The following is a 114,520-nucleotide window of genomic DNA, read 5'->3' on the forward strand; positions in this document are numbered from 1 at the left end:
CAGGCCGAGACGATGCAGTGGCTGCTCAGCGGCGGCAGCGGCTACCTGGACGGCTTCGGCTCCTACGACATCGACTCCGCGCAGAACGTGGGCACCTTCACCTGGCTGAAGGAGGAGCTGGTCGGCAAGGGGCTGACGGGTCCGGTGGCGCCCGGCCGGCTCAACCGCGCCGACGCCTTCGCCGCGTTCACGCGCGGTGAGGTCGGCATGCTCAACGGCCACCCCTCCCTGATGAAGATGGCCCGTGACAAGGGCGTGAAGTTCGGCATGGTCCCGATGCCGGGGGTCAGCGGCCGGGCGAAGTCCGCGATGGGCGTGGCCGACTGGATGACGGCCTTCAAGCAGAACCGGCACAAGGACCAGATCCGCGCATTCCTCGACTACGTGTACGACGAGAAGAACGTGCTGGACTTCTCACGGGAGTACGACCTGCTGCCGGTCACCAACTCGGCGCAGGAGACGATGGCGGCGTCGTCGAGGGACGCGGACCTGGAGCCCTTCCTGGAGCAGCTGCCGAGCTCGGAGCTGTACCCGGTCGGTAAGACGTCCTGGGCGGGCGTCAGCGCGAACATCAAGAAGCAGATCGGCAAGGCGGTCGACCCGGGCGGCAGCCCGTCGGCCATCCTGGGCCAGATCCAGCGGGCGGCGGTGACGGCGGACAGCGCGGCCGGCTGAGCGGTCCGCTCTGTCGGCCCCTGGGGCTACCGTTCCCCCATGGAACAGCTCAATCCCCGGGAAAAGGCCGTCCTCGCGCTGGAGGGGCGCAGCTTCTCCGGGCCGGGGGCCAAGGAGCGGGCCATCCGGGAGCAGCTGGGCCTCGCCCCCGTGCGCTACTACCAGCTGCTCAACGCCCTCCTCGACGACCCGAGGGCCCTCGCCCACGCCCCGGTCACCGTCAACCGCCTCCGCCGTGTCCGCGAGGTCCGCCGCACAGAACGCTGACGGGGCCGGTCGGACAGCGCCGCCAGCCACGCGCGAGCGGACCCGCAGGGCTGCGGCAGGCGTGCATCCGGTGCCGCGCGGATAGGGTCGTTGCATGGGCAGCCACACGGACTCCTTGCCGACGCCCGCCACTGCGGCCGGGCGCGACGGTCTCGACGCCATCCTCACGCGGCCCGAGCGGGCCGTCCTCGCCTTCGACTTCGACGGGACGCTCGCCCCGATCGTCCCGGACCCCGATCAGGCCCGCGCCCACCCGGACGCGGTCCCCGCCCTCGCGGCGCTCGCCCCCAAGGTCGCCTCCGTCGCGGTCGTCACCGGCCGCCCGGCCGGCGTCGCCGTCCGCCACGGCGGCTTCGCGGGGGTGCCCGGCCTCGACCACCTCGTCGTCCTCGGCCATTACGGCGCCGAACGCTGGGAGGCCCGTACCGGCACCGTCAGCGCCCCCGCCCCGCACCCCGGCGTCGCCGCCGTCCGCGCGGAACTCCCCGGCTTCCTCGACGAGATCGGTGCCTGGCGGGGCACCTGGATCGAGGAGAAGGGGCGGGCCGTCGCCGTGCACACCCGCCGGGCCGATGATCCACAGGCCGCCTTCGAGGCCCTGCGCGAACCACTCGCCGACCTCGCCACCCGCCACGGCCTGATCGTCGAGCCCGGCCGCATGGTCCTGGAGCTGCGCCCGCCGGGCATGGACAAGGGAGTGGCCCTGCTGGACCACGTCCGCGAGATCGGCGCCGGAGTGGTCATGTACGCGGGCGACGACCTCGGCGACCTCCCCGCCTTCGCCGCCGTCGACAAACTCCGCTCCGACGGCGTGCCCGGCCTGCTGGTGTGCAGCGGCAGCGAGGAGGTCACGGAACTGGCCGACAGGGCGGACCTGGTGGTCGACGGCCCGGAAGGGGTCGTAGGGCTGTTGCGGGCCCTGGCGGGCGGGCTCGGGTGAAGCGCCCCTGACAGCGGACAGGGGCGCACCACGGACAGGGCGCTCGTGCCGTCGCGGCCCGCAGCTCGGCCGCGGCGGCCCCGGCGCCCTGGGACCGCCCGTATGCGGCAGAAGCGGCCCTCAGCCCTCCAGCGCGGCCAGCTGGTCCAGGAACCACCGGGCCGGAGGAAGCGCCGTGGCCTGGGCGGCGAGCCGCTTCGTGCGCTCCGCGCGCTCGCCCGGCCCCATCGACAGCGCCTCGTGCAGCGCCTGAGCCGTGCCCACGATGTCGTACGGGTTGACGGTCAGCGCGTCCTCGCCCAGTTCCTCGTACGCCCCCGCCTCCCGCGACAGCACCAGCGCGCAGCCCTCGTCGGAGACCACCGGGACCTCCTTGGCGACCAGGTTCATGCCGTCCCGGATGGGGTTCACGAGGGCCACGTCCGCCAGCCGGTACGCGGCGAGCGAGCGCGCGAAGTCGTCCTTGACGTGCAGCTCCACCGGAGTCCACCCGGCGGTGCCGAAACGGGAGTTGATCTCCGCCGCCACCCGCTGCACCTCCGCCGTGTAGTCGCGGTAGACGGCCAGGTCCTGGCGGGACGGGTACGCGAACGCCACGTGGACGACCCGTTCCCGCCACTCCGTATGCGACTCGAGCAGCTCCTCGTACGCCAGCAGCCCGCGCACGATGTTCTTCGACAGCTCCGTGCGGTCCACCCGCACGATCGACTTGCGGGGCCTGCCGTCGGGGGCCGTACCGATCTGTTCGCGCAGGGTCCGCATCCGCTCGGCCACGTCCGGCCGGTGCGCCCGCTCGCGCAGGAACTCGGCGTCCGCGCCCAGCCCGTGGACACCGATGCGGGTGCCCGAGGCGATGCCCGGACCGAGGACCGCGTGACAGCTCTCCGTGAACGCGTCCGCCCACCGCTGGGTGAGGAACGCCGCACGGTCCGCGCCCAGGATTCCGCCGAGCACCTGCGCGGCGATGTCGTCGGGCAGCAGGCGGAAGTACTCCGGCGGCGCCCACGGCGTGTGCGAGAAGTGGCCGATCCGCAGGTCGGGCCTCAGCTCGCGGAGCATCCGGGGCGTCAGGGTGAGGTGGTAGTCCTGCACCAGGACCGCCGCGCCCTCGGCCGCCTCCTCGGCCAGCGCCTCGGCGAACGCCCGGTTGTACGTCTCGTAGGCCGCCCACTGCCGCCGGAACTCCGCGTCGAAGACAGGCTCCAGCGGCGTCTGGTACAGCATGTGGTGCACGAACCACAGGACCGAGTTCGCGATGCCGTTGTACGCGTCGGCGTGCACCTGGGGGTCGATGTCGAGCATCCGTACGCGCTGACCGCCGGTGTCGGCCGGGTCCAGCGTGCCGCCCGTTTGCCGTACCGCCTCCCGGTCGCTGTCGTTCAGCGCCGAGCAGACCCACACCGCGTCCGCGTCGGGGCCGATCGCCGACAGGCCGGAGACCAGTCCGCCCCCGCCGCGCTTGGCGGTGAGCCGGCCGGTCTCGTCCAGCGCGTACGAGACCGGGCCGCGGTTGGACGCCACCAGAACGGAAGCCGCATTCGAAGCCATGCCACCAAACCTAGCCCGAGCCGAAAACGCTCAAACGTTCCCTTCAGCCGTATGCGAAGCAGCACAACGCGGTGGCGTCGCGGCGGCGGACCGTTTCCCTCCGCGGGGAAGGCTCAGGCCGCCCGCCGGTCGGCGTACTCCGCGATCTCCGCCATCGGCGGGCGCTCCTCCGTGTCCACCGTGTACGTCCGTGGCTCGAAGCCGCCCTCGATACGCTCGAACTGGGTGAGGGCGGGGCGGACCAGATGGCCACGGGCCAGCCGCAGCTGTGCGGTCCGGTAGATCGCCGCGGCCATGCGGCCCAGCGCCTGGCCGTCCTGGTGGCGGTGGATGCGCACGCCGACGTCGACCTGGGCCAGGGCGTCCAGGCCCACCAGGTGCAGGGCGTCGACCAGCATGCCCAGTTCCACGCCGTAGCCGACCGGGAACGGGAGCCGCTCCAGCAGGGAGCGGCGGGCGGCGTACTCGCCGCCGAGCGGCTGCACGAAACCGGCCAGTTGCGGCCAGTGCATATTGAGCAGCGGGCGCGCCATCAGCTCGGTGACGCGGCCGCCCTGGCCCGCCGCGGTCGTCCCGGAGGCGCGCTCACCGGCCAGGGCCAGGGGCCGGTCGTACATCGCCTTCACGAGGTCCACGCCCGGGTCGGTGAGCAGCGGGCCCACGATCCCGGAGACGAAGTCCGAGGAGAACTCCCTCAGATCCGCGTCGACGAAGCAGACGATGTCCCCGCGGGTGACCAGGAGGGAGCGCCACAGCACCTCGCCCTTGCCGGGCACGGCCGGGATGCGCGGCAGGACGGCGTCGCGGTGCACCACCGTCGCGCCGGCCGCCGCGGCGACCTCGGAGGTGCGGTCCGTGGAACCCGAGTCGACGACGACGATCTCGTCCACGAGCGGCACCTGCTGCATGAGGTCGTGGCGGATCACGGCGACGATCTCACCGACCGTCTCCTCCTCGTTGAGCGCGGGCAGCACGACACTGACCGACGAGCCCGAGGTGCGTTTGGCGGCCAGGATCTGGTGGAGCGGGCGATCGGTCACGGACCAGGAGCGGGTGCTCAGCCAGCGCTCGACTTCTTCCAGCACGGTCTGCGCTCCTCACATTCGGTGATCCATCTCGCGGTTCGGACGACTGTCTCAACTGTCCAGGCCTTCGGTTACAGTCTTGAACAACGCCGGTGACCATCGCATGTCGGAGGTCGCCGCCGCTTATCACCAGTGAAACAACCGCATACAGCTCATCCAGAGGGGCAGAGGGACACGGCCCGATGAAGCCCCGGCAACCCTCCAGCCGGTTCTCGTCTTCCACCGCGAGGCTCCCGGCTAGGGAAGGTGCCAAATCCGTCTCGCGGCGAGATGCGTCGTGAGGAAGATGAGGAGAGAGGGCCTCGCCTGACATGGCTGTGCAGACAGTTGGAAGCACCACCGACTCCGTGAGCCTCGGCCCGGCCGCGGCCCTGTCCTGCCGCGAGTGCGGTCACAGGGTGCCCCTCGGCCCGGTCTTCGCCTGCGAGGAGTGTTTCGGCCCGCTGGAGATCGAGTACGACTTCTCGGGCTACGACACCGAGGAGCTGCGGAAGCGGATCGAGGCCGGCCCCGCGAACATCTGGCGCTACGCGCCGCTCCTCCCGGTCCCGGCGGACGTCGCCGACAAGCCGAACCTCAACCCGGGCTGGACCAAGCTCGTCAAGGCCGACAACCTGGCGCGAGAGCTGGGCGTGACCGGCGGGTTGTATGTCAAGGACGACTCCGGCAACCCGACGCACTCCTTCAAGGACCGCGTGGTCGCCCAGGCGCTCGAGGCGGCGCGCGTCTTCGGCTTCACCACCCTCTCCTGCTCCTCCACCGGCAACCTTGCGGGCGCGGTGGGCGCCGCGGCGGCCCGGGCCGGCTTGCGCTCCTGCGTCTTCATCCCGCACGACCTGGAACAGGGCAAGATCGTCATGGCCGCGATCTACGGCGGCGACCTCGTCGGCATCGAGGGCAACTACGACGATGTGAACCGCTTCTGCTCGGAGCTGATCGGCGACCCGGCCGGCGAGGGATGGGGCTTCGTCAACGTCAACCTGCGTCCCTACTACGCGGAAGGGTCCAAGACCCTGGCGTACGAGATCGCCGAGCAGCTGGGCTGGCGGTTGCCGGACCAGATCGTGGTCCCGATCGCCTCCGGCTCACAGCTCACGAAGATCGACAAGGGGCTGCGGGAGCTGATCGGCCTCGGGCTGGTCGAGGACAAGCCGTACAAGATCTTCGGTGCGCAGGCCGAGGGGTGCTCGCCGGTGTCCACCGCGTTCAAGGCGGGCCACGACGTCGTACGGCCGCAGAAGCCGGACACGATCGCCAAGTCGCTGGCGATCGGCAACCCGGCGGACGGTCCGTACGTCCTCGACATCGCGCGCCGCACCGGCGGGGCCGTGGAGGACGTGACGGACGAGCAGATCGTGGACGCCATCAAGCTGCTCGCCCGCACCGAGGGCATCTTCGCGGAGACGGCGGGCGGTGTGACGGTGGGCGTGACGCGCAAGCTGATCGAGAGCGGTGTGCTCGATCCGACGAAGACGACCGTCGTCCTCAACACCGGGGACGGTCTCAAGACCCTGGACGCGGTGGCGGGCACCGGCCTCACCGCGACGATCCGTCCGACCCTGGACTCCTTCCGAGAGGCTGGCCTCGCATGAGCGTGACCGTTCGCATCCCCACCATCCTGCGCACCTACACCGGAGGCCGGGCCGAGGTCGCCGCCGAGGGCGCGACCCTCGCCGAGGTCATCGCCGACCTGGACAAGAACCACGCCGGCATCGCCGCCCGAGTCCTCGACGACCAGGGCAAGCTGCGTCGCTTCGTCAACGTGTACGTCGACGACGACGACGTCCGCTTCGAGCAGGGCCTCGACACGGTGACGCCGGACGGCGCGGGCGTCTCCATCATCCCGGCGGTCGCGGGCGGCTGACGGCCACTCACCCCCGTGTGACCGTTACCCACAGTAACGAGAACACTGAGAGTTCATCGAATTGCCCTCTCCGTGAGAGAAACGGAGGGGGCAATTCTGCATGGTTGAGCGAGGTACAGTTGGGGAAGCCGCTCCCGGTTTCCCGGTCGGACACCCCGGAGTCCCTGCCGCCTACCCGACAAGAAGTAGCCAAAGTAGGCAGGGTTTTTGCGCCATTCGTTCCATTTGCCGGGCCCGACTTGCCCTGAATTAGAGTGAATTCTCCGTACATTCCCGACCGGTCATGCCCGGATTTCTCGTCCGATTGACCTGTTGCAGACGGCAGTTGGGCAGATACATTCAGCCGCGGTCGACGCGTTCCGGCGCACGCCCCCAACCGTTGGGGGGTGAGGTCTGACCCGGATCCGCGAGGTGTGGATCTGTGCAAGGGCCAGTAATAGGGGAGTTAGGCATGGCTCAGGGCACCGTCAAGTGGTTCAACGCGGAGAAGGGGTACGGCTTCATCGCGGTCGACGGTGGTGCGGATGTATTCGTCCACTACAGCGCGATTCAGATGGACGGCTACCGCACCCTGGAAGAGGGCCAGCGGGTCGAGTTCGAGATCTCGCAGGGTCAGAAGGGGCCGCAGGCGGACATGGTCCGCCTGGCCGGCTGAGGTTGCGCGCCGACGACTGAACTGTTCGACGTGTCGAGGGGCTCGTATCCCGTTGGGGTACGAGCCCCTCGGTCTGTCCGCGGAGGGCGCACCTGGGGCGCGCCCCTGCCCCGCCCGTCACCCGACCGCCACTCCTGAGGCGGGCCCGCTCCGCGGGCGCACCTTGCGCCCGCCCGTCACCCGACCGCCACCCCTCAACGAGCCCGCTCCGCGGGCGCACCTTGCACTCTCGGGGGGCGAGTGCTAATCATTGGCGTTAGCACTCTGAAGGTGAGAGTGACAAAGAAGGACCGGGTCGGTGAGGCCACGGACCGGGTGGGGCAAGGAACCTCCGGCCGGGGCCGTCCGTCGCGGGCGCGGGCGCGGTCCGAAGTAATCACCCCCAGTCCTGGAGGGACCACTTCACATGGCCAAGATCATCGCGTTCGACGAGGAGGCGCGGCGCGGCCTCGAGCGCGGCATGAACCAGCTCGCGGACGCCGTCAAGGTGACCCTCGGCCCCAAGGGCCGCAACGTCGTCCTCGAGAAGAAGTGGGGCGCCCCCACGATCACCAACGACGGCGTCTCCATCGCCAAGGAGATCGAGCTCGAGGACCCGTACGAGAAGATCGGCGCCGAGCTGGTCAAGGAAGTCGCCAAGAAGACGGACGACGTCGCCGGTGACGGTACGACCACCGCTACCGTGCTCGCCCAGGCCCTGGTCAAGGAGGGCCTGCGCAACGTAGCCGCCGGTGCCAACCCGATGGCCCTCAAGCGTGGTATCGAGACGGCCGTCGAGGCCGTCTGCGCCGCCCTGCTGGAGCAGGCGAAGGACGTCGAGACCAAGGAGCAGATCGCCTCCACGGCCTCCATCTCCGCCGCCGACACCCAGATCGGCGAGCTGATCGCCGAGGCTATGGACAAGGTCGGCAAGGAAGGCGTCATCACCGTCGAGGAGTCGCAGACCTTCGGTCTCGAGCTGGAGCTCACCGAGGGCATGCGCTTCGACAAGGGCTACATCTCGGCGTACTTCGCCACCGACATGGAGCGTATGGAGGCCGTCCTCGACGACCCGTACATCCTGATCTACAACGGCAAGATCTCCTCGGTCAAGGACCTGCTCCCGCTCCTGGAGAAGGTCATGCAGTCGGGCAAGCCGCTGCTGATCATCGCCGAGGACGTCGAGGGCGAGGCCCTGTCGACCCTGGTCGTCAACAAGATCCGCGGCACCTTCAAGTCCGTCGCCGTCAAGGCCCCGGGCTTCGGTGACCGCCGCAAGGCCATGCTCGGCGACATCGCCATCCTCACGGGCGGCGAGGTCATCTCCGAGGAGGTCGGCCTCAAGCTGGAGAACGCGACCCTGGACCTCCTGGGCCGCGCCCGCAAGGTCGTCATCACCAAGGACGAGACCACCATCGTCGACGGCGCCGGCTCCCCGGAGCAGGTGCAGGGCCGCGTGAACCAGATCCGCGCCGAGATCGAGAACAGCGACTCCGACTACGACCGCGAGAAGCTGCAGGAGCGCCTGGCGAAGCTGGCCGGCGGCGTGGCCGTCATCAAGGCCGGTGCCGCCACCGAGGTCGAGCTCAAGGAGCGCAAGCACCGCATCGAGGACGCCGTCCGCAACGCGAAGGCGGCCGTCGAGGAGGGCATCGTCGCCGGTGGCGGCGTGGCCCTGCTCCAGGCCTCCCAGGTCTTCGAGAAGCTGGAGCTCGAGGGCGACGAGGCCACCGGTGCCGCCGCCGTCAAGCTGGCGCTCGAGGCCCCGCTGAAGCAGATCGCCGTCAACGCCGGCCTCGAGGGCGGCGTCGTGGTGGAGAAGGTGCGCAACCTGACCCCGGGCCACGGCCTGAACGCCGCGACCGGCGAGTACGTCGACCTGGTCAAGGAAGGCATCATCGACCCGGCGAAGGTGACCCGTTCCGCCCTGCAGAACGCCGCCTCCATCGCCGCGCTGTTCCTCACCACCGAGGCCGTCATCGCCGACAAGCCGGAGAAGGCCGCCGCGCCCGCCGGTGGCGGCATGCCGGGCGGTGACATGGACTTCTGATCCTTCCGAGGATCACCGGTCCGTCGCTGGACACAACCGAGGGCGGCACTCCCTGGAGACAGGGGGTGCCGCCCTCGGGCGTGTCCGGGATCACAGGGTGGAGCATCCGGGTGCAGGAATGCCGTGCCGGACGGTCCCGGTTGACCCCTGTGCATGCCGTCCATGCATGTGCACATACCAGCCGGTCCCTTCTGACATTGCCGAGGAGCTCCCCCACGTGACTGTCACCGTCTCCGCCTCCCGCGCGGCCCGGATCCTCTCCCGCCCCGCCACGATCAACGGCCTGACCGTCCCCAACCGAATCGTCATGGCGCCCATGACGCGCCAGTTCTCACCGGGAGGCACCCCGGGCGAGGACGTGGTGGCGTACTACGCGCGGCGCGCGGCCGCCGGTGTCGGGCTGATCGTCACCGAGGGCACCTATGTGGGCCACCCGTCGGCCGGCCAGAGTGACCGCATCCCGCGGTTCCACGGCGAGGAGCAGCTGGCCGGCTGGGCGAAGGTCGCCGAGGCGGTGCACACGGCGGGCGGCACGATCGTGCCGCAGCTGTGGCACATCGGCATGGTCCGCAACGCCGGTGACCCCCCGTACGCGGACGCGCCGGCCATGGGCCCCTCCGGCATCAGGCCCGACGGCACCGAGGGCACGGGCAAGGCCATGACCCTGCAGGACCTGGACGACGTGATCGCGGCCTTCGCCGAGGCGGCCGCCTCGGCAGAGCGGATCGGCTTCGACGGCGTCGAACTGCACGGCGCGCACGGCTATCTGATCGACCAGTTCCTGTGGGCGGGCACCAACCGCCGCACCGACGCCTACGGCGGCGACCCGGTGGCCCGTGCGAAGTTCGCGGCGGAGGTCGTGGCCGCCGTACGGGAGGCGGTCTCGCCGGAGTTCCCCGTCCTCTTCCGGTACTCGCAGTGGAAGCAGGACGCCTACGACGCCCGGCTCGCCGAGTCGCCCGAGGAGCTCGAGGCGATCCTCGCCCCGCTGGCCGCGGCCGGCGTCGACGCCTTCCATGCCTCCACGCGCCGCTACTGGCTGCCGGAGTTCGACGGTTCGGACCTCAACCTGGCGGGCTGGACGAAGAAGCTCACGGGCAAGCCGGCCATCACGGTCGGCTCGGTGGGCCTGGACGGTGACTTCATCCGTGGCTTCGCTGGCGAGGGCGCACCGGTCAAGGGCATCGACAACCTCCTGGACCGCCTGGAGGCGGAGGAGTTCGACCTGGTGGCCATCGGCCGCGCCCTGCTTCAGGACCCCGAGTGGGCGGCGAAGGTCCTGGAGGGCCGCTTGGGTGACCTGAAGCCGTATGACGCGGCGGCGGTGAAGACCCTGTACTGAGTCAGGCCGGGACGGCCCCGTGCCCGAGGGGGCGCGGGGCCGTACCTCCGGGGAGCCGTCGGGCCACATTAGATTGCTTAAGTCAATCAATCCGCCTTAAGGTTGCCTGAGGGCGACGGCCCCGGTGTCCGCCGCCGTCTCGCGCGCCAGGGGCCCGAAGGTGACGCTGATGATCGGTGCGCTGATCGTGGCGGCCGGCTACGGCCTCAACATCGCGCTGATGGATCAGGTATGGCACTTCGTGCTCGTCTCCTGCGTCATCGGCGCCGGCATCGGCTTCACCTACGGCGCGATGCCCGCCCTCATCATGGGTGCCGTGCCGGCGTCCGAGACCGGCGCCGCCAACAGTCTCAACACCCTGATGCGCTCCATCGGCACCTCCACCGCGAGCGCGGTGGCCGGCGTCATCCTGGCCAACATGACCACGACCCTCGGGCCCGCCACCCTGCCCTCGGAGAACGGCTTCAGGACCGTGCTGGCCATCGGTGCCGGCGCCGCTCTCCTCGCCTTCGCCGTGGCATCCTTCATCCCGCACCGGGACCCGGCCGACGAGCGGGGCGCAACCGCCCCGGCATCCGGTGAGGGGGAGCAGACGGGGGAGGTGTCCGGCGCCAAGACGTGACGCTCGTGCGCCCGTGCGGCGGGCGGTCCCGATTCGACGGGAGCATCCGCCGCGCACCGTTCGTTACGGCAGTGGGCACACCCTGCGCCGCTTACCCGATCGAGTAGTGGAGGTCATCGATGACGTCGTCCGGACCCCTTGCGCCGGCCGCCGATACGGCCGGCCCCGTGGTGCGCACCGCCGCCGGTGCGGTGCGCGGGAGCCGGGAGGACGGGCTCGCGGTCTTCCGCGGCATACCGTTCGCCGAACCGCCGGTGGGGGAGGGACGCTTCGCGGCGCCGCGGCCGGTACGCGCATGGGACGGGACCCGCGAGGCGTACGCGTTCGGCCCGCCGCCCCCGCAGGAGGCCGGGATACAGGGCCGTAGCCGTGCGGGGGACACCCAGCTCGGCGACGACTGGCTGACCGTGAACGTCTGGACGCCGGAACCGGATCCTGCCGCCCGCCGCCCGGTGATGGTGTGGATCTACGGCGGCGCCTACAAGGTCGGCCACTCCGGCAGCCCCGGCTACGACGCCCGGCACATCGCCCGCGACGGCGACGTCGTCGTCGTCACCTTCAACTACCGCGTCGGCATGGAGGGTTTCGCCCGCATCGAAGGGGCGCCCGCCAACCGTGGTCTGCTGGACCAGGTCGCCGCCCTGGAATGGGTGAGGGACAACATCGCGGCGTTCGGCGGCGACCCCGGCCGGGTCACCGTGTTCGGCGAGTCGGCCGGTGCCGGCTCGGTCGCCGCGCTGCTGGCCATGCCCCGCGCGGCCGGACTCTTCCGGCGGGCGATCGCCCAGAGCGTGCCGGGCACATACTTCTCGGACGAGCTGGCGCGGGACCTCGCGACCGCCCTCGCCGCGGAGGCGGGGCGCCGCCCGACGGCCGCCGATCTGGCGACCGTGGATCCTCGTCAACTGACCCGGGCGGGCGAGGCGCTGGGCGCCAAGATGCGCCAGTACCAGGACCGCTGGGGGCAGGCCGCCCCCACGGTGACCCCCTTCGCCCCGGTCGTCGACGGCGAGGTGCTGCCCACCACGCCCTGGCGGGCGCTGGCGTCCGGCGCGGCACGGGACGTCGACCTGGTCACCGGGCACAACCGGGAGGAGTTCCAGCTGTTCCTGGTCCTCGGCGGAATGCTCGGGAAGATCACCGACGAGCAGGTGACGGCGGCCCTGCGCCTGTTCGCGCCGGGCCCGGACGGCGAGCGCGCCTACCGGGCCGCCTTCCCGGACGCCACGGCCGACGAACTCTACGAGCGGATCCAGTCCGACTGGCTCTTCCGCATGCCCTCACTGCATCTGGCCGAGGCGCAGGTGGCGGGCGGCGGCCGGGCGTACGCGTACGAACTGACCTGGCCGGCCCCGGGCGGCAACGGGGTGCTCCGTGCCTGCCACGGCCTGGACATCCCCCTGCTGTTCGGCACGTTCACGGCCGACCTCGGCGCTCTGCTGTTCGCCGGAGCCGCACCCTCGTCGGAGGCCGAGGCGCTCTCGTCCCGCTTCCGCACCTCCTGGACGGCGTTCGCACGCACGGGTGACCCCGGCTGGCCGGCCTACGACACCGAGCGGCGGCTCGTGCAGGTCCTCGACACGCGGCCGGTGGTGACGGCATACCCGGAGGAGGAGTCGCGGCGCATCTGGGAGGGACACGAGTTCTCCGAGCTGCCGCTGCTCGGGTGACGTCTCACCTTCCTCGGTGGGCGGGCCGGCGGACGCCGTACCGGGGGTGGTACGCCGGTGGGGCGCCCGTGGCGGGACCATGGAAACCGGCGCCGAAACCTTCGAAGCCCAGCCGCCCGGGAGACCGCCGATGACCCAGCCCCCGTTGCCCGGAGTCCTCGCGGACGTCGCCCCGCTCCTGGACCACTGGGGCTATCTGGCCGTCGCCGGGCTGGTGTTCGTGGAGGACTTCGGCGTGCCCGTGCCCGGTGAGACGATCCTGATCGTCGCCGCCGTGTACGCGGGCGCGGGCCGGTTGGACATCGTCCTGGTGGCCGTCCTCGCCTTCCTCGCCGCGGTCCTCGGCGACAACGTCGGCTATGCGATCGGCCGCTTCGGCGGCCACCGGGTGGTGGAGCGCTACGGCCGCTATGTCCTGCTCACCCCGGCCCGGGTCGCCAGGGCGGAGGCCTTCTTCACCCGGCACGGCGGCAAGATCGTCACCGTGGCGAGGTTCATCGAGGGGCTGCGCCAGGCGAATGGCATCATCGCGGGGCTGGCCCGGATGCCCTGGCGGCGTTTCCTCGCCTTCAACGCCCTCGGCGCCGCGTTGTGGGTCGGCGTCTGGGTCACGTTCGGCGCCCTCGCCGGAGCCCACCTGGAGACGTTGTATCCGGCGATCAAGCGCTATGAGCTGTATGTACTCGCCGCCCTGGCGGTGCTCATCGCGTTCCTCCTCGCCCGCCACCTGCGCCGCCGCCACCGGGACAAGGCCGAGCGGCGCGGCGGGGGACACGAGTGACGGCAGGCTCCCGTGACCGCGACCCGACGCGCCGGAAGCCCCAAGGCAACTCCGGGGACAGGCGGCCCTCCGGGCCTCGCCTGCCCGGTGCGGTCAGCCCGCTGCCTTCTCCAGGGCCGTACGCAGATGGCCGTCGCTCTCGGCGAGAAGCCGGGCCGCCGACGGGCCGTCCACTCCGCCGAGAAGGGTGAGGATCGCGTTCTTGACCTCGCCGTCCGTGGCCGCGAGGGCGCGTTCGATCTCCTCGTCGCTCGCGCCCGTCGCCAACGCCACGATGCGGCGGGAGCGGGCGCGCAGTTTGTCGTTGGAGGCGCGGACGTCGACCATCAGGTTCCCGTACGTCTTGCCCAGCCGGATCATCGTGATGGTCGAGAGCATGTTGAGAACCAGCTTCTGCGCCGTGCCCGCCTTCAGCCGCGTCGAGCCGGTCAGCAGCTCGGGTCCGACCACGACCTCGATGCCGTGGTCCGCGGCCGCCGCGAGGGGGCTGCCCGCGTTGCAGGACAGGCCGATCGTGAGCGCACCGCGAGAGCGGGCGTGCTCCACCGCGCCGACCGCGTACGGGGTGCGGCCCGAGGCCGAGACGCCGACCACCGTGTCACGGGCCGTCAGCCGCAGCGCGTCGAGGTCGTGGGCCGCCAGCTCCCGGGAGTCCTCCGCGCCCTCCACCGACGTCACCATCGCACCGGGTCCGCCCGCGATCAGGCCCACGACCTGGGAGGGCTCGGTGTTGAAGGTCGGCGGGCACTCGGAGGCGTCGAGGACCCCGAGCCGCCCGGCCGTGCCCGCACCCGCGTACACCAGCCGGCCGCCCCGGGCCATCCGCTCGGCGACGGCGTCGATCGCGGCGGCGATCTGCGGGAGCCGCTCGGCGACGGCGGCCGGGACGGTCGCGTCCCCGCTGTTCATGATCTTCGCGATCTCCAGTGTCGGAAGCCGGTCGATGTCGGCCAGCTCGGGGCGGAACGCCTCGGTGGTCAGTGTCTCCAGCTCTGCTCGCAGATCACTCGGGTGGGAAGAGGAGGTCATCGGGCGCGGCTCTTTTCGGTGCGGCACTGCTCTGGAGGGAAGAGGGGCCGGGGCTAGCGCTTCGTTCCACCCCGCGGGTGGTGGCGGTGCGCCAGGGCCTCGTACGAGGCGGACAGCGCCGGCGCGGCGGTCTCGTACGTCCGCTGTGCCACGCCGACGAAAAGGCAGTCCACCACGAGGAGTTGGCTGGTGCGGGACGACATCGCGGCCGGCCTCAGCTCGCTCTCGCGTGCCGTGGAGGTGGTCAGGACGTGGTCGGCGTACTGCGTGACGGGCCCGTCCGGGCGGCCGGTGACGGCGACGGTCGTCGCCCCGTGCTCGAAGGCCACGCGCAGCGGTTCGATGACATCGCCGGTGGAACCGGAGTGAGTGATGGCGATCGCCACGTCCTTGGCGCGCAGTTGTACGGCGTTGGTGACGGCGAGGTGCGGGTCGCTGTGCGCATGGGCTATGAGCCCTATCCGCAACAGCTTCTGGACTAGGTCCTGGGCGACGAGCCCGGACGCGCCGATGCCGTACACATCGATGCGGCGGGCGGCGGCGAGGGCCGCGACGGCCGCGCCGAGCTGCACGGTGTCGAGACCGGCCGCCGTGTCGGCGAGGGTCTGCTGCTCGTCGTAGGCGAGTTTCGCGACGACGTCCGCTATCGGGTCGTCGACCGCGATGTCGGCGGTGACGGAGGGCGCGCGGCCCGACTGCTGCTGGGCTGCCAGGCCCGCGAGGGCGAGCCGCAGGTCCCGGTAGCCCGGATAGCCGAGAAGGCGGGCCGTACGTACGACGGTGGCCTCGCTGGTGCCGGTCAGCTCGGCGAGCCCGGTGACCGTGAGCGCCGCGCATCCGGCCGGGTCGCCGGCGACGGCCTCGGCGACGCGCTGCATGGACCGGGTCATGGAGGGCGCGAGGGTGCGCACTTTGGCGGCGAGCGCGGCGGGGGCGGGGGCCGCGTTCCGGCCCGAGGTCGCCGGGCCCCGCGAGCCCGGGAAAGTTTCCTTCAGGCGCTGGGTCACATGATGAAAGGTATTTTCAGTTCGGAGGTCCGGTCAAGAGTGCGCACAATGGGGACATGGATCCCATCAGCCCCCTGGAGCAGGCCCTGCACGCGGCACGCGCCCTGGTTCTCGCCGACCTGGTCGCGGGCGAGGTCGCCGAGGCGGACGTCGTCTCGCTCGTCGAGGACTCCGTCGCCCAGCGCCGCTGGTGGGTCGAGCAGTGGCCGGACGGTGCGGCCTTCGTGGCCGGGCTGGTCGCCCAGGACGTCCAGGACGCGCTGCTGGAGCGGTACGGACGCTGGCCGTTGTGCCCCGTCTGCGGCTCGGGTGACCCGCATGCCCTGGACGTCGAGCCGGAACTCGGCCCCGATCCGCACTGGGTGTGCACGAAGGCGGGCGTGAAGGTCGCGGCGGTGGGCTCCCTCGGCGCGGCGACGGGCGGGATGTCGTCCTCGTGACGGTCTACATCGACGCGCCCACCTGGCCGGGCCACGGCCGACTCTGGTCCCACCTGATCAGCGATGTCTCCTACGACGAACTGCACCGGTTCGCCGAGCGGCTGGACGTGCCGCGCCGTGCCTTCGAACGCGACCACTACGACCTGCCCTCCCACCGGTACCAGGACGCCGTCCGGGCAGGGGCGGTGGAGGTGGACAGCCGCGAGGTCGTGCGTCTGCTCCACGCCTCCGGTCTGCGCAGACGCAAGGGCCGGGCGCACGCCACGCCGCGCCGGTCAGCCCCGTAGCTCGTACGCCACCTGCGCGCCGTCCTCGCCGGCCGCGCCCACCCGCCGGAACCCGGCGCGCGACACCACCCCGTGCGAAGCGTGGTTGTCCCCGTCCACGACCGCGGCCAGGACGCGGACCTCCTCGCCGGCCAACGCCCGGGCCGCCAGTGCGCGCAGGGCCTCGGTCGCATAGCCCTGACCACGGGCTGCCGGCGCCAGGTCGTAACCCACCTCCGCGCGCCCGTCGCCGCCCGGGGCGCCGTGGAAGCCCATGCCGCCGACCGCGCGCCCGTCCTCCTTCCGTACAAGGATGTAGAGGCCCCACTCCGGCCGGTACACCCCCTCCTCGTACGCCGACACGACCATCCCGGATGCTTCCCGCGTGCCCTGGAAGGGGCCGCCGTCGACCCACTCGAACCCTCCGTCGCCGCCCAGGAACAGATCACGGGCGGCCGCGGGTGTGACGCCCTCCAGGGTCAGGCGTTCGGCCGGGATCACCGGGGTGTTGTGCCAGCGCCACTGCGTGACCGGGGCGCGGCCCGGCAGATCACCGCGCCCGGTGGCCCACAGCAGCGTGGGCCAGGCGGCCGGGCCCGGCCGGACCTGCGGGAAGATCCGGTTCAGGACGTCCTCGCACAGCTCGGCGGGCGGCTCGTAGGCGAGCCCCAGGCCCTCGGCGATGTCGTGCGTGTGCAGCAGGACTTCGGCGACGCCCATCGCGGCGAAGCCCTCACGGTTGGCACTGCGGAACGGATACGGGTGGAAGGCGCGCACCTCGCGCGGGGTGGTCCGGACGGCCGCGGCCAGCAGGGCGCCGGTCGCCTCGATGACATCCAGGACGCCCGCGTTGCCGGTGCCCTCGTCGAGGGTGAGGCCCAAGGGGACGTACGCGTCCTGCGCCCGCCCCGCCAACTGCCCGGCGTAGACGAGGAGATCGCTCGCGATGTGCTCCGCGGTCCGGCGGCAGCTCCACTCCAGACGCCCGGCCTTCGTCCCCTCCCAGTCCTGATCCGTCACCGTCCGCAGCAGGCCCGTGCAGCTCGCGGCGGCCTCTTCCACCCGTTCCCCACCCATGCTTCGCATGGCACGCAGGCTAGGCGGAGGCCGGTCCCCGGGTCGACAGGATTTCCAGCTCGGAGGCGATGTTGTACCGGGCCGTCGCCTCCCACCGGTCCTGCCCGTACGGGGTTCGGAACAGCCGGGGCAGCGCGAGGAGTTGGCGCAGGACCACGGCACGGCCCTCGCGGAAGGCGTCGCCCGGCACGAAGCCGTACTCCTCGCGGACGGCGGCGGTGTAGGCGGCGTACGCGGAGGGGGGCGCGCCGAGGATCGCGAGGTCGGCGTCGCACAGGACCTGGCCGTCGCGGTCGTCGTCGGCCGGGTCGTGGGTGACGGTGAGCCGGACCAGCCGCGCGACCTCGGCCGTCCGGTCCCCGGCTACTCCAGCCTCGGTAAGGGCGCGTTCGGCGAGGCGGGCGGACCGCTCCTCGTTCTCGGAGCGGTCGGGCAGATAGACGGCGTCGTGGAACCAGGCGGCCAGGCGCACCACATCGGGATCGTCCGCGTACTCCGCCAGTGCGTCGATGTGGCCGAGGACCGCGGTGAGATGCGCGAGTGTGTGGTACCGGCGCTGCGGCTCCTGCCAGCGGGCGAGCAGATTCTCGGCGTACGGAGCGGGATCGGGACCGCCGCCCGGCCCCCGGACGCCTTCCAGGGCCCGGGTCCAGCGCGTACGCAGGTCATCGAGATCGGCCATGCGGCCATTGTCCCCGTCGCGCTCCGATCGCTCGACCGCTCCCTCAGGTCCCCCGCAGGGAGTGCCGCAGATGCTCCGGCGTCGCACGGTCACGTCTGCCACCACGCGTCGTCCTCCCTGTTGGATCGGCGTGTCGAAGCGGATCGAGCAGGGGTGCATGCGTGCCGGGCCGCGCCGCACCGGACACGGCCGAAGAAGGGCGGCGCGGCCCGGTCGCGGTGACGGCCGTGGCGGCCCTTCAGGTGCGGCTCGGTGTCGGCTCCGGCCGGCAGAGATGCGCTGCCGCGCGGCGGGGAAGCAGCAGCGGGGTCGCCAGCAGGAGCACACCGGCCAGGCCGATGGCCGTACGCGGGCCGAGCAGGCCGCCCAGCGCGCCCCAGACGGCCGTCAGGAGCGCGGTCGAGGCCTTGGTCGTCACCGCCCAGGCGGACAGCGTGCGGGCGACCCGGTCGGTCGCGGTGCGCTCGAGGCGGTAGGTGGCGTAGACGGGGTTGAAGACCCCGCAGCACAAGATGAGTCCGAACTCGACGCCGATCACCAGCAGCAGCCCGCCGGTGCCCGGCCCCACGAAGGCCAGTCCGGCGGGCCAGATCGCGCGCAGCGCCCCGACCACGACCAGGACCTGGTGCTGCCCGAAGCGGGTGACGAGCGGCCGGGCCAGCCGCGAACCGAGCAGCCCGCCGATCGAGGGCGCGGCGAAGGCGAGGCCGTACTGCCACGGCGCGAACCCGAGTCGGCCGGACATCAGGACGGCCAGCAGCGGCTGGGCGGCCATCACCAGGCCGTTGAACAAGGCGGTGTTGAAGAACAGCGGACGCAGCGTCGCGTCGGCGAGGATGTACCGCCAGCCGTCGAGCAGGTCCCCGGCCCGCATGCGCGCGGCCTCCCGGCGCTCGGGCAGCGGCTCGTGCCCGCCCATCGCGTGGATACCCAGGGCAGAGAGCAGGTAGCTGACCGCGTCGGCCACCACCGTCGCCACCGGACCGAGGAGCCCGATCGCCGCGCCGCCCAGCGGCGGTCCGATGATCGTGGTCGTCCAGGCCGTGGACTCGAATCGGGCGTTGGCGACGAGCAGGTCCTGGGCCGGCAGCAGCGTCTTCAGGTACGCGCCGGAGGCGGCGCGGAAGGTGATGTCGGCCGCCGCGACGACGACCGAGACCAGCAGGAGCTGAAGGAAGGTGAGCGCGCCGAACGCGAACGCGGCGGGGATCGTCAGCAGCGCCGCGAACCGCACCAGATCCATGGCGATCAGCACCGGCCGCTTGCGGCGGAACTCCACCCACGGGCCGAGCGGGACCGCCACGGCCGCGCCCACCGCAGCCCCCACCGAGGAGAGCGCGGCGACCTCGGCCGGTCCGGCGTGCAGCACCCGGATGGCGATCAGCGGGAACGCGCCGAAGGCGAGCCACGTGCCGAGCGCGCTGGTCCCGTACGCTCCCCAGAGCCACCCGAACCGCCGCCCCAGTCGATGTCCGAGCAGATGCCCGAGCCGGTGCCCGCTCCTCACGCCCACTGCCCCTTGTCACTCACTCTGCACAACCGATCCGCGATCGGAAGCATCAAAGCGAGCACCATTCCCAGGGATCAAACAACCGCGGAGCTGTCAGCCACAGCCATCGGTTGTGTCCGTAGGGTAGCGGCATGGACCTCGACGCCGTCCGGACCTTCGTCGCCGCCGCCGACTCGGGGCAGTTCCAGGAGGCCGCCGCCGAGCTGGCGGTCACCCAGCAGGCCGTCTCCAAACGCATCGCCGCGTTGGAGCGCAACCTCGGCGTGCGGCTGTTCACCCGCACCGCACGCGGCGCCGAGCTCACCATCGACGGGCAGGCGTTCCTGCCCCACGCGCGCGAGCTGTTGCGCGTCGCCGAGCGTGCGGTCGCGTCCGTGCGCACCGGCCGCCGTCCGGTGCGCGTCGACGTGATCGCCTCGCGCGGCGCGGCGACGGGGCTGATGCGCGGCTTCCATCGCGCGCACCCCGAGATCGAACTCGACGTGCTGATGCTGTTCGACATCGAGACGGCCGTCGCCGCCATCCGGGCCGGTGCGATCGACGCGTCCTTCCGCGCCGTTGCCGCGCCCGGCCGGCCTCTTCCCGAGGACATCGAGGCCGTCCGCGTGCTCGACGAGCCGCTCCAGCTCCTCACCGGCCCCGCCCACGCGCTCGCGGGCGCCCGGTCGGTGACCATCGCTCGGCTCGCCGGGCACCGGATCTGGATGCCGGGCATCGTCCCCGGGACCGAGTGGGCCGCCTACTACGACGACCTCGTCGCCGAGTTCGGCCTCACCATCGAGGCGACCGGCCCCAACTTCGGCTCCGACGCGCTCCTCGACACCGTCGCGGACACCCCGGCCCTGGCCACCTTCATGGGCGGGCAGACCCGCCTCGTCTGGCCCGCCGGCCACGGCCTGCGCCGCATCCCGGTGACCGACCCGACGCCCGTCTACCCGCACTCGCTGCTCTGGCACCGTGACAACCCCCACCCGGCGCTGGCCGCCCTCCGCGCCCACCTCGCCGCCACGGCGGGCGGCCACGACGCCGCCGAGACGTGGGCGCCGAGCTGGGTGATTCCGCGCTGAACGCCGCCGCGTCCGCGATCACCGTGCCCGGATCGGCGGACGACGACTCGGGGGCAGCCGCGGCACCGTACGGTCATCCGGTCGGCCCGGGGCCCTCGCCGTACGCGGCGTTCTCGCCGCCCGGGCCCCGCCGTCGTACCCTTGGATTGGACTAGACCTGTAGCCGCTCCAGGGAACACCGACGGAAGGGGTCCTATGAGCACGCGTGCAGTCCTGGAGGTGATCGCCCTCGGGCCCGAGGACGCCGTCGCCGCCCAGGCCGGAGGCGCGGACCGCCTCGAGCTGGTCACCGACATCGCCGCCGACGGGCTCACCCCGCCGGTCGCGGTCTTCGCCGGGATCCGCGCCGCCGTCGACATCCCGCTGCGCGTGATGCTCCGGAAGCGCGACGGATTCGCGGCCGGTGACACCGGGGCGCTCGTGCGTGCCGCGCGCGAGCTGCGCGCCGCCGGGGCCGACGAGTTCGTGCTCGGGTTCCTCGGCGAGGACGGCGGGCCCGACCTCGACCCCGTGGAGCGGCTGCTCACAGAGCTGGACGGCTGCCGCTGGACCTTCCACCGCGCGATCGACCACGCCTCCGACCGGGACGCCCTGCGCAAGCAGCTCGCCGATCTGCCGGGCCTGGACACCTATCTCACCGCGGGCTCGGCGCACGGTGTGGACGACGGCCTGCCCACTCTGGTCGCCGAGGCCGCCCGAGGCGGCGAACCCGGCTACACCCAGCGGCTCATGGTCGGCGGCGGTCTACGCCTCGCCCATGTCCCGCCGCTGCGCGCCGCCGGCGTGGACGCCTTCCACATCGGCGGCGCGGCCCGCCCGGACGGCTGGACCGCGCCCGTCTCGGCGCAGGCGGTACGGGAGTGGCGCACAGCCCTCGACGGCTAGCGGGTTTCGTTCGGATCAGCCCGGGTCCGCGACGCCCGGCGTGGCACCTCGCCGCGTTGGACCCTGCTTCCCCTCAGCCCAGCTGAGGCGGCAGCGGGGCCGCATGGGTCACGATCAGGCCCGAGACGGCACGGGTCAGGGCCACATACAGGCGGCGCAGGCCCGTCCGTTCGTCCGGTTCGCCGTCGACGACCGCCCCCGGCTCGTCGAGGACCACGTAATCGTACTCCAGGCCCTTGGCGAGGGATGCCGGGACCAGGGTCAGCCGGACCTCGTGGGTCGTCTCCTCACCGGGGCCGAGGCAGCCGATGCCCGCGGCGGCGAGCGCCTCGGCGAGCACGGGGATCCGGGCGTCGGCCGCGATCAGGCCCGTCGAGCCCTCGTTGCGGAGCGACTCCGCACAGGCGGCCACCACGTCGGCGGCTTCCGTGACCGGGCGCACCTCGAAGGACCCCGGGTTCTCACGCACCGACGCCACCGGTGTGAGTCCCGGCGCGATGTGCGGCAGCAGCCGGGAGGCGTAGGCGATGACGTCCGTCGGCACGCGGAAACCGGCCGTCAGCTCCTCGATCACCGCGTCCGGCTTGCCCAGATGCGCGAGCGCCTCCTCCCAACTGCGCGTCGCCCAGGGCGTGGTGCCCTGCGCGAGGTCGCCCAGCACGGTCGCCGAACCGGTGGTGCAGCGCCGGCCGACCGCCCGGTACTGCATCGGCGAGAGGTCCTGCGCCTCGTCGAGCACCACATGTCCGAGCGAGTGCGTGCGCTGCACCAGGTCGGTGGCCTCGTCGATCAGCACGGCGTCCGCGGGCGACCACTTGGCGGACTTCGCCGAGCGCACCGGCCTCGTCCAGAGGATCTCCTTCTGCTCGTCCTCGTCGAGGAGCCCCTCCGCGTGCCCCGCGAGGAAATCGGCGTCGGTGAGCAGCCGCAGGACCAGCTTCGCCGGGTCGACCGCCGGCCAGATCGCCTTGACCGCCGCCTTCACGGCGGCGTTGCGGGCCACGGCGTCCTGCACCCGGTCGTCCGGTGCCTCCCCGGCCCGCTCCATCTGGACGAGCACGGCGTGCGCGATCCGCTGCGGCAGGGCCTCGCGTGCGGCGCCGTAGCGGATGTCCCGGTCGAGCAACTCCCGTACGATCTGCTCCACTTCGTACGCGGTCACGCGCCAGCGCCGGGAGCCCCGTACCACCACGACGGGCTCGGTGGGCATCGTCACCTGCGCGCGGACGGCCCGTCGGAGCACCTCGGCCATGCGCGCGTCGCCCTTGACGACGGCGGCCGCCGTGGTGTCCGTACCGCGTACGTCGACGTGCGCGACGAGGTCGTCGACCGTCGCCTGCCTCACCTCCAGCTCGCCGAGCGCGGGCAGCACCTGCTCGATGTAGTGCAGGAAGGACGCGTTCGGCCCGATGACGAGGGTGCCGGTGCGGGCGAGCCGCTCGCGGTGCGCGTAGAGGAGGTAGGCGACCCGGTGCAGGCCGACGGCTGTCTTCCCGGTGCCGGGACCGCCCTGCACACAGACGGTCCCCGAGAGCCCGGACCGCACGATCTCGTCCTGCTCCGGCTGGATGGTGGCCACGATGTCGCGCATCGGGCCGACGCGCGGGCGCTCGATCTCCTGCTGGAGCAGCTTGCTCGTGGTGGCGGCCTCCGCGGGGTCCGAGAGGTGCTCGTCCTCGTACGCGGTCAGGTCGCCGCCGGTGTACCCGAAGCGGCGGCGCAGCCCGATGTCCATCGGGTCCTTCTTCGAGGCGCGGTAGAACGGCTGGGAGACGGGCGCGCGCCAGTCGATCACCATCGGGTCGCCGTCGGCGTCGTGGACATGCCGACGGCCGATGTAGAACCGCTCGCCGTCGGTTCCCTCCGCCTGATCGGCGCCGTGGGGGTCCCCCCGCTCGAGCGAAGCCGAGAGCCGGGGAGCGTGGAGATAGTCGAGGCGGCCGAAGAACAGCGGGGTGTGGCTGAGGTCGGCGAGGGCCTTGATGCGCTCGTCGATCTGGCGGGCGAGCACCTCGGCGTTGACCCAGTTCGCGGTGACGTCCCTGATGTCGAGGTTCTCGACGTCCTCGCGCATCGCTCGCAGCGCGGCCCGGGAGGCGGCGAGGTGGGAGCGTTCGCGGGAGAGGGGGTCGGTGTCGGAGGGGCCGGACAGGGGGGCTGGGGCTGACGGGGTGGACACGGAAAGCTGCCTCCGGGGCGGTCGCGGTGGCCCGTAGCGAGGACGGGTGGCGGGGGTACCGTCCGGTTTCCGTCCGGACGACGGCTCTCCGTGGCGGGAGGCGGGCAAGAGGGGGATTTTAAGGTGACGGCGTCCTTGGCGGCCAACGGATTATCCGGCGCCCGGGAACCGCGTGCGTCCGGGGGCCGCGTGCCCCCTAGGGCCGTTCCCGCCCCGGCACCCCTAGGGGGAGGAGTCCCTCCGGAGTACGACACCGGGCCGCCGCAAGGGGTACGGGAAAGCCGCGCAGGTTACGTCCTTGGTCCGACGCCATTCGGGGACGGCGGTTCCACCATGGAGACATGAGCGCAGCAACCTTCACCCCCGCCCACCACGGGCCGCCGTCGGGCGCGACCGCCCTCGACGGCAAGCATCGTCGCCATCGCCTCGGCGATGCCCTGCGCGCCGTCAAGGTGTTCGTGGGCGCCGCGGTCGACGTGGTCCTCCTCGGCGAGTACGGGGAAGAGGCCGGCGTCCGCAGCCGCCGCTGACGGCGGTTCGCCGAGCGCCCCCTGGTCCCCGCCCTCCCGTCCCCGCCCCCTTGCCCGATCTCGCCCTCAGTTCTCGGCGAGCAGCTCGTCCGCGTCCACGATCCGGTAGGCGTAGCCCTGTTCCGCGAGGAAGCGCTGGCGGTGGGCGGCGAAGTCCTGGTCGATGGTGTCGCGGGCGACCACCGAGTAGAAGTGAGCCTGGTGGCCGTCGGCCTTGGGCCGCAGCACCCGTCCCAGCCGCTGGGCCTCCTCCTGCCGCGACCCGAACGTCCCCGACACCTGGATGGCGACGGTCGCCTCCGGCAGGTCGATGGAGAAGTTCGCGACCTTGGAGACGACGAGCACGTTGATCTCGCCCTCGCGGAAGGCGTCGAAGAGCTTCTCCCGCTGCGCGTTGGAGGTCTCGCCCTTGATGACGGGCGCCTGCAGGTGCTCACCCAGCTCGTCCAGCTGGTCGATGTACTGGCCGATGACCAGGATCTGCTGCCCCGCGAAACGCCGCACCAGCGCCTCGGTCACCTTCCGCTTGGTGTCGGTGGTCGCGCAGTAGCGGTACTTCTCCTCGGTCTCGGCGGTGGCGTACGCGAGCCGCTCGGAGTCGGTGAGGTTCACCCGCACCTCCACGCAGTCGGCGGGCGCGATGTAGCCCTGGGCCTCGATCTCCTTCCAGGGAGCGTCGAACCGCTTGGGCCCGATCAGGGAGAACACGTCCGACTCACGCCCGTCCTCCCGTACCAGCGTCGCGGTCAGTCCGAGCCGCCGGCGCGCCTGGAGGTCCGCCGTGAACTTGAAGACGGGCGCGGGCAGCAGATGCACCTCGTCGTAGACGATGAGACCCCAGTCACGGGAGTCGAAAAGCTCCAGATGCGAGTAGATGCCCTTCCGCTTGGTGGTCAGCACCTGGTACGTGGCGATCGTGACCGGGCGGATCTCCTTGCGCGTGCCGGAGTACTCGCCGATCTCGTCCTCGGTGAGCGAGGTCCGCTTCACCAGCTCGTGCTTCCACTGCCGTGCGGAGACGGTGTTGGTGACCAGGATGAGGGTGGTCGCCTTGGCCTGCGCCATGGACCCGGCGCCGACGAGGGTCTTGCCGGCGCCGCACGGCAGTACGACGACCCCGCTGCCGCCGTGCCAGAAGTTCTCCACGGCCTGCTTCTGGTAGGGCCGCAGCGCCCATCCGTCCTCGGCCAGCTCGATGGGGTGCGCCTCGCCGTCGACGTAGCCCGCGAGGTCCTCGGCGGGCCAGCCCAGCTTGAGCAGCACCTGCTTGATCTGCCCGCGCTCGGACGGATGCACGGCGACGGTGTCCTGGTCGATCCGGGCGCCGACCAGCGGGGCGATGCGCTTGGACCGCAGCACCTCCTCCAGGACGGGCCGGTCGGTGGTCGCCAGGACCAGACCGTGTGCCGGGTGCTTGGTCAGGGTCAGCCGTCCGTACCGGTCCATGGTCTCGGCGATGTCGACGAGCAGCGCGTGCGGCACCGGATAGCGGCTGTACTGCACGAGCGCGTCCACGACCTGCTCGGCGTCGTGCCCGGCGGCCCGGGCGTTCCACAGCCCGAGCGGGGTCACCCGGTAGGTGTGGATGTGTTCGGGCGCCCGCTCCAGTTCGGCGAACGGCGCGATGACCCGACGGCAGTCGTCGGCCTGCTCGTGATCGACTTCGAGGAGCAGGGTCTTGTCGGACTGAACGATGAGCGGACCATTCACGCGCGGCACCCTTTCCGTGTGGCCAAACGTCCAGTGTGCCTCATCCGGGGGTGATCAGAGCTGGTCGTCCGCGAGCTCGGCCACCCCCGTGACCCGGTGCAGCGGATAGGTGCGGACCTCGTCCGCCGTGTGGTCGTACGCCGTGACGAAGCCGCCCTCCACCCGGAGGGGGGCGATGACGCGCTGGGAGGCGGTGCCCTCGGCGTTGACGTAGCCGATCCACAGGGCGGTCCCGGTGAGGACGGCGGCCTGCACGGTGGCGAGGGTCTCCGCGGAGGTGGTGCGCGGCAGATCGCCGTCGGCGGCGGGGGCCGCGCCGGGCTTGCGGGGAGTCGTCGTGGCCAGGTCGCCGGCGCGGATGGCGCGCAGGGCCGCGGTCAGAAGCGTCGCGTCGGGGACCGGGGGCCCGTCCGGGACCGGCTCCGGCGCAGTGCGGGGCCCGGTCCGGTGCGCGTGCACCCGGGTGATCAGGACGTCGCCCTCCGCGGACTCCGCGGCCGGGGCGAAGCCCAGGGCGCGCAGCCCCTCCAGGAGCGTCGCCGGGTCGGCCCCCGCGGCCAGGACCGTCGGGGCCAGCCGGCGCAGGCGCAGCGAGGCCGAGCGCTTGTCGGCGAGGATCTCGTTCAGCACCGTGTCGTCGTCGCAGCGCACATACGCCGAGGCCGCCCCTACGCGCAGGTGTCCGTGTCTGCGCGCCACGTCGTCGATCAGATAGGTGAGCGGCTGCGGGACCGGGGTGCGGGAGTGCGCGGCGAGGAACGCGTGCAGGTCGCTCGCGCTGCGTCCCGCGTCCAGGGCGCGGCGCACCGAGGCGGGCGTGAAGCGGTAGACCGTCGCGCCACCCTTCGACTCGACGTCCGCGAGCACGTCGAGCATGTCGGCCAGGGGCCGCTCCAGCGGGCCGGGCGCCACCGCTGTCAGGTCCGCCTGGAGCAGCACGTGGTCCAGGGGCTCGGGCAGCAGTGGGGCGAGCAGCCGCGCGGCGCGGGAGGCGGCCGCCTCCCGCTCGGCCGCGGTGAGGGGCTCGCGGAGCGCGGGAGGGTGGTGCCGGTGGTGGACGGGAAGCTTGTCGCCGGGGCCGACAGGTTCGGCGGCCGGCGCGTGCTCCGGGCCCTCGCCGAGCAGAGCGCGGCCGTGGGCGGAGAGGGCGCCGCGGCCCGTGACGCCCAGCAGCTCCGCCTCGGACAGCGTCCACTCGGCAAGGCGCCCGCGCAGATCGTCGGCCGCGGGCTGCCCGCCGCGCAGGGGGCGCTCCCAGCGCAACCGGGCCAGGATCGAGTCGGGCGTGGGCGAGGCGCCCTCGGGCAGCCCGGCGAGCAGCGTCAGCACCCGGTGGCGGACCTCGGGGGCGGACGAGCGGTCGAGGCCGGGGCCGAGCGCGGACAGCGCCCGGTCCTTCGCGTCCCGGCCGCCGACCAGGCCCGGGGTGCGCGTCGCCGCCAGCCAGACGGTGGCCAGCCGGCTCCAGCGCTCGGCGGCGGGCAGCTCCAGCCACTCGTCGTACGCCGGGGTCGCGGCATAGCGTTCGTCGGCCTCGCCGTCCGAGGCCAGCAGCCCGGCGGCGTAGGCGAGTTCGACCCAGAAGGCGGCCACGGGCTCGGGCACGTCGAGCGCCACCGCCGTCCGCTTCAGGTCGCGCACGCTCAGGCCGCCCGCGCGCAGCACCGAGGGGCCGCCCTCGTCCCAGTCCTTCAGCAGCTCCTCGACGGTCGCGAGCGCGGTGTACGCCTGCCCGGCCGCCGTGGCGTCCACCATCTGCGGACGGTGGGTGGCGGCGGTGGTGAGGGCGGGCGGCAGCGGTTCGGCGTGCCGGTGCGCCCGCCCGGAGCGCAGGTGCAGCGCCACCTCACGGGGGAGGACGACGGTGCCCGGGGCCGTGGGCAGCAGCAGTCCGCGGTCCAGGAGCCAGCGCAGCCGCGGCGCGGGGTCCGCGGTGACCTGGCCGTACGGTGGTCCCCACACCAGGCGGGTCAGCACCTCCAGGGACTCCGCGGGGGCGGTGGCGAGGAGCGCGGCCATCCGGGCGCGGTCGGTGAACAGGGTGGTGAGCGAGGCCACCGCGGACACGGTGTCATGGGTGCTCGGCAGCCCCGTGGCGGTCACGATCTCCTGGATCCGGCCCGGGGACATGCCGGAGGTGGCCTCGGCGACGGTGGGGCCGAGGCCGGTGGGCGAGGGGTGCTGCGGGGACGGGGCGAGCAGTTCCCGGGCCGTGCGCACGAGGCGGAGGCGGTCGTCGGGGCCCCAGGCCAGGGCCTGCTCGCGCAGGGTGGCGAGGGCGCGGGGCAGGGCCTCGGCGACGACGGGATCGGCCTCCGCGCCGCCGTCACCGGCCATCAGCCCGAGCAGTGCGCCGTACGGCGCCGGGTCCGGGGCCACGGCCAGGGCCTCCGCCGTCTGAAGGGCGAACCGGTCGAGACGCTCCAGCGCACGGACGACGCTCGCGCGGGTCGCGGCCCGCGTGGCGAGCTGGGTGAGGTCGGTGGGTACGGGAGTGATGAGGTCCGGGCGGGCGCGCAGGAGGGCGGACAGGGAGGCGTCGTCCCGCGCACGCAGGGACTCGGCCAGCGAGCGGGGCGCGGCGGCGCCGGTGCCCGCGGCTTCCTTGCGTGAGCGCTCCTCGGGGGTCATCCGGTCAACGGTAGCGGGTGATTCACGGTGGTGCGGCGGACGGCACCGTTCAGCCCGGCCGGGCATCACGGGCCCGTCCGGGGACCGGGGCGAGGCCCCGCGGACCGATGCCGGGGGTCCGGGGCGCGGCCCCCGGGGACGGTTCGCCCGCGATACGGTACCTGTCGAAGCGGCCCACCCCGGAGGGGCTTTGTGGGGATCGAGAGCGACCAGCTTGTCTTCGACTATCTGAGCCGGGTCGGGGACGTGGCCCAGCAGCGTCAGCTGCCGTCGGGCGCGCGCATGCGGCTCGTGTCCGAGTTGCGCGAGGAGATCGACCGGCGCCGGGCGAAGTCCCCGGTCGACAGCCCTGCCGCCGTCCGGCGCATCCTCGCCCGTCTCGGTACCCCCGACGAGGTGGTGGCCGCCGCGTCCGCGGGCACCTCGGGCGGCGTCGGCCCGAGCCCCCGGGCGGCCGTTCCCACGCAGCGGACGAACGGCTTCGAGGACCGTGACCGCGCCAAGGGCCTGCGCCGCTTCGTGCCCCGCCCCCGCCCCGCCGAGCCCGGCCCCGCGGCTCCCTCCGGCAGCGCCCCTTCGCCGCCCCATCTGGCCGGTGCGCACGAACTGGGCGACAGCGCCACCCCGCCCGACTGGTGGCGCGTGGACGCAGGCTCCGGCGGCGGGTTCGCGCTCGGCGACGCCGTACCGGGATTCGTGGGCGGGGTGGAGGTCCCCGAGCTGCTGAAGCCGCCGCCCGCGCCGGACGGTCCGTCGAAGCCGGACGCCGCGGCCGAAGGGCGGGCCGCCAAGGAGCCGTCCGCCGGGGGACCGGTGGTCGAGGCCGCCCCCGCCGGGGAGGCCGCCGCCGCTCCCCGCCGTCTGCCCCGGCTCACCGGCCGGAGCAACCCCCTGCTGCTCCTGGCGGCCGGACTCCTCGTCGCCGGGGCCGTGCTCGGCAGCTGGCTCGCGCTGGGGCTCGGCTGGCTCATCGCCTGGGCGTCCCGCCGGCTGACCCCCGCCGAGTCCAGGTGGGCGGTCGTGGTCCTGCCCGGTCTGGCCGCGGCCTTCGGGGTCGTCTGGCTCTGGGGCCGCACGAGCGGCCGCTGGGGCGATCCGATCGCCCAGGGGCACATGAACGACGCCCTCGCCCAGACCTGGCCCTGGGTGGTACGGGGAGCGGCCGTCGCCTCGGCGCTGTACCTGGTGTGGCGGTCGCGGCGGCAGCGGTGAGGCGGCGGCACGCGCGGGCAGGCGGGGGGCGGAGCCGCCCCAGGTCCGCACCGCCCGCCCTGGGACAATGGCCCGCATGACCTCTCGCGCCCTCACGGTCGGCTTCGACCTCGACATGACGCTGATCGACTCCCGGCCCGGGATCCACGCCTGCTACCGGGCGCTCTCCGCGCGTACGGGGACGTACATCGACGCCGATCTCGCCATCACCCGGCTCGGGCCCCCGCTGGTGGACGAGCTGGTCCACTGGTTCCCGGCGGAGCGGATCGGGGCGATGGCCGATCTCTACCGCGAGATGTACCCCACCATCGCGATCGCCGCGACGCCCGCCCTGCCCGGCGCCCGTGAGGCGATCGAGGCCGTGCGGGCGGCCGGCGGGCGCGCGATCGTCGTCACCGCCAAGTACGAGCCCAACGCCAAGCTGCACCTGGAGCACCTCGGGATCGAGCCCGACGCGGTGATCGGCGATCTGTGGGCGGAGCAGAAGGCGGAGGCGCTCCTCGCGCACGGAGCGGGCGTCTACGTCGGCGACCACGTCGGGGACGTCCGCGGCGCCCGTACCGCAAAGGCGTACTCCGTCGGCGTGGCCACCGGCCCCTGCCCGGCCGAGGAGCTGCGGGTGGCGGGCGCGGACGTCGTCCTCGCCGATCTCACCGAGTTCCCCGACTGGCTGACGGCGTACGCACACTGAGGGTGCCCTAGTGGGGCACCTACCGGGGTCGCGCCCCGCGGGCCCGGCGGCGGCCCTCCGCGATCGACTGGAGAAGGCCCGCGCCGGCCATCAGGAACCCGACGCCCATGAGCATGCTCAGGCCGAACATGAACGTCGGGAAAGGCTTGGTGCCGAGCAGGAACGGGGCCACGGTGACCAAAGTGGCCACCGCCCCGACGAAGAAGACGATCACACCGGCACGGATCAGCCGGTCGCCGGCCGCGGCGGAATTCGCTTGGGTTTCATCACGCACTGGACCAGGGTAGTTCCCGTCGCGAGGAACGACTCGGCGACGTCTTGTCACCGGCCCCCGGACCATTAGCCTTGGTACCGGCGGGTCCGGGCGGCCCGCCGCGGTGCTCTCCAGAGCAGTTTCCCGAAATACTTTGCAGACGCAGTTTCCGACGAGTACGAGGACGAGGACAGACGTGCCTACCGGCAAGGTCAAGTGGTTCAACAGCGAGAAGGGCTTCGGCTTTCTCTCCCGCGACGACGGCGGCGACGTCTTCGTCCACTCCTCGGTTCTCCCCGCCGGAGTCGATTCCCTGAAGCCCGGACAGCGCGTGGAGTTCGGAGTCGTCGCCGGCCAGCGGGGTGACCAGGCGCTGTCCGTCACCCTTCTGGAGCCGACGCCCTCGGTCGCGGCCGCCCAGCGCAAGAAGCCGGACGAGCTGGCCTCCATCGTCCAGGACCTGACGACGCTCCTGGAGAACATCACCCCGATGCTGGAGAAGGGCCGCTACCCCGACAAGGCCTCCGGCAAGAAGATCGCCGGCCTGCTGCGCGCGGTCGCCGACCAGCTGGACGTGTGACGGGTCAGGGGAAAGCGAGTGCGTTCGGGCCGAGGGGCGGCAGCAGCCCCTCGGCCGCCGCGCGTGTGAGCAGACCCCGGACCGCCGCGTAGCCGTCCTCGCCCAGGCCCGCGGTGAACTCGTTGACGTACAGCCCGATGTGCGCGTCCGCCACCGCGGGGTCCATCTCCTGCGCGTGCTCCATGACGTACGGGCGGGAGACCTCGGGGTCGTCCCAGGCTGCCCGCACGGAGGCCCGGGCGGACTCGGCGAGCAGCTTCAGGCCGGCCTCGCCCAGCGAGCGCCTGGCGATGATCGCGCCCAGCGGGATCGGCAGGCCGGTGGTGGCCTCCCAGTGCTCGCCCATGTCGGCGAGCTTGTGCAGCCCGTAGTTCTGATAGGTGAACCGCGCCTCGTGGATCACGAGTCCCGCGTCGACCTTCCCGTCCCGCACGGCCGGCATGATCTCCTGGAACGGCATGACGACGATCTCGCCGACCCCGCCGGGCACGGTGTCCGCGGCCCACAGCCGGAACAGCAGGTAGGCCGTCGACTTCTCGCTGGGCACGGCGACCGTCCGGCCCGCCAGCTCGGTGCCCGGCTCCCGGGTGAGCACCAGCGGCCCGCAGCCGCGGCCCAGCGCACCGCCGCACGGCAACAGCGCGTACTGGTCCAGGACGTACGGCAGCACCGCGTACGACACCTTCAGTACGTCGAATTCGCCGCGCTCGGCCATGCCGTTGGTGATGTCGATGTCGGCGAAGGTGACGTCGAGCGGCGGCGCGCCGGGGACGCGGCCGTGGGCCCATGCCTCGAAGACGAAGGTGTCGTTCGGGCAGGGGGAGTAGGCGATCTTCAGGGGCTGGGGCTCACTGGGTGCGGTCATGCTGTGTCCAACTCTCGAGTGCGGTCGCGAGCTTCCCGAAACCCTCGGTGAGGGCCCCGAGGGCGTCGCCGATGCGCCAGGCGGCGCGGTCGCGCGGGCCGACGGGATTGGAGACGGCCCGGATCTCCACGACGGGCGTGCCGTGCGCGGCGGCGGCCTCGGCGACGCCGAACCCCTCCATCGCCTCGGCGAGCGCGCGCGGATGCCGGGCGCGCAGCTCGGCGGCGCGCCGGGCACTGCCGGTCACGGTCGAGACGGTGAGCACGGTGCCGGTGAGAGCGCCGGAGGCGGCCGCGAGTTCCCGTACGAGTGATGTCGGGGGCCGGTGGCTGACGGTCCCGAAGCCGAGGTCGGTGACCGGGAGGAAACCGTCCGTGGTCTCGGCACCGAGGTCGCCGGCCACGATGTCGTCGGCGACGACGAGCGAGCCGACGGGGGCGTCCGGAATGAAGCCGCCCGCGATGCCGGCCGAGACCACGAGGTCGTAGGGGGCGCCCCGGAGGGCTGCGGCGGTCAGCGCGGAGGCGGTGGAGGCGGCGGCGAGAGCGGGGCCGACGCCGACGGCAAGGAGGTCGAAGCCCCCGGTGCGGTGCAGGGTGGCGGCCGGCAGCGGCACCTCCGCGGCGGGTCCCGGGAACGCCCCGGCCACCGCGTCCCGTTCGGCCGGGACGGCGGTGGCCACCAGGAATCGGGCGGACGACGTGGTCAGGACTCCTTCTTGAGCTTGAAGGACCACAGGCCCAGCACCTTGTTCTCGCCCTCCTTGATGGAGACGAGCGTGGAGTTGCCGCTCGCGCCGTACTGCGCGTTGAAGAACACGCTGCCCGGGATCGTGCGGTAGGTCTTCTTGCTGGAGTCGGTCAGCGGCTGACCGTTCATCAGGATCGTCCAGCCCTCGTCCGCGATGGTCGGGTCGACGCCGAAGCGGACCGTCTCATCGGGGTCGACGCTGATCGACTTGACGTTGTTCGCCTTGAGGCACTTCGCCAGATCCGCGGCCGCGACTTCCTTGCCGTCGTTGTAGCAGTCGGTCTGGGAGCTCACCGAGTCCGTGCCGACCGTGACGGTCGCCAGCGGCGTCGGCTTGTTACAGGCGGACAGCAGGAGAAGTCCGGCGGAAACGGCGCCGAGAGCGGCTACGGCGCGACGGGAACGCAGTGCGGTCATGGCCGAAGGCTATCGGGCACGTCCAGCCCCCTCCCCACGCGGGGGTGTGCGACGTGCCGCGGGCTCGTGCGATCAGGTGCCCGCGCGCCCGCCGCGCCGGGCCGAGGCGAGCAGGCCCCGTACGGTCGTCAGCCAGCCCACCGCGACGAGCGCGGCGGCCACCGCGAGTCCCAGCACCCCGTTGAGCGGCAGCACGATGCCGATCGCGCCGCCCAGCACCCAGGCCATCTGGAGCAGTGTCTCCGAGCGTGCGAACGCCGAGGTGCGCACCAGCTCCGGCACGTCCCGCTGGATCAGGGCGTCCAGCGACAGCTTGGCGAGGGCCTGTGCGCACCCGGCGACCGCCGCCAGGCACGCCACCAGGAAGGCGCCGAAGAAGACCGCCGCGGTGATCGCCGTGCCCAGCGCGATCGCCACGACCGTCACGATGATCACTTCGGGTGTGCGTGATTTCAGCCAGGCGCCGACGGCCGTGCCCAGCGCGTTGCCCGAGCCCGCCGCGACCCCCACGATGCCGAGCGACACCGCGGCGCTCTCCCCGGCCAGGGGCTGTTCGCGCAGCAGGAAGGCGAGGAAGAAGATCAGGAAGCCGGACAGGCAGCGCAGGGCGGCGTTGGCGGCCAGGGCGTGGGTGACGGCGGGGCCGACCGTGCGCAGCCCGGGGCGGCGCAGGGTCGTCCGGCGATGCGGCCCGTGCAGGTGTTCGGCGTCCGCGGCGAGCAGCGCGATGTCCTCGCCCTTGGCGGAGTCGACCTTCGGGGGCAGCGAGAACGACAGGAACGTCCCCGCGACGAAGATCACGAAGGCGCCGTACAGCGGCCAGGCCGGTCCGAGGGCGTGCAGGCCCGCGCCGACGGGGGCGGCCACGCCGGTGGCGAGGAGGCCGCCGAGGGTCACCCGGGAATTGGCCTTCACCAGGGAGAAGCCGGGCGGCAGCAGCCGTGGCACCACGGCGCTGCGGACGACGCCGTACGCCTTGGAGGCCACGAGGACGCCGAGCGCGGCCGGGTACAGCTCCAGGCTGCCGCTCGCGACCGCCCCGGAGATGATCAGCGCGAGCAGGGCCCGGGCGAGCATCGCGCCGGCCATCGCGGCCCTGCGGCCGTGCGGCAGCCGGTCGAGGAGGGGGCCGATCACGGGCGCGAGGACCGTGAACGGCGCCATGGTGATGGCGAGGTAGAGGGCGACGCGTCCGCGGGCCTCGTCGGTCGGCACGGAGAAGAAGACGGTGGAGGCGAGAGCGACGGTGACCATGACGTCACCGGCGCCGTTCACCGCGTGCAGCTCGATCAGCTTGCCGAGACCGGACTCCCCGGCGCCGTGCGCGTGGGTCACCCTGCGGATGCCGCGCGCGGTGCCGGTGACGGGGAAGTGCAGGGCACGGCCGACCGCGCGGACGGACCCGCCGAACCGGCCCGAACCGCCACCCCGGCTGCGCCCGTCGACTCCGCCCACCCCGGCGGCTTCATGGGACGACCTCGCGGCTGCCACCCCGTCATAGTGCCCCGAGAAGGCGGGGGGTAGTGCGGTTACCGCGCGGATGGGGGCGCGTGAGGTCCGGCGGGACCCCGCGCCGGTTGCCGTCACCGGCCATCGTTCCGGACCGGCCGGAAACCGTGCCGGCGGCGTACCGGCCCGGGGTGCGGAGGGGCCGCGTCCGGTAGAGCGCGGCCACTCGGTGTGGGCCCCGGGGCGCGGAGAGGGTAGCGTGCGTAGCGCGCCGTGGCGATTGTTCTCGGCCGCGCGCCTCTCATCCATCCCGCAGAATGGATGGGGTAGGTGCGCCCGAGCGCGATCGGGCGCGGACGTCGACGCGGTCCGCCGGTCCGCTCCGTCCGCACCCCAGCCGGAAGAGGCGCACCCGTGAGACGGCGTAGGAGAGAAGCGATACCTGTGAGCGCAGCGACACCGCGAAGCCGCACCCCCGACCGCCTGTGCGCCGAGGCCGTCGACCTCGCCCGCGCCGCCGCCGAGGAGACCGCCGCGCCCGGCGTCGTCGGCCAGCACGTCGGATTGGTGTCCGAGGGCGACCGCGTTGTCACGCACTTCTTCGAGTGCAAGGAGCCGGGGTACCGGGGCTGGCGCTGGGCGGTGACGGTCGCGCGGGCGTCCCGCGCGAAGGTCGTCACGCTCGACGAGACGGTTCTGCTGCCCGGCTCCGACGCGCTGCTCGCGCCGGAGTGGGTGCCGTGGAGCGAGCGGCTGCGCCCCGGCGACCTGGGCCCCGGCGACCTGCTGCCGACGGACGCCGAGGACCTGCGCCTGGAGCCCGGCTTCACGGGCGAGGAGGAGCCCGGGCCGAACTCCCCGGTCTCCGGCGAGATGGCGGAGCTGGTCGAGGCGGAGGACGTGGAGGTGACCGCGGGCGCTCCCGCGAACCTGCCGATGGCGCCCTCGCGCGGCTCGATCTCGGCGGTCGCGGAGGAACTGGGCATGCGCCGCGCCCGGGTCCTGTCCCGCTACGGCCTGCATACCGCCGCCGACCGCTGGGAGGAGGCCTTCGGCCCGAAGACGCCGATGGCGCAGGCCGCCCCGGCCTCCTGTGTCAGCTGCGGCTTCCTGGTGCCGATCGGGGGCTCGCTCGGGCAGGCGTTCGGGGTGTGCGCGAACGAGTTCTCCCCGGCCGACGGCCATGTGGTCTCCCTCGCGTACGGCTGCGGCGGCCACTCGGAGGCGGCGGTCATGCCGAAGGCTCCGCAGCCGCCCCCGCCGGTGGTCGACGAGACGAAGGTGGAGCCGTTCCCGCTGCGTCCCTCCCCGGACTCGGGTTCGGTACCGGCGGCGCCTGACGAGGCGGCGGCGGAGCTGGGGCACTCGTAGCCGGAAGTCCGGGGCACTCCTGCAGCCCCGCTGAAGGGCCTTCCGGCGCCTTGCGATCGCACGCACCGGACGCCGCGAGCTGATCGGACTCCCATCTTGTTCGGAGCTCCAAGCGGGCCCCCGGGGCACGGCCCCCGGCAACGGCCGCCCCGGCAGACGGTACTTTCGTCCCGCGGCAGGCACGGGCACGCCGCGAGAGGGAGAGTGAAACCGTGAGCGTATTCGTGCGACCGGCGGCCGAGGGCGCGGACCCCTTCGGAACGGCCCGGCTGCGGCGCGGGGTGCTGGACGCCTGGGCCACCAGCCCGGCCCGGTTCCGCGAGGACGCGAACGCCGAGGAGGACCTCGTACTGGGCGGGTACCGCGACCGCCTGGTCGTCGAGCTCGCGCAGAACGCCGCCGACGCGGCGGCCAGGGCCCAGGTCCCCGGCCGGCTGCGGCTCACCCTCCACGACGGCGTGCTCGTCGCCGCCAACACCGGTGCCCCCCTGGACGCCGTCGGCGTCGAGTCTCTGTCCACCCTGCGCGCCTCCGCCAAGCGCGACACCCACGAGCAGGCCGTCGGCCGCTTCGGCGTCGGCTTCGCGGCCGTCCTCGCCGTCAGCGACGAGCCCGCCGTCGTCGGCCGGCACGGCGGGGTCCGCTGGTCCCTGGCCGAGGCCCGGGAGCTGGCCACCGAGACCGCCCGGCACAGCCCCGGCCTCGGAGACGAGATCCGCCGCCGCGACGGGCATGTGCCGCTGCTGCGGCTGCCGTTCGCCGCCGAGGGCAGCGCCCCGGACCCGTACGACACCGTCGTCATCCTCCCGCTGCGCGACGCGGCCGCCACCGACCTCGCCGAGCGACTGCTGCACACCGTCGACGACGCCCTCCTGCTCGCCCTGCCCGGCCTGGAGGAAGTCGTCGTCGAGATCGGCGACCAGCCGGTGCGGACCCTGCGCCGCCGTGCCGAGGGCACCGACACCGTGGTCGAGGACTCCCGTGACGGCACGACCCGCTGGCGCACCGTCTCCCGCCACGGCCCCCTCACCCCGGACCTCCTCGCCGACCGCCCGGTCGAGGAGCGGCTGCGTCCCCACTGGTCCGTCACCTGGGCCGTCCCGGTCGCCGACGACGGCACCCCGGTCCGGCCCCGTACCGCACCGGTCGTGCACGCGCCCACGCCCAGCGACGAGCCGCTCGGCGTGCCCGCGCTGCTCATCGCCTCGTTCCCGCTGGACACGACCCGCCGCCACGCCGCGCCCGGCCCGCTCACCGACTTCCTGGTGGAGCGCGCGGCCGACGCGTACGCCGAACTCCTCGCCGACTGGCGCCCGGTGACCCCCGGCGTGATCGACCTGGTGCCGGGTCCGCTGGGCAAGGGGGAGCTGGACGGCGCCTTGCGCCGGGCCGTCCTGGACCGGCTGCCGCGCACCGCCTTCCTGCCGCCCGCCCACGACCCCCGTGACGACTCCGAACTGCCCGAGGCGCTGCGGCCGCGGGACGCCGAGATCGTCGAGGGCGCCGGGGCCGAGACCGTACGGGTCCTCGCCGAGGTACTGCCGAGCCTGCTGCCCGCGGGCCTCGAGCGCCGTGCCGAGCTACGGACGCTCGGCGTCGCCCGGGTGCCGCTGACCGAGGCGGTCGACCGGCTGGCGGGCCTGGAGAAGGAGCCCGACTGGTGGTGGCGGCTGTACGACAGCCTGGCCGGGGTCGACCCGGACCGGCTGACGGGGCTGCCGGTGCCGCTCGCCGGGGGCACCTCCCAGGCGCTGGGCACCGGCGGAGCCCGTACGACCATCGGGCCCCGGCAGGTCCTCCTCCCGACCGTCGACGGGCCACCGGTGACTCCCGAGACCCTGGCGCGGCTGGGCCTGAAGGTGGCCCATCCGGACGCCGCCCATCCGCTCCTGGAGAAGCTGGGCGCCCTTCCGGCCACCCCGCGCGCCGTGCTCACCACCCCGCAGGTGCGGGCCGCCGTCGCCGCATCCCTCGACGACGAGGGGCCCGGCTGGGACCAGGAGGGCCTGGACGCCGAGGAACTGGCCGACACCGTGCTCGCCCTGGTCCGGGAGGCCGCGCTCGAACCCGGTGACGAGCCCTGGCTCGGCGGCCTCGCCCTGCCCGACGAGGACGGCGAACTCGCGCCCGCCGGGGAACTCGTACTCCCCGGCAGCCCCTTCGCGAGCGTGATGCGCGAGGGCGAACTCGCTCTCGTCGATGGTGAGTTGGCGGAACGTTGGGGCGGACAGCCACTGACCGCCTGCGGGGTGCTGGCGAACTTCGCCCTTGTCCGCGTGACCGACGTGGTCCTGGACCCCGACGAACTGGAGCCCCGCGACTCGGACTTCGCGGAGCCGGACGACGTCGGGCTGCTCGACGCCGTCGACGTGTGGTGCGAGGACGTCCTGGACCGGCTGCCCGACACCCCGGTGCCGCCGGTGGCGACCGAGATCGTCGCCGTGCGCGACCTCGACCTCGTCGACGACGACCACTGGCCGAGGGCCCTCGCCCTGCTGTCCGAGCCGCCGCTGCGGGACGCGCTCACCCAGCCGGTGCGGATCCTGCTGCCCGACGGCACCCATGAGCTCGTACGGCCGTACACGGCCTGGTGGCTGCGCGGCCACCCGGTGCTCGGCGGTCGCCGCCCCGCGGGCCTGCGCGCCGCGGGCGGCGACCCGCTGCTGCGCGGGCTCTACGACGAGGCCGACGCCACCGGCTTCGAGGACGAGCAGGTACTGCGGGCGCTCGGTGTACGGACGTCCGTGGCCGCCCTGCTCGACGAGCCCGGCGGTGCCGCCGAACTGCTGGACCGGCTCGCCGACCCCGAGCGGCTCGTCTCCGCCGCCCAGCTCCACGCCCTCTACACGGCCCTGGCCGACCTCGACCCGGAACAGGTGACCCTGCCGGACGAGCTGCGCGCGGTCGTCGACGACCGGGTGACCGTCGTGGACGCCGCCGACGCGGTGGTCGTCGACTCGCCCGACCTACTGCCCTTCACCGAGGGCGTACCGCTGCTGCCGGTGCGCCCGACGCGGGCCGCCGATCTCGCCGAGCTGCTCCAAGTGCGGCGGCTGAGCGAGTCGGTGACGGGCGAGGTGACCTCCGAGGGCGCCGAGCACGACGTCCCGGACTCCCTTCGGGTGCTGCTCGGGCCGTCCACCCCGGCGTTCTACGTCGAGCACGAGGAACTGGTCGTCGACGGCGTGGAGATCGACTGGCGGCTGACCTCGGACGGCGTGCTGCACGCCGCCACCCTGGAAGGCGTCGCGGCGGGTCTGGCCTGGGCGGCGGGCCAGTGGCCGCGCCGCTTCGAGGTCGCCGCGCTCCTGGAGGATCCGTCGCGCACGGAGGAGCTGGCACGGGACCGCTGGTTCGACTGAAAGACCGAAGCCGCGAGCCCGGCGAGAAAAGCTCCAGACCCGCACAACCTTCCGAATCCTCCGTCGATCTGATCATGCGAGTCAACAGACTCCCCAGACACTAGGGCCCCGCGTGAGCCGACCCGTGGGCCCCTTTCTCCACCTGGAGCGCAATGCGCACTCGTGCCACTGTGGCCGCCGTCTCCGGCGCCCTGGCCCTCTCCGCCTACGCCGTGCCGGCCGCGCAGGCCGCCGATGCCGCCCCGTCCCACCGCGTGGTCGTCGCGAAGTCACCAAGATCGGCGTCGCCGAGCAGGGCGACCTCGGGAAGACCCTGATCCAGCGCAACTCGACGCTGACGACCGACGCGTCGCCGGAGCCGGTGAAGAAGGGTGCGACCCTCACGGTCAAGGGCAAGCTGTCCCGCGCCAACTGGGAGACCAACAAGTACGCCGGGTACACCGGCCAGTCGGTGAAGCTTCAGTTCCGCAAGAAGGGCAGCAACACCTACACCACGCTGAAGACCATCAAGACGGACAGCACGGGCACCCTGAAGACGACCGTCAAGGCGTCCGTCGACGGCTACTACCGGTACTCCTTCGCGGGCACCTCGACCACCCCGGCGGTCAACGCCGCGGGTGACTTCGTCGACGTGAGGTAAGCCTCCGCCACGCCATGGCCGCCCCGCCGGGTTACCGGCGGGGCGGCCGCGTTCCGGGGACCGTCCGGTCAGGTAACTCACTCCACGGCCTTCGGGATGAACACGAGTCGCCGAATTCCGGGAACCGGCAGCGTAATGTCGGCGATCTGTGCGACGGTGACGGGCGATCCGACAAGAGCTGGGGCAGCATGCGTGCCGTGCTCGGCGGCGACTTCGACGGCGACGGCAAGGCGGACCTGGCGCCCTGTGGGGCAGCGGCGACCTGCGCTGGTACGCGGGCGACGGCAAGGGCAAGCTGGCGGTCGGCAAGACCATGTGGCCCGCGGTGTAGGCACCCTCAGGCGGGCACGCGGCGGTCGACCCACTTCCAGACGAACTCCAGGGCGGCCGCCGCCACCGCCGCCGTGCCCACCGCGATCCAGGGGACCGTGACGCCCACCAGCCTCAGCGCGAAGAAGTGCTGCAACGCGGGTACGGCCAGGACGCACAGGAACGCCAGGCCCATCGTGGCCACCAGGGCGATCCGCCACCAGGTGTAGGGGCGGGCGACGATCGCCAGGACCCACATCGAGACCAGGAAGAGCGTGAGGGTCGCCGCGCTGGTCTCCGCCGCCAGCGAGCCGGGGCCCGTGTAGTGGTGCCGGGCGATCAGATACGTCACGAAGGTCGCGACGGCCGCCATGACCCCGCCCGGGATCGAGTACCGCATGACCCGCCGTACGAAGTGCGGCCTGGCCCGTTCCTTGTTGGGAGCCAGCGCCAGGAAGAACGCCGGCACGCCGATCGTCAGCGTCGACAGCAGGGTCAGGTGCCGGGGCAGGAACGGGTACTCCACCTGCCAGCACACCACCAGCACCGCCAGCAGCACCGAGTAGACCGTCTTCACCAGGAAGAGCGTGGCGACCCGGGTGATGTTCCCGATCACCCGCCGGCCCTCGCCGACCACCGACGGCAGCGTCGCGAAGCTGTTGTCGAGGAGCACGATCTGCGCCACGGCCCGCGTCGCCTCCGAGCCCGACCCCATCGAGACGCCGATGTCCGCGTCCTTGAGCGCGAGGACGTCGTTCACACCGTCGCCCGTCATCGCCACCGTGTGCCCACGTGACTGGAGGGCGCCCACCATGTCCCGCTTCTGCTGCGGGGTGACCCGCCCGAAGACCGTGCCCTTGTCCAGCGACTTGGCCATCTCCGCCTGGTTCGGGTGCAGGCGGCGGGCGTCCACGACCTCCCCGGCGATACCGAGCTTCCCGGCGACCGCGCCCACGGACACCGCGTTGTCACCGGAGATCACCTTGGCGCGGACGTTCTGGTCGGCGAAGTAGCGCAGGGTGTCGGCGGCGTCCGGGCGCAGCCGCTGCTCGAGTACGACCAGGGCGGCGGGCCGCGTGCCGTCCTTGACCCGGGGGTCGTCCAGGTCCCGGGAGGCGCGGGCCAGCAGCAGCACGCGCAGCCCCTGCTCGTTGAGGCGCTCGGTCTCGGCCAGGGCCGGGTCGTCGGGGTTCAGCAGGACGTCCGGGGCGCCCAGGAGCCAGGTGCTGGCCTCCCCGTTGCCCTCGCTGAAGGACGCGCCGCTGTACTTGCGGGCGGAGGAGAAGGGCAGGGCCTCGGTGCAGCGCCAGTCCTCGCTGTCCGGGTAGGCGTCGATGATCGCCCGGAGGGAGGCGTTCGGACGCGGGTCGGCCTCCCCGAGCGCGCCGAGGACCTTGCGCAGATACGTCTCGTCGGCGCCCTGGAGCGGGCGCAGCTCGGTGACGTCCATGCCGCCCTCGGTGAGCGTGCCCGTCTTGTCCAGGCAGACGGTGTCGACGCGGGCGAGGCCCTCGATGGCGGGCAGTTCCTGGACGAGGACCTGTTTGCGCCCGAGCCGGATGACGCCGATGGCGAAGGCCACGGAGGTGAGCAGGACGAGCCCCTCGGGGACCATCGGCACGATGCCGCCGACCGTGCGGGCCAGGCAGTCCTTGAATCCGTAGTGTTTGACCACGGTCTGGCTGACGATGAGGCCGATCGCGGTCGGGACCATCATCCACGTCACGTACTTGAGGATCGTGGAGATACCGCTGCGCAGCTCGGAGTCGACGAGCGTGAACCGGGACGCCTCCTCGGCGAGCTGGGCGGCGTAGGCCTCGCGTCCCACCTTGGTCGCCCGGAAGGCGCCGCTGCCGGCGACGACGAAGCTCCCGGACATGACGGGGGCCCCGGCGCGTTTGACGACGGGGTCGGCCTCACCGGTCAGCAGCGACTCGTCGATCTCCAGTCCGTCGGTCTCGACGCACGTACCGTCGACCACGATCTTGTCGCCCGGTCCGATCTCGATGATGTCGTCGAGCACGATCTCCGAGGTGCCGACCTCGCCGGCGATCCCGTCCCGGCGCACCGTGGGCCTCGCCTCGCCGATCACCGCCAGCGAGTCCAGGGTCTTCTTGGCGCGCCACTCCTGGATGACGCCGATGGCGGTGTTGGCGATGATCACGTAGCCGAAGAGGCTGTCCTGGAACGGCGCCACGAACAGCATGATCAGCCAGAGCGCGCCGATGATCGCGTTGAAGCGGGTGAAGACGTTGGCGCGGACGATCTCGCCCAGGGAGCGGCTGCTGCGGACGGGGATGTCGTTGACGTCGCCCCGCGCGACCCGCTCGGCCACCTCGGCGGCGGACAGTCCTCGCGTCAGCCCGGGTGCGGGGACGGGGTGCACGGGATCGAGTTCGGCGCCCGCGTCGATGTGCGTCATGCATTCGACGGTACGTGCGGATTTGCGCCTTCACCCCTTGAGCGCTTCAAAGATCCGACCCCGGGAGGACGCCTCTCGTGCGGTGGTTGTACGCGGCGCCCGGGTCACCGCTCGGCGGCGGCCCTCTTGATGGCGGCGTCCCGCCTGCGCACGTACCAGATGCCGATGCAGCCGAGGCCCGCGCCCGCCAGGCATGTCCACAGCCACCAGGTGTGTCCGTGGTCGGCGAACCAGCCGTAGAACGGCAGCTGGACCAGGAAGAGAACGAACCAGAGGATCGTGCCGCCGGTGATGGTGGCGACCACGGGGCCCTCCAGGGGCTCCGGCGCCTCGTGCTTCGGGGTCCACTTCGCCATGCGCACAGCTTACGAGGGGGCGGGCGCCGCCGACGGGGCGGACCCCGGCCCTTGCGCGCCAAGGGTCTACGCGCGGAGATAGCGATCTACGGCTTATATGTTCATACTGAAACGGTTTGAGTCTGGCTGCTTATATTCGTACGAAACACCAACGGCAAGTGGAGAAGCCCGTTGAGGTGATCGGGCGAAGGCAAGACTCGATCACGTTTGTTCGCGTCCGTCCGCAGCCCCCCGCACCCCTGAGGTCCCGCATGTCCACCTCGGCCCCCGCAAAGGCCGCCCCCCAGCAGCCGGGCACCCGACCGCCGTCCGGTGCCCTCGACCGCTACTTCAAGATCTCCGAGCGGGGCAGCACGCTCCCCCGTGAGATCCGGGGCGGTTTCGCCACCTTCTTCGCGATGGCGTACATCATCGTGCTGAACCCGATCATCCTGGGCAGCGCGAAGGACATGTACGGGCACCACCTGGACCACGGCCAGCTGGTCACCGCCACCGCCCTGACCGCCGCCTTCAGCACGCTGCTGATGGGTGTGATCGGAAACGTCCCGATCGCCCTGGCGGCCGGTCTCGGCGTGAACACGGTCGTCGCCCTGCAGCTCGCGCCGCGCATGTCGTGGCCGGACGCGATGGGCATGGTCGTCCTGGCGGGCCTCGTGGTGATGCTGCTGGTCGCCTCCGGTCTGCGCGAGCGGGTGATGAACGCCGTGCCGCTCGGTCTGCGCAAGGGCATCTCCATCGGCATCGGCCTGTTCATCATGCTGATCGGGCTTGTCGACTCCGGTTTCGTCACCCGCATCCCGGACGTCGCGCAGACCACGGTCCCGCTCCAGCTCGGCGTCGGCGGCCATCTGAACGGCTGGCCCGTCCTGGTCTTCGTGCTCGGCACGCTGCTCACCTTCGCGCTGATCGTCCGCAAGGTGCCGGGCGCCATCCTGATCTCGATCGTCGCGATGACGGTGCTCGCGCTGGTCCTCAACGCGGCCGCCACGATCCCCTCCTGGGGGCTGACCGTCCCGAAGTGGCCGGGCAACCCGGTCGCCACCCCCGACTTCGGCCTGATCGGCAAGGTCAGCCTGTTCGGCGGCTTCGGCAAGGTCGGCGTCCTGACCGGAATCCTGTTCGTCTTCACGGTCCTGTTGTCGTGCTTCTTCGACGCGATGGGCACGATCATGGGCATCGGCGACGAGGCCAAGCTGACCGATGCCGAGGGCTACATGCCCGGCATCAACAAGGTGCTCCTCGTCGACGGCATCGCGGTCGCGGCGGGCGGTGCCAGCTCCTCCTCGGCCACCACCTGCTTCGTGGAGTCCACGGCCGGCGTCGGTGAGGGCGCGCGCACAGGCTTCGCGAACGTCGTCACGGGTGCCCTCTTCGCCGTGGCCCTCTTCCTCACTCCGGTCGCCACGATGGTCCCGTCCCAGGCGGCCACCCCGGCCCTGGTCGCGGTCGGTTTCCTGATCCTGTCCAACTCGGTCAAGGAGATCGACTGGGCGGACTACACGATCGCGATCCCGGCGTTCGTGACCATGATGGCGATGCCCTTCACGTACTCGATCACGAACGGCATCGGCATGGGCTTCATCACCTTCGTGGTCCTGCGCCTGGCCGCCGGCCGCGCCCGTGAGATCCCCGCCGCGATGTATGCGGTGGCGTCGGTGTTCGCCTTCTACTACCTGATGCCGGCGCTGGGTCTGACCTGACCGGCTTCCCGCGGGGTCAGGTGACCCCGTAGAACCTCTCCGTCTCCTCGACGGCGGCCTGGAACCGCTCGTCGAAGTCATCGCGAATGAGCGTCCGGGCGACATAGTCCTGGACGCTCATTCCTCTTCTGGCGGCGTGCCGGCGGAGCCGTTCGAGCAGCTCCCTGTCCAGCCGCACGCTGAGCACGCTGGTCCCCATGCGTACGAGGGTTGCCGGATCCGGACGGGCGGTGCGTCATGTTCCCGCGCCGGATCACTCCTTCGGGTGATCTGTGCGGCATGGAGCTTCCCGGGCGGCCCTCGGATGTACAGCCCGCCGTGGCCGGGGTCACGCGCGCGGCGGGACGTCGCGGTGGTCTTTAGGGAAAGTAATGAGTTACCCTAAAGAGCATGGCTGACCTGACCCATGGCGACGACGCTGCCGCCGTGAACGCTCTCCGCTCCGCTGTGATGCGCCTCTCGCGCCGCCTCAAGCACCAGCGGGTCGACGAGTCGCTGAGCCCGACCGAGATGTCGGTGCTCGGCACCCTGTCCCGCTGCGGCTCCGCCACCCCCGGCGAGCTCGCCCGCAAGGAACACGTCCAGCCGCCCTCGATGACCCGCATCGTGGCACTGCTGGAGAGCAAGGGACTGGTCAGGCTGGAGCCGCACCCCGAGGACAGGCGCCAGAAGGTGGTCACCCCGACCGAGCGGGCCGAGGCGATGCTCGAGGAGAGCCGCCGCAAGCGGAACGCGTTTCTGGCCGGCCTGATCGAGGGCCTGGACGAGGACGAGTGGGAGAAGGTCCGCGCGGCCGCTCCCGTCCTGGAAAAGCTCGCGCACCTGTGACGGTGGGCGTCCCCGCGGACGCCCACCCCGCCGGACGCGGCCCCACCCGCGTACGTACGAAGCCGTCATCGCAAGGAGGCGAACCCCTTTGAGTACGGGAACCGGAGCAGCTTCCGCCCCCGCACCAGCCACCCACTACCCCCCGTCCGCCCTCTCCGACCGCCCCGACCGCCCCGAGCCCCCCACGGATTCCGGGAGCCCCGATCCCGCCGAACGGGCGGCGACCGGCAAGTCCTCGATGTTCAGCTCCCTGCGCGTGCGGAACTACCGGCTCTTCTTCCTGGGCCAGGTCGTCTCCAACACCGGCACCTGGATGCAGCGCATCGCGCAGGACTGGCTGGTGCTGAGCCTGACCGGCTCCTCCACCGCCGTCGGCGTCACCACGGCACTGCAATTCCTGCCGATGCTCCTCTTCGGGCTGTACGGCGGCGTCCTCGTCGACCGGCTCCCCAAGCGCCCGACCCTGCTGGTCACGCAGTCCGCTATGGGTGCCACGGGCCTCGTCCTTGCCTTCCTGACACTCTCGGGCCACGTCCACGTCTGGCATGTGTACGTCGCCGCCTTCGCCGTCGGACTCGCCACGGTCCTGGACAACCCCGCCCGTCAGTCCTTCGTCTCGGAGATGGTCGGCCCCCGGCAGCTTCAGAACGCGGTCAGCCTGAACTCGGCGAACTTCCAGTCCGCCCGCCTGGTCGGCCCCGCCGTCGCGGGCGTCCTGATCACCGGCGTCGGCACGGGCTGGGCCTTCCTGTTCAACGGCCTGTCCTTCCTCGCCCCCATCGCCGGGCTGCTGCTGATGCGCGCCCGCGAGCTGCAGGTCGTGGAACGCGCCCCGCGCGGCAAGGGCCAGCTCCGCGAGGGGCTGCGCTATGTCGCCGGACACCCGGAGCTGATCTGGCCGATCGTCCTGGTCGGCTTCATCGGCACCTTCGGCTTCAACTTCCCGGTGTGGCTGTCGGCGTACGCGGACGACGTCTTCCACGCGGGCGCCGGCGCCTACAGCCTCTTCAACACGCTGATGGCGCTCGGCTCGCTGACCGGCGCGCTGCTCGCCGCCCGCCGCGGCACGGCCCGGCTGCGGGTGCTGATCGGGGCGGCGGCGCTGTTCGGCGCGCTGGAGACCGTGGCGGCCGGGGCCCCCTCGCTGTGGCTGTTCGCGCTGCTGATGGTCCCGATCGGGATCTTCGGACTCACGGTGAACGTCACGGCGAACACGACCGTCCAGATGGGCACCGATCCGGCGATGCGGGGCCGCGTCATGGCCCTGTTCATGATGGTCTTCATGGGCGGTACGCCCCTGGGGGCGCCCCTGGTCGGCTGGATCACGGACGCATACGGCGCCCGGATGGGCTTCGCGGCGGGCGGTGTGATCTCGCTGGCGGCGGCCGCGACGATCGGCCTCGTCCTGGCCCGGGCCGGCGGCCTGCGCCTGTCGGTCGGCTGGAGCCACGGCCACCCGGAGGTCCGCTTCGTCCCACGGGAGCGGCAGGAAGAGCTGGCGACGGCGGCGTAGCCCGGGGCCCCCGGCTGCCGGGGGCCCCGGGTCAGTCGCGCGCAGCGGCGCAACGATACGTACGGTGACCGGGAGACACCGGGCGTGCGGGTGTGCGCCGGGGAGACTGGTCGTATGAGACTCTTCGCCGCGCTGCTGCCACCCGAGGACGTGACCCACGAACTCGCCCGCGAGGTGGCCGCATTGAAGCGGCTGCCGGGGGCGGACGGACTGCGCTGGACCGGCCGCCCCGGCTGGCACTTCACCCTCGCCTTCTACGGTGAGGTCGACGAGGAGGTCGTACCGGATCTCTCGGCACGCCTGGAGCGCACGGCCCGCCGCACGCCGTCCTTCCCGCTCGCGCTGCGGGGAGGCGGACAGTTCGGGCGCGGGCGGGCGCTGTGGACGGGCGCGGAGGGCGACCTGCCCACCCTGCGGCTGCTGGCCGAGCGCTCGGAGGCGGCGGCGCGGAAGGCGGGCGTACCGATGGGGGAGCACCGTCGCTACCAGGCCCACCTGACGCTGGCGCGAAGCCGGGACGCGGTGGACGTACGCCCTTGCGTCGATGCCCTGCGCGGCTTCCGCAGCCGGCCCTGGACGGTGGACGCGCTGGTCCTGGTCCGCAGCCACCTGCCGAAGTCCGGGGTGCCCGGCGAGCAGCCCCGCTACGAGCCGGTCGCCCGCTGGCCGCTCGGGCCCGTGGGGCACGGTCCGGCGGAAGGATCGTAGGACGGGGCGGTTAGTCTCGAAGACGTGGACCCGAAAACCCGGAACCGGATCATGGCCGGTGCGCTTGTGCTGATGTTCGCCGTCGTAGCCGTGGCGGCCGCGCTCGGCAGGTGATGCGGAGCGCGGCCGTCCAGTCCTGCCGGTAGCCGTGTCGGCTCACCAGGCGAATGCCTCCGGTGACGGTCCGGTCCCCGGGAAGATCTCCTCGAGGCCGGCCAGAACCTCCTCCGAGAGCTCCAGCTCGACCGCCCGCAGCGCCGACTCCAGCTGCCCGGCGGTGCGCGGGCCGACGATGGGGCCGGTGACACCGGGGCGGGTCAGCAGCCAGGCGAGGGCCGCCTCGCCGGGCTCGACACCGTGCTTGTCGAGCAGGTCCTCGTAGGCCTGGATCCGCGTCCGGACGGCGGGGTCGGCGAGCGCCTCGGCGGTCCGGCCACCGGCCCGGCGGCCGCCCTCCACCTCCTTCTTGATGACACCGCCCAGCAGTCCGCCGTGCAGCGGCGACCACGGGATGACCCCGAGTCCGTAGTCCTGCGCGGCCGGGATGACCTCCATCTCGGCGCGGCGCTCGTAGAGGTTGTACAGGCACTGCTCGCTGACGAGGCCGATCGTGCCGTGGCGGCGGGCGGCGATCTCGTTGGCCTGGGCGATCTTGTACCCGGGGAAGTTGCTGGATCCGGCGTAGAGGATCTTCCCCTGCTGGACCAGGACGTCGATGGCCTGCCAGATCTCCTCGAAGGGAGTGTTCCGGTCGACGTGGTGGAACTGGTACAGGTCGATGTAGTCGGTCTTCAGCCGCTGGAGGCTGGCGTCCACCGCCCGCCGGATGTTGAGCGCGGAGAGCTTGTCGTGGTTGGGCCAGACATCGCCGTCCGCCGCCATGTTGCCGTACACCTTGGTGGCGAGCACGACCTTGTCGCGCCGTTCGCCGCCCTTGGCGAACCAGTTGCCGATGATCCTCTCGGTACGGCCCTTGTTCTCGCCCCAGCCGTACACGTTGGCGGTGTCGAAGAAGTTGATGCCCGCGTCCAGCGCCGCGTCCATGATCGCGTGACTGTCGGCCTCCTCGGTCTGCGGGCCGAAGTTCATGGTCCCGAGGACGAGCCGGCTGACCTTGAGTCCCGTGCGTCCGAGCTGCGTGTATTCCATGACTGCCTAGCCAACGGCGTGGAGTGCGCTCCAGGCAAGGGGCGTTGGGCGAAGGCCGGTCAGTCGCGGGGGAAGTCGTCGGTTCTGAGGGTGAGGCCGAGGGGGGTGGTGGTCATATCGACATCGGTTCCGTAGTCGACGCGCAGCTCGCACGTGATCGCCCTCTTTCGGCTCGGTGTACACGTGGCATGCGCCCTGGTAGGGGTCGGCGATGAGGTACACGGGGACTTCGGCGAGTGCGTAGGCGGTCTTCTTGGGACCGTAGTCGTTCCGGGCCGTCCCGTTCGAGATGACTTCGGCGATGAACTCGACGTCTCCGTACCGCCAGCGACCCTCGTCGTCCTTTGTGGCGCCTTCGCGTAGCTTGGCCACATCGGGGCAAAAGCCGTTTTCCAGGCCGGGAAAGTCGATGCGGACGTCCGAGAACACCCGTGCGCGCCTCCTCCCGAAGTGGTCCTCGAGCGCCCAGAGGATCTCGCGAATGGTTTCCCAGCGGATGTCCCGCTGCGGCGTCATGAAGACACTGCCCCCCACGATCTCAACCTTGTAACCCTCGGGGACGGGCATCCGCTCAAGCCGCTTGAACCACTGGTCCAGGCGCTCGACGTTTGTGTCGGCCATCTCGATCTCGATCCTGTCTTCCAGGACGGTCATGGTGGCGCTCCTCCCCGGCCACCCTCCGCACGAGTGCAGCCGCGCAGTACAACGACACGCACGGTGACCAGGGCGCGTCGGTATTCGGTCAATCCGTTCCGGCCTCGTAAGGCTGTGCGATCCCCCACCCCTGGTACATCGCCTCCACGAACGCCTCCGCGATCTTGTGCTCGCCGCTCGCGTTCGGGTGCGTGCCGTCGTAGGTGTCCCGGTGGATGTCGTACGACGGCGGGGGCGAGGCCGCCAGAATCGGTGAGCCCGGCTCGTCGAGGTCCGTCACCGTCTTCACCAGAAGCTCGTTGAAGGACGCGACCTGGGCCCCGAACGGGGCCTCCGTCTCGGCCCGGATGTTCGGGATCACCGGCAGCATGACCATGTGGATGCGCGGGTTGGCCCGCCGGGCCTCCGCCACGAACTTCCGTACGTTCTCCGCGGTCTGCTCGGCGTTCGTGTAGAAGCCGAGGTCGATCAGGCCGAGGGAGACCAGCAGCACGTCCGCCCGTGACTCCCGTACGGCCCCGCCGATCAGCGGCGCCATGTGCACCCAGCCCTCGCCCCAGCCCGCGAGGTGGCCGCGCGGGAAGCCGGGATCGGCGTAGGCGTACGACGTGGGCGTGTCCGTGGCCTTGTCGTACAGCGTCTCGCGCGGGCCGACGAGTGAGAACGGGCCGTCGTACGTCGCGCACAGGTGCCGCCACAGCCGGTAGCGCCACGTGTGCTCGCCCGCGCTGCCGATCGTCATGGAGTCGCCTACGGGCATGAACCTGAGCATCCGCACATCATGGACGATCACCGTGGGCCGCAGGGGGGACGTATGGGGCGGGGCCGGTGTGAGGATCGACACCCCGCCCGGCGCCGGCGGCCGGACCCGCCCTGCCGCTGAACGACGGCGCCGGATGGCAGGCTTGGGGAATGCGTCGATCGCTCGCGTTCCTTGCCGGGGCCCTTCTCGTCGGTGTGTGCGCCGCGCCCGCCTCCGCCGACGGTGACGGCGGCTTCACCATCAAGGACCCCCGGATCAGCGAGTCCAGCGGGCTCGCCGCCTCGCGTCTCCACCCCGGGGTCTACTGGACCCACAACGACAGCGACGACGGCCCGTACCTCTACGCCGTGGACGGCCGCACCGGGAAGACCGTCGCCACCGTCACCCTCCGCGGCGTCGGCACGCCCCGCGACGTCGAGGCGATCTCCATCGGCCCGGGCAACGAGATCTACGTCGGTGACATCGGCGACAACTTCGGCGGCCGGTGGCCCTATGTGTGGATCTACCGGCTGCCCGAGCCGAAGGTGCTGAAGGACCAGACGGTCCGCGCCACCCAGTACGTCGTGAAGTACGCGGACGGCCCCCGGGACGCCGAGTCCCTCGTGGTGCATCCGAGGACGGGGCGGATCTACATCATCGACAAGAAGGAGGACGGCGGGCACCTCTACGAGGGTCCGGCCACGCTGTCGTCCACCGGGACGAACGTCTTCCGGCCCGTCGCCGCCGTCGACCTGTGGGCCACCGACGCCGCCTTCTCGCCCGACGGCCGACAGCTTGCGGTGCGCGGCTACTTCGGCGGTATCGCCTACGCCTGGAACAGCGGGCGGATCACACGGCAGGCCCGCCTCGACGTGCCCCTGCAAAGGCAGGGCGAGTCGGTCACCTACACCGTCGACGGCTCGAAGCTCCTGTACGGGAGCGAGGGCGGCGACAGCCCGGTGCAGCCCGGGAGCGTGCCCGGCAACCACGGAGCCGGTGGTTCCGTGTCTCCCTCGGGGAACGGCACCCCACGGGCCGGCTCGGGCAACGGCACACCGCCGACCGCCGACTACAAGGTCGGTGCCGTGGTGCTGGCCGTGGGCCTGGCGCTGGTCCTCGGCCTCAAACGGCTGCTTCGCCGGAAGCCGTAGAGACGGCCGAGGGGCGCCCGGTTCAGGATCGGGCGCCCCTTGGCGACGTGAACGGCGAGACGGTCAGAGTTTCTCGATCACATAGTCGACGCACTTGGTCAGTGCCTCGACGTCCGCCGGGTCGACCGCCGGGAACATCGCGATGCGCAGCTGGTTGCGGCCGAGCTTGCGGTACGGCTCGGTGTCCACGATGCCGTTGGCGCGCAGCACCTTGGCGACCGCCGACGCGTCGATCTCGTCGGAGAAGTCGATCGTGCCGATGACCTGGGAGCGCTTGGCCGGGTCGGCGACGAACGGGGTCGCGAACTTGACGTCCTCGGCCCAGCCGTACAGCGTCCGGGCGGAGGTGGCGGTGCGGCGGACCGCGAAGTCCAGGCCGCCCTGGCCGTTCAGCCACTCCAGCTGCTGGTCGAGCAGGAACAGGGTGGCGAGGGCCGGGGTGTTGTACGTCTGGTTCTTGCGGGAGTTGTCGATCGCCGTGGGAAGGCTGAAGAACTCCGGGACATGGCGGCCGGAGGCGTGGATCCGCTCGGCGCGCTCGATCGCGGCCGGGGAGAACACACCGATCCACAGGCCGCCGTCGGAGGCGAAGGACTTCTGCGGGGCGAAGTAGTAGACATCGGTCTCGGCGATGTCGACCGGGAGGCCGCCCGCGCCGGAGGTCGCGTCCACCAGGACCAGGGAACCTTCGTCGGCGCCCGCGACGCGCTTGATCGGCATCGCGACGCCCGTGGACGTCTCGTTGTGGGTGAAGGCGTAGACGTCGACGCCCTCCTCCGCCTCGGCCTCGGGGTGCGTTCCGGGGGCGGAGGACAGGACCGTGGGCTCGGCGAGCCAGGGGGCGAGCTTCGCGGCCTTGGCGAACTTGGAGGAGAACTCGCCGAAGCTGAGGTGCTGCGACTTGTTCTCGATCAGACCGTGGGTCGCGATGTCCCAGAAAGCGGTGGAGCCGCCGTTGCCGAGGATGACCTCGTAGCCGTCGGGGAGCTGGAAGAGGTCGCGGATCCCCTCGCGCACCTTGCCGACCAGGTTCTTGACCGGGGCCTGGCGGTGGGACGTGCCGAGCAGGGAGCTACCCGTGGCGGCGAGGGCGTCCAGCGCCTCCACCCGCACCTTGGAGGGACCCGCGCCGAAACGGCCGTCAGCGGGCTTGAGGTCAGCAGGAATCTGGATGTCAGCCACGAGCCGGAGGGTATCTCTTCGGAGAAACCGGACGGAAACGTGTCCGTTCGATGAGACGACGCCCTCCGGCCCGCGGAGTTGTGAGGAAGCACGGGGGACCCCGGCCCGCGACCGGGGATCCGCGTGGGCCCGCGCCGGGCGCGGACCGGGGCCGAAGGAGATGTGCCGGTTCTTTGTTTCCCGGGTGATGTCGCAGGCACCCGCGGTCGGGCCGTGCGCCTTCTCCTCCCGTCGGACAGCCGAGGGGACGTCCTAAGGGACGCGTCCGATGCGCCCGGGGACGGTCACTGTCCGTCGCCGGGGGCATTCTGGGAGCATGACGGATCCCGAGGAGCCGCGGCCGGGGGCCGGGGACGTGGACGCCGCCGCGCTGCGTGCGGAACTGGGCGCCGCTGTGCGCGGCGTCGTCGACTTCAGGGCGACGGCGCGGGCGCTGCACACCATGGACGCGTCGAACTACCGGCGGGTGCCGCTCGGCGTGGTCGCTCCCCGGGACGCGGACGACGTGGCGGCCGTGCTCAGCGTGTGCCGGGCGCACGCCGTGCCGGTGGTCGCCCGCGGGGGCGGCACGTCGATCGCCGGGCAGGCGACGGGCACAGGCGTGGTGCTCGACTTCACCCGGTTCATGAACCGGATCGTGTCCCTCGACCCCGAGGCCCGCACGGCGGTGGTCCAGCCCGGTGTCGTCCTGGACCGTCTCCAGGAGGCCGCCGCCCCGCACGGGCTGCGCTTCGGCCCGGATCCCTCCACCCACGCCCGCTGCACCCTCGGCGGAATGATCGGCAACAACGCGTGCGGCTCCCACTCCGTGGCCTGGGGCACCACGGCGGACAGCGTGCGCGAGCTGTCGGTGCTCACCGCGCGCGGGGAGGCGCTCACGCCGGGCCGTGCCGGGCGGGGCGCGCCCGCGGGCCTGCTGGCCCTGGCGGAAAGGGAGTTGGCGCTGCTGCGCACGGGATATCCGGTCCTCCCGCGCCGCATCTCCGGGTACGCGCTGGACGCCCTGCTCCCCGAGAACGGCGCGGACGTGGCCCGCTCCTTCTGCGGCTCGGAGGGCACACTCGGCGTGCTGACACAGGCGGTCGTGGACCTCGTCGAAAAGCCGCGCGCCCATGCCCTGGCCGTGCTGGCGTACGCGGACGAGAGCGCGGCGGCCCAGGCGGCGGCCGGACTGCTGCCGTGGGGCCCGCTGACCGTGGAGGGCATGGCCGCCGACCTCGTACCGGCGTCGGCTTGGCTGCCGCGCGGCGGCGCCTGGCTGTTCGTGGAGACGGGCGGCGCGACCCCGGCCGAGGCACGCGCGCGGGCCAGGGCGATCGTACGGGCGGCGGATGTCACGGACGCCGTGGTGGTCACGGACCCGGCCGGGCAGCGCGCGCTGTGGCGGCTGCGCGAGGACGCGAGCGGTACGGCGACCCGGATGCCCGGGGGCGCGGAGGCATGGCCGGGCTGGGAGGACTGCGCGGTGCCCCCGGCGCGCCTCGGGGAGTACCTCCGGGACTTCAGGCGCCTGCTCGCCGAACACCGTCTGCACGGGGCGCCGTACGGGCACTTCGGGGACGGCTGCATCCACGTCCGCATCGACTTCGACCTGCTCTCGCCCGCGGGCGTCACCCGCTTCCGCCGCTTCTCCGAGGAACTCGCCGCCCTGGTCGTCTCCCACGGCGGCTCGCTCTCCGGCGAGCACGGCGACGGGCAGGCCCGGGCCGAGCTGCTTCCGGCGATGTACGGCCCGGATCTGGTCGCTCTGTTCGAGCGGGCGAAGGGCGTCTGGGACCCGGACGACCTGCTGAACCCCGGGATGCTGGTCCGCCCGGCCCCCCTGGATGCCAACCTCCGGTTCGCGGTGCTGCCCCGCGAACCCGTGGACGTCTCCTTCGGCTACCCGGCGGACGGCGGCGACTTCTCGGCCGCCGTCCGGCGCTGCGTGGGCGTCGCCAAGTGCCGTACCAAGACGGTGTCCGGCGCGGGCGTGATGTGCCCCTCGTTCCGGGCGACCGGCGAGGAGGAGCACTCCACGCGTGGGCGGGCCCGGCTGCTGCACGAGATGCTGGCGGGCGAGGTGATCACCGACGGCTGGCGTTCCACGGAGGTACGGGACGCCCTGGACCTGTGCCTGTCCTGCAAGGGCTGCCGCACGGACTGCCCGGTCGGCGTCGACATGGCCACCTACAAGGCGGAGTTCCTGCACCACCACTACGCGGGGCGGCGCAGACCGGCCGCGCACTATGCGATGGGGTGGCTGCCGGTGTGGCTGCGGGCCGTCGCCCGCACGCGCACGGCCCCGGCGGTCAACGCGCTCGCGTCCCTGCGCCCGGCCGCCGCCTTCGCCAGGCGGCTGGCCGGGATCGCGCCCGAGCGGCCGATACCGCGCCTGGCACGCGAGACGTTCAGCCGGTGGTGGGGGCGCCAGGCGGCGCGGCGGGACGGCGCGGGCACCGGGGCACCCTATGGCGCACGGGTCGTCCTGTGGCCGGACACCTTCACCGAGCATCTGTCGCCGTCCGTCGGCAAGGCCGCCGTACGGGTGCTGCGGGCGGCGGGCCTGCGTGTGCTCCTGCCGCCGGTGGCGCGGGCCCGGCGCGTCCCGCTGCCCTCCCGGCACGGCCGGGTCTGCTGCGGCCTGACCTATGTCTCCACGGGCCAGCTCGACCGCGCCCGCGCCGTCATGCGCCGCACCCTCGATCTGATGGAACCGGTCCTGGCGGCCGGTCTCCCGGTGGTCGTCCTCGAGCCGAGCTGCGCCGCCGCCCTGCGCACCGACCTGCCCGAGCTGCTGCACGCCGACCCGCGTGCGGCCCGGCTGGCGGCGGCGGTGGTGACGTTCGCGGAAGCCCTGGAACGGTTCGCCCCGCACTGGACACCCCCGCCGCTGGACGGCCCGGTGGTCGGCCAGACCCACTGCCATCAGCACGCCGTCCTGGGCGACGCGGCCGACCGGCGGCTGCGCGCGGCGGCCGGCCTGACCGGAGAGCTGAGCGGCGGCTGCTGCGGGCTGGCCGGCGACTTCGGCTTCGAGAGGGGCCACTACGAGGTCTCGGTCGCCTGCGCGGAGGAGCAGCTGCTCCCGACGGTGCGGTCGGCGCCCGGGGACGCGGTGGTCCTCGCGGACGGCTTCTCCTGCCGCACCCAGCTGGAACACCTGGCGGGCCGCAGGGCGCGTCACCTGGCGGAGCTCCTGGCGGAGGGGCTGGAAACAACAAGGACAGGCCTGCGAGGAACCGAGAACGGAACCGAGAACGGAACCGAGAACGGAACCGAGAACGGAACCAGGACGTGAACCAGGGGAGGAGCCGAGCGGTGACGACCAGCGCAGTGAAATCCCCGCGGCCGGGATGAAGGCTCGACGGGTGTCCGGGAGGATCGAGGAGCGGGGGGCCCGTGCCGGTGTCACCGTGTCACTCACCGAGGAGCCCCGCATGACCCTTCACGTCCGCCCGATCTCCCGCGAGGAACACCTGGCCTTCATCACCGCCCGCCCGTCCGCCAGCCATATGCAGGTGCCGTCGTGGGGCGATGTGAAGCCGGACTGGCGGGCGGAGAGCCTCGGCTGGTTCGAGGAGGACGGCCGGCGGCCGGTCGGGGCGGGACTGGTCCTGATGCGCCCGGTGCCGAAGCTCCGGCGGTACCTGGCGTATCTGCCCGAGGGCCCGGTGATCGACTGGCACGCGCCGGAACTGGACCGGTGGCTGGCGCCGCTGCTCGCGTATCTGAGGAGCCGCGGCGCCTTCTCGGTGAAGATGGGCCCACCCGTGACCGTACGCCGCTGGAGCGCGGAGGCGGTCAAGGCGGCGATCGCGGACCCGGCCGCGCGGCGGCTGCGGGACGTCCCGGCGACCGAGGAGGAACCGGGCGCGTCCTCGGTGGCGGACCGGCTGCGCCGCATGGGCTGGCGGCAGGCGGAACCGGGCGGTGAGGACGGCTTCGCGGCCGGACAGCCCCGCTACGTCTTCCAGGTGCCGCTCGCGGGACGGACGCTGGACGACGTCCACCGCGGCCTCAACCAGCAGTGGCGCCGCAATGTGAAGAAGGCCGAGAAGGCGGGCGTGAAGGTGGTGCAGGGCGGCTACGACGATCTGCCCGCCTTCCACATCCTCTACACGGAGACCGCCGAACGCGACCGTTTCAGCCCGCGCCCGCTGCCGTACTTCCAGCGGATGTGGACCGCGCTGACGGCGGAGCACCCGGACCGCATGCGGCTCTACCTCGCCCATCACGACGGGGAGGTGCTCGCCGCCGCGACGATGCTGACGGTCGGCACACATGTCTGGTACTCGTACGGCGCCTCCACCGCCCGCAGGCGCGAGGTGCAGCCGAACAACGCGATCCAGTGGCGGATGCTGAGCGACGCCCACGGACTTGGCGCCGCCGTCTACGACCTGCGCGGCATCACCGACACGGTGGAGGACACCGACCACCTCCTCGGCCTCCTCCGCTTCAAGGTCGGCATGGGCGGGCACGCGGCGGAGTACCTGGGCGAGTGGGACTTCCCCCTCAACCGCCTGCTGCACAAGGCATTGGCCCTGTACATGTCCCACCGCTGAGGCCAACCACCGCTCGCACCGGTCGGGCCGGTCGCACCGGTCGGGCCGGTCAGGCCTCGGGTTCGGCCGGCGGTGCGGTTCGGCGGGTATGGGTCCGAACCGCGCCCATGCTCGCCGCGATCACCAGGGCGATCGCCACCACCTGTGTCGCGGTCAGGGACTGGCCGAGGACCAGGAAGCCGGCGGTCGCCGCGATCGCCGGTTCCAGACTCATCAGAATCGCGAACGTGGAGGCGGGCAGCCGTCGCAGGGCGAGGAGTTCCAGGGTGTAGGGCAGCACCGAGGAAAGCATCGCCACCCCCGCGCCCAGCCCGACCGTCGTCGGTACGAGCAGCTTGGTGCCGGACTCGGCGATCCCCAGCGGCACGAACAGCACCGCGGCCACCCCCATGGCCAGCGCCAGCCCGTCGGCCTGGGGGAAACGCCGTCCGGTACGGGCACTGAAGACGATGTACGCCGCCCACATCGCGCCCGCCGAGAGGGCGAAGGCGACACCGGCCGTGTTCAGGTCGCCGAAGCCTCCGCCGCCCAGAAGGAAGACCCCAGCGAGCGCGAGACCCGCCCAGACCAGATTCACCGCGCGGCGGGAGGCGAGCACGGACAGGGCCAGCGGGCCGAGGACCTCCATCGTCACGGCGAGGCCCAGCGGAATGCGGTTCACGGCCTGGTAGAAGAGGCCGTTCATCGCGGCCATGGTGGTGCCGAAGACGACCACCGTGCCCCAGTCGGCGCGCGAGTGCCCGCGCAGCCGGGGCCGGCAGACCAGAAGCAGTACGACGGCCGCCACGACCAGCCGCAGGGTGACCACGCCGAGCGCACCGGCACGCGGCATCAGGCTCACCGCGAGCGCCCCGCCGAACTGCACGGAGACGCCTCCCGCGAGCACCAGCCCCACGGGCCCGAGACCGCGTCGGCCCGGCCCGCCGCGCGCCGACGGCGCGAACTCGGTCGCGGTCGCGGTCGCGGCCGGGGCCGGGGAGGAGGGGGCGGTGCCGGCGGGGTTCACGGGGCCTTCCAGGGGACTCGACTCGATATGTGCAGTGTGCTGCACCTAAGAGTCCAGGGTAGTAGACCCAACCAGGTGTGTGAACCCTTGACGAATCCGTCCCCGGAGGCCGCTTCCTGGCCATTGCTGGGACACGGTGGAACGCGGGGGGGCTGGTGTCAGCCCCGTGCCCTGACTACCTGCCCCCGGCGCGCGGCCGGACCGTCCGCTGGGGACACGAAGGAAACCGCAGGGTGGATCGACCTCATCGGCGCTCGGGCTCCCTGTTGTGGCATTCGAGTGGTTGCGCAGAACGCGCAGTCGGGTGAGGGCCGCGCACGGCCGCAGCGAGGGCACCCGGCACCTCCTGAGGTCAGCGAGGTAGACGGGCGCAGCACCGCCTTGCGAGCCGATCACTACATGTAGTGGCTGGATTGCGACAGCGCCCAGACGTTGTGGTCCCCCCGGCCTTCGGGCCCTGGGGCCCGCCCGACGTCCGGGGGCGTACCAGCGGTGAGCCGGAGCTGAACCATCCGCCCGCCGACGTCGGCTGCCGCCGTGGGGGCGCGACCGCGGCTGCTGACCCCGGTGGGCAAGAGTTGATCATCCCGGCACCAGTGCAGAGAACGGTCGTTGTACTCCGTGACGCACGGTAGGCGTCAGACCCCCAACCTTCAGGAGGCACCATGCGCGTACTGCCCCAGCTGACAGTCACTGTCACCGGGATCGGGGCCGCTCTGCTGTTCACCGCCGGGGTCGCTTCGGCTTCCGGCATGCCGTTGACCCAGGCCGAGGCGGAGGTGCGACTGATCCCCAACGGCATCACGGCGACATCCCCCGGGGGCTGTACCGACAAGAACAACCCGAGCTGCGTCTCGTACGAGGGGATCCTCAGCAGCACGGTGGACGGGGTGATCAACCTCAAGAAGGCCAGCGGCGTCGCGAGCCTCGTCGTCATGGGCGGCACAGAGGTCGGCCACGGGGAAGGCGAGAAGTACAGCCACGCCAACGGCTACAAGATCGACCTCCGGCCCAGCCCCGCTCTCAACGGCTACATCAAGGACACCTTCCAATACGTCGGCCTCCGTGGCGATGGCTTCCCGCTGTGGAAGGCCCCGTCAGGCGACCTGTACTGCGACGAAGGCAGCCACTGGGACATCATCTACTTCTAGTCCCCGGCTACGCCGCACACCTCGTGTGGGCGCATGTGTCCGGACGGTCTCATGAGTTCCACGGACGCACCCGTGTGCAGCTCACGAACCTGTGCCCGGGTCTCACGACGAAGCCGCAGGTGTCACCGCGCGTGCGCGCATGACGCTGCGCGAGCAGTGCACGAACCGAGCGATCTGCCCCGATCCCCGGGGCAGGTCCTCGTAGGCGCGCCCGCGCCACGGGACGGTCCCGCTGCGAGTCCAACGGCGACGCACCCGGGTCGAGTTCACGGCTCCGCACACCGACCACCTCCCATCACTCACAGTAGCCATGCGCGTGTGAGTCGTGGCGGAGTTGTGGAAAACAAACTCATGCAAGCATGCTTGCTTGTTTCGGCGTCCACTGCCATGCTCCCCACGCACACCGCCGTGCCCCGAGGGGAGCGCATCGTGTCCGACGTGTCGTCAGTGATCGACGATCTGGGCCGGGAGAGCGAGGAACTCGACCGGCTGGTCGCCGAATTGGGGGAGGAGCGCTGGGCGCTCGCCACGCCCGCCCAGGGCTGGACCGTCGCCCACCAGATCGCCCACCTCGCCTGGACGGACCGGGCCGCCCTGGTGGCCGTCACCGAGCCGGAGGCGTTCGCGGCGGAGATCGACAAGGCGCTCAAGTCACCCGACACCTGGGTCGACGAGGCCGCCCGCGAGGGCGCGGCGCTGCCGCCCGCGCGGCTGCTCGCCGAGTGGCGCGAGAGCCGTGCGGCGCTCGGCAGGGCCCTGCGCGAGGCACCGCCCGGCGTCCGTCACCCCTGGTACGGCCCGCCGATGTCAACCGCCTCCATGGCCACCGCCCGTCTCATGGAGACCTGGGCCCACGGCCTGGACGTGGCGGACGCGCTCGGTGTCCCGCCCACCCCGACCGCCCGGCTCCGGCACATCGCCAGACTCGGCTGCCGTACCCGCGACTTCGCCTACGCGGTCCATGGACTGCCCGCTCCCGCCGAGCCGTTCCGGGTGGAACTCTTCGGACCGTCCCAGGACGTGTGGACGTACGGCCCCGACGACGCTCCGCAGCGCGTCACCGGCCCCGCTCTCGACTTCTGCCTCCTGGTCACCCAGCGCGCGCACCGCGCCGATCTCGCCCTGCGTGCCGAGGGCCCGGACGCCGACCGCTGGCTGGACATCGCGCAGGCCTTCGCGGGCCCGCCGGGCACCGGTCGACCGCCGAAGGGGGCGAGGGCGTGAGGCCCCTGCGCATAGGCAACGCCTCCGGCTTCTACGGCGACCGCTTCGACGCCCTGCGCGAGATGCTCACCGGCGGCCCGCTCGATGTCGTCACCGGCGACTACCTGGCCGAGCTGACGATGCTGATCCTCGGCCGTGATCGCCTCAAGAACCCCGCCGGGGGTTACGCCCGCACCTTCCTGGGCCAGCTGGAGGAGTGCCTGGGGCTCGCCCGGGAGCGGGGCGTGCGGATCGTGACGAACGCCGGAGGCCTCAACCCCGCCGGACTCGCCGACGCCGTACGGGAGCTGGCCGACCGCCTCGGCATCCCCGTCCGGGTGGCGCACGTCGAGGGCGACGACCTGACCGCCTCCTACCCCGGAGCCCTCGCCGCCCACGCCTACCTCGGCGGTCACGGCATCGCCGCCTGCCTGCGCGAGGGCGCCGACGTCGTGGTCACCGGGCGTGTGACGGACGCCGCGCTGGTCACCGGGCCCGCCGTCGCCCACTTCGGCTGGACGGCGGACCAGTACGACCGGCTGGCGGGAGCCGTGGTCGCCGGGCACATCCTGGAGTGCGGGACGCAGGCCACCGGCGGCAACTACGCCTTCTTCACCGAGCACGCGCCCGCGACTCTGCGTCGCCCCGGCTTCCCGCTCGCCGAACTGCACGAGGACGGCAGCAGCGTGATCACCAAGCACGACGGCACCGGCGGTGTCGTCGACGTCGGCACGGTCACCGCACAGCTGCTGTACGAGACCGCCGGCGCCCGGTACGCGGGCCCGGATGTCACCGCCCGTCTCGACACGGTCCGGCTCACCCGGGAGGGGCCCGACCGGGTGCGCGTCGAGGGCGTGCGCGGGCAGGCGCCGCCCCCGACGCTCAAGGTCGGCCTGAACCGGCTCGGCGGCTTCCGCAACGAGGTCACGTTCGTGCTGACCGGGCTCGACATCGAGGCCAAGGCCGCGTTCGTGAAGGCCCAGATGGAGGCGGCCCTGGAGGCGGCCAAGTCCCCGCCCGCGCAGGTGCGGTGGGACCTCGCCCGCACCGATCACCCCGACGCGCCGACCGAGGAGACGGCGAGCGCCCTGCTGCGGCTCGTCGTGCGCGACCCCGCCCAGGAGGCGGTGGGCCGGGCGCTCAGCGGCGCCGCGGTCGAGCTGGCCCTCGCGAGCTACCCCGGCTTCCATGTGATCGCACCGCCGGGAAAGGGCTCCCCCTACGGGGTCTTCGAAACGGCACTTGTGGAACATGACGCCGTCGATCATGTGGCAGTGCTCCACGACGGGCGACGGATCCCGGTGTGCCCGGCCCACGACACCCGCGTACTCGATGACGTGCCGGAGCCGGCTCCGCCCGCACCGCCGCCCCCGGGCCCGACCCGCCGGGCGCCCCTCGGACTGGTCGCCGGGGCCCGAAGCGGCGACAAGGGCGGCGATGCCAACGTCGGGGTGTGGGTACGCACGGGCGCGGCCTGGCGGTGGCTCGCCCACACGCTCACCGTCGACCGCTTCCGCGCACTCCTGCCGGAGACGGCGGGCCTGCCCGTCGTACGTCATGTCCTGCCGAACCTTCGTGCCCTGAACTTCGTCGTCGAGGGCCTCCTCGGCGAGGGCGTCGCCGCGCAGCACCGCTTCGACCCGCAGGCCAAGGGCCTGGGCGAATGGCTGCGTGCCCGACACCTGGACATACCGGAGGACCTGCTGTGACCGTCGTTGCCTCGGCCCTGGACACGGGCGGCCCGGAGTACCGGGCCAACCGCGAGGCCATGCTCGTCAAGCTCGCGGAGCTGGACGCCGAACACGCCAAGGCGCTGGCGGGCGGTGGCGAGAAGTACGTCGAGCGGCACCGCGGGCGGGGCAAGCTCCTCGCCCGTGAGCGGATCGAGCTCCTCCTCGATCCCGACACCCCCTTCCTGGAGCTGTCGCCGCTGGCCGCCTGGGGCAGCGACCACACGGTGGGCGCCTCGCTGGTCACCGGCATCGGTGTCGTCGAGGGCGTCGAGTGCCTGATCACCGCCAACGACCCCACCGTGCGGGGCGGCGCCAGCAACCCGTGGAGTCTGAAGAAGGCGCTACGGGCCAACGACATCGCGCTCGCCAACCGGCTGCCCTGCATCAGCCTGGTGGAGTCCGGGGGCGCGGATCTGCCGTCGCAGAAGGAGATCTTCATCCCCGGCGGCGCGATCTTCAGGGATCTGACCCGTCTGTCCGCCGCCGGTATCCCCACGGTCGCCGTCGTCTTCGGGAACTCCACCGCCGGAGGCGCCTACATCCCCGGGATGTCCGACCACGTGATCATGGTGAAGGAGCGGGCGAAGGTCTTCCTCGGCGGACCTCCGCTCGTGAAGATGGCCACCGGCGAGGAGAGCGACGACGAGTCCCTGGGCGGCGCCGAGATGCACGCGCGCGTGTCGGGCCTCGCGGACTACTACGCCGTCGACGAGCAGGACGCTTTGCGCCAGGCCCGCCGGGTGGTCGCCCGGCTCAACCACCGCAAGGCGTACCCGGATCCGGGCCCCGCGCTCCCTCCCAAGTATGACGAGGACGAACTCCTCGGGATTGTGCCGGGCGACCTCAAGGTCCCCTTCGACCCGCGCGAGGTCATCGCCCGGGTCGTCGACGCCTCGGACTTCGACGAGTTCAAACCGCTGTACGGGACGAGCCTGTGCACCGGATGGGCGACCCTGCACGGCTACCCGGTCGGGGTGCTGGCCAACGCCCGGGGAGTGCTCTTCAGCGAGGAGTCCCAGAAGGCGGCCCAGTTCATCCAGCTGGCCAACCAGCGGGACATCCCGCTGGTGTTCCTGCACAACACCACCGGCTACATGGTCGGCAGGGAGTACGAGCAGGGCGGCATCATCAAGCACGGCGCGATGATGATCAACGCGGTGTCCAACAGCCGGGTCCCGCACCTGTCCGTGCTCATGGGCGCCTCCTACGGGGCGGGGCACTACGGCATGTGCGGGCGGGCCTACGATCCGCGCTTCCTGTTCGCCTGGCCCAGCGCGAAGTCCGCCGTCATGGGCCCCCAGCAGCTCGCCGGTGTGCTGTCGATCGTCGCCCGCCAGTCCGCGGCCGCCAAGGGCCGGCCCTACGACGAGGACGCGGACGCCGCACTGCGCGCGATGGTGGAGCAGCAGATCGAGTCCGAGTCCCTGCCGATGTTCCTGTCCGGGCGGCTGTACGACGACGGGGTCATCGACCCCCGCGACACCCGCACCGTGCTCGGCCTGTGCCTGTCCGCGATCCACACGGCGCCCTACGAGGGCGCCCGTGGTGGGTTCGGCGTCTTCCGGATGTGAGGGCCCCGTGATCGATTCCGTTCTGGTGGCGAACCGCGGCGAGATCGCCTGCCGCATTGTCCGTACCTGCCGAGAGCTGGGCATCCGTACCGTCGCCGTGCACTCGGACGCCGACGCGAAAGCGCTCCACGCGCGCGTGGCCGACGCGGCGGTACGCCTGCCGGGGGCGGCGCCCGCGGACACGTATCTGCGCGGCGACCTGATCGTGCGGGCGGCCCTCGCGTCCGGCGCCGACGCCGTGCACCCCGGGTACGGCTTTCTCTCCGAGAACGCCGGCTTCGCGCGCGCGGTGCTCGGCGCGGGCCTGAAGTGGATCGGCCCGCCGCCGGAGGCGATCGAGGCGATGGCCTCCAAGACGCGGGCGAAGAAGCTGATGGGCCTCGAACCCCTGGCCACGGTCACGGCCGCGGACCTGCCCGTCCTGGTCAAGGCGGCGGCCGGCGGCGGCGGACGCGGCATGAGGGTCGTACGGGACCTGGCCGGCCTGGACGCAGAGCTGACCGCCGCCCGCGCCGAGGCCCTCGGCGCCTTCGGCGACGACGAGGTCTTCATCGAGCCGTACGTGGAGGGCGGACGCCACGTCGAGGTGCAGGTCCTCGCCGACACCCATGGAACGGTGTGGACGCTCGGCACCCGGGACTGCACCCTCCAGCGGCGCCACCAGAAGGTGATCGAGGAGGCACCGGCCCCGGGCCTGGCGCCCGAACTGGCCGACTCCCTGTGCGCGATGGCCGTACGGGCCGCCCGTGCCGTCGACTACGTGGGCGCGGGCACCGTGGAGTTCCTGGTCGCGGACGGCCGGGCGCACTTCCTGGAGATGAACACCCGGCTCCAGGTGGAACACCCCGTCACCGAGGAGGTCTTCGGGATCGACCTGGTGGCGCTCCAGATCCGGATCGCGGAAGGCGCCGCCCTAGACCGCGAACCCCCACGCGCGCGCGGCCACGCGATCGAGGCCCGCCTCTACGCGGAGGACCCGGCACGGGGCTGGGCCCCGCAGACGGGCACTGTGCACCGCCTCGACGTGCCGGGCGTGCGCCTGGACGCGGGGTACGCGGACGGCGACACGATCGGCGTCCACTACGACCCGATGCTCGCCAAGGCGGTCGTCCACGCCCCCACCCGCGCGGAAGCCGTGCGGAGGCTCGCGGGCGCCCTGGAGCGGGCCGAGATCCACGGCCCGGTGACCAACCGGGACCTGCTCGTACGCTCCCTGCGGCACGAGGAGTTCACGGCGGCCCGTATGGACACCGGCTTCTACGACCGCCATCTGCCCGGGCTGACCGAGCCCGCCCCCGACCCGTATGCGCCCCTGGCCGCCGCCCTCGCCGGCGCGCACGGCCGATCACGGTTCGGCGGCTGGCGCAATCTGCCGTCCCAGGAGCAGGTCAAGCGGTACCTGGTGGCGGGCGAGGAGCACGAGGTGCGCTACCGGCACACCCGCGAGGGCCTGACAGCGGACGGGGTGCGGGTCGTGCACGCGGACGCCCGGCTCGTGGTTCTCGAAGTCGACGGTGTACGGCGGAAGTTCGAGATGGCCCGGTACGGCGACCAGGTGTACGCCGGACCGACCGCCCTGACCGCTCTGCCCCGCTTCCGGGAGCCGGCCGCCGACCACGCCCCCGGCTCCCTGCTCGCGCCGATGCCGGGAACGGTCGTGCGCGTCGCCGAGGGTCTGGCCGTCGGATCGGCCGTACGGGCCGGGGAGCCCCTGCTCTGGCTGGAGGCGATGAAGATGGAACACAAGATCACGGCCCCGGCCACAGGAACGGTCACGGCCCTCCACGCCACCCCCGGCGAGCAGGTGGAAGTCGGTGCGTTGCTGGCAGTGGTGCACAGCCCGGAGTAAGGACGCGCCCCTCCGGGGGCGGGGAAACCGCAGCGATCCACCCGAACGGACCGCACTCGGCCGACAACCAGGAGGCCCCTGTGAATGCCGCCATGGAAACCGAAGAGCACAAGGCACTCCGCTCCGCCGTAGCCGCCCTCGGCACACGCTACGGCCGCGACTACCTCACCACGGTGATCGCGGAGAGCCGCCACCCCACCGAACTCTGGTCCGAAGCAGCGAAACTCGGCTATCTCGGCGTCAACCTCCCGGAGGAGTACGGAGGCGGAGGCGGCGGCATCGCCGAACTGTCCATCGTCCTCGAAGAGCTCGGCGCCGCGGGCTGCCCCCTCCTCATGCTGGTCGTCTCACCGGCGATCTGCGGCACGGTCATCGCCCGCTTCGGCACCACCGCCCAGAAGGAACAATGGCTGCCGGGCCTGGCGGACGGCACCCGCACCATGGCCTTCGGCATCACCGAACCCGACGCCGGCTCCAACTCCCATCGCATCACCACCACGGCCCGCCGCGACGGAGCCGACTGGATCCTCAGCGGCCGCAAGGTGTTCATCTCCGGTGTCGATGTCGCCGACGCGACCCTGATCGTCGGCCGCACCGAGGACTCCCGCACCGGGAAGCTCAAGCCCTGCCTGTTCGTCGTGCCGCGCGAGACGCCCGGTTTCCTGCGGCGCCCGATCGACATGGAACTCCACAGCGCGGAGAAGCAGTTCGAGCTGACCCTGGACGACGTACGGCTCCCCGCGGACGCCCTCGTCGGCGACGAGGACGCCGGGCTGCTCCAGCTGTTCGCCGGTCTCAACCCCGAACGCGTCATGACCGCGGCCTTCGCGATCGGCATGGGCCGCTACGCGATCTCCCGGGCCGTCGCGTACGCGCGCGACCGCACCGTCTGGAAGCAGCCCATCGGCGCCCACCAGGCCATCGCGCATCCCCTCGCGCAGGCGCACATCGACCTCGAACTGGCCCGGCTGATGATGCAGAAGGCCGCCTTCCTGTACGACTCCGGCGACGACATCGCCGCGGGGGAGGCCGCCAACATGGCCAAGTACGCGGCGGGAGAGGCCTGTGTCCGGGCCGTCGACCAGGCTGTGCACACCCTCGGCGGCAACGGCCTCACCCGCGAGTTCGGGCTCGCCTCGCTCATCACGGCCGCGCGCGTGTCCCGTATCGCCCCGGTGAGCCGGGAGATGGTCCTCAACTACGTCTCCCACCAGAGCCTCGGCCTGCCGAAGTCGTACTGAGACGTGTTGCGAAAGTCCCACCGGAGGAACGTCCGCCGGCACCCGAGGAGCAGCCGTGACCGAACCCGTCCGTGCCACGAACCACCGCGGCGTCACCACCCTCACCCTCGACTCGCCCGACAACCGCAACGCCCTCTCGGCCGAGCTGGTCCAGGGCCTGACGGACGCGCTCACCCGCTGCGGTGAGGACCACGACGTACGCGCCGTCGTCCTCACCCACACCGGCAACACCTTCTGCGCGGGCGCCGACCTGCGCGACCCCCCGCACCCCGACGCGCTGGTCGGGCTGCTGCGGCAGATCGTCGAGCTGCCCACACCCGTCGTCGCCCGGGTCACCGGACACGTACGGGCGGGCGGCCTCGGCCTACTCGGCGCCTGCGACATCGCGGCCGCCTCCACCGGCGCCACCTTCGCCTTCACCGAGGTCCGCATCGGTGTGGCGCCCGCCGTGATCTCCCTGCCCCTGCTGCACCGCACCGACCCCCGCGCCCTCGCCCGCTACTACCTCACCGGTGAACGCTTCGACGCCGCCGAGGCCGTGCGCACCGGACTGCTCACGGCCTCGGGCACCGACGTCGACGAGGTCCTCGCCCCCGTGCTCGACGGACTGCGCCGGGCCTCGCCGCAGGGCCTGGCCGAGACCAAGCGGCTGCTCACGGCTACTGTGCTGGAGACCTTCGACCGGGACGCGGCCGATCTGACCGCGCTCTCGGCCCGGCTGTTCGCCTCCTCGCAGGCCCGCGAGGGGATGACGGCCTTCCTCGAGAGACGGGATCCCGCATGGGTGGTGTGAGCACGGCCGAACGCGTCCCCAAGCAGGACCGCAGCAGGGCCACCCGGCAGCGGCTCCTCGAAGCCGCGGTGGCGTGTCTCGCCGAGCACGGCTGGGCGGGCTCCACGGTCTCCGTCGTCGCCGAACGCGCGGGCGTCTCCCGCGGTGCCGCCCAGCACCACTTCCCGACCCGGGAGGACCTGTTCACGGCAGCCGTCGAGTATGTGGCCGAGGAGCGCTCCACGGCTCTGCGGGCGCTGTTCCCGCAGGGTGCCGCCGACCGCCGAGCGGTGGTCGCCGCCCTCGTCGACCTCTACACCGGCCCGCTGTTCCGCGCCGCCCTGCACCTGTGGGTCGCCGCCTCGGACGAGGACCAGCTGCGCCCGCGGGTGACGGAACTGGAGGCCCGCGTCGGCCGTGAGACGCACCGCATCGCCGTCGACCTGCTGGGTGCCGACGAGTCCCGGCCCGGGGTGCGGGAGACGGTGCAGGGCCTGCTGGACATGGCCCGCGGCCTGGGCCTCGCGAACCTCCTCACGGACGACGCCGCCCGTCGGGAACGGGTGGTGGCGCAGTGGGGGGCGCTGCTGGAGGACGCACTCGGCTGAGCCGGGGGAAGCGGGCACCGGGGGTGCGGCCCAGGTGCACCCGGACGTGCCCCAAGGGACCCTGGGATGTGACCGAGGAGGCACCGGGAGCGCGGCAGGGGAGCGTTACTCTTGCCGCATGCTTCCGATGCTCGTGCGACGCCGACACGTGGACTACGTGCGCGTGACGAGCATGGGCTGTCCGCGTTCTGCCTGACGGCGATCCGCCTGATCCAGCCCCCTCTTCCTCCCTCCCGTGGCACCCAGGGGCTCCGCCCTACCCTCGGCGGCCGCTCCGTGCCCCCGTACACCCTGCGGACGCACTCCATGACGAACCCGTCGTACGACCAACTCCCGATCATCGACCTGTCCGACGCCGACCGCGGACCTGAGGCCCGGGCACTCTTCCACGCGCGGCTCCACGGCGCCGCCCACGACGTGGGCTTCTTCCAGCTCGTCGGGCACGGAGTCACCCGGGCCGAGACCGAGGCCCTGCTCGGCGCCATGCGGGCCTTCTTCGCGCTGCCCGAAGCGGACCGCCTCGCCCTCGACAACGCGAACTCGCCCCACTTCCGCGGCTACACGCGCATCGGCGACGAGCGGACCGGCGGCGCCCGCGACTGGCGCGACCAGCTCGACATAGGCGCGGAACGTCCCGCCCGCGCCCCCGGCCCTGGCGAGGCCGCCTACTGGTGGCTCCAGGGCCCCAACCAGTGGCCCGCCGCCCTCCCCGAGCTGCGCACCGCCGCCCTCGCCTGGATCGACCGGCTCAGCGGGGTCGCCCAGCGGCTGCTGCACGAGCTGCTCACCGCGATCGGCGCGGCCCCCGACTTCTACGATCCGGTCTTCGGCGACCGCGCCCACCCGCACCTCAAGCTGGTCCGCTACCCGGGCAGCGCCGACGACGGCGCCGACCAGGGGGTAGGCGCGCACAAGGACTACGGCTTCCTCACCCTGCTGCTCCAGGACCGGGTCGGCGGGCTCCAGGTGCACCGCGAGGACGGGCGGTTCCACGACGTGCCGCCGCTGGAGGGTGCGTTCGTGGTGAACCTGGGCGAACTGCTGGAGGTGGCCACCAACGGCTATCTGCTGGCCACCAACCACCGGGTCGTCAGCCCGCCCGGTGCCACCGAGCGGTTCTCCGTGCCGTTCTTCTACAACCCGCGCCTGGACGCCCGTATCGAGCCGCTGCCCTTCCCGGGCGCCCCCACCGCACCCGGCATCACCGCCGACCCGGCCAACCCGCTGTTCGCCGAGTACGGCTACAACGAGCTCAAGGGCAAGCTCCGGGCCCACCCCCGCACCGCCGAACGCCACCACACGGCCCTGCTCACACCGGCCTGACCCCGCCCCGCCGGACCCGGCCCCGGCACGACGGCGAACCGGCCGCCGGCGTGGGCGCGTACGCCCACGGCGGCGGCCGAGAGGCACGGTTCAGCGGGCGATGGCCGCGTAGCCCTCGATCTCCCGGGGGCTGCGCGGGCCGGGCCCCACATAGCGGGCGGAGGGGCGCACCAGGCGGCCCGTGCGCTTCTGCTCCAGGATGTGCGCCGACCAGCCGGCCGTCCGGGCGCAGGTGAACATGGACGTGAACATGTGTGCGGGGACCTCGGCGAAGTCCAGGATGATCGCCGCCCAGAACTCCACGTTCGTGGCGAGGACACGGTCGGGGCGGCGGTTGTGCAGCTCCTCCAGGGCCGCCTTCTCCAGCGCCTCCGCGATCTCGAAGCGCGGAGCGCCCAGCTCCCGGGCGGTGCGGCGCAGCACCCGCGCCCGCGGGTCCTCGGCGCGGTACACGCGGTGCCCGAAGCCCATCAGCCGCTCGCCCCTGTCCAGGGCCTGCTTGACGTAGGCCTCCGCGTCCCCGGTCCGCTCGATCTCCTCGATCATGCCGAGCACACGGGAGGGGGCGCCGCCGTGCAGCGGCCCGGACATGGCGCCCACGGCGCCCGAGAGCGCGGCCGACACGTCCGCGCCCGTGGACGCGATCACCCGGGCCGTGAACGTAGAGGCGTTCATGCCGTGCTCGGCGGCCGAGGTCCAGTAGGCGTCGACGGCCGCGACGTGCTTGGGGTCGGGCTCGCCCCGCCAGCGGATCATGAACCGCTCGACGACGGAGCGCGCCTTGTCGATCTCCCGCTGCGGCACCATCGGCAGCCCCTGGCCACGGGCCGACTGGGCGACGTACGACAGCGCCATGACGGCCGCGCGGGCGAGGTCCTCGCGGGCCTGCTCGACGTCGATGTCGAGGAGCGGTTTCAGGCCCCAGACTGGGGCGAGCATGGCGAGCGCCGACTGCACGTCCACCCGGATGTCGCCGGAGTGCACCGGGATCGGGAACGGCTCGGCGGGCGGCAGCCCGGGGTTGAAGGCCCCGTCTACCAGCAGCCCCCAGACGTTGCCGAAGGAGACGTGGCCGACCAGTTCCTCGATGTCGACGCCCCGGTACCGCAGGGCACCGCCCTCCTTGTCGGGTTCGGCGATCTCCGTCTCGAACGCGACGACTCCCTCGAGCCCGGGTACGAAGTCGGACATCAGGCGGCTCCTCGTGATGTGTGCGGCGCATGTGGTCGGTGGGATCCCCGTCGACCCCGGTCCCCGGCCCGGTGGGACGGCTCGAGCGGAGGACGGCGGCTGCGGGAAAGGGTGGCCGCCCTGGTTCCACGGTCCTTCACGGTCGTTCTCGAAGACTCGCGGTCCAAAAACGGTCACTTCGGTGATGCCCCGATCGGCAGGCGGTCACCCCAACCGAACGGCACCTGCACGATATCCCCGGGTGTCACCTTTGGGGAGAGCTTGCGGCACTCAGTGCCACGCAGTGATGAACGACACCCCCGCCGACAGCCGTGGTCCATACGGCAAGATGACGGCGTGACCGACCGCCGCCCGGACGAACCGGCATCCGAACCCGCACCCGACCGCGCAGCCGAAGCCGGATCCGAATCCCCTGACCGGCCCTCCGTCTCCCCCGCCGAGGCCCTCTCCTGCGCAGAGGCCGCCGCAGCCGCGGCCGCGAGCGCCGCGGAACCCGTCCTCGAACCCATCGTCGAACGCGCGGCCGAAGGCCCCGCCGAGGACCTGGCCCACAACCCGGCCGAGATGCGGGCGCACTACCGCGCCGAGGGCCTCGACGAGACGTCGCTCGCCGCTCACCCCATGGAGCAGTTCGCCCGCTGGTTCAAGCAGGCCGCCCAGGCCGCCATGGCCGGGATGATCTACGAGCCGAACGCGATGGTCGTCTCCACGGCGGACGCGGACGGCCGCCTCAGCGCGCGCACGGTCCTCATGAAGCAGTACGACGACCAGGGCTTCGTCTTCTACACCAACTACGACTCGCGCAAGGCCCGGGACCTCGCGGCCAACCCGCACGTCTCCCTGCTCTTCCCCTGGCACCCCATGGCCCGCCAGGTCATCGTCACCGGTACCGCGCACCGCACCGGCCGCGACGAGACCGCCGCCTACTTCCGCACCCGCCCCCACGGCTCCCAGCTCGGCGCCTGGGCCAGCGCCCAGTCCTCGGTCATCCGCACCCGGGCCGAGCTCGACGCCGCCTACGCGGAGCTGAGCGCCCGCTACCCGCAGGACTCCCAGGTCCCGGTCCCGCCGCACTGGGGCGGCTTTCGCGTGGTCCCGGAGACCGTCGAGTTCTGGCAGGGCCGCGCGAACCGCCTCCACGACCGCCTCCGCTATGTCGCGGAAGCCGGCGGGACCTGGCGGGTGGAGCGGCTCAGCCCCTGAATCCGCCCCCGAACGCAGACGACCCGCGAGCTCTGGTCCTCCGCCTGACGGCGGAGAAGCCGGCCGGACGTACCGGCGAGCTCGCGGGTCGGGTGACTGCGTTGGATTAGGCCGGCTGCACGTATCGCGTACGCGCTGGTCCGGCACCGCACCGGGTGTGGTGACGGGCCATCAGCCCGCAGCCACCTCCGACGTCCGGTGTGCATACATGCTCCGAACCACCTCCTTTCTTCGGTGCTCCCCACCCTAGGAACCGGTCCGCCACGGATCAACAGCTTTTTCCGAGGCCGGCGGCGCTGCTTACGCGACAGCCGGAGCAGCGCAACGATTTCGACCAATCTTCTCCGAAGCGTATGTGGGCTGGGTCACGTTCGAGTTGAATGAGGGGGAGTGAGGGGACGAGCGCCGTACGTACGGACGCAGCAGCCTGCAGGGGGTTCCAGGTGAGTGCTTCCCGGCGTAGGGGGACCACGGACGAGCTGGGGCCGGGCGAGCCCGAGCGGGACGGTTCCGATCTTCTGGCCGCGCTTCTCGACGGCATGGACGCAGCGCTCTGCGCCTTCGACGTCGCGGGGGTCGTGACCCACTGGAACCGCGAGGCCGAGCGGATTCTCGGCTGGGCCGCCGCCGAGGCCGTGGGGCGGCACGGGTTCGCCGGCTGGGCCGTGCGCAGCGCGGACGCCGCGGAGGTCGAGGCGTGGCTGATGTCCGCGATGCGGGCCACGGGGCGCCAGGTGCACGAGTTCGCGCTGCTCACCAAGGACGGCGGGCGGGTGCTGGTGCGGACCCAGTCGGCGGCGGTGCGGGGACCCGACGGGAAGCCCGCCGGGGTCTACTGCGCCTTCAGCGAGGTCCATGCGCAGATCGACCTGGAGCGGTCCATCGCGCTGAGCGAGGCCCTGTTCGATGACGCGAGCTGGGGCGTGGTGCTGGTCGACGCCGACCTGCGGCCCGCCGTCGTCAACGCCCATGCCGCCCGGGCCCTCGGCACCGGTCGCACCTCCGTGCTCGGACGGCCGCTCGGGGATCTGCTGGCCCAGGGGGTCGAGGAGCTGGAGAGCGCGCTGACGCATGTGCTCGCCGAAGGCGCCCCGCCCGCCCCGGCCGAGATGTGGGTGAGCCTGCGCAGCGGGGAGGGCGAGAAGCGGCGGTGCTGGCGCAGCGGGTTCGTACGACTGGCCTCCCCGCTCGCGGAAGAGCCGGTTCCGCTGGGTGTGGGATGGCTGTTCCAGGACATCACCGAGGCCAAGCAGGCCGAGCAGGAGGCGGCACTGCTGCGCTTTCGCGCCAACCAGCTGCACCGTGCCGCGCGGGCGGCCGCCGAGTGCGAGGACCCGGTGGAGGCGGCCACCGTCCATCTGGACTTCGCGCTCGCCGGGTTCGCCGATCACGCCCTGGTCGACCGGGTGGCGGGCGGCCCGGTGGCGGACGGGGAGGGCCCGGTACGCCTGGTGCGGGCCGCACAGACACCGGCCGGCGCGCCCGGTCCGAGCCTGCTGGCCGGAAAGGCCGGGCTGCCCGTCCGCTACGGCGAGGGACATCCCGCCCTCCAGTGCGTGGAGCGCGCCGGATGCGTGCGGGCCGGCGCGGGCACCACGGACCCGGAGCGGGCACGCGAGTGGGCGCTCGCCCGGCAGTGGCCTGCTGACGCGGTGCAGGCGCTGTGCGCGGTGCTCCGCAGCCGCGGCCGGACGCTGGGGGTGGTGACGTTTCTGCGGAGCGCCGGACGCAGCCGGTTCGAACGCGCGGACGCGGTCTACGGGGAGGACGTGGCGGTACGGATCGCCGCCGCGCTGGACCTGGCCGACCTGGCCGAGGGAGCGCGGTAGCCGGCCGGGCGCGACGGACGGGGCTACTGCTGCCGGTAGAAGATCCGGTCGCCGTACTCCCGCAGGACCCGCCCGTTCCACTCGTGGCCGCCGTCGACGTTCCCCGACCTGAGCAGCGGCGGCTCGATGCCCCGGTCGGCCAGGGCGGCAGCGGCCGTGGCCATGACCGCCTGGAGCAGGGCCGTGGTGACGACGGTGGAGGCGGGGGCGAACGGCGCGGGGATGGTGTCGAGGCTCAGCTCGGCGTCGCCCACCGCGATCTTCGAGTCGAGCACGATGTCGCAGTGTTCCTTGAGGTACGTACCGGAGGAGTGCCGTGACTTGGTCTCCGAGGCGTACGCCACCGAGGTCACTCCGATGACCTTGACGCCGAGGGCGCGGGCGTTCATGGCCATTTCCACCGGGAGCGGATTGCGGCCGGACAGGGAGACGATCACCAGCAGGTCGCCGGAGCGGACCGGGCTGGAGTCGAGCACCGCGCTCGCCAGCCCGTCGATCCGCTCCAGCGCCGAGCCCAGGGTGGCCGGCATGACGTCCACACCCACGACGCCGGGGACCACGAGCAGGTTCATCAGGGCGAGGCCGCCCGCGCGGTAGACCAGGTCCTGTGCGGCCAGCGAGGAGTGCCCCGCGCCGAAGGCGAACAGCCGGCCACCGGAGGCGACGGTGTCCGCGATCAGGGAGCCCGCCGCCGCGATCGGCTCCGCCTCCTCGTCCCGCGCCCGCCGCAGCAGCCCGATCGCCGCGTCGAAGAACCGCTCCGCCGGAGTGCTCCCCTGCCGCGGCCGACCGCCCTGCCGCCCCTCGGCCTGCCGCTCCCCGCCCCGTGGCTCCTCGCCCCTCGGCCTCTCGCTCATCGGCGGCGCCCCCTTCGAAGTCTCGGTGTCTCGATCCCGGCGGACGGCGCCCACACGGCACACCGACCACGCACCGGCGCCCTTGACGGCCCGTGTCGCGGATCACGTTGCGGTCTGGACCAGCGGGATGTCAATACGGCGCCCACGCGGGCGGACGCCCCGCATCCGCCGCCGGGCCCGCATCAGCCAGCGGTCGCTTCGCGGCGCCACGGTTGTCAGTGGGATGCGTCAGAATTGAATCCAGGGCCAGCGCACGCGCCGGTGAGCCTGGAGCCTCCGGCAGATCTCATCGAGGGGCACGTATGTCCGGATTGATCGACACCACGGAGATGTATCTCCGCACCATCCTCGAGCTGGAGGAGGAAGGCGTGGTCCCCATGCGCGCCCGCATCGCCGAGCGGCTCGACCAGAGTGGCCCGACGGTCAGCCAGACGGTGGCGCGGATGGAGCGCGACGGTCTGGTGGCGGTCGCCCCGGACCGCCACCTGGAGCTCACGGACGAGGGCCGTCGCCTCGCCACCCGCGTGATGCGCAAGCACCGCCTCGCCGAGTGCCTCCTGGTCGACGTGATCGGGCTGGAGTGGGAGCAGGTGCACGCCGAGGCGTGTCGCTGGGAGCACGTGATGAGCGAGGCGGTGGAGCGCCGCGTCCTGGAGCTGCTGCGCCACCCCACCGAGTCGCCGTACGGAAACCCGATCCCGGGCCTGGAGGAGCTGGGCGAGAAGGACGGCGCGGACCCGTTCCTGGACGAGGGCATGGTCTCCCTGGCCGACCTGGACCCGGGCGCGGACGGCAAGACGGTCGTTGTGCGGCGCATCGGCGAGCCCATCCAGACGGACGCGCAGCTGATGTACACGCTGCGGAGGGCGGGCGTGCAGCCCGGCTCGGTGGTCAGCGTGACGGAGTCCGCGGGCGGCGTCCTGGTCGGCAGCGGCGGGGAGGCGGCCGAGCTGGCGTCCGATGTCGCGTCCCATGTGTTCGTGGCCAAGCGCTGAACTGCTCCTTCGGCGCTGAGCGGGTCCTACGTCGAGAGCCGTACGGACCGGACGGCCCGGGACCACCCCGGCGTGCCCCGGACTCACCCTGTGTCACGTCAACTTGTGTGATTCAAGGGACGGTTGTGGCGGTCTTGCGATCCCGCCGGAACCAAGATTGAGTGCGCGGAATCGCAGCGCTTTGACCGTTCGCGTGCGAGGCTGTCGCTTGAGGCATATGACCTGAGGGCTCTTGGCCGGTAGGTGACAGCGATGTCACCTGGTCAGGAAGGGGGCGGGCGGATGTGCCACGGACATGGGGTGGGCCCCGGCGCCCTTGGGCGCCGGGGCCTGTCCTCCCCTGTTCTGACCCGGAGCCCCGAGCTCTCAGGGTCATCCCCCTCGGACCGGTTTTCCCCGAGCGGTCCGCCTCCCGCAGAAGATCTCCCCGCGCAGACGGCGGCCAATCATCGAGGGGGGTCACTCGAAGGTGGGGTGTCGCAGCCGGAAACGGCATTTTCGAATAGCCATTCGATAGCGTGGGGGTGATGGTCTCGCCGGACCGTGCGCTGCAACAGCCGGCGTGTGGTGCGGCAGAGCCGGCACGAGGCCACCGTGGCACCGGGGCGGCACCCGGCGCACAGCAGTGGCCGGCAACAGCAGCAGGAGCAGCAGGGCTACAGCGGCAGCAGGACGAGCGCGTGTGGACCGAGCCGGCGAAGCGGAGCGAGCGGTCCGAGCGGAGCAGGGGGGTGCCTGGAGGATGGTGCGGCGCATCGACGTGACCGGGGCGGGCGGCGTACGCCTCGCCGCATGGGAGTTCGCCGACCCTCCCAAGAGCGGGGAGACCGCCCGCATGCCCGGAGTGCTGCTACTGCACGGGCTCATGGGCCGGGCCTCGCACTGGGCGTCCACCGCCCGCTGGCTCTCCGAGCGCCGTCGCGCCGTCGCGCTGGACCAGCGCGGTCACGGCCAGAGCGGCAAGCCGCCCCAGGGTGAGTACACCCGCGAGGACTACATCGACGACGCCGAGGCCGCCGTCGAACAGCTCGGCCTGGCCCCGGTGGTCCTCATCGGCCACGCCATGGGCGCCCTGACCGCCTGGCAACTCGCCGCGAAGCGCCCCGACCTGGTCCGCGGTCTGGTCATCTGCGACATGCGGGCCTCCGCGCTCGGCGCCGCCTCGCAGCGCGAGTGGGAGAACTGGTTCAAGTCCTGGCCCCTGCCCTTCGCCACGCTCGCCGACGTCCGCAAGTGGTTCGGCGAGGACGATCCCTGGGTGGAGCGCCCCAATCCGGCGCGCGGCGCGTTCTACGCCGAGGTGATGGCCGAGTCGGCGGACGGCTGGCGGCCCGTCTTCGAACCCGAGCAGATGCTGAAGTCCCGCCAGACCTGGGTGTACGACGCGCATTGGGAGGAGCTGGCACAGGTCCAGTGCCCGGCTCTGGTCGTCCGTGGCGTGGACGGCGAGCTGGGCCGTGCGGAGGCGCAGGAGATGGTGCGGGTCCTGCCGCACGGCCAGTACGCGGAGGTGCCCGACGCCGGCCACCTCGCCCACTACGACCAGCCGGAGGCATGGCGCGCCGCGATCGAGCCCTTCCTGGACGGACTGCTCACTCCGTGATCACGCCCGGCCCCCGACGGCCGAAACCCCCTAGCCCTTGCTGACCGCCGCCAGGATCTCCGGCAGTCGTCGTGCCGTCCGGGGAGCCGCGAGGCGCAGGCCGAGAAGGAGGAGCAGCGCCCCGTACCCGGCACCGGCGGGCAGCAGCAGCCAGCTCCGTTCGTGTCCGGCCGCCGTGACGTTCAGCCAGATCGTCGCCGCGATCACCGGTGAGGCCAGCAGGGCCGCCGAGATCATGCCGCCGAAGATGGAGATCCAGGCGAGTCCGGCCTGCCCTGGGACCACGTTCTTGTGGCCCTCCTGCGGGATCGAGTACGGGAAGCTCGCCGAGGACCAGGCGCCGGTGGCGAGCATCGCGCCGAGCAGGGCGAGGGACAGCCCGAGCACCTCGGGCAGCTTGGGCCAGTCGTCGAGCAGCGCGGTGGTGACGACGGTGACGAGGGTGGCGTACGGCACGGTGATCAGCAGCAGGGCCAGTGCACGGCCGCGCAGTTCGGTGTAGGCGTCACGGGGCGAGGAGATCGTCGTCGCGACCATCCAGAAGGCGGAGGTGTCCTGGCCGAACTGGTTGTACATCTGGATCCCGAGCATCCCCGCCGCGAAGCAGGCGAAGTAGAGGGAGCCGGTGCCCTGGAGGGCGTTGAAGACCGGCACGATCAGCCCGATCGCGAGCGAGGTCACCCACGCCGCCTTGGTCTTCGGGTCACGCCACACATAGCGCAGGCTGCGCTCCATCACCGTGCCGGTGCGCCCCGGGGGCAGCAGCCGGGACAGCCCCGCCGAGCCGCGCTCCCGGGGGCCCGGTTCGGCCGCCTGGAGTGTGGAGCCGTCCGGCGCGGTCATCAAAGTCGTCAGACTGCGCGACCACAGAGCGAGCAGCCCCGCCACGGCGGCGGCGCTCAGTGCGAGCTGGGCGAGCCCGGTGCCGTAGGAGCCCTTGCTCACGGAGTCCACCGCGCCGATCGCGGAGGCGGGCGGAATCCAGCGCAGCACGTCCCCGACCGGGTCCAGCCGTCCCAGTCCGGCCGCTCCCAGCCGTTGCGCGCCGAAGTTCACGAGCTGGGCGCCGACCGCGACGACGAGTCCGCTCAGGACGGCCAGATCGCGGCCCTTGCGGCTGGTCAGCAGGCGGACGTTGGCGGCGGCGACGGCCCGGGCGAGCGCCACGCACACCAGCAGCGCGAGGACGACGGCGGCGACGGCGGTCGCGTAGGCGGCCGGCCCGTGGGCCACGGCGAGCGCCGAACCGGCGAACAGGCACAGAGTGAACAGGGGCCCGATCCCGACCAGCGACGCCGCGAGCAGGGCCCGTATCAGCGGCTGCGGGCGCAGCGGCAGCATCACCAGGCGGGTCGGGTCCAGTGTCTCGTCCCCGCCGGGGAAGAACAGCGGCATCACGGCCCAGCCGAGCGCGAGGACGCCGGTCAGCAGCACGGCGATGGTGGTCACGTGCGCCGTGCAGCGCAGCGCGATCAGACCGATCAGCTGCAAGGCGGCGACGAGGAGCACCACGATGACGGACGTGAGGTACGCGGCCCGCCGCCCTGCGGACTGCCGCAGCCCGTTGCGCAGCAGGGACAACTTGAGGCGAACGACGGTCGCGGTGAGATGCGTGGTGCTCATCGGGCGCCGCCGCCCAGCCAGTCGAGGTCGGTGCCGGCGCTGTGGGCGCGCGCACCGACCAGTTCGAGGAACGCCTGCTGGAGGGTGGGCGCGCTGCCGCGCACCTCGGCGAGCGGGCCGTGCGCCCGGATGCGCCCGGCGGCCATGACCGCGACCCAGTCGCACAGCGACTCGACCAGTTCCATGACGTGGGAGGAGAAGACGACGGTGGCGCCGGAGCCGGTGAACCGCTCCAGGACGCCGCGGATGGTCTGCGCGGAGACGGGGTCCACGCCCTCGAACGGCTCGTCCAGGAAGAGGACTTCGGGGTTGTGGAGCAGGGCGGCGGCCAGCCCTATCTTCTTGCGCATGCCGGTGGAGTAGTCGACGACGAGCTTGTGCTGGGCCCCGGCCAGGTCGAGGATGTCGAGGAGCTGGGTGGCCCGCTTGTCCACCTCGGTGCCGGGCAGCCCGCGCAATCGGCCCGTATACGCGAGGAGTTCGCGTCCGGAGAGGCGTTCGAAGAGGCGCAGGCCCTCGGGCAGTACGCCGATGCGGGCCTTGACCGCGACCGGGTCGCGCCACACGTCGTGCCCGACGATCTCGACGGTTCCCTGGTCGGGCCGCAGCAGCCCGGTGACCATGGACAGAGTGGTGGTCTTCCCGGCGCCGTTGGGCCCGACGAGCCCGATGAACCGCCCGGCGGGCAGCTCGAGATCGATCCCGGCGACGGCGATCTGCTCCCCGTACCTCTTCCAGAGCCCCTGCACGCGTACGGCGGCCGAACCCGCCCCTGCTCCCTCGGTCATAGGAGCACCTTAGGGGGAGGCGCGTCCCGGCAGGAGTGCGGGAAGTCCGTGCGGCCGCGCGCGTGGGGGCGAGCGGCCACGGGGGACCGGCAGCTCTCAGGAGCCTCAGTCCGGCGGACCGGGCCGCTCTTACCGGTCCCTGGCGCACGCGTAGGCCAACGGAGAGATCAACTCCTCCGCGTCCGGCAGCCACCGGTTCGCCTGGGTCGGACGGCGGGCCCACTGCGCGGCCCCTCGCGCCCCGTACCGCGTGGGCGGCGCTGCCACGTACCCGCCCTCACCGAGGGTGACCAGGTCGAGGGAGGCCGGCGACCAGCCCAGGTTCCGCACCAGGTCGGGGACCTTCGCCGAGGCACCGGGGAGGACGAAGAACTGCATGCGCCGGTCCGGCGTCAGCGTCACCGGGCCGAGGGACAGCTCCATCCGCTCCATACGCGCGAGGGCGAGGAACCCGGCCGTCTCCGGGACGTCGATGGCGTCGAACGTGCGTCCCGTGGGCAGCAGGATGGACGCGGTGGGCTGCTTGGACCACAGACGTCGTGCGACGGTCGCACTGCCGGTCGCCTGCGTCGCCCAGTCGTCGCGCGCCGGGTGTGCGCCGGGTGTGGGGCACGTGGGCTGACCGCAGGAGCAGCGGTCCATCCCGTCCACGGCTTCCAGCCAGGTTCCCGGGAACACGTCCCAGTGGCGTTCCTCGGCGTAACGAACCGCGGCTTCCAGGAGTGAGTCGCCGCGCTGCTTCGGGATGTGGGCAGCTTCAGGGCTCGCGATGGTCTCTTCCACGATGAACTCAACTCTAGCCGTCACCGGGGGTTACGCCTGCCTACGCGGAGCCATCTCCCATCCGGGGAGCGGTTTTTGGGCATGCCCCTTTTGTCCCACATGCGCCGGGGTGGAGCACCGTTTCCGCGTGTGGGGCGCATGGATGCACGGGTGGGGGCGCGCAAGAGGATCGGCAGCGGGGGTGGGGTAACCAGGGTGGGGGGCATGGCATCAGCCTTTACCCCGGCAATCCTCACATGTCTCGCATCAGCGGCATGTCCGCTGGGCATCGATCTTCAAGGCCGGATCTTTGCGGTGCACGGAGAGGTGCTCCCCGCGGTCCGGCCGCTGAAGACACGTCAACCGGTGCGTGAGCAGGCACCGCAGCCACAGGGGGTACGCCATGGCCGCAAGGCCACTCGTCGCGCGACAGCCGAACGAACGGCTGCAGGCACTCATTCAGGAAGCGGGCTGCTCGAACGCTGGGCTCGCCCGCCGGGTCAACATGTGCGGCGCGGAACACGGCCTCGATCTGCGTTACGACAAGACGTCGGTGGCCCGTTGGCTGCGTGGACAGCAGCCGAGGGGCCGGGCCCCGGCCATCATCGCCGAGGCGCTCGGCCGCAAACTGGGCCGCACGGTCACGATCGACGAGATCGGCATGGCCAACGGCAAGAACCTCGCGTCCGGCGTGGGCCTTCAGTTCTCGCCGACGGTGCTCGGCGCCATCGAGCAGGTCTGCGAGCTGTGGCGCAGCGACGTCGGCCGCCGGGACTTCCTGTCCGGCTCGTCGGTGGCCGCGTCGGCGCTGGTCGAGCCGAGCCGTGACTGGCTGATCTCGGCGCCGGACGCGCAGGTCGCGCGGTCGGCCGGGCCGCGGGTGGGCCCGTCGGACGTGGCCGCGGTGCGCGCGACCACCCGGGCGCTGGTGGAGCTGGACCACCAGTACGGCAGCGGGCATGTGCGCCCCGTGGTCGTGCACTATCTCAACAGTGTCGTCTCGGGGCTGCTGGCCGGCTCCTACCGGGAGGCCGTGGGACGCGAGCTGTTCGCCGCCGTCGCGCGGCTGACCGAACTCGCCGGATACATGGCCGTCGACACCGGGCAGCCCGGTCTCGCCCAGCGGTACTACATCCAGGCGCTGCGGCTCGCCCAGGCGGCGGGCGACCGGGGGTACGGCGGCTATGTGCTCGCGGCCTCCATGAGCCATCTGGCCGCGCAGCTCGGAAACCCCCGGGAGATCGCGCAGTTGGCGCGCGCGGCCCAGGAAGGGGCGCGCGGGCGGGCCACACCGCGCGCGGAGGCGATGTTCCATGCCGCCGAGGCACGGGGGCATGCGCTGATGGGCGATGTGCGCGCCACCCAGCTCGCGGCGGGGCGCGCGGTCACGGCGCTGGAGGCGGCCGATACGGCGTCCGGGGACGACCCGGCGTGGATCGCCCACTTCGACCACGCGTATCTGGCGGACGAACTGGCGCACTGCCACCGGGACCTGGGACAGGCCGAGGCGGCGGCGCGGCGCGCGGAGGAATCCCTCGCCGGGCACCCCGAGTCCCGGGCCCGGCGCAGGGCGATCGGCTATGTGCTGCTCGCCACCGCCCAGGTGCAGCGGCGCGAGGTGGAACAGGCCTGCCACACGGGCCTGAAGGCCGTGGAACTGCTCGGCTCGCTGAGGTCCAACCGCGGCGCCGAGTATCTGGAGGACCTGCAACAGCGGCTGGAGCCGTACCGGGAGGAGGCGGTGGTGCGGGAGTTCGGGGCGCGCATGGAGCTGTCCGTGGCGGCGTAGGCCCGGGCGACGGGAGGATCGGTGACACCGTTGCCGGGGCCGCCGCCGGTGGTCTGTGACCGCTCGCCCGGTGGTTTGTGACTGCTCGCGCGGTTCTCCCCGTCATCGGCGGGACGCTCCACCCGTGCTGCGTGGCACCCGGCTCCGGGGACCCGGTAGCGTGAGCCGACGATTCCGTAGGTTCCCCCGATCGTAGGAGTCCCGGTGACGCAGAGTGGACAGGGCGAGGAGCCCTCGGCGCGGCCCCCGCGCGAAGGCATCGTGCTGCCCTCCGACGGCGGCGAGCCCTTGCTGCCGGGCATGACGGGCGGGGCGAACGGCTACACGGCCCCGGCGGGCCGCCGTGGCGCGCCCCCGGCGGGCGTCCCCGACGGCCACGCCGCCCCGGCCGGAGGACAGAGCTGGGGCCGGCCGTGGGGCCCGGAACAGCCGGCCCAGACGCCGCCCGACCAGAGCTGGGGTGCCGACGCGGGGCAGTCCTGGGGCGCGCAGCCGTCCTGGGAGCCCGCCGATCCGCGGACCGCCTGGGGCGCCGCTCCCGCACCGCAGCAGGGCGCCGGGCCGCTGCCGCCCGAGGGCGCGCAGCCGTCCCCGTACGGGACGAACGGACAGCCCACCGCCCAGGGCGCACCGCATGTGCCGCACTCCGCACCCCTGCCGCCCGCGGCCGGAGGCGCCCTGCCGCCGCCCGCGGACGAGGGCGCCACGCAGTACATCCCCCCGGTGACCACCGCGCCCGACGAGGGCGCGACGCAGTACCTCCCGCCCGTCACCGGCGAGGGGGCGACCCAGTACATCCCGCCGGTGGGTGCGGGGGCCATGCCGCCGGAGAGGCCGGCGGACGACGCGACCCGGTTCCTCGGGCGGGCCGGGGCCATGCCCCCCGCCGCCGGTCCCGACGCGCAGGCCACGCAGTACCTCCCGCCCGTACCCGGGCAGCCGGGCCCCGCGCCCTACGGTGCGCCGGGTGCGCACGGCGGCGCCGGGCAGCCGCCCGCCGTGTTCGACAACCTCTTCCGGGACGGCTCGGGCGGTGCCCAGTCCACCCAGTACCTGCCGCCGTTCGACGCGGCGAACGCACCGGGTGTGCCCCCGGGCGGCGCGGCGGGACCGCGCGGCGGCGACCAGGGCGGCGGCCGTACCCGCTCCCGCGTCCCGCTCCTCGCGGCCGTCGGCGTGGGCATCGTGGTCCTCGGCATCGGGGCGGGCGCCCTGCTCGGCGGCGGAGGCGACGACGGCAAGGGCGACCACAGCGCGTCCGTCGCGGCGACCGGACCGGCCGCGGACTCCTCGTCCTCCTCGCAGGGCGGCGCCGACCCGGCCAAGGCGCAGGCCGTCGCGCTGGACAAGCTCCTCGCCGACAGCGGCAACAGCCGTGGCGCGGTGATCAAGGCGGTGGCCGATGTCAAGAGCTGCCAGAACCTCGACCAGGCCGCCACCGACCTGCGCGACGCGGCGAAGCAGCGCAACGACCTGGTCACCCGGCTGTCCGGGCTCGCCGTCGACAAGCTCGCCGGTCACGGCGAGCTGACCACCGCGCTCACCAGTGCCTGGAAGGCGTCCGCCGCCGCCGACACCCACTACGCCGCCTGGGCCGACCAGGTCTCGGGCAACAAGAAGACGTGCAAGAAGGGCCAGGCGCGCGCCACCGGCCAGACCGCGGCCGGCAACCGGGCCAGCGGCACGGCCAGCGCCCAGAAGGCCAAGGCCGCGCAGCTGTGGAACGCCATCGCGCAGAAGTACGGACTGACCCAGCGCCAGCCCACCCAGCTGTGACCGCCGCGGGGTGTGCCGCCCGTCCGCGCTCGCGGACCGGCGGCACACCCCGGGGGCGCCTCACTCGGCCGTCGAGGCGGGCGACCTCACTCGGTCGTCGCGTTCTCCAGTGTCTTCGACACGTTCATGAAGCCCTTGCGCGCTCCCACCAGCCGCCCGTCGTGGACGACCTGGAGCGTCACGTCCGAGTTGATCAGACGGGGGAAGTCGACGACCGCGGTCAGGTCCTGGAAGCGCCACCTCAGGCTCGGCGTGAGACCGCCCGTGTCCACTTTCAGGCCGTTGTCGAGGGCCGCGCGGATCGTCCGTGCGGAGACCTCGCCGTTGCCGAGCGACTCGACGACCTTCGTCAGGACGGCGTACGCGATCCACGTGGTCTGCACCCCGGCGTCCGCCGGATCGATCCGGTTGTCGCCGAAGGCCTGCTCCCGGATCACCTTCTTCATCGGGTCCCAGCGTGTGTCGGAGGCCTCCGGGTACCAGCTGGTGACGTACGCGCCCTCGTACGGCCCCGACTTTCCGCCCGACGCGTCGATGACCGACTGGTCGACGCTGCCGAGCACGGAGGCCGTGCGCACCGCCGGGTACCCGTCGCTCAGACGGCGGAAGGAGTCCATGAAGGTGCCGGTGCGCTCGTCGAGAGAGGGCACCACGCACCCCTTCGCCAGCGGATCCGCGCTCGCCTCCCGGAGTGACTGCTGCGCCTGCTGGTCCAGCGCGGTGGCGTCCTCGGCGGCGCGCAGGTCCTCGGCCGGGGCGTGGCCGCCCGCCTTCAGCCCGGAGTCGAGCAGCAGCGGGAGCTGGTCGCCGGCGATGGTGTCGGGCCGCACCAGCGCGACGGGGCCGCAGCTCCTGCCCAGCTCTTGGCCGAGTCCGGCCAGCAGCGCGGGCTGGCCGCCGTTGACGGGGTAGGAGAGCACGCTCTTGAACTCGTCGTCGGTGAGCCCGTAGCCGCCGATGTAGGGGATGCCCGCCGACTCCAGCGGAGAGAGGAAGGAGGAGCCGTACTGGCTGTAGGAGCCGACGACCGCGACGGCGCCCTCCTTGACGGCGGTGCGGGCGCACTTCGCGGCACCCACGTAGTCGTTGTGGTCGTTGCACGTCAGAACGTTGAGCTTGCGGCCGCCGAGTCCGCCGTGCGCGTTGACGTAGCGCGCGTACGCCCTCGCCAGGGCCGGCATGCCCGGCTTGTTGGTCGCGGAGGTCTTCTCCGGAGCCCAGGTCATGACGGTCACGGTGTCGTCTGCGGAGCCCCCCGTGGTTCCGGGGACGACACCGCACGCGGCGGCGATCGACCCGACCGCCACCAGCGCGCCCACGGACAACAGGGCCGTCCTGATGCGAGGAGTCGCTGCTTTTCGGACGATGCCCTGAACGCTGGGACGGTTGGAGGAGGAGCGGGTGCGTCGCCTGCCGGTCATGGACACACACGATTCCGTCACACAGCCAACCCGGGAGTGATCTGCGGTCAACGGAAGGTGACGCACGGGTGAATTGCGGGGGCCGATGATCCGGATTTCACAGGGAACGTACGATCGGTGACCGTGCAAGGTTCGGAGAACTCTTCCCGTCGCGGCCGTCGCTCCTCCACCATGGGCGGCATGCCGCTCAACGACATGCCGTGGTGGCGCTGGCGCAGCAATGTGCGTTCAGCGCTGCACATGCTCTCCGATCCGGTCTTCCAGCGAGACGTCTGGCTGGCCGGTGTCGAGGGATACGGTGACGTGACCGACGCCGTGTACCGCCTGGTCGAGGACACCTGGCTGGACAACTGGTCGGCCGAGAAGTACGTCGGCACGATCTTCCGCGACTCGCAGGAGGCGGCGCTCGTGGACACCGCCGTCCTGCGCGTGCTGCGGATCATGCATCAGGTCGGACCGGACGCGCCAGTGGAGGCGTACCTCGATCACCACGGGTGGCCGGAGGCGGTGCGGGCGGCACGCGATGCCCATGTGCGGCTCGCGGCGAGCGACGGCGAGGACCCGGACGCGCCCCCGCGGACGCTGGAGGTGCTGCGGATCATGACGCGGACGGCGTAGACGCCCACCGGGCCGTCCGGGTGGCGGGACGGCCCTCGGTCCGGGGCCGCGGACATGAGACCCTGGCGTGCATGACTGAGCAGTCCTCCCGAGCCGCGGTCCCCGCCGACCAGTACGTCCTCACCCTCTCCTGCCCGGACAAGCAGGGCATCGTGCACGCCGTGTCGAGCTATCTCTTCATGACCGGCTGCAACATCGTGGACAGCCAGCAGTTCGGAGACCAGGACACGGGACTGTTCTTCATGCGGGTCCACTTCTCGGCGGAGTCGCCGGTGACCGTGGACAAGCTGCGCGCGAGCTTCGCGGCGATCGGCGACTCCTTCCAGATGGACTGGCAGATCAACCGGGCCGACGAGAAGACGCGCGTCATCCTGATGGTCAGCAAGTTCGGCCACTGCCTGAACGACCTGCTCTTCCGCGCCCGGACCGGCGCGCTGCCGGTCGAGATAGCCGCCGTCGTGTCGAACCACACCGACTTCGCCGAGCTGGTGGACTCGTACAACATTCCCTTCCACCACATCCCCGTCACGAAGGACACCAAGGCGGAGGCCGAGGCGCGGCTGCTCGAGCTGGTCCGCGAGTGCGATGTGGAGCTGGTGGTCCTGGCCCGTTACATGCAGGTCCTCTCCGACGACCTCTGCAAGCAGCTCAACGGCCGGGTCATCAACATCCACCACTCGTTCCTGCCGAGCTTCAAGGGCGCCAAGCCGTACCACCAGGCCCATGCGCGCGGGGTGAAGCTGATCGGCGCCACCGCCCACTACGTCACGGCAGACCTCGACGAGGGCCCGATCATCGAGCAGGAGGTCGAGCGGGTCGGCCACGACGTGACTCCGGACCAGCTGGTCGCGATCGGCCGCGATGTGGAGTGCCAGGCGCTGGCGCGCGCGGTCAAGTGGCACGCCGAGCGCCGCATCCTGCTGAACGGCCGGCGCACGGTGGTGTTCGCGTAGGACTCCGGTCCGTGGCCGGTCGGGCCCCGGCCGGCGCGCGGAGGCCCCGGTCTACATCCGGCTCAGGGACGCGGCCGCGAACAGCACGTCCCTGATCGCCTCCCGGTCTCCCAGCTGCCCGGCGACCGCCTCCTCCGGCGGTACGTGGCCGGCGGCCAGTCGGCAGAACTCCACACCGTCGAGTGCGACGTGCGCCACCTCGTGCTCGGCGGAGGCGAGCGCGCCGTGGGTCTCCCCCCGCTCGAGCGAGGCCGAGAGCGGGGGAGAATCCAGGGCGATCAGCCACTCGCCCCCGCCCGAGCCCTCGATCTCCAGACGCAGACTGCGCCCGGCCTCGCCCGCCGGGACCAGGTGCCGGGTGCGGGCGGGCGAGGCCTGCGCGGCTCGCCGCCGTGCCGTGAGCACGGCGGGGAGCATCCGCGCCGCCAGGTCGATCATCCGGTTCAGATGGCGCGGCGCCGGCGGCTCGTACGGGTAGTCGACGGCCTTCGCGATGTCCTCCGCGTGCACCCAGCACTCGAAGGCCCGCTCCAGCATCGCGTCGTGCAGCGGCAGCTCGCACCCGCCGTACGGCACGGTGAGCTGCCCGGCCCCGCCGGTGAACGACACCGTCCGCACCAGCTGGTGACTCTGCTCACGCCAGGGAACGCGCACGGACCGGCTCGGCGGGAAGTGGGAGTCGCGCCAGTAGGCCTCCGTGCGTCCTCGCGGTGTGGCGGACTCTGCGGTCGTGCCCGCGAGCGGGTCGTCGAGTCCCAGCGCCGCCGCCACCAGCCCGTCCACGGAGAGCAGATGGGCGATCACCCCCGCGACGGTCGTACGACGGCTCGCCGGGCCGGTCCCGTCGAACCAGCGCAGCCGTACGGGGGCGTGCCACTCGGCGTCGCCTATGTCCTGGAGCAGGGCGTCCAGACGCGCGGTCTCCGCCTCGTACGGAGCGGCCCAGTCCGGTACCGGGATACGGGGCGGGCGCCGGTGCAGACAGCTCTCCAGGACCCGGGTGCGCAGACCCGGATCCAGGTCCAGGCTCTCCGGGCGCTGCAACAGCCCCACGGCCTCGCGCAGCCGTCGCGCCTCGTCCGCGCACGGGCCGCAGCCGCCGAGGTGCGCCTCCACGGCCGCCGTCTCCTCCGCCGAACAGGCGGCGAGCGCCCAGGCCCCGAGCAGCGCCTTCAGTACCCGGTGCTCCAGTTCGAACGGACCCGGGGACGTCACGCCGCCCCCGGTTCGTCCGGGTCGCCCGAGGGATGCGTCTCGTAGGCCGTGGACAGCAGCTGGAGGCCGAGGCGGAGGCGGCGGCGGGCCTCGTCCTCCGTGATGCCGAGGTCGGTGGCCGTCTGGCGGTAGTCCCGGCGCTGGAAGTAGGCCCGCTCCAGGGCGGCGCGCAGCGGTGCCGGCATCGAGGTGACGATGTAGTCCGCGCGGGCCGCGACCGAGGCGTGGCGCACCTTCCGCTCCAGCTCCTCGGGGCTGCCCCGGCCGCCCTGGGCGAGCGCGGCGGTCTCGGCGGCGCGCAGCCGCTGCACGGCGAGCCGGTGGGTCAGCATGGCGAGCCAGGAGCGCAGGGGTCCCTGTTTCGGGTCGTACGCCTCGGGGCTCTGCCAGATCCGGGCGAACACCTCCCGTGTGATGCCGTCGGCCGCCTCCTCGTCCCCGAGCACGCGGTGGGCGAGCCCGTGCACGAGCGAGCCGAAGCGGTCGTAGCACTCGCCGAGCGCGGCCGCCTCGCCGCGCGCGAGCCGCTGCTGCACCCGGCGGTCCCACCGGGGTGGTGCGTCCTTCTGCGCCATGCGGCCCTCCCCCCTGGTCGTGCCCGGTGTCCCGTTCCGGTCCAGCCTGTGACCCCTGCCTCTTCGAATGTAGTCGGCACGTCGGACAGCGCACGCCCCTTTGCGGCAATGTGCGCCCCTTGACGGGTCGCAGGTGGTACAGCGAGTGGCGCGGGACCGGTCCGTCGGGGGCCTTCCACGCCGACGGCCTTTCTGATTGCCCCTGAAAGAACAAGACCGTTACCGATCGAATTGGCTCATCTACCCCGCGCTTTCGATTCATAGTTCGGTGTTTCATGGAGAGGTGTTGGGGCAGCCACGCTGAAGGAAGCGTAGGGGTAGCTTCCGTTTTTTGTTTCGGGACGCGAGCGAGCGGGAGGCGTGGCGGTGACGCTCAAGGTGACCTACGGGGAGCGCGGCGAGTGGGCCGTGCTCCAGGTGGCGGGCGAATTGGACCTGGTGACGTCCCCGGTGCTGCGCCAGCGGGTGCACGACGCGGTGGCCGACGGCCGCCACCGTGTCGTCCTCGATCTGTCGGAGGTCCTCTTCTGCGACTCCAGCGGCGTCGGCGTGCTCATCGCCACCCGCCGGCTGATCCGCTCCTGCCGGGGCGGGCTCAGACTGATCCTGCCCGGACGCAGCGCGGTGGAGGGCTCGCACGTCAACCGGGTCCTCGCCGCCCTCGGCGTGCGCCGCCTCTTCGACGTCTACGCGGATGTGGTCTCGGCCACGGACGAGGAATCCCGCCCCCTTTCGGCGTGAGCCGTGTGCCCACCCGCGTGACCCGCTTGCGCCCACCTGTGTGAACCTTTGCGCCCACGCGCGCCGGTCGGCGCGCTCTGCCCGCGTGAACGACACGACGCGCCCGGCACGGCCCGGTCAACGGAAGGTCGCAGGACAGCCACACTGTTGTCCCGGAATTCCCGCGGTCTTGGTACAAGCGACGTTTTCCGTCTTCCCGCACACCTCAGGCGTCGTACGCTCCGTGCCAGACACACCCCCGACCTCACGTAAGGCGGCCCGAGAAGACCATGGTCAGCACCGAGTACGAGCGCAGGATCGCCGCCCGGTTCGCCACCTTCGACCAGGACGGCAACGGCTATATCGACCGCGAGGACTTCAGCGCGGCCGCCAAGGCCGTGCTCACCGAGTTCGGCACCGCGGCCAGATCCGAGCAGGGGCAGGCCCTGTACGCCGGGGGCGAGGCGTTCTGGCAGGGCATGGCCGGGATAGCGGACCGGGACGGTGACCAGCGCATCACCCGCGAGGAGTTCGTGGGCGGCGCGGTCAAGCGGCTGCGCGACAACCCCGAGCGGTTCGCGGAGATCGCCCGCCCCTTCCTGCACGCGGCGCTCGCCGTCGCGGACGGTGACCACGACGGCCGGGCCACGGTGCAGGAGACCGTACGTGTGCTCAAGGCGCTCGGGGTGGACGAGGACATCGCCCGGGCGGCCGCCGAGGCGCTCGACGCGGACGGTGACGGCAAGGTCGGCGAGGCGGAGGTCGTGGCCGGGTTCGCGCGCTACTTCACGGTGCCGGAGTAGCGCTCCCGCAGCTTGTACGTGAGCACCTTCCGCAGGATGTCGTTCCGCGGAAGGGAGTCCACCAGCTCCAGCCGCTCCGGCAGCTTGCGCGCGGACAGCCCTTCGGCGCGCAGATGGAAGGCGACCGCCTCCGAAGGCGACTCCCGTGCGCCGGGCCGGCGCTCCACCACCGCGCAGACCCGGCGCCTGGGTGCGGACCCACCGTGCGGGGCCGAACACGTTCAGCGACGAGGCGCCTTGCCGGGGATCCTCTGTCCGGACCGGCCTAAGGGCTCTGTACAGGCATTCCTTGGGACGAGCCGCCGTGAATGTCGCGGACTGTGGCAATCCGTAATCACAGAGCGTTGATATCGGGTTGTGTCCTATGCGTGACTTGTCACGGCCTGGAGTCGGCGTGGGGCTCCGGTACCTTGTGTGGGATGCGAGCGGTTCCGAGCATGAGCCTTACCGGTGCGGCCCCTGTGGCGGCGCCGGATCCGGCGATGCGTGGCGCTCGCGGGGCGGTGCGGACCCTCGCACCTGCCTGTTCGACTCACCGTGGCAGGCGTCGCACAGTATGCCGTACGCGTACTCCTTCGCGCTGGAATATGCCCGAAGCGCTTGTTGGGGTGACTGTACGTCAACCATGCTGTCGTGCAAGGGAATCACGGTGCGTGATCCTGGTTCCTGCCATGCAGACGATGACCACGATCGTGGCGCTCGTGAGGCGCGAGGCGATGTGTCCGCCGGTTCGGATGGTGTGAGCGGTGCAGGTGCTTCAAGTGCAGCTGGAGATCCGGCCCGACCCCGCGGAGGTGGGGCGGGCCCGGAGGTGGGCCCGTTCCCGGCTCGCCGGGTCGGGCATAGGCGCGGACGAGCCGCTGGCCGAGACCCTGATCCTGCTCGTCTCCGAACTGGTCACCAACGCCGTGGTGCACACCGGCTGCCCGGCCGTGCTGCGCCTGCTGCTGACGGGTGTCCGGGACGACCCCTCCGGCACCCCCACCGGCACCGTCCGTCTCGAGGTTGCCGACACCAGCGCCCGCCCGCCGGTGCCCCGGCATGCGCGGGGCGACGAGACCGGCGGCCGCGGCCTGGAACTGGTCGACGGCCTCGCCGACCGCTGGGGCTGGGATCCCGAGGGCGGAGGCAAGCGCATCTGGTGCGAGGTGGACCGATGTACCGCGGGAGCGGCCGGCCGGATCGCGGCCTGCACGGCGGAGGCGGCACTCGCCGATCTCGCGTACGGCGCGGTCTAGTCGTCGAGCTCTAGCGCATACGGTCGCGCGGGCCGTCCGGGTGTGCCCCGGCGGTCCGCGGCACGGGCGCACGTGCCCGGGTGTGCGGCCGCACGGCCTCGGCCGTCCGGAGCGAGGCGCCATCGGGTGCGCCCGGGCGTGCTTCCGTACGCGCTGTCATGAAAAGACCGTCAGTGAGCAATTCCCGAGGGGCGGTTGACGCCGCGTGCCCGTGTGATCACGCTGGTGTTCAGCGATGCGCCGCGAGGGGACGACGAGGGTTGCGGTGACGGGGACCCTCGACGAGTGCGGATCGCGATTCGGCGCCGGCTCCTTACGGGGCCAGACGGTCTCCTCGAGGCCTCCGAGGAGCGGGGCGGGGCGCGCCGGAGCCGGATGGCGGTGCGCGGTGCCGCGCTCGGGGCGAGCAAGGCGCGCCGCCATCCGATTCTTCAGAGGATCGCCACCGGCGCCACGGGTGTTCCCGTGCCCCGGTGAAGGGTTCGGGCATCGCGGACAGCCGAAACGTGTAGCGTCCCGTTTCTCCACAGGCTGTGGACAACTCGCGCTCACGGCCGTCGGCGCATGGGGAGAGGGTGGCCGGCGTCGGGCCTCACCCCTGGCCGACGGAGGCGGCGGCGCGATCCCGGCCGTCGGCGCCCCGGTCGCCGATCGGATCCCCGGCACCGGTGCGGAAGGTCCGCCGGTAGGCGGTGGGTGTGACCCCGAGCGCAGCCTGTAGGTGCTGGCGCATCGACTGGGCCGTGCCGAAGCCGGCGTCCCGCGCCACCTGTTCGATCGTCAGGTCCGTGGACTCCAGCAGGTGGCGGGCCCGTTCGACGCGCTGCTGGGTGAGCCACTGGCCGGGGCTGACGCCGACCTCCTCGCGGAAGCGGCGCGTGAAGGTGCGTACGGACATGGACTCCTGCTCCGCCATGTGGCGCAGCTGGATGGGCTCGTGGAGGCGGCCCAGGGCCCAGGCCCGGGCGGTGGTCGTGGTGGCCAGCTGCGGGTCCGGCACGGGGCGGTGGATGTACTGGGCCTGGCCGCCGTCGCGGTGCGGGGGCACCACCGTGCGGCGGGCCACCTCGTTGGCGACCGCGGTGCCGTGGTCGCGGCGCACCATGTGCAGGCACAGGTCGATCCCGGCCGCCACGCCGGCGGAGGTCAGGACGTCGCCGTCGTCGATGAACAGGACGTCCGCGTCGACCTTGATCTGCGGGAACATCCGCTGGAAGTGCTCGGCGTCGGCCCAGTGCGTGGTGGCGGGCCGCCCGTCGAGGTGACCGGCGGCCGCGAGGACGTAGCCACCCGTGCAGATGGCGGCGAGCCGGGTGCCGGGACGGATGTGCGCGAGCGCGGCGGCGAGCTCCTCCGTGAGCACACCCTGCTCGAAGACCGGGCCCAGCTTGTAGGACGCCGGCACGACGACGGTGTCGGCGGTGGCCAGGGCCTCGGGTCCGTGCGCCACGTGGATGGTGAAGTCGGCCTCGGTCTCCACCGGGCCGGGTGGCCGGACCGAACAGGTGAGGACCTCGTACAGATGCCGTCCCTCGGCGTCCTTCGGGCGCCCGAAGATCCGGTGCGGAATGCCCAGTTCGAAGGGGAGCAGCCCGTCCAGGGCGAGGACGACTACGCGGTGCGGCCGGAACGCTGGCTCACGGGTCATGGCCCGATCCTAACGAATGCTGTCTTTCGAGCCACTCGATCGGGCGGATCCGGGCCAGGATGCTCGAGAGCGTGACCCAGACAACCGAAGCCGCAGCCGTAGAGGAACCCCGCACCGACAAGACGCCCTCCCGTATTCACCGGGCATGGTTCGTCGCCGCCGTCACCTTTGTGACGATCACCGGCGCCGCAGCCTTCCGTTCGCTGCCCGGCCTGCTGATCGACCCGCTGCACCAGGAGTTCGGCTGGTCGCGCGGCACGATCGGCGCGGCGGTGTCCATCAACCTGGCGCTGTACGGACTGACCGCACCCTTCGCGGCCGCCCTCATGGACCGCTTCGGCATCCGCCGGGTCGTCGCCGTGGCGCTCACCGTCATCGCGCTCGGCTCGGGCGCGACCGTGTGGATGACCACGGCATGGCAACTCCTGCTCTGCTGGGGCCTGCTCGTCGGTCTGGGCACGGGGGCGATGGCGCTCGCGTTCGCGGCGACGGTCACCAACCGCTGGTTCACCACGCGCCGCGGACTGGTCAGCGGCGTCCTCACCGCCGCCTCGGCCTCCGGGCAGCTGATCTTCCTGCCCGTGCTGTCCTGGATGGTCGAGGGCCACGGCTGGCGCCCGGCCGCGGTGACGGTGGCCCTCGCCGCCCTCGCGGTCGTGCCCTTCGTATGGCTGCTGCTGCGGGACCACCCGGCGGACGTGGGCCAGAAGCCGTACGGGGCACGGGAGTTCGTGCCCCGGCCGGAACCCGTGCGCGGTGCCGCCCGCCGGGCCGTCACCGTGCTGCTGTCGGCGGTGCGCACAGGCCCGTTCTGGCTGCTGGCCGGCACCTTCGCGATCTGCGGCGCCTCCACCAACGGCCTGATCCAGACCCACTTCGTGCCGGCGGCCCACGACCACGGCATGCCGATCACGGCGGCCGCCTCGCTGCTCGCGGTCATCGGCGTCTTCGACGTGGCGGGCACGATCGCCTCGGGATGGTTCACGGACCGCTTCGAACCGCGCCGGCTGCTCGCGGTGTACTACGCCCTGCGCGGCATCTCGCTGCTCTTCCTGCCCATGCTGCTGGCTCCCACCGTCCACCCACCGATGATCTTCTTCATCGTCTTCTACGGCCTGGACTGGGTCGCCACCGTCCCGCCCACCCTGGCCCTGTGCCGGGAGCAGTACGGCGAGGACAGCGCCATCGTCTTCGGCTGGGTCCTCGCCTCGCACCAGGTCGGCGCCGCCCTGGTCGCGTTCCTCGGCGGTGTCGCGCGGGACACCTTCGGCTCCTACGACGTGGTCTGGTACGCGTCGGGTGCCCTGTGCGCGGCGGCGGCCCTGATGGCGCTGGTGATCCGCCGCCGGCCGGCGGGCGTACCGGCCCTGGCGTGACCGGTTACGCCAGGGCCGCCGGGCCGGTGGGTTTCGTCCGGATCGGCCCGGGGTCCGAACCGATCCGGACGAAACCCCCTGGAGGAAGCGGCCCTTGCGGAACAGCAGCGGGGCGCCCAGCCGCGCCCATAACTGACGTAGTGTCAGTTATGGGGAGGGGGGAGCCCGGGGGCCCTGGGGTGGGGCCGGGGGCGGGCGTACCGGTCGGGTCAGCGGGTGGCGCGGCTCCGCTCCACGCGGCGGGCAACCGCCTTGGCGATCTTCCGGGCGTCTCGGGCCAGTTCGCGGAGCATGCCGCTGATCGGGTTGGTGAAGCCCGTGAAGTAGAGGCCGGGGGCGGTGCGCGGGGTGCGGGCGCCGTGGGCGACCGGTTTGCCCTGGGCGTCGAGGACATCGAGATGTCCGACGAGCCCCTCGAGCGCGCGGACGTACCCGGTGGCGGCGATCACCACCTCCGGCTCCGTCCGGCTGCCGTCGGCGTGGACGACCTTGCCGCCCTCGAAACCCTCGACGGCCGGCACGATCTCGACCCGCCCCTTGCGCACGGCCTCGATCAGTCCGACGTCCTGCACCGGGATGGCACCCTCGTCGACCCGGCTGTAGAGCCCCGTGTCGGGCCGGGGCAACCCGTGTGCCGACAGATCGGGCACGCTGAGCCTGGCCATCGGCCTGGCCAGCCGGTCGACGAGCCGGACCGGCAGCCGGCGGACCAGCATCCCCGTGTACTGAGCGGCCCACCCGGCGGTCGAACGGCGCACGATGTGCGGTGCCGTCCGTACCGACAACCGCACCCGCGAGGCCCCGCCCTCCACCAGGTCGACGGCGATCTCGGCGCCGGTGTTGCCGACGCCCACGACGAGGACGTCACGCCCGGCGTACGGCTGCGCGTTGCGGTACTCGCGTGCGTGCAGGAACTCGCCGGTGTAGGCGTCGAGGCCCGGCCAGTCGGGCATGCGCGGGGTGTGGTTGCAGCCGGTGGCGACGACGACCGCGCTGCCGGTCAGCCGACGGCCGCCGGTGGCGTGCAGCAGCCAGCCGGTGCCGTCCGGGGCGGGTTCGACGCGCGAGACCTCGACCCCGGTGACGATCTCCAGCTGGTGGTGCTCGGCGTACTTCTCCAGATAGCGGACCATGTCGTCGCGTGACACCCACCGCCCGAAGGACCTGGGTATCGGCAGGCCGGGCAGCGCAGAGAGGCGCCGGGTGGTGTGCAGGCGCAGCCGGTCGTAGTGGTGCCGCCAGGACGCCCCGACGCGGTCGGCCCTCTCCAGCACGACGGCCCGTACGCCCCGGGCGCGCAGCGCGCAGGCCGCGGCCAGGCCGCCCGGGCCGCCGCCGATGACGTAGACCGGTCGGTCCTCGTGGACGGGCACCACGGGGTGCGGCGAAGCAGCAGTCGAGTCGGCCATGAGCGGGAGCGTAATCCGGCTCGTGGTTGATGGGTCTCGGTCAAGACCGAAATCGATTGCAAATTGATCACGGCTGTAGGAGGACCGGGTGGGCTGCGTGACGTGAATGGACCGGTTGTGGAGGGGTGGTGCCCGGAGCGCCGGTTCGCCGGTCGTACGGAATGCCGGCCGCCGGACCGGTGATCGCGGTTCACGGCGGTTGGTTGAATGACCCCATGGCCGACATACACCGGAAGAACCTCCTGCCGTCCCTCTCGTCCCCCTTCCCCGAACCGCAGGGCCACGGCCTGCTTCTGACCAGCTGGGACCCGGAGTCCGAGGAGCAGCAGGACGCATGGTGGCGGGGGCTGACCGACCCGGAGTTCGGGCGGTGGAACACTCCGCTGAAGATCGTGCGGGACCGGGCCGACGCGCGCGCGTCGCTGCGGTCGAAGGCGGCGGGCACGGCGAACGGGACGAGCGCCTCCTTCCGGATCACGGACGCGGCGAGCGGTACGACGCTGGGGCACATCGGCGTCAACGAGATCGACCACGTCCTGAGCGTTGCCCGCGTCGGCTACTGGGTGCTCCCCGAGGCCCGCGGTGGGGGTGTCGCCACCCGTGCCCTGGCCGTCGCCGCGCGCTGGGCCCTGACCGACCTGGGCCTCAACCGCCTGGAACTGGGCCACGCCCTGGGCCACGAGGCGTCCTGCCGTATCGCGGAGCGGTGCGGCTTCCGGTACGAGGGGACGTTGCGCGGCGCCATGTTCGAGCAGGGCCGCCAGGACGCCTTCCGGGACGTGCATCTGCACGGACGCATCGCGAGCGACCCGGAACCGGAGCTCCGGGCGTAGCCACCGGTCCGCCGTGCGACAGGACGCACCCTCAGGGCCACAGCAGCCCTCTGGCCCACCCGTCGCCCTCCCGGCGGTAGACCAGCCGTACGTGCCGCCGGTTCGCGTCCCCCTGGAAGAACTCCACCTCCTGCGGGCGGAGCCGGTAGAGCGTCCAGGACGGGACCGGGGCGTCCGGCTCCCGCTGTGCCCGCTCCCACGCCTCCCGGGACGCCCGCGCCAACTCCTGTGCCGAACCGAGCGCTTCGCTCTGACGGCCCGTGAGCGCCGCGGCCAGGGCGCCGGTCGAGCGGGCGTGCAGATCCGCCTGCCCCTCCTCGACGGGCGCGGCCGTGACCGGTCCGCGCACCCGGACCTGGCGGCCCTGGACGGGCCAGTAGAAGCCCAGGGCGGCATACGGTCGCGCCGCCAGCTGCCGCCCCTTGCGGCTGCCCGTGTGCGTCGCGAACGCCCACCCCCGCGCGTCCGCTCCGTGCAGCATCACGACGCGGACGTCGGGCGTGCCGTCGGCGTCCGCCGTCGCCAGCGACATCGTGTGCGGCTCGATCTGTCCGGCCGCCACCGCCTGCGCGAACCACTCCGTGAACAGCGCCAGCGGGTCCGCCGGCGCCGTCGCCGGATCGAAGGTGGGCAGCTCGACGTCCCAGACCCGGAGGGACCTGAGCAGCTTGTGAAGATCCGTTCCCATGTCCCGAGTATCACTCCCGTGCCCGGCGGTGCCGGACAGGCCGCCGCCGGGGCGGAGCGCGCGGACCTGGCCGGGGCGTCAGCGAGGAAGCACACCTGCTGCGGATCGCCACCGTCGACCTCGCCGCCTTCCAGTGGCTCTACGACGAGCGCCTGGCCACCCTGCCGGGCGTGCAGCGGCTGACGTCCACCCTGGTGATGAAACACGTGGTGGAGGACCGTCCACTGCCCCTTACGCGACCATGAGCAACGGGCGGTGGCCCACCGGAGTGGACCACCGCCCGTATGACAGGACTTGAGCAGGAACAGCCGACCCGGTCGGGAAGAAGACGCGACGGTCGGGGCGAAGGGTACGGTGAAGGACTACCTCGTCGGCTTCCTCTCTGTCACGCCCAGGTACACCAACAGCGCCAGATTCGGCTTCAGTTCGGCCTGCTTGACGCCCCAGGAGGTGAACCCCTTCTGGTGGGAGGCCACGGAGGCGAGCATCGCCACGAGAGCACCGGCCACGGCCGCCGGGTTCACGTCCTTGTCGACCCTGCCCTTGGACTGGAGTTCGGCGATCGAGTCCGTGAGGGAGTTGGTAACGGCGTTGAGGATCTTCATGCGGATCTTGTAGAAGCGCTTGTCGCCCTCGGCCGCGCCCAGGTCGACGACCCGCAGGATCGCGTCGTGTTTGCGCCAGAACTCCAGGAATCCGTCCACGAGTTCCTGCGCGGTCTGCCAGCCCGCCTTGCCGACCCACGAGCGGCCCTCCAGCAGCTCGGTCAACGCGGCGCCGTGCGTGGCCATTTCCTCGGCAAGCTCCAGAACGGCGCCTTCGACGTCCGGGAAGTACTGGTAGAAGGTCGCCGGTGACGTCCCGGCCTTCCGGGCGACATCGATGACTTTGACGTCCCGGTAGGGCGAGGAGCTGAGCATCTCGCTGAGGCAGTCGAGCAGCTTCTGCCGGGTCGCCTGCCCACGCCGACCGGCCACACGGCCGTCGACGGTACGCACTTGTCCTGTCATGCCGTCAGCTTACCGAGGGGTGATCTGAGCGCGATTCGGCCGACTGCAAATGGGGACTACAGGGGCTCGTGAGTTCTTCCGTGGCTGGTGAGAAGGGAGTGCGTACGCGCGCGCCCCGTGCGAATCCCTTTTAACTTGGCAGCATGGCCGAAAACCTGCCCAGCGGCGGCGCGGGCCCGGACGGCACCGCCTTCCCGGAGGGCGTCCCCTGCTGGATCGATGTCCAGCTGCCTGACGTCGAGGCGGGCAGGCGGTTCTACGGTGGGCTCTTCGGGTGGACCTTCGAGGAGGCGTACGGCTCCTCCGTGTGGGCGCGCCTGGACGGCGAACCGGTGGCCGCGCTGGCGCGCAAGCGGGACGGCCGGATGCCCACCGTCTGGACGGTGTACTTCGCCACGCCCGACGCCACCGTGCTCGCCGGGCGGATCCGGGCGGCCGGCGGACAGGTCGTCGTCCCGCCCACCCCCGTCGACCGCCTCGGCACCATGGCACTGACGGCGGACCCCGAGGGCGCCGTGTTCGGACTGTGGCAGGCCGGCACGCACCCGGGCTTCGGCAAACGGCACGAGCCGGGCACCTTCACCTGGTCCGAGCTCTACGCGCGGGACACCGCCGCCGCGGACTCCTTCTACGCGGGACTCTTCCACGACGCCCTGTTCGGGCCGGGCGCCGCCCCAGACTTCGGGCGCGCGCCGATCCGGGACGTCTTCCCCGCCGAGATGCCGCCCCACTTCCTCGTCCACTTCGGCGTCGGGGACGGCGCGGCCGCGATCGAGGCGGTGGGCCGCCTGGGCGGCCGGGTACAGGTACCGCCGTTCGAGACCTCGTACGGACGGGTGGCGGTGGTCACGGACAATCAGGGGGCGTCCTTCGCGTTGCTCCAGAGGTAGCCGCGCCGCTCCGGCGGTGTCCGGCGGCCCTCGAACGCCGCCCGGAGGCGGCACTTCCGGGGTGTGACGGGCGTTCCATCATGCGGGCGCCCGCTTCCCCGGGAGCGGCCAGGCGTGGTTTTGTCCGGAGACACCCCGATCCGCCCCCGGGTTCGCAACCGGTGGCCCGGACAGGAAGAATCAGGGTGCGTGCCGCCGCGGCGGTGCGGTGGTGAGACGCTGCACGGGGTCGCGTGCACGAGGCGGATGACGCGACCCGTACGGGGAGGTGGCAGGCAAGTGGTGGATCAGCTGACACAGCACGATCCGCGGCGGATCGGGCCGTTCGAGGTGCTGGGACGGCTGGGTGCCGGCGGCATGGGGCTGGTCTATCTCGCGCGCTCGGCGTCGGGCCGGCGCGTGGCGATCAAGACGGTGCGCACGGAGCTGGCCGAGGACCAGCTGTTCCGGGTGCGCTTCACGCGTGAGGTGGAGGCCGCCCGGGCGGTCTCCGGCTTCTACACGGCGGCCGTGGTCGACGCCGACCCGCGCGCGGCCGTGCCGTGGCTCGCCACCGCGTACGTGCCCGCGCCCTCCCTCGAGGAGATAGTGACCGAGTGCGGGCCGCTGCCGGCCCAGGCGGTGCGCTGGCTGGCCGCGGGCGTGGCGGAGGCGCTTCAGTCCATCCACGGGGCGGGCCTGGTCCACCGTGACCTCAAGCCGTCGAACGTCCTCGTCGTGGAGGACGGCCCCCGGGTGATCGACTTCGGTATCGCCTCCGGCGTATCGAACACCCGTCTGACGATGACGAACGTCGCGGTCGGTACACCCGCCTACATGTCCCCCGAACAGGCGAAGGACTCGCGCAGCGTGACCGGCGCGAGCGATGTCTTCTCGCTCGGCTCGATGCTCGTCTTCGCGGCCACCGGACACCCTCCCTTCCACGGCGCCAACCCCGTCGAGACCGTCTTCATGCTGCTGCGCGAGGGCCCGGACCTGTCCGGCCTGCCGGACGAGCTGCGCCCGCTCATCGAGTCCTGCATGCAGATGGATGCCACCGCCCGCCCCAACCCGGCCGACCTCCAGGCCCAGCTCGCACCCCACCTCTTCGGCTCGGGCTCCGATGACAGCGGTACGGCCTCGGCGTGGCTGCCCGAGAAGGCGGTCAGCCTGATCGAGGCCCGCCGCGGCGGGCGCCCGGCGGCCAGGCCGTCCTCCCCCGGCAACCGCAGCGGCGGAGGCGTGGGCGGACGGCCCGCGGTGCCGCCCCCGCCCTCGCGCGACCCGGTGCCGATCCCGGTCGGTGCGCCCGACGGCGGACCGGTGCGCCTCGCGGGCGCGTCGGTGCCGATCGGCCCCGGGCCCCGGGTCGCCGACGCGCGGGCGGCCGCCGTGAAGGCGCCTCCCCCGGAGGCGGGCCTCGCCGCGTCCTGGTCTCGGCCGGCCGCCGGGGCCAACGGGGCCGCCGGAGCCGTACCCGCGCTCCCGCCCCCGCCCCCGGAGGCGGCCTCCGGCTGGCGCCCGTGGCGCTTCCGCATGTCCAACGACGTCTGGGGCACCCCGGCGGTCGCCGACGACCTCGTGTACGTGACCTCCTTCGAGGTACACGCCCTGGACGTGGCGACGGGCCGCCGCCGCTTCAAGACACGCGACGTCGCCTGGTCGATGGCGGTCGCCGACGGCCGCGTCCACGCCTCGGACGGCCCCACGCTCTTCGCCCTGGACGCCCGTGACGGCACGGACCTGTGGCGGCTGTCCCTGGACGGCTGGGTGTACTCCCTCAAGGCCGACCGGGGCACGGTCGTCACCGGGACCCGCGGCGGCGGCGTACAGGCGTGGGAGGCGTCGAACGGGCAGAAGCTGTGGGAGATCAGCGGCGCCCAGACCGACTTCGAGTCGCCGGAGGCCGGACCGGCGGTCCACGACGGCACGGTCTACGTCTGGCAGGACGCCCGGCTGCGTGCCCTCCAGGCGCGTACGGGCGAGGAGCGCTGGTCTTACCCGATCGGGGACGCGGCGTCCTGCGGCGGGGTCCCGGTGCGCCTGACACAGGCCTCGGACGGCTGTGTGTACGTCTCGGCCGGCACCCGGGTAATGGCCATCGAAGCCGCGACCGGCATGGTGCGCTGGCACTTCGAGGCCCCGGCGGTCTTCCTGTGCCCGCCGGCCTTCGTGCCCGGCCCGGCCGTCACCGGCGGAGGCATCTACCTCGCGGACTACCTCGGCACGGTGTACGCCCTCGACGCGGCCGACGGCCGCGACCGCTGGCGCATCGCGACGGAGTCGCGGACGGCGATCGACCCGGTGCTGGTCGCCGCGGGACACGTCCACGTGGGCAGCGGCAAGGGCCTGTACACCCTGGACGCGGTCACGGGCACCCCGAAATGGCGCTTCCAGGCGGGCGGCGACATCGTGGGCTCCCCGGCGGTGGCGGAGGGCCGTATCCACTTCGGCTCCACGGACCATCTGCTGTACACCCTCAAGGCCGACGACGGGCGCCTGCGCTGGAAGCTGGCCACGGGCGGCGAGATCACCGGCGCGCCCGTGGTGAAGGACGGCGTGGTCTACGCGTGCAGCAAGGACCGCTGTGTCTACGCGCTGGACGCGGAGAAGGGCACGGGCACCGCGCGGACGGCCTGAGCCGCGAGGGCGCGGACGGCCGTCGTGCACGGATGACGGCCGCCGCCCGGCGCCGCCGTGCTCACCGCAACTGCTCGCACTGCACCCCGACGTCGCGGACGTGGCGGTGGTCGGCGTCCCGGACGCCCGGCTGGGCGGGGTCGGCAAGGCCCAGGTGGTGCGAAGGACGGGAGCCGCGGCCACCGGCGACGACCTGATCGCCTGGTCCCGCCGCGAGATGGCGAACTGCAATCCCGAGGCAGGTGGAGATCGTCACGGAACCGCCCGGAAACGCGAGCGGCAAGGTGCTGAAGGGGAAGCCGCGCAGGCTTGAGCGCTGACGGGCCAGGGGCGGGAGGGCACACGTCGGCCGCGGCGGCTCCCCCTCCGCGCCGCCGCGGCCGATCCCCGTGTGGAGAAGGTCTAGCTGGGGTCGGACGTCACGTGGGTGTTGTCCGGGGTGGTCTCGCCGTCCTTCACGTCGGTCACGTGCGTGTTCAGCGGCTGGATCTCCTCGCCCGCCGGAGCGTCCGTGACGTGCGTGTTGTCCGGCTTGACGATCGGGTCGTCGGTGGTGTCGCTCATGGTGCTTCCTCCCCTTGGCTGTTGCTGTCGTACTGTCGAGTGGTCCGCCCGGCCACTCCCCCGAGGGTGGCCGGGCGGACCACTCGAGGCGCCCACCCTAGACCTTGGGTTCGGCGGCCTCACCCGGCGGTCCGTCTGTCCCCCGACGCGACGGATCGACAAGAGAGATGGTGTCGTGCGGCGATAAACGAACGATGAACGTCCGATCCGGTCTCAGGCGGCCGCGATCGGCGTGAGGAGCCGGCGCACCTCGGCGGCCTCGGGAGAATCCAGCTTCTCGTAGATCTCCAGGGCCTCCCGCCAGCAGACCTGCGACCGGCCGGAGTGGCCGATGCCGTGCAGCGCTTTGCCGAGCACGGTGAGGACGTGTCCACGACGCCACTCGCCCCCGATGCCTCGCAGCACCGTGAGCGCCATCTCGGCGTTGCCGGCGGCCCGTGCGGGCAGGCGCGCGTCGAGGTCGACCTCCGCGAGACGGCAGAGCGTCATTCCCTCCCACAGCCGCTGCCGGCTGTCGCGGAAGACCCGCAGGGCCTCCTCCAGTTGGGCGGTGGCGTCGGCGTGCCGGCCCGTCTTGCCGAGGGCCATGCCGAGGGCGTACCGCCCGTTCGCCCCGCGCAGGGTGTGACCCAGGGTCTGATAGATGTCCGTGCCCTGGCCGGCGAGCACGACGGCGCTGTCCGCGCGTCCGGTCTCGAGGTGCAGACGCGAGAGGTTGCACAGCGGGCTCGCGGACCCCGCGACGTCACCGCAGCCGCGGAACTTGTCGATGGCCTGCCTGAAGTACTCCTCGGCGTCCCCGTACCGCTTCTGGTAGAAGGCGATGCTGCCCAGGATGTTCGCCGCCCAGCACGAGGGCAGCGGGTCGTCTGCCGCCTCGGCGAGCCTGAATGCCTCGCGTGCCTCACGGCGGGCGCGGTCGAACACCCCGGAGAACAGACGGGCGTTGCTCAGCACCACGGACGCCCGGCCCTCTGCGCGTACGTCGCCCGCGGCGTGGGCGGCGTCCCGCAGGGCGGTGGCGGCCGCCTCGTACTCCTTGGAGTTGGCGCCTGACTCCGCCAGGTCGACGGCGGCCCACAGCAGGTCGATGGCGCGCAGCAGGGTGCTCTGCTCGGCCGACTGGCGCACGCAGGCCAGAAGCGGCACGGCCTCGGAGTAGAGCCAGTCCCAAGCGGCCTGCCGGGTCGCGAACGTCAGTCCGGGCGACCCGGTCGGCTGGAGATGCTCCACCAGCCGGTCTCCCGGCCGTTCGATCGCGTACACCCCGGCCGCCGTGGCCAGATAGAAGTCCAGCAGCCGTGACATGGCCGCGTCCCGCTCGCTCGGCGGATGTTCGTCCCGTTCGGCGCACGCGCGTGCGTAGAGGCGGACCAGGTCGTGGTAGCGGTAGCGGCCGGGGGCCGCAGACTCCAGGAGCGATGTGTCGACCAGGGACTCCAGCAGGTCTTCGGTCTCCTCCACAGGGAGGTCCAGGACCGCGGCAGCGGCGGCCAGGGAGATGTCCGGGCCGTCCGCCAGGCCCAGGAGGCGGAAGGCGCGGGCCTGGGACGGCTCCAGCTGTCCGTAGCCCAGTTCGAACGTGGCCTTCACGGCGAGGTCTCCGGCCTGGAGTTCGTCCAGTCGTCGTCGCTCGTCCGCCAGTTTCGCGGCGAGCACCGACACCGTCCAGGTCCTGCGCGCCGCCAGCCGTGACGCCGCGATCCGGATCGCGAGGGGCAGGAAGCCGCACGCCGCCACCACGTCCAGCGCGGCCTCCCGCTCGGAGGCCACTCGTTCCTCGCCCACGATCTTCGTGAACAGCGACAACGCCTCGTCGGGGGACATCACGTCCAGGTCCACCGGGTGCGCGCCCGGCAGGTCCACCATGCGTACCCGTGAGGTGATGAGCGCCGCGCAGCCCTCGGTGCCCGGCAGCAGGGGCCGTACCTGGGCCGCGTCCTTCGCGTTGTCCAGCAGGACCAGGACCCGTCGGCCGTCCAGCACCGAGCGGTAGAGGGCGGCCCGTTCCTCCAGGGTGTCCGGTATCGCCGAGTCCGCCGTGCCGAGGGCGCGCAGGAAGGAACCGAGGACCGTCTCCGGTTCCGCCGCCCTCGGGCCCGCGCCCTGGAGGTCCACGTACAGCTGGCCGTCCGGGAAGGCGCCGCGGGCCTGGTGTGCCACGTGCACGGCGAGGGTGGTCTTGCCGACGCCCCCGATGCCCGCCACCGCCGACACCGCCATGACGCGGCCCTCGGCCGACGCCAGCACCTCGCTCAGCTCGGTGACGAAGGCGGCACGGCCCGTGAAGTCCGGGACCGTCGCCGGAAGCTGCGCCGGGCGGACCGGGACGGCGGAGCGCTCGGGCGCCGGAGCCGATGGTTCCGCGAGGCCCGGGTCCGCCTGCAGGATCCGTTGCTGGAGGTCCTTCAGGCCGGCGCGCGGATCGACCCCGAGTTCGTCGGCCAGCAGGCGGCGGGTGTCCGCGTACACCGCGAGGGCTTCCGCCTGGCGGCCGGACCGGTACAGCGCCAGCATCAGCAGTTCCCGCAGGCGCTCGCGCAGCGGGTGAGCCGCCGTCAGGGCGGTCAGTTCCGAGATCACCTCGGCGTGGCAGCCCTGCTCCAGGTCCATGTCGAGGCGCCACTCGAGGAGTTGGAGGCGCCATTCCTCCAGGCGTGTGCGCTGGGTCTCCGCGTAGGGGCCGGGGATGTTCGCCAGCGGCTCGCCGTCCCACAGGGCCAGTGCCTCGTTCAGGACATGGCGGGCATGGCACAGGTCCCCGGAGTTCTTCGCCTTCTCGGCCTCCGCGGCCAGCTCCTGGGCGGCCGCGAGGTCCAGGGAGCGGGCGTCGGGCAGGCGCAGCGCGTATCCGCCGGACTCGCTGACGAGGACGCCGGGGGAGAGGACCTTGCGCAGCCGGGAGGCGTACGTCCGTACGGCCGCCAGTGCCCGCGGCGGCGGTTCGTCGCCCCACAGCGCGTCGATCAACTCGGACGCCGTGGCCGTACGTCCCTCTCGCAGCAGCAGCGCGGCCAGCAGGGCGCGCTGCTGTGGCGAGCCTGTGGCAATCGGCTCCCGCCCGCGCCAGGCGCGCACCGGTCCGAGCACGCCGAAGCGCAGAGCCGCCGACTCCTCGGCACTCCGCTGCTCCGGTACCCGCGGTACACCGTCCATCGCTGCCCCCTGGCACCCTGCCGAACGTCCACAACCGAGAGGCCAGTTTGCCTTGTTCATGGCGGATGCGTCAGCTGTGGGAGACGGCGATCACAAGCCGTGGTGGGGGGCGTCACAGGGCCCACACACGGTCTTCTCATGTCGGACGGCCGGGATTCGCATGGGCGGGCACGGTTGGCTGACGACTCGTCATGTCAGTGCTGCGGTAACCGGCACGGAGACCTCACCGAGCAGCGGGGCGCTCCCGCAGATCATCTCCGCCGACGACCACACCGTGGAGCCCCCGGACGTCCGGCGGGACCGGCTCCCCGCGGAAGACGACCTCAGCCGTCCAGGTCCACCCGCACCGTGAGCAGCCCCGTGCCGAGCGCCCGCACCGCCGCGCTGTTGAGACGGGGCAGCGTCCTCAGACGGGCCTGAGGGTCGTCGTCGGGGAGCACATGGGCCGTGCCCGTGTGCCAGCGGCCCCGGATCCGGACCCGGACGCGGGGGTCGACCCGGATGTTGCGAATGTACTGCGACTTCTCGCCGTGCTCGGAGACCAGCCAGAACGAGTCGCCGATGCGGCGCCCGCCCAGGGGGGTCCGGCGCGGCAGGCCCGAGATACGGCCCGTGGTCTCCAGGAGCGTCTGGAGCGGCATGCGGCGCTGGAGCGGGTTGACGACGTGGCGCTGGAGCGCGGTGACCGCGCGGTACTTGAGGTCGGCGGAGCCTGACATGGTCTCGTGTTCCCCCTGACGACGTGAAGAGCGAGGCGCTTCACGCAGTCTCCCAGACCGCTCACCGGTGGGCGCGGGGAAAGGCCGCGCGCCCCCAGTGCCGCGTCTCCAAAGGGCTACTCCCGGCCCAGGAAGATCGGATTGGTGAACGCGGCCATGACCCCCGGCACCGGACCCGCCGCCGCCTCGTGCCGCAGCTCGGCCCGTACGTAGGCCGCGTACGCCGGTGTCGTGTGCCACTCCACCGTGCCCGAACCGGACACCGGCAGCGGATCGCTGGTGAACAGCACTCCCTGGTCGGTGACGAAACGGACCACGCAGCGGGGCGCGCCCTGCGCCTCCAGCCGCACCGTGACCGGGGTGTCGCGGTCCACCCGCAGCCGCCCGCCGATCCCCGCGTGCTCGCCGTGCCCGCCCGACGCGGTGAAGGCCAGCGAGACGTTCTTCGACTCGGCGACGTACGAGCGGCCCGCGCGGATGCCTTCCTGGATGGCCTGGCGGGTCAGGTCGTCGGCGAGTACCACCGTCTGCGGGGTGCCGATCGCGTCGGGGTCGCGGTGCGCGTCGCTGTTGCCCACCGCCGGGATCCACCTGCCGTGCCCCTCCCGGACCGACGCGACCAGCGTGTTGTCCCACTCCGCCAGCGTCGCCTCGTCGTCCGGGGTGAAGGGGCCGTTCCACACCTCCACCGCGTCGGCCTCGGCGAAGCCGAACTTCCAGCCGCAGCCGATGCAGGTGGCGTGCGGATGGGCGGGGACGACCAGGCCGCCGGCCCGGCGGATCTCCCGGGCGAACCGGGCCCAGCGGTTGTCGCGGGCCCGGTAGCGCCAGTCGATGAAGGTGCCAGGGTCGGTGCCCAGCGCGACGACGTGCCCGTTGCGGGTCGTCACCTCCTCACCGAGCATGATCAGCAGGTCGTCACCCGCCTGGTCGGCCCAGTGCGCGTGCGAGGAGTGCGTGTTGTGCTCGGAGGAGTTGATGAAGTCCAGGCCCGCGGCCCGGGCCAGCGCCGCGATCTCCGCGGGGGTGCGGCGGCCGTCGGAGTACCAGGAGTGCATATGGCAGTCGCCCCGGTACCAGGCGCGGCCCCGGCCCCTCGCCCTGGACGGCGGGTACTGGGGCGTCGGGGCGACGCCCTGCTCGCCGTAGGTGAGGGTGATGGTGATCTCGTAGGCCAGGCCCTGCGGGGCCACCGTGTACGGGCCCAGCGCGACGTGCCAGATGCCGGGGCGGAGCGGGCCCGGGAGATAGCCGGGAGTCGCGTCGTCCGCGCGGACGAAGAACTCGGAGCGCGCACCGCCGGACCAGCCGCGGAAGCCCTTGCCACCGAGCTCGGTGCCGCGCTCGTCGAAGAGACCGATGTCGAGGGCGTTGCCCTGCGTGCCGGCCGGAACGGACGGCTTGTCATAGGTGTAGGCGACCTTGATCTCCCGGACGCCCGCGGGGACGTCGACGGGAAGGTAGACGAAGTCGGGGGAGCCGGCCGGCAGGGTGCCGCGCACCGTCTTCGTCTCCTGGTTGTCGGCCGCCTCGGCGGCGGGACCGTGGGAGAAGCTCACGGTTCCCAACGTAAGCGCGGCGGCCGCACTCGTCACGAACAGTGCGCGTCTGCCGATGCCGTGGTCGTCCTGGCACATGCTGCTGCTCCCAACGTGTCGGATGACAGGGGGTGGGCAGGGGTAGCACGCGCCACTGTGGCCCCGCGCCGTGAACTGTGGTGCACGGGAAGCCGATCGCCCGCCGCGTGCCGTCGGAACATCAGGTGCCTCCCCCGCCGGTGACGCCCCGTAACGACCGCCACGTCGAACAGACACACGTCCGCCCTCCATGGCCTGATTTCCGCAAACGTATGCTCGGAGAATGACGACTTCCGCGACCTCCGGAACCGGCCCCACCGAGAACTCCATGCGTCGCGCCCTCAAACGCGCCCGCGAGGGTGTCGCACTCGACGTCACCGAGGCAGCGGTGCTGCTCCAGGCCCGCGGCGCGGAGCTCGACGACCTGGCCGCGTCCGCCGCCCGGGTGCGGGACGCGGGGCTTGAGGCGGCGGGCCGGTCCGGTGTGATCACGTACTCGAAGAGCGTCTTCATCCCGCTGACCCGCCTGTGCCGGGACAAGTGCCACTACTGCACCTTCGTCACGGTCCCGGGCAGGCTGCGCCGGGCCGGGCACGGGATGTTCATGTCCCCGGACGAGGTACTCGACATCGCCCGCAAGGGCGCGGCCCTGGGCTGCAAGGAGGCCCTGATCACCCTCGGTGACAAGCCGGAGGACCGCTGGCCCGAGGCACGCGAGTGGCTGGACGCGCACGGCTACGACGACACGATCGCCTACGTACGGGCCATCTCCATCCGGATCCTGGAGGAGACGGGCCTGCTGCCCCACCTCAACCCGGGCGTCATGTCGTGGACGGACTTCCAGCGCCTGAAGCCGGTGGCGCCGTCGATGGGGATGATGCTGGAGACGACGGCCCGGCGGCTGTGGTCCGAGCCGGGCGGACCCCACTACGGCTCCCCGGACAAGGAACCCGCGATGCGGCTGCGGGTGTTGGAGGACGCGGGCCGCTCCTCGGTGCCCTTCACCTCCGGGCTTCTCATCGGGATCGGCGAGACGTACGAGGAGCGCGCCGAGTCGCTGTTCGCGCTGCGGAAGGTGGCGCGGACGTACCACGGCATCCAGGAGCTGATCATCCAGAACTTCCGCGCCAAGCCGGACACGGCGATGCGTGGGATGCCGGACGCGGAACTCGACGAACTGGTCGCCACGGTGGCGGTGGCCCGGCACATCATGGGCCCGAGCGCCTGTCTCCAGGCGCCGCCGAACCTGGTGGACGGCGAGTACGAGCGGCTCATCGGCGCCGGCGTCGACGACTGGGGCGGGGTGTCCCCGCTGACCATCGACCATGTGAACCCGGAGCGGCCGTGGCCGCAGATCGACCGGCTGAGGGAGCGCTCCGCGGCGGCCGGTTTCGAGCTGCGTGAACGCCTGTGCGTGTACCCGGAGTTCGTGCGGCGCGGAGAGCCGTGGCTGGACCCGCGGCTGCGTCCGCACGTGGACGCCCTCGCCGACCCGGAGACGGGCCTGGCCCGGGCGGACGCGGTGGTCGAGGGGCATCCGTGGCAGGAGCCGGAGGAGGTGTTCACCTCCTCCGGCCGCACCGACCTGCACCGCACGATCGACACCGACGGCCGCACCGGCGACCGCCGGGACGACTTCGACGAGGTGTACGGCGACTGGCAGGCGCTGCGGGAGGCCGCCGCGCCGGGCATGGCCCCGGAACGCATCGACGCGGACGTACGGGCGGCGCTGCGCACGGCGGCGGACGACCCCACGCGTCTTACGGACGCCGAGGCGCTGGCCCTGCTGCACGCGGACGGCCCCGCCCTCGACGCGCTGTGCCGGACCGCGGACGATGTGCGGAAGTCCGTGGTGGGTGACGACGTCACCTACATCGTCACCCGGAACATCAACTTCACGAACGTCTGCTACACCGGCTGCCGCTTCTGCGCGTTCGCACAGCGCCGCACGGACGCCGACGCCTACACGCTGTCGCTGGAGCAGGTCGCGGACCGGGCCCGGCAGGCGTGGGACGTGGGCGCGGTGGAGGTGTGCATGCAGGGCGGCATCCACCCCGATCTGCCGGGTACGGCGTACTTCGACATCGCGAAGGCGGTGAAGTCCCGGGTTCCCGGAATGCATGTGCACGCCTTCTCCCCGATGGAGGTGGTGAACGGCGCGACCCGCACCGGTCTGTCGATCCGGGAGTGGCTGACGGCGGCGAAGGAAGCGGGTCTCGACTCGATCCCCGGCACGGCGGCGGAGATCCTGGACGACGAGGTCCGCTGGATCCTCACCAAGGGCAAGCTGCCGGCGGCGACCTGGATCGAGGTCGTGACCACCGCCCACGAACTGGGCATCCGGTCGTCGTCGACGATGATGTACGGCCATGTGGACCAGCCCCGCCACTGGCTCGGGCACCTGCGCACCCTCGCCCGCGTTCAGCAGCGGACGGGCGGCTTCACCGAGTTCGTGACGCTGCCGTTCATCCACACCAACGCCCCCGTCTACCTGGCCGGCATCGCCCGCCCCGGCCCGACGATGCGGGACAACCGGGCCGTGACGGCGATGGCGAGGTTGTTGCTCCACCCCCACATCCCGAACATCCAGACGAGCTGGGTGAAGCTGGGCACGCAGGGCGCCGCGGAGATGCTCCGCTCCGGTGCCAACGACCTGGGGGGCACCCTGATGGAGGAGACCATCTCCCGTATGGCGGGCTCCTCGTACGGCTCGTACAAGTCGGTCGGGGAGCTGGTCGCGGTGGCGGAGGCCGCGGGGCGTCCGGCCAAGCCTCGTACGACGCTCTACGGCGAGGTCCCGGAGGAACGGCGGCGCGCGGCGGCGGCGTCGGACGGCCATCTTCCGGAGCTGCTGCCGGTCCTGGAGTGACGCCCGAGGCGGGAAGGCCCGGGGCACAGCGCCGGGTGCCTGCCTCGGGCTCCGGGCCGCCTCGCCGCGGACGCACGGCCGGGAGGGAAGGTCACCCGAGCCGGAAGGGTGGCGTCAGCTGTCCTCCGGTGCCGCCCCCGGCAGGTGGGTCGCCAGCAGGACCACTCCGGTGAGGACGATGACCCGGGTGGCCGCGTCGAGGCCGTTCCACGTCTTGGACTGCCACATCGCGAACCACTCCCCGCCTATCGCGACGAAGCCCGCGCCGAACAGCAGCAGAAGCATCGACAGGCCGGCGGTGGAGAACAGCCGGGCGCGCGGATGGCGGCGGGCCCACAGCCAGGTCGCGGCGATGAGGACCAGGGCTGCCAGTGTCTCCCAGGCGATGATCGCGACGTAGGCGGAGTCCTGCGCCGCGTGGGAGGTGATCGCGCGCCACATCAGGTCGTCGTCCTTGAACGTGGTGTCCATCGCGAGGACATGGCGGACGAACTGCTGGTTGGTCCCGAAGTCGGTGATGTTCCCGAACGCGACGAGCGCGATGTACAGGGCGACGGTGGCGACGAGGAGGGTGGCGGCGACGCGGAGGGCGGGCGGGGCGTGGGGGGTTCTGGTATCGGCCATGGTCCCACTATGGAGAGGCCTTCGGACGGCTCCTAGATCATTTTCGGGCACCGAAGTGTGGTGTGCATGACGTTCCGGTGCCCCGAGCGGCCGTCCCCGTTCGATTACAGTGCTGCGCGTCGGACGTGCGGGCGGTGCCGTGAGGAGGCCTGGGGTGGGTGCGACAGCCGGTGCCATCTGGGGCCGCACCGAGCAGCAGGACTTCCGCGGCCGGGTGCGCGGCGCGCTGCTCGGGGCGGCCGTCGGCGACGCGCTGGGCGCTCCGGTCGACGGGATGTCGCTGGAGCAGATCCGTGAGGCGCACGGGCCCGAGGGGCTCGTCGACCTCGCCGTCGGCCCCGGCGGGCGTGGCGCGATCACCCATCACACCCAGCTCACCCTGTTCACCGTCGACGGGCTCATCCGCGCCCAGGTCCGCCGTGACACCGGCGCCTGGCATCCGCCGACCGATCTGCACCGGGCGTATCTGCGCTGGGCGGTCACCCAACGGGACTGGGGGCCCGACGAGCGCCGCGCGGAGGACGGCTGGCTGGCCCGCGAGGAGTGGCTGTACGCGCGCCGCGCCCCGGCCCGGGCCTGTCTGCTGGGGCTCGGCGACGACACCATGGGCACCCTTCAGGTGCCCAAGAACCCCGGTGAGGCGGGCCCCGAGGCGGCGGCCCGCTCCGCGCCCTTCGGGCTGCTGGTCGGCTGGGATCCGCAACTGGTGCTGCAGCTCGCGATCGAGTGTGCGGCGCAGACGCACGGGCATCCCATCGCGTACTTCTCCGCGGGCGCGTACGCCGTGATCGTGCACGCGCTGGCCCGCGGCGAGACCCTGGACGCGGCCGTGCAGCGCTCGCTCGCGCTGCTGGCCCCGCGGCCGGAGCAGCAGCCGGTCGCGGACGCGCTGCAGCGTGCGCTGGGCACCGTGCGGCAGGGGATGCCCACGCCCGCCCGGATCGAGGAGCTGGCCGGCGCCGGTACGGCGGAGGGCGTGCTCGCGGTCGCCGTGTACTGCGCGCTCGTGGGGGAGGACGTCCGTCACGGGCTGTGTCTGGCGGTGAACCACGGCGGGCCTTCGGGGGCCGCGGGAACGCTGACGGGCGGGCTGCTCGGGGCCCTGCACGGCGAGACGGCCATCCCGCCGGCCTGGCTGGCCGAGCTGGAGGGCCGCCCCACGATGCTGCTCCTGGCGGACGACTTCGCCATGGAGATGACGCAGGGCGCCGCGCTGCACGGACCGAGCGGATCGTCCCCGGGGTGGCTGGCGCGTTACCCCCGGGCGTAGAGACCACCCGAGGATACGCGCCCCGCCCCCTTCGGCCTGAACGGCCTCGTCCTCAGGCCCCGGACGGGCTGGTTTCACCCGGTGCGGGCTGTGCGGAGCCCGGTGTCGGCTGTGCGGCGCCCGGCGCCGGCACGGTCGCCGTCGCCCCGTCGTCGTCCGTGTTCACCTTCTCGATGATCGCGTCCCGCCCCGGTGTGTCCTCCGGCTTCACCAGGCCGATCAGGACGTACAGCACCAGGGAGATCACCATGGGCAGCGCCACCTGGTTCTCCAGCTTCACGTCCGTGCGCTGGGAGAAGTCCAGGTGGTAGTTGACGAAGAAGAACGCCAGCAGGCCGGCCGCCCAGCTGACGAGCGCCGCCGTCGGGCCGGACCTGCGCAGCGGGCGCAGCAGGCCCAGGATGAACGGGATCGCGATCGGGCCCATCAGACCGGCCACCCACTTGATGACCACCGTGATGATGTCCTTGAAGGCGGGGGAGTTGACCTGGGTCGCCACCGCCATCGACAGGCCGAGGAAGGCGACCGTGGTGACCCGGCCCGCGATCAGCCCCGTCCGGGCGTTCCAGGCCCGCGCCGCCTTCGAGATCACCGGCACCACGTCCCGTGTGAACACGGCCGCGATCGCGTTCGCGTCGGAGGAGCACATGGCCATCGTGTGCGAGAAGAAGCCGACGACCACCAGGCCCAGCAGGCCGTGCGGCAGCAGCTGTTCGGTCATCAGGCCGTACGCGTCGGAGCCATCCGGCTTCTTCGCCGTGACGAGGAGCGGGGACAGCCACATCGGGATGAAGAGGATGACCGGCCAGACGAACCACAGGCCCGCCGACAGCAGGGCGGAGCGCGTCGCCTGCCGGGCGCTGCCCGTGGCCATGTAGCGCTGGGCCTGGTTCCACATGCCGCCGTTGTACTCGAAGAGCTTGATGAACAGATATGCGATGAAGAAGACCGTCAGGTACGGGCCGGCGAACCCGTGCCCGTGGCCCGCCAGCTTCGGTGAGTCCAGCGCCTTGGACAGACCGCCCTGGTCGGAGATCTTGTTCAACACGATGATCAGCATCGCCACGCCCGCCAGCAACTGGATGACGAACTGGCCCAGTTCGGTCAGCGCGTCCGCCCACAGACCGCCGATCGTGCAGTACACGGCCGTGATGCCGCCGGTGATGATGATGCCCTGGGTGAGGGTGACCCCGGTGAAGACGCTCAGCAGCGTCGCGATCGCGGCCCACTTCGCTCCGACGTCCACGATTTTCAGCAGGATGCCTGACCAGGCCAGGGCCTGCTGGGTGGGCACGTTGTAGCGGTCCTTCAGGTATTCCAGCGGCGAGGCCACGTGCAGCCGGGAGCGCAGCCGGTTCAGCCGGGGCGCGAACAGCTTCGCGCCGATCAGCACGCCGATGGCGATCGGCAGTGCCCAGGTGACGTAGGAGGTGATGCCGTAGGTGTAGGCGATGCCGGCGTAGCCCGTGAACATCACCGCGCTGTAACCGGACATGTGGTGCGAGATGCCCGA

The 114,520-nt window shown here is 72.4% G+C and carries 94 protein-coding genes, 7 pseudogenes and 1 riboswitch (2 of these 102 cut by a window edge); of the genes and pseudogenes, 58 read left to right on the forward strand and 43 right to left on the reverse strand.

What is annotated here, in order from left to right; translation table 11 throughout:
• The 3 genes from ABZ823_RS17765 to otsB all read left to right on the forward strand — a co-directional run.
• Positions 1–675: the 3' portion of an extracellular solute-binding protein gene (locus tag ABZ823_RS17765; RefSeq protein ID WP_361660511.1), read on the forward strand. It extends 561 nt beyond the left edge of the window; the window shows 675 of its 1,236 coding nt (coding positions 562–1,236); its start codon lies beyond the left edge, outside the window; the stop codon is at positions 673–675.
• A 39-nt stretch (positions 676–714) separates the two neighbouring features.
• Complete coding sequence (locus ABZ823_RS17770) at positions 715–942, forward strand: DUF3263 domain-containing protein (protein WP_361660514.1); 228 nt, start codon at positions 715–717, stop codon at positions 940–942.
• Positions 943–1,036: 94 nt separating this feature from the next.
• On the forward strand, positions 1,037–1,882 hold the full coding sequence (gene otsB, locus ABZ823_RS17775; RefSeq protein ID WP_361660517.1) for a trehalose-phosphatase: 846 nt from the start codon (positions 1,037–1,039) through the stop codon (positions 1,880–1,882).
• Positions 1,883–2,002: 120 nt separating this feature from the next.
• On the opposite strand, the gene ABZ823_RS17780 is transcribed toward otsB, so the two are convergent.
• Together ABZ823_RS17780 and ABZ823_RS17785 are read right to left on the reverse strand one after the other, a co-directional pair.
• Positions 2,003–3,430 (reverse strand): trehalose-6-phosphate synthase, encoded by a 1,428-nt coding sequence (locus tag ABZ823_RS17780; protein ID WP_361660520.1) that lies wholly within the window; start codon positions 3,428–3,430, stop codon positions 2,003–2,005.
• A 113-nt stretch (positions 3,431–3,543) separates the two neighbouring features.
• Positions 3,544–4,515 (reverse strand): glucosyl-3-phosphoglycerate synthase, encoded by a 972-nt coding sequence (locus tag ABZ823_RS17785; RefSeq protein WP_361660523.1) that lies wholly within the window; start codon positions 4,513–4,515, stop codon positions 3,544–3,546.
• 149 nt (positions 4,516–4,664) lie between these two features.
• Positions 4,665–4,808, forward strand: a riboswitch (SAM riboswitch).
• A gap of 18 nt (positions 4,809–4,826) precedes the next feature.
• Here ABZ823_RS17785 and thrC point away from each other — a divergent pair.
• The 8 genes and pseudogenes from thrC (at position 4,827) to ABZ823_RS17825 (ending at position 13,478) form a co-directional block, all read left to right on the forward strand.
• A complete protein-coding gene (gene thrC, locus ABZ823_RS17790; RefSeq protein WP_361660526.1) occupies positions 4,827–6,107 on the forward strand; it encodes a threonine synthase in 1,281 nt (426 codons plus the stop codon).
• Entirely contained in the window at positions 6,104–6,379 is a 276-nt protein-coding gene (locus tag ABZ823_RS17795; RefSeq protein ID WP_361660528.1) for a MoaD/ThiS family protein, read from the forward strand. Before thrC ends, ABZ823_RS17795 begins: the two co-directional genes overlap by 4 nt.
• A 451-nt stretch (positions 6,380–6,830) precedes the next feature.
• Positions 6,831–7,034: a cold-shock protein gene (locus ABZ823_RS17800; protein ID WP_009339379.1), complete on the forward strand. Its 204-nt coding sequence runs from the start codon at positions 6,831–6,833 to the stop codon at positions 7,032–7,034.
• Positions 7,035–7,440: 406 nt separating this feature from the next.
• On the forward strand, positions 7,441–9,063 hold the full coding sequence (gene groL / locus ABZ823_RS17805) for a chaperonin GroEL (protein WP_361660531.1): 1,623 nt from the start codon (positions 7,441–7,443) through the stop codon (positions 9,061–9,063).
• Positions 9,064–9,280: 217 nt separating this feature from the next.
• A complete protein-coding gene (locus ABZ823_RS17810; protein WP_361660534.1) occupies positions 9,281–10,405 on the forward strand; it encodes an NADH:flavin oxidoreductase in 1,125 nt (374 codons plus the stop codon).
• Between the two features lie 118 nt (positions 10,406–10,523).
• Positions 10,524–11,027: pseudogene (locus tag ABZ823_RS17815) on the forward strand (MFS transporter); the annotation flags it as partial.
• 119 nt (positions 11,028–11,146) lie between these two features.
• Positions 11,147–12,697 carry a carboxylesterase family protein gene (locus tag ABZ823_RS17820; RefSeq protein WP_361660537.1) on the forward strand — a complete coding sequence of 517 codons (1,551 nt, stop codon included), beginning with the start codon at positions 11,147–11,149 and terminating at the stop codon, positions 12,695–12,697.
• Between the two features lie 130 nt (positions 12,698–12,827).
• A complete protein-coding gene (locus ABZ823_RS17825) occupies positions 12,828–13,478 on the forward strand; it encodes a DedA family protein (RefSeq protein ID WP_361660539.1) in 651 nt (216 codons plus the stop codon).
• Between the two features lie 93 nt (positions 13,479–13,571).
• Here the strand turns inward: ABZ823_RS17825 and murQ are convergent, their stop codons facing one another.
• Together murQ and ABZ823_RS17835 are read right to left on the reverse strand one after the other, a co-directional pair.
• Positions 13,572–14,507, reverse strand: coding sequence for an N-acetylmuramic acid 6-phosphate etherase (gene murQ / locus ABZ823_RS17830; RefSeq protein WP_361660541.1), 936 nt, complete (start codon positions 14,505–14,507; stop codon positions 13,572–13,574).
• 53 nt (positions 14,508–14,560) lie between these two features.
• Positions 14,561–15,514, reverse strand: coding sequence for a MurR/RpiR family transcriptional regulator (locus ABZ823_RS17835; RefSeq protein ID WP_361660544.1), 954 nt, complete (start codon positions 15,512–15,514; stop codon positions 14,561–14,563).
• Between the two features lie 56 nt (positions 15,515–15,570).
• Between ABZ823_RS17835 and ABZ823_RS17840 the strand changes: the two genes are divergently transcribed.
• Positions 15,571–15,954, forward strand: a complete 384-nt coding sequence (locus tag ABZ823_RS17840) for a hypothetical protein (RefSeq protein WP_361660547.1) — start codon at positions 15,571–15,573, stop codon at positions 15,952–15,954.
• Positions 15,951–16,241 carry a DUF4031 domain-containing protein gene (locus ABZ823_RS17845; RefSeq protein WP_361660549.1) on the forward strand — a complete coding sequence of 97 codons (291 nt, stop codon included), beginning with the start codon at positions 15,951–15,953 and terminating at the stop codon, positions 16,239–16,241. The genes ABZ823_RS17840 and ABZ823_RS17845 overlap by 4 nt, the downstream gene beginning before the upstream one ends.
• Here the strand turns inward: ABZ823_RS17845 and ABZ823_RS17850 are convergent.
• The 3 genes from ABZ823_RS17850 to ABZ823_RS17860 all read right to left on the reverse strand — a co-directional run bounded on the left by ABZ823_RS17850 (position 16,230) and on the right by ABZ823_RS17860 (position 19,486).
• On the reverse strand, positions 16,230–17,306 hold the full coding sequence (locus tag ABZ823_RS17850) for a GNAT family N-acetyltransferase (protein WP_361660552.1): 1,077 nt from the start codon (positions 17,304–17,306) through the stop codon (positions 16,230–16,232). The two genes, ABZ823_RS17845 and ABZ823_RS17850, sit on opposite strands and share 12 nt — an antisense overlap.
• 10 nt (positions 17,307–17,316) lie before the next feature.
• On the reverse strand, positions 17,317–17,979 hold the full coding sequence (locus ABZ823_RS17855; protein ID WP_361660555.1) for a hypothetical protein: 663 nt from the start codon (positions 17,977–17,979) through the stop codon (positions 17,317–17,319).
• Positions 17,980–18,217: 238 nt separating this feature from the next.
• Entirely contained in the window at positions 18,218–19,486 is a 1,269-nt protein-coding gene (locus ABZ823_RS17860; protein WP_361660558.1) for an MFS transporter, read from the reverse strand.
• Positions 19,487–19,620: 134 nt separating this feature from the next.
• Between ABZ823_RS17860 and ABZ823_RS17865 the strand changes: the two genes are divergently transcribed.
• Positions 19,621–20,556 (forward strand): LysR family transcriptional regulator, encoded by a 936-nt coding sequence (locus tag ABZ823_RS17865; protein ID WP_361660561.1) that lies wholly within the window; start codon positions 19,621–19,623, stop codon positions 20,554–20,556.
• A gap of 195 nt (positions 20,557–20,751) precedes the next feature.
• Positions 20,752–21,441: a copper homeostasis protein CutC gene (locus ABZ823_RS17870; RefSeq protein WP_361660563.1), complete on the forward strand. Its 690-nt coding sequence runs from the start codon at positions 20,752–20,754 to the stop codon at positions 21,439–21,441.
• A gap of 73 nt (positions 21,442–21,514) precedes the next feature.
• On the opposite strand, the gene ABZ823_RS17875 is transcribed toward ABZ823_RS17870, so the two are convergent.
• Positions 21,515–23,515, reverse strand: a complete 2,001-nt coding sequence (locus ABZ823_RS17875; RefSeq protein ID WP_361660807.1) for a UvrD-helicase domain-containing protein — start codon at positions 23,513–23,515, stop codon at positions 21,515–21,517.
• 446 nt (positions 23,516–23,961) lie between these two features.
• Between ABZ823_RS17875 and ABZ823_RS17880 the strand changes: the two genes are divergently transcribed.
• Positions 23,962–24,150 carry a hypothetical protein gene (locus tag ABZ823_RS17880; RefSeq protein ID WP_361660565.1) on the forward strand — a complete coding sequence of 63 codons (189 nt, stop codon included), beginning with the start codon at positions 23,962–23,964 and terminating at the stop codon, positions 24,148–24,150.
• Positions 24,151–24,216: 66 nt separating this feature from the next.
• Here the strand turns inward: ABZ823_RS17880 and ABZ823_RS17885 are convergent, their stop codons facing one another.
• Together ABZ823_RS17885 and ABZ823_RS17890 are read right to left on the reverse strand one after the other, a co-directional pair.
• Positions 24,217–25,860, reverse strand: a complete 1,644-nt coding sequence (locus tag ABZ823_RS17885; protein ID WP_361660568.1) for a DNA repair helicase XPB — start codon at positions 25,858–25,860, stop codon at positions 24,217–24,219.
• A 54-nt stretch (positions 25,861–25,914) separates the two neighbouring features.
• Positions 25,915–28,491, reverse strand: coding sequence for a helicase C-terminal domain-containing protein (locus ABZ823_RS17890; protein ID WP_361660571.1), 2,577 nt, complete (start codon positions 28,489–28,491; stop codon positions 25,915–25,917).
• A 192-nt stretch (positions 28,492–28,683) separates the two neighbouring features.
• On the opposite strand from ABZ823_RS17890, the gene ABZ823_RS17895 reads away from it, so the two are divergent.
• Both ABZ823_RS17895 and ABZ823_RS17900 read left to right on the forward strand, forming a co-directional pair.
• Positions 28,684–29,703: a hypothetical protein gene (locus ABZ823_RS17895; protein ID WP_361660573.1), complete on the forward strand. Its 1,020-nt coding sequence runs from the start codon at positions 28,684–28,686 to the stop codon at positions 29,701–29,703.
• Positions 29,704–29,779: 76 nt separating this feature from the next.
• Entirely contained in the window at positions 29,780–30,394 is a 615-nt protein-coding gene (locus tag ABZ823_RS17900; protein ID WP_361660576.1) for a haloacid dehalogenase-like hydrolase, read from the forward strand.
• 19 nt (positions 30,395–30,413) lie between these two features.
• On the opposite strand, the gene ABZ823_RS17905 is transcribed toward ABZ823_RS17900, so the two are convergent.
• Complete coding sequence (locus ABZ823_RS17905; RefSeq protein ID WP_361660578.1) at positions 30,414–30,668, reverse strand: hypothetical protein; 255 nt, start codon at positions 30,666–30,668, stop codon at positions 30,414–30,416.
• A 175-nt stretch (positions 30,669–30,843) separates the two neighbouring features.
• Here ABZ823_RS17905 and ABZ823_RS17910 point away from each other — a divergent pair, with 175 nt between their 5' ends.
• The gene (locus ABZ823_RS17910) at positions 30,844–31,227 is read left to right on the forward strand and encodes a cold-shock protein (protein ID WP_103845154.1); all 384 of its coding nucleotides are present in this window, start codon (positions 30,844–30,846) and stop codon (positions 31,225–31,227) included.
• 4 nt (positions 31,228–31,231) lie between these two features.
• Here the strand turns inward: ABZ823_RS17910 and ABZ823_RS17915 are convergent, their stop codons facing one another.
• The 4 genes from ABZ823_RS17915 to ABZ823_RS17930 all read right to left on the reverse strand — a co-directional run bounded on the left by ABZ823_RS17915 (position 31,232) and on the right by ABZ823_RS17930 (position 34,750).
• Positions 31,232–32,092 carry a 1,4-dihydroxy-6-naphthoate synthase gene (locus ABZ823_RS17915; protein WP_361660581.1) on the reverse strand — a complete coding sequence of 287 codons (861 nt, stop codon included), beginning with the start codon at positions 32,090–32,092 and terminating at the stop codon, positions 31,232–31,234.
• Positions 32,076–32,828 (reverse strand): futalosine hydrolase, encoded by a 753-nt coding sequence (locus ABZ823_RS17920; RefSeq protein ID WP_361660584.1) that lies wholly within the window; start codon positions 32,826–32,828, stop codon positions 32,076–32,078. The genes ABZ823_RS17915 and ABZ823_RS17920 overlap by 17 nt, the downstream gene beginning before the upstream one ends.
• A complete protein-coding gene (locus ABZ823_RS17925; RefSeq protein WP_361660587.1) occupies positions 32,798–33,259 on the reverse strand; it encodes a DUF2771 domain-containing protein in 462 nt (153 codons plus the stop codon). Before ABZ823_RS17925 ends, ABZ823_RS17920 begins: the two co-directional genes overlap by 31 nt.
• Before the next feature lie 72 nt (positions 33,260–33,331).
• Positions 33,332–34,750 (reverse strand): MFS transporter, encoded by a 1,419-nt coding sequence (locus tag ABZ823_RS17930; protein ID WP_361660589.1) that lies wholly within the window; start codon positions 34,748–34,750, stop codon positions 33,332–33,334.
• A gap of 402 nt (positions 34,751–35,152) precedes the next feature.
• Here ABZ823_RS17930 and ABZ823_RS17935 point away from each other — a divergent pair, with 402 nt between their 5' ends.
• From ABZ823_RS17935 to ABZ823_RS17950, 4 genes and pseudogenes are all read left to right on the forward strand, one after another.
• Positions 35,153–36,079: a DUF3027 domain-containing protein gene (locus ABZ823_RS17935; protein ID WP_361660592.1), complete on the forward strand. Its 927-nt coding sequence runs from the start codon at positions 35,153–35,155 to the stop codon at positions 36,077–36,079.
• A 212-nt stretch (positions 36,080–36,291) separates the two neighbouring features.
• Positions 36,292–39,441 (forward strand): molecular chaperone Hsp90, encoded by a 3,150-nt coding sequence (locus tag ABZ823_RS17940; protein ID WP_361660595.1) that lies wholly within the window; start codon positions 36,292–36,294, stop codon positions 39,439–39,441.
• A 152-nt stretch (positions 39,442–39,593) separates the two neighbouring features.
• Entirely contained in the window at positions 39,594–39,758 is a 165-nt protein-coding gene (locus ABZ823_RS17945; protein ID WP_361660823.1) for a hypothetical protein, read from the forward strand.
• Positions 39,758–40,081, forward strand: a pseudogene (locus ABZ823_RS17950) (calcium-binding protein); the annotation flags it as partial. The gene ABZ823_RS17945 and the pseudogene ABZ823_RS17950, both read left to right, overlap by 1 nt.
• 337 nt (positions 40,082–40,418) lie before the next feature.
• Here the strand turns inward: ABZ823_RS17950 and ABZ823_RS17955 are convergent.
• Both ABZ823_RS17955 and ABZ823_RS17960 read right to left on the reverse strand, forming a co-directional pair.
• Positions 40,419–42,812 carry an HAD-IC family P-type ATPase gene (locus ABZ823_RS17955; protein WP_361660598.1) on the reverse strand — a complete coding sequence of 798 codons (2,394 nt, stop codon included), beginning with the start codon at positions 42,810–42,812 and terminating at the stop codon, positions 40,419–40,421.
• A 104-nt stretch (positions 42,813–42,916) separates the two neighbouring features.
• On the reverse strand, positions 42,917–43,168 hold the full coding sequence (locus ABZ823_RS17960) for a DUF2530 domain-containing protein (RefSeq protein WP_361660601.1): 252 nt from the start codon (positions 43,166–43,168) through the stop codon (positions 42,917–42,919).
• Positions 43,169–43,419: 251 nt separating this feature from the next.
• On the opposite strand from ABZ823_RS17960, the gene ABZ823_RS17965 reads away from it, so the two are divergent.
• Positions 43,420–44,868 (forward strand): NCS2 family permease, encoded by a 1,449-nt coding sequence (locus ABZ823_RS17965; protein ID WP_361660603.1) that lies wholly within the window; start codon positions 43,420–43,422, stop codon positions 44,866–44,868.
• A 16-nt stretch (positions 44,869–44,884) separates the two neighbouring features.
• Here ABZ823_RS17965 and ABZ823_RS17970 read toward each other — a convergent pair whose 3' ends face one another.
• A complete protein-coding gene (locus ABZ823_RS17970; protein ID WP_361660606.1) occupies positions 44,885–45,067 on the reverse strand; it encodes a ribbon-helix-helix protein, CopG family in 183 nt (60 codons plus the stop codon).
• Positions 45,068–45,258: 191 nt separating this feature from the next.
• Between ABZ823_RS17970 and ABZ823_RS17975 the strand changes: the two genes are divergently transcribed.
• The 3 genes from ABZ823_RS17975 to thpR all read left to right on the forward strand — a co-directional run bounded on the left by ABZ823_RS17975 (position 45,259) and on the right by thpR (position 47,917).
• A complete protein-coding gene (locus tag ABZ823_RS17975; protein ID WP_361660609.1) occupies positions 45,259–45,696 on the forward strand; it encodes a MarR family transcriptional regulator in 438 nt (145 codons plus the stop codon).
• 88 nt (positions 45,697–45,784) lie between these two features.
• Positions 45,785–47,209 (forward strand): MFS transporter, encoded by a 1,425-nt coding sequence (locus tag ABZ823_RS17980; RefSeq protein ID WP_361660612.1) that lies wholly within the window; start codon positions 45,785–45,787, stop codon positions 47,207–47,209.
• A 114-nt stretch (positions 47,210–47,323) separates the two neighbouring features.
• Positions 47,324–47,917, forward strand: a complete 594-nt coding sequence (thpR, locus tag ABZ823_RS17985) for an RNA 2',3'-cyclic phosphodiesterase (protein WP_361660614.1) — start codon at positions 47,324–47,326, stop codon at positions 47,915–47,917.
• A gap of 156 nt (positions 47,918–48,073) precedes the next feature.
• On the opposite strand, the gene ABZ823_RS17990 is transcribed toward thpR, so the two are convergent.
• The 3 genes and pseudogenes from ABZ823_RS17990 to ABZ823_RS18000 form a co-directional block, all read right to left on the reverse strand.
• Positions 48,074–49,066 carry an aldo/keto reductase gene (locus ABZ823_RS17990; RefSeq protein ID WP_361660616.1) on the reverse strand — a complete coding sequence of 331 codons (993 nt, stop codon included), beginning with the start codon at positions 49,064–49,066 and terminating at the stop codon, positions 48,074–48,076.
• A 59-nt stretch (positions 49,067–49,125) separates the two neighbouring features.
• Positions 49,126–49,720: pseudogene (locus ABZ823_RS17995) on the reverse strand (Uma2 family endonuclease).
• An 88-nt stretch (positions 49,721–49,808) separates the two neighbouring features.
• On the reverse strand, positions 49,809–50,492 hold the full coding sequence (locus tag ABZ823_RS18000) for an SGNH/GDSL hydrolase family protein (protein ID WP_361660619.1): 684 nt from the start codon (positions 50,490–50,492) through the stop codon (positions 49,809–49,811).
• 140 nt (positions 50,493–50,632) lie between these two features.
• On the opposite strand from ABZ823_RS18000, the gene ABZ823_RS18005 reads away from it, so the two are divergent.
• Entirely contained in the window at positions 50,633–51,613 is a 981-nt protein-coding gene (locus ABZ823_RS18005) for a WD40 repeat domain-containing protein (protein ID WP_361660622.1), read from the forward strand.
• Positions 51,614–51,676: 63 nt separating this feature from the next.
• Here the strand turns inward: ABZ823_RS18005 and serC are convergent, their stop codons facing one another.
• Complete coding sequence (gene serC / locus ABZ823_RS18010; RefSeq protein WP_361660624.1) at positions 51,677–52,795, reverse strand: phosphoserine transaminase; 1,119 nt, start codon at positions 52,793–52,795, stop codon at positions 51,677–51,679.
• A gap of 316 nt (positions 52,796–53,111) precedes the next feature.
• Between serC and ABZ823_RS18015 the strand changes: the two genes are divergently transcribed.
• Positions 53,112–56,075 carry an FAD-linked oxidase C-terminal domain-containing protein gene (locus ABZ823_RS18015; protein ID WP_361660627.1) on the forward strand — a complete coding sequence of 988 codons (2,964 nt, stop codon included), beginning with the start codon at positions 53,112–53,114 and terminating at the stop codon, positions 56,073–56,075.
• A gap of 139 nt (positions 56,076–56,214) precedes the next feature.
• Positions 56,215–57,339, forward strand: a complete 1,125-nt coding sequence (locus ABZ823_RS18020) for a peptidoglycan bridge formation glycyltransferase FemA/FemB family protein (RefSeq protein WP_361660630.1) — start codon at positions 56,215–56,217, stop codon at positions 57,337–57,339.
• Between the two features lie 49 nt (positions 57,340–57,388).
• Here the strand turns inward: ABZ823_RS18020 and ABZ823_RS18025 are convergent, their stop codons facing one another.
• Positions 57,389–58,345, reverse strand: coding sequence for an EamA family transporter (locus tag ABZ823_RS18025; protein WP_361660810.1), 957 nt, complete (start codon positions 58,343–58,345; stop codon positions 57,389–57,391).
• Positions 58,346–59,010: 665 nt separating this feature from the next.
• Between ABZ823_RS18025 and ABZ823_RS18030 the strand changes: the two genes are divergently transcribed.
• The 9 genes from ABZ823_RS18030 to ABZ823_RS18070 all read left to right on the forward strand — a co-directional run bounded on the left by ABZ823_RS18030 (position 59,011) and on the right by ABZ823_RS18070 (position 69,796).
• Entirely contained in the window at positions 59,011–59,496 is a 486-nt protein-coding gene (locus tag ABZ823_RS18030) for a hypothetical protein (protein ID WP_361660633.1), read from the forward strand.
• A 429-nt stretch (positions 59,497–59,925) separates the two neighbouring features.
• Positions 59,926–60,720, forward strand: coding sequence for a TIGR03084 family metal-binding protein (locus ABZ823_RS18035; RefSeq protein ID WP_361660635.1), 795 nt, complete (start codon positions 59,926–59,928; stop codon positions 60,718–60,720).
• Positions 60,717–62,408 (forward strand): acyclic terpene utilization AtuA family protein, encoded by a 1,692-nt coding sequence (locus ABZ823_RS18040; RefSeq protein WP_361660638.1) that lies wholly within the window; start codon positions 60,717–60,719, stop codon positions 62,406–62,408. The genes ABZ823_RS18035 and ABZ823_RS18040 overlap by 4 nt, the downstream gene beginning before the upstream one ends.
• Positions 62,405–64,003 carry a carboxyl transferase domain-containing protein gene (locus tag ABZ823_RS18045; RefSeq protein ID WP_361660641.1) on the forward strand — a complete coding sequence of 533 codons (1,599 nt, stop codon included), beginning with the start codon at positions 62,405–62,407 and terminating at the stop codon, positions 64,001–64,003. The genes ABZ823_RS18040 and ABZ823_RS18045 overlap by 4 nt, the downstream gene beginning before the upstream one ends.
• 7 nt (positions 64,004–64,010) lie before the next feature.
• On the forward strand, positions 64,011–65,852 hold the full coding sequence (locus ABZ823_RS18050) for a biotin carboxylase N-terminal domain-containing protein (RefSeq protein ID WP_361660643.1): 1,842 nt from the start codon (positions 64,011–64,013) through the stop codon (positions 65,850–65,852).
• A gap of 80 nt (positions 65,853–65,932) precedes the next feature.
• Positions 65,933–67,093, forward strand: a complete 1,161-nt coding sequence (locus tag ABZ823_RS18055; protein WP_361660646.1) for an acyl-CoA dehydrogenase — start codon at positions 65,933–65,935, stop codon at positions 67,091–67,093.
• A 55-nt stretch (positions 67,094–67,148) separates the two neighbouring features.
• Positions 67,149–67,886, forward strand: a complete 738-nt coding sequence (locus ABZ823_RS18060; RefSeq protein WP_361660649.1) for an enoyl-CoA hydratase family protein — start codon at positions 67,149–67,151, stop codon at positions 67,884–67,886.
• Positions 67,874–68,473 (forward strand): TetR/AcrR family transcriptional regulator, encoded by a 600-nt coding sequence (locus ABZ823_RS18065; protein WP_361660652.1) that lies wholly within the window; start codon positions 67,874–67,876, stop codon positions 68,471–68,473. The genes ABZ823_RS18060 and ABZ823_RS18065 overlap by 13 nt, the downstream gene beginning before the upstream one ends.
• Positions 68,474–68,779: 306 nt before the next feature.
• A complete protein-coding gene (locus tag ABZ823_RS18070; RefSeq protein WP_361660813.1) occupies positions 68,780–69,796 on the forward strand; it encodes a 2-oxoglutarate and iron-dependent oxygenase domain-containing protein in 1,017 nt (338 codons plus the stop codon).
• A 90-nt stretch (positions 69,797–69,886) separates the two neighbouring features.
• Here ABZ823_RS18070 and ABZ823_RS18075 read toward each other — a convergent pair whose 3' ends face one another.
• Positions 69,887–70,987, reverse strand: a complete 1,101-nt coding sequence (locus ABZ823_RS18075; protein ID WP_361660655.1) for a citrate synthase 2 — start codon at positions 70,985–70,987, stop codon at positions 69,887–69,889.
• A gap of 564 nt (positions 70,988–71,551) precedes the next feature.
• Here ABZ823_RS18075 and pdxH point away from each other — a divergent pair.
• Together pdxH and ABZ823_RS18085 are read left to right on the forward strand one after the other, a co-directional pair.
• The gene (gene pdxH, locus ABZ823_RS18080; RefSeq protein ID WP_361660817.1) at positions 71,552–72,190 is read left to right on the forward strand and encodes a pyridoxamine 5'-phosphate oxidase; all 639 of its coding nucleotides are present in this window, start codon (positions 71,552–71,554) and stop codon (positions 72,188–72,190) included.
• 443 nt (positions 72,191–72,633) lie between these two features.
• A complete protein-coding gene (locus tag ABZ823_RS18085; protein WP_361660658.1) occupies positions 72,634–74,019 on the forward strand; it encodes a PAS domain-containing protein in 1,386 nt (461 codons plus the stop codon).
• Positions 74,020–74,042: 23 nt separating this feature from the next.
• Here the strand turns inward: ABZ823_RS18085 and ABZ823_RS18090 are convergent, their stop codons facing one another.
• Positions 74,043–74,876 carry an SIS domain-containing protein gene (locus ABZ823_RS18090; protein WP_361660661.1) on the reverse strand — a complete coding sequence of 278 codons (834 nt, stop codon included), beginning with the start codon at positions 74,874–74,876 and terminating at the stop codon, positions 74,043–74,045.
• 302 nt (positions 74,877–75,178) lie between these two features.
• Here ABZ823_RS18090 and ABZ823_RS18095 point away from each other — a divergent pair, with 302 nt between their 5' ends.
• Both ABZ823_RS18095 and ABZ823_RS18100 read left to right on the forward strand, forming a co-directional pair.
• On the forward strand, positions 75,179–75,871 hold the full coding sequence (locus ABZ823_RS18095) for a metal-dependent transcriptional regulator (protein ID WP_361660664.1): 693 nt from the start codon (positions 75,179–75,181) through the stop codon (positions 75,869–75,871).
• 742 nt (positions 75,872–76,613) lie between these two features.
• Positions 76,614–77,474 (forward strand): alpha/beta hydrolase, encoded by an 861-nt coding sequence (locus tag ABZ823_RS18100; protein ID WP_361660667.1) that lies wholly within the window; start codon positions 76,614–76,616, stop codon positions 77,472–77,474.
• Between the two features lie 30 nt (positions 77,475–77,504).
• Here ABZ823_RS18100 and ABZ823_RS18105 read toward each other — a convergent pair whose 3' ends face one another.
• From ABZ823_RS18105 to ABZ823_RS18115, 3 genes are all read right to left on the reverse strand, one after another.
• Positions 77,505–79,097 (reverse strand): transporter, encoded by a 1,593-nt coding sequence (locus ABZ823_RS18105; RefSeq protein WP_361660670.1) that lies wholly within the window; start codon positions 79,095–79,097, stop codon positions 77,505–77,507.
• A complete protein-coding gene (locus ABZ823_RS18110; protein WP_361660673.1) occupies positions 79,094–79,885 on the reverse strand; it encodes an ABC transporter ATP-binding protein in 792 nt (263 codons plus the stop codon). The genes ABZ823_RS18105 and ABZ823_RS18110 overlap by 4 nt, the downstream gene beginning before the upstream one ends.
• Before the next feature lie 129 nt (positions 79,886–80,014).
• A complete protein-coding gene (locus ABZ823_RS18115; RefSeq protein WP_361660676.1) occupies positions 80,015–80,668 on the reverse strand; it encodes a bifunctional DNA primase/polymerase in 654 nt (217 codons plus the stop codon).
• A 382-nt stretch (positions 80,669–81,050) separates the two neighbouring features.
• On the opposite strand from ABZ823_RS18115, the gene ABZ823_RS18120 reads away from it, so the two are divergent.
• Together ABZ823_RS18120 and ABZ823_RS18125 are read left to right on the forward strand one after the other, a co-directional pair.
• Complete coding sequence (locus ABZ823_RS18120) at positions 81,051–82,436, forward strand: transcriptional regulator (protein WP_361660678.1); 1,386 nt, start codon at positions 81,051–81,053, stop codon at positions 82,434–82,436.
• A 204-nt stretch (positions 82,437–82,640) separates the two neighbouring features.
• Complete coding sequence (locus ABZ823_RS18125) at positions 82,641–84,212, forward strand: hypothetical protein (RefSeq protein ID WP_361660681.1); 1,572 nt, start codon at positions 82,641–82,643, stop codon at positions 84,210–84,212.
• An 86-nt stretch (positions 84,213–84,298) separates the two neighbouring features.
• Here the strand turns inward: ABZ823_RS18125 and ABZ823_RS18130 are convergent, their stop codons facing one another.
• Positions 84,299–85,633, reverse strand: coding sequence for an ABC transporter substrate-binding protein (locus tag ABZ823_RS18130; RefSeq protein ID WP_361660684.1), 1,335 nt, complete (start codon positions 85,631–85,633; stop codon positions 84,299–84,301).
• Positions 85,634–85,750: 117 nt separating this feature from the next.
• Between ABZ823_RS18130 and ABZ823_RS18135 the strand changes: the two genes are divergently transcribed.
• Together ABZ823_RS18135 and purU are read left to right on the forward strand one after the other, a co-directional pair.
• Positions 85,751–86,251 (forward strand): hypothetical protein, encoded by a 501-nt coding sequence (locus ABZ823_RS18135; protein WP_361660687.1) that lies wholly within the window; start codon positions 85,751–85,753, stop codon positions 86,249–86,251.
• 71 nt (positions 86,252–86,322) lie between these two features.
• Complete coding sequence (gene purU, locus ABZ823_RS18140; RefSeq protein WP_361660689.1) at positions 86,323–87,204, forward strand: formyltetrahydrofolate deformylase; 882 nt, start codon at positions 86,323–86,325, stop codon at positions 87,202–87,204.
• Positions 87,205–87,255: 51 nt separating this feature from the next.
• Here purU and ABZ823_RS18145 read toward each other — a convergent pair whose 3' ends face one another.
• Together ABZ823_RS18145 and ABZ823_RS18150 are read right to left on the reverse strand one after the other, a co-directional pair.
• A complete protein-coding gene (locus ABZ823_RS18145) occupies positions 87,256–88,419 on the reverse strand; it encodes a zf-HC2 domain-containing protein (protein WP_361660692.1) in 1,164 nt (387 codons plus the stop codon).
• Complete coding sequence (locus ABZ823_RS18150) at positions 88,416–88,994, reverse strand: sigma-70 family RNA polymerase sigma factor (RefSeq protein ID WP_361660695.1); 579 nt, start codon at positions 88,992–88,994, stop codon at positions 88,416–88,418. The genes ABZ823_RS18145 and ABZ823_RS18150 overlap by 4 nt, the downstream gene beginning before the upstream one ends.
• A gap of 360 nt (positions 88,995–89,354) precedes the next feature.
• On the opposite strand from ABZ823_RS18150, the gene ABZ823_RS18155 reads away from it, so the two are divergent.
• Complete coding sequence (locus ABZ823_RS18155) at positions 89,355–89,735, forward strand: STAS domain-containing protein (RefSeq protein ID WP_361660698.1); 381 nt, start codon at positions 89,355–89,357, stop codon at positions 89,733–89,735.
• A gap of 269 nt (positions 89,736–90,004) precedes the next feature.
• The gene (locus ABZ823_RS18160; RefSeq protein ID WP_361660701.1) at positions 90,005–90,517 is read left to right on the forward strand and encodes an EF-hand domain-containing protein; all 513 of its coding nucleotides are present in this window, start codon (positions 90,005–90,007) and stop codon (positions 90,515–90,517) included.
• Here ABZ823_RS18160 and ABZ823_RS18165 read toward each other — a convergent pair.
• Positions 90,496–90,699: pseudogene (locus ABZ823_RS18165) on the reverse strand (cyclohexanecarboxylate-CoA ligase); the annotation flags it as partial. The gene ABZ823_RS18160 and the pseudogene ABZ823_RS18165 overlap by 22 nt on opposite strands.
• 564 nt (positions 90,700–91,263) lie before the next feature.
• On the opposite strand from ABZ823_RS18165, the gene ABZ823_RS18170 reads away from it, so the two are divergent.
• A complete protein-coding gene (locus ABZ823_RS18170; RefSeq protein ID WP_361660704.1) occupies positions 91,264–91,755 on the forward strand; it encodes an ATP-binding protein in 492 nt (163 codons plus the stop codon).
• 431 nt (positions 91,756–92,186) lie between these two features.
• On the opposite strand, the pseudogene ABZ823_RS18175 reads toward ABZ823_RS18170, so the two are convergent.
• Positions 92,187–92,299 (reverse strand): annotated as a pseudogene (locus ABZ823_RS18175) (cyclase family protein); the annotation flags it as partial.
• A 48-nt stretch (positions 92,300–92,347) separates the two neighbouring features.
• A complete protein-coding gene (locus ABZ823_RS18180) occupies positions 92,348–93,403 on the reverse strand; it encodes a helix-turn-helix domain-containing protein (protein WP_361660707.1) in 1,056 nt (351 codons plus the stop codon).
• A 71-nt stretch (positions 93,404–93,474) separates the two neighbouring features.
• Between ABZ823_RS18180 and ABZ823_RS18185 the strand changes: the two genes are divergently transcribed.
• A complete protein-coding gene (locus ABZ823_RS18185) occupies positions 93,475–94,779 on the forward strand; it encodes an MFS transporter (protein WP_361660710.1) in 1,305 nt (434 codons plus the stop codon).
• 209 nt (positions 94,780–94,988) lie between these two features.
• Here the strand turns inward: ABZ823_RS18185 and ABZ823_RS18190 are convergent, their stop codons facing one another.
• A complete protein-coding gene (locus ABZ823_RS18190; RefSeq protein ID WP_361660713.1) occupies positions 94,989–96,188 on the reverse strand; it encodes an NAD(P)/FAD-dependent oxidoreductase in 1,200 nt (399 codons plus the stop codon).
• Positions 96,189–96,403: 215 nt separating this feature from the next.
• Between ABZ823_RS18190 and ABZ823_RS18195 the strand changes: the two genes are divergently transcribed.
• Positions 96,404–97,021, forward strand: coding sequence for a GNAT family N-acetyltransferase (locus ABZ823_RS18195; protein WP_361660716.1), 618 nt, complete (start codon positions 96,404–96,406; stop codon positions 97,019–97,021).
• Positions 97,022–97,052: 31 nt separating this feature from the next.
• On the opposite strand, the gene ABZ823_RS18200 is transcribed toward ABZ823_RS18195, so the two are convergent.
• The gene (locus ABZ823_RS18200) at positions 97,053–97,709 is read right to left on the reverse strand and encodes a pyridoxal 5'-phosphate synthase (RefSeq protein ID WP_361660719.1); all 657 of its coding nucleotides are present in this window, start codon (positions 97,707–97,709) and stop codon (positions 97,053–97,055) included.
• A 92-nt stretch (positions 97,710–97,801) separates the two neighbouring features.
• On the opposite strand from ABZ823_RS18200, the pseudogene ABZ823_RS18205 reads away from it, so the two are divergent.
• Positions 97,802–97,954: pseudogene (locus ABZ823_RS18205) on the forward strand (Lrp/AsnC ligand binding domain-containing protein); the annotation flags it as partial.
• Positions 97,955–98,071: 117 nt separating this feature from the next.
• Here ABZ823_RS18205 and ABZ823_RS18210 read toward each other — a convergent pair.
• Positions 98,072–98,719, reverse strand: coding sequence for a TetR family transcriptional regulator (locus ABZ823_RS18210; protein ID WP_361660722.1), 648 nt, complete (start codon positions 98,717–98,719; stop codon positions 98,072–98,074).
• Between the two features lie 143 nt (positions 98,720–98,862).
• Here ABZ823_RS18210 and ABZ823_RS18215 point away from each other — a divergent pair, with 143 nt between their 5' ends.
• From ABZ823_RS18215 to ABZ823_RS18225, 3 genes and pseudogenes are all read left to right on the forward strand, one after another.
• A complete protein-coding gene (locus tag ABZ823_RS18215; protein WP_361660724.1) occupies positions 98,863–99,609 on the forward strand; it encodes a VOC family protein in 747 nt (248 codons plus the stop codon).
• 279 nt (positions 99,610–99,888) lie between these two features.
• Complete coding sequence (locus ABZ823_RS18220) at positions 99,889–102,228, forward strand: serine/threonine-protein kinase (RefSeq protein ID WP_361660727.1); 2,340 nt, start codon at positions 99,889–99,891, stop codon at positions 102,226–102,228.
• A gap of 67 nt (positions 102,229–102,295) precedes the next feature.
• Positions 102,296–102,548: pseudogene (locus ABZ823_RS18225) on the forward strand (fatty acid--CoA ligase family protein); the annotation flags it as partial.
• Positions 102,549–102,630: 82 nt separating this feature from the next.
• Here the strand turns inward: ABZ823_RS18225 and ABZ823_RS18230 are convergent.
• From ABZ823_RS18230 to ABZ823_RS18245, 4 genes are all read right to left on the reverse strand, one after another.
• Complete coding sequence (locus tag ABZ823_RS18230; protein WP_361660730.1) at positions 102,631–102,792, reverse strand: hypothetical protein; 162 nt, start codon at positions 102,790–102,792, stop codon at positions 102,631–102,633.
• Between the two features lie 213 nt (positions 102,793–103,005).
• On the reverse strand, positions 103,006–105,948 hold the full coding sequence (locus ABZ823_RS18235) for a BTAD domain-containing putative transcriptional regulator (RefSeq protein WP_361660733.1): 2,943 nt from the start codon (positions 105,946–105,948) through the stop codon (positions 103,006–103,008).
• 323 nt (positions 105,949–106,271) lie between these two features.
• A complete protein-coding gene (locus ABZ823_RS18240; RefSeq protein ID WP_361660735.1) occupies positions 106,272–106,667 on the reverse strand; it encodes a nitroreductase/quinone reductase family protein in 396 nt (131 codons plus the stop codon).
• A 116-nt stretch (positions 106,668–106,783) separates the two neighbouring features.
• Positions 106,784–108,304, reverse strand: a complete 1,521-nt coding sequence (locus ABZ823_RS18245; RefSeq protein ID WP_361660738.1) for a CehA/McbA family metallohydrolase — start codon at positions 108,302–108,304, stop codon at positions 106,784–106,786.
• 223 nt (positions 108,305–108,527) lie between these two features.
• On the opposite strand from ABZ823_RS18245, the gene ABZ823_RS18250 reads away from it, so the two are divergent.
• The gene (locus ABZ823_RS18250) at positions 108,528–111,113 is read left to right on the forward strand and encodes a bifunctional FO biosynthesis protein CofGH (protein ID WP_361660741.1); all 2,586 of its coding nucleotides are present in this window, start codon (positions 108,528–108,530) and stop codon (positions 111,111–111,113) included.
• Positions 111,114–111,227: 114 nt separating this feature from the next.
• On the opposite strand, the gene ABZ823_RS18255 is transcribed toward ABZ823_RS18250, so the two are convergent.
• Positions 111,228–111,737 carry a DUF2165 domain-containing protein gene (locus ABZ823_RS18255; protein WP_361660745.1) on the reverse strand — a complete coding sequence of 170 codons (510 nt, stop codon included), beginning with the start codon at positions 111,735–111,737 and terminating at the stop codon, positions 111,228–111,230.
• Between the two features lie 154 nt (positions 111,738–111,891).
• On the opposite strand from ABZ823_RS18255, the gene ABZ823_RS18260 reads away from it, so the two are divergent.
• Positions 111,892–113,007 carry an ADP-ribosylglycohydrolase family protein gene (locus tag ABZ823_RS18260; protein WP_361660748.1) on the forward strand — a complete coding sequence of 372 codons (1,116 nt, stop codon included), beginning with the start codon at positions 111,892–111,894 and terminating at the stop codon, positions 113,005–113,007.
• A 52-nt stretch (positions 113,008–113,059) separates the two neighbouring features.
• Here ABZ823_RS18260 and ABZ823_RS18265 read toward each other — a convergent pair whose 3' ends face one another.
• A protein-coding gene (locus ABZ823_RS18265; protein WP_361660750.1) for a sodium:solute symporter family protein crosses the window boundary here: on the reverse strand, positions 113,060–114,520 show its 3' portion. Its footprint extends 132 nt past the window's final position; 1,461 of the gene's 1,593 nt are visible here — the last part of the coding sequence; the start codon falls outside the window, past its right edge; its stop codon occupies positions 113,060–113,062.

The organism is Streptomyces sp. NPDC047079, assembly GCF_040643755.1.
Classification (GTDB): Bacteria; Actinomycetota; Actinomycetes; order Streptomycetales; family Streptomycetaceae; genus Streptomyces.

Bases quoted from the DNA above. Each gene is read 5' to 3' on its own strand.
- ABZ823_RS17770 (WP_361660514.1), top strand. From the start codon at position 715: ATGGAACAGCTCAATCCCCGGGAAAAGGCCGTCCTCGCGCTGGAGGGG.
- otsB (WP_361660517.1), top strand. From the start codon at position 1,037: ATGGGCAGCCACACGGACTCCTTGCCGACGCCCGCCACTGCGGCCGGG.
- ABZ823_RS17780 (WP_361660520.1), bottom strand. From the start codon at position 3,430: ATGGCTTCGAATGCGGCTTCCGTTCTGGTGGCGTCCAACCGCGGCCCG.
- thrC (WP_361660526.1), top strand. From the start codon at position 4,827: ATGGCTGTGCAGACAGTTGGAAGCACCACCGACTCCGTGAGCCTCGGC.
- ABZ823_RS17795 (WP_361660528.1), top strand. From the start codon at position 6,104: ATGAGCGTGACCGTTCGCATCCCCACCATCCTGCGCACCTACACCGGA.
- ABZ823_RS17800 (WP_009339379.1), top strand. From the start codon at position 6,831: ATGGCTCAGGGCACCGTCAAGTGGTTCAACGCGGAGAAGGGGTACGGC.
- groL (WP_361660531.1), top strand. From the start codon at position 7,441: ATGGCCAAGATCATCGCGTTCGACGAGGAGGCGCGGCGCGGCCTCGAG.
- ABZ823_RS17820 (WP_361660537.1), top strand. From the start codon at position 11,147: ATGACGTCGTCCGGACCCCTTGCGCCGGCCGCCGATACGGCCGGCCCC.
- ABZ823_RS17825 (WP_361660539.1), top strand. From the start codon at position 12,828: ATGACCCAGCCCCCGTTGCCCGGAGTCCTCGCGGACGTCGCCCCGCTC.
- murQ (WP_361660541.1), bottom strand. From the start codon at position 14,507: ATGACCTCCTCTTCCCACCCGAGTGATCTGCGAGCAGAGCTGGAGACA.
- ABZ823_RS17840 (WP_361660547.1), top strand. From the start codon at position 15,571: ATGGATCCCATCAGCCCCCTGGAGCAGGCCCTGCACGCGGCACGCGCC.
- ABZ823_RS17850 (WP_361660552.1), bottom strand. From the start codon at position 17,306: ATGCGAAGCATGGGTGGGGAACGGGTGGAAGAGGCCGCCGCGAGCTGC.
- ABZ823_RS17855 (WP_361660555.1), bottom strand. From the start codon at position 17,979: ATGGCCGATCTCGATGACCTGCGTACGCGCTGGACCCGGGCCCTGGAA.
- ABZ823_RS17865 (WP_361660561.1), top strand. From the start codon at position 19,621: ATGGACCTCGACGCCGTCCGGACCTTCGTCGCCGCCGCCGACTCGGGG.
- ABZ823_RS17870 (WP_361660563.1), top strand. From the start codon at position 20,752: ATGAGCACGCGTGCAGTCCTGGAGGTGATCGCCCTCGGGCCCGAGGAC.
- ABZ823_RS17875 (WP_361660807.1), bottom strand. From the start codon at position 23,515: ATGCGCGAGGACGTCGAGAACCTCGACATCAGGGACGTCACCGCGAAC.
- ABZ823_RS17880 (WP_361660565.1), top strand. From the start codon at position 23,962: ATGAGCGCAGCAACCTTCACCCCCGCCCACCACGGGCCGCCGTCGGGC.
- ABZ823_RS17890 (WP_361660571.1), bottom strand. From the start codon at position 28,491: ATGACCCCCGAGGAGCGCTCACGCAAGGAAGCCGCGGGCACCGGCGCC.
- ABZ823_RS17900 (WP_361660576.1), top strand. From the start codon at position 29,780: ATGACCTCTCGCGCCCTCACGGTCGGCTTCGACCTCGACATGACGCTG.
- ABZ823_RS17915 (WP_361660581.1), bottom strand. From the start codon at position 32,092: ATGACCGCACCCAGTGAGCCCCAGCCCCTGAAGATCGCCTACTCCCCC.
- ABZ823_RS17925 (WP_361660587.1), bottom strand. From the start codon at position 33,259: ATGACCGCACTGCGTTCCCGTCGCGCCGTAGCCGCTCTCGGCGCCGTT.
- ABZ823_RS17945 (WP_361660823.1), top strand. From the start codon at position 39,594: ATGCGCACTCGTGCCACTGTGGCCGCCGTCTCCGGCGCCCTGGCCCTC.
- ABZ823_RS17955 (WP_361660598.1), bottom strand. From the start codon at position 42,812: ATGACGCACATCGACGCGGGCGCCGAACTCGATCCCGTGCACCCCGTC.
- ABZ823_RS17960 (WP_361660601.1), bottom strand. From the start codon at position 43,168: ATGGCGAAGTGGACCCCGAAGCACGAGGCGCCGGAGCCCCTGGAGGGC.
- ABZ823_RS17965 (WP_361660603.1), top strand. From the start codon at position 43,420: ATGTCCACCTCGGCCCCCGCAAAGGCCGCCCCCCAGCAGCCGGGCACC.
- ABZ823_RS17970 (WP_361660606.1), bottom strand. From the start codon at position 45,067: ATGGGGACCAGCGTGCTCAGCGTGCGGCTGGACAGGGAGCTGCTCGAA.
- ABZ823_RS17975 (WP_361660609.1), top strand. From the start codon at position 45,259: ATGGCTGACCTGACCCATGGCGACGACGCTGCCGCCGTGAACGCTCTC.
- thpR (WP_361660614.1), top strand. From the start codon at position 47,324: ATGAGACTCTTCGCCGCGCTGCTGCCACCCGAGGACGTGACCCACGAA.
- ABZ823_RS17990 (WP_361660616.1), bottom strand. From the start codon at position 49,066: ATGGAATACACGCAGCTCGGACGCACGGGACTCAAGGTCAGCCGGCTC.
- ABZ823_RS18000 (WP_361660619.1), bottom strand. From the start codon at position 50,492: ATGCTCAGGTTCATGCCCGTAGGCGACTCCATGACGATCGGCAGCGCG.
- ABZ823_RS18005 (WP_361660622.1), top strand. From the start codon at position 50,633: ATGCGTCGATCGCTCGCGTTCCTTGCCGGGGCCCTTCTCGTCGGTGTG.
- ABZ823_RS18015 (WP_361660627.1), top strand. From the start codon at position 53,112: ATGACGGATCCCGAGGAGCCGCGGCCGGGGGCCGGGGACGTGGACGCC.
- ABZ823_RS18020 (WP_361660630.1), top strand. From the start codon at position 56,215: ATGACCCTTCACGTCCGCCCGATCTCCCGCGAGGAACACCTGGCCTTC.
- ABZ823_RS18030 (WP_361660633.1), top strand. From the start codon at position 59,011: ATGCGCGTACTGCCCCAGCTGACAGTCACTGTCACCGGGATCGGGGCC.
- ABZ823_RS18065 (WP_361660652.1), top strand. From the start codon at position 67,874: ATGGGTGGTGTGAGCACGGCCGAACGCGTCCCCAAGCAGGACCGCAGC.
- ABZ823_RS18070 (WP_361660813.1), top strand. From the start codon at position 68,780: ATGACGAACCCGTCGTACGACCAACTCCCGATCATCGACCTGTCCGAC.
- ABZ823_RS18075 (WP_361660655.1), bottom strand. From the start codon at position 70,987: ATGTCCGACTTCGTACCCGGGCTCGAGGGAGTCGTCGCGTTCGAGACG.
- pdxH (WP_361660817.1), top strand. From the start codon at position 71,552: ATGCGGGCGCACTACCGCGCCGAGGGCCTCGACGAGACGTCGCTCGCC.
- ABZ823_RS18090 (WP_361660661.1), bottom strand. From the start codon at position 74,876: ATGAGCGAGAGGCCGAGGGGCGAGGAGCCACGGGGCGGGGAGCGGCAG.
- ABZ823_RS18095 (WP_361660664.1), top strand. From the start codon at position 75,179: ATGTCCGGATTGATCGACACCACGGAGATGTATCTCCGCACCATCCTC.
- ABZ823_RS18100 (WP_361660667.1), top strand. From the start codon at position 76,614: ATGGTGCGGCGCATCGACGTGACCGGGGCGGGCGGCGTACGCCTCGCC.
- ABZ823_RS18105 (WP_361660670.1), bottom strand. From the start codon at position 79,097: ATGAGCACCACGCATCTCACCGCGACCGTCGTTCGCCTCAAGTTGTCC.
- ABZ823_RS18110 (WP_361660673.1), bottom strand. From the start codon at position 79,885: ATGACCGAGGGAGCAGGGGCGGGTTCGGCCGCCGTACGCGTGCAGGGG.
- ABZ823_RS18120 (WP_361660678.1), top strand. From the start codon at position 81,051: ATGGCCGCAAGGCCACTCGTCGCGCGACAGCCGAACGAACGGCTGCAG.
- ABZ823_RS18130 (WP_361660684.1), bottom strand. From the start codon at position 85,633: ATGACCGGCAGGCGACGCACCCGCTCCTCCTCCAACCGTCCCAGCGTT.
- purU (WP_361660689.1), top strand. From the start codon at position 86,323: ATGACTGAGCAGTCCTCCCGAGCCGCGGTCCCCGCCGACCAGTACGTC.
- ABZ823_RS18150 (WP_361660695.1), bottom strand. From the start codon at position 88,994: ATGGCGCAGAAGGACGCACCACCCCGGTGGGACCGCCGGGTGCAGCAG.
- ABZ823_RS18160 (WP_361660701.1), top strand. From the start codon at position 90,005: ATGGTCAGCACCGAGTACGAGCGCAGGATCGCCGCCCGGTTCGCCACC.
- ABZ823_RS18180 (WP_361660707.1), bottom strand. From the start codon at position 93,403: ATGACCCGTGAGCCAGCGTTCCGGCCGCACCGCGTAGTCGTCCTCGCC.
- ABZ823_RS18190 (WP_361660713.1), bottom strand. From the start codon at position 96,188: ATGGCCGACTCGACTGCTGCTTCGCCGCACCCCGTGGTGCCCGTCCAC.
- ABZ823_RS18195 (WP_361660716.1), top strand. From the start codon at position 96,404: ATGGCCGACATACACCGGAAGAACCTCCTGCCGTCCCTCTCGTCCCCC.
- ABZ823_RS18200 (WP_361660719.1), bottom strand. From the start codon at position 97,709: ATGGGAACGGATCTTCACAAGCTGCTCAGGTCCCTCCGGGTCTGGGAC.
- ABZ823_RS18210 (WP_361660722.1), bottom strand. From the start codon at position 98,719: ATGACAGGACAAGTGCGTACCGTCGACGGCCGTGTGGCCGGTCGGCGT.
- ABZ823_RS18215 (WP_361660724.1), top strand. From the start codon at position 98,863: ATGGCCGAAAACCTGCCCAGCGGCGGCGCGGGCCCGGACGGCACCGCC.
- ABZ823_RS18230 (WP_361660730.1), bottom strand. From the start codon at position 102,792: ATGAGCGACACCACCGACGACCCGATCGTCAAGCCGGACAACACGCAC.
- ABZ823_RS18235 (WP_361660733.1), bottom strand. From the start codon at position 105,948: ATGGACGGTGTACCGCGGGTACCGGAGCAGCGGAGTGCCGAGGAGTCG.
- ABZ823_RS18240 (WP_361660735.1), bottom strand. From the start codon at position 106,667: ATGTCAGGCTCCGCCGACCTCAAGTACCGCGCGGTCACCGCGCTCCAG.
- ABZ823_RS18245 (WP_361660738.1), bottom strand. From the start codon at position 108,304: ATGTGCCAGGACGACCACGGCATCGGCAGACGCGCACTGTTCGTGACG.
- ABZ823_RS18250 (WP_361660741.1), top strand. From the start codon at position 108,528: ATGACGACTTCCGCGACCTCCGGAACCGGCCCCACCGAGAACTCCATG.
- ABZ823_RS18255 (WP_361660745.1), bottom strand. From the start codon at position 111,737: ATGGCCGATACCAGAACCCCCCACGCCCCGCCCGCCCTCCGCGTCGCC.